Here is a 115,343-nt window from a genome sequence, read left to right as displayed (position 1 = left end):
TTCCCTGACGGAACAGCTGGCAAAGCAGATGACGGTAGACCTGCGGGTGCGTGTTCTGGTCAGCCTGGGCGTCGTATTGATTCTGAATCTGATTTTCCTGATGGGACGACATGCGACTATCCGCGTGATGGGCTTTTTAGTGTTTCCGCTTATCGCCTATTTCTTATTTCTGTCGCTTTATTTGACCGGAAGCTGGCAGCCCGCGTTATTGACCAGCCAGATGTCTTTCGATCGGCACACACTTCATCAGGTATGGATATCCATTCCGGTGATGGTTTTCGCTTTTAGCCATACGCCCATTATCTCCACGTTTGCTACCGACAGACGTGAAAGATACGGCGAGCAGGCCATGGGTAAATGCAAAAAAATCATGAAGGTGGCTTATCTGATCATTTGCCTGAGCGTGCTGTTTTTCGTTTTCAGCTGCCTGCTCTCCATTCCGCCATCCTATATTGAAGCCGCGAAACATGAAGGCGTGACCATCCTGTCAGCGCTGTCTATGATGCCAGCCGCACCGGCATGGCTCTCCATTTCAGGGATTATTGTCGCCGTTGTCGCGATGTCAAAATCGTTTCTGGGCACCTATTTTGGGGTGATTGAAGGGGCGACAGAGATAGTACGAACGGCGTTACTTCAGACTGGCGTGAAGAAAAGCCGGGCATTTAATCGCGCCCTGTCTATCATGCTGGTCTCGCTGATTACCTTCGTCGTTTGCTGCATTAATCCCAACGCCATTTCGATGATTTATGCGATCAGCGGCCCGCTTATTGCCATGATTTTGTTTATCATGCCGACGCTGTCGACCTATCTGATCCCCGCGCTCAAACCATACCGCTCTCTGGGAAATCTGCTTACCCTGATTGTGGGTCTGCTTTGCGTGTCCGTGATGTTTTTTGGCTAATCTCAATACAAAACGGCTCATCCACCTGAAGAGGGGCGAGCCGTTTTACTCAGTCTTTAATCTATCGGCATAATAGTGAGGGCGACCCGACTGTCGTAAACGTCCAGCCTTCCCGCCAGGGTTGTATCAAAAACGAGAACGTCGCGTCCTTTGATAAATAAATAAGCGGCATGGCCTTGCGTTCATGGCTGCCCTGTAATTCGTCAGACGGATATCGGACCAGATTATGCGTCGTAATAATATAGTTTTGCTGCAACTTCTGGTACGTAAAATAAATAATCCGGCTAATTTTATAAGAACGAGCGTCGGGCGTATTCAACACGCCGGTTAATGTCACGATCCCCTGATGATTATGCATCTGGTAGGTAATATCACCGGCAAAAAGTTCATGGTCAATATCCCAGACGGCATAACCACTGCAATCAATTTTCGGGTTAATGCTGTGTGCATACCAGAATCCTCCGCCGCCCACAATGAAGAACGTGATAATAATAGCCGCTGCCAGTATTTTAATTTTCATCATTTATCGAATAGTAGGTTATACACTTTACGGACGGATTTTCTCTGGCATCCTCCGGGCATATAATCGCCGTGATATTTTTTGCGCTGCTCATTCCAGAGAGAAACACATAGTTATTGTTATCGCAAATCTCGCGATGTTTGTGCATAAAGCGAATATAATTTAGCTCCAGCACATCATTCCCTTTTTGCAGGACGGTACAGGATGAAAAAGTCTCGGAGTCCAGAACCTCATAAGACGACAGCAGCGACTCTGGAGACATATAAAACAGGCTGGCGGCAATGCTTATCACCACCACCAGAAGCGCCAGTCCGCAAAGCGCCGCAGGCAACGAGAGATGGCGCTTTTTTATTGGCGTGTCTACCTTCGGCTCCATTTGGGGTGCAACAATCTGCGCCGGCGCTTCGATCGCTGATGCTTTTGCGGTTATCTCATCCGTCTGAATATTCGCTGAAATCATCATACCGCGACGGGCAATGGTTTTTATAAGATCGCGCGGTAACCCAATATCACTTAACGCATTTCTTAGAATGAGAATCGTCTGATAAAAAGTATTCGCCGAGGTAACATGATTCTTCTCTCCCCAACCCGCTGTAATCAGCTGGTTTTGAGAAACCACCGTGTTGTTATGCTGAATAAGATATAAAAGGATAAGGCTTGCAGGACTTTGTAACGTTACGGTCTTCTGCATTGCGCTATTCGATAACGCCCGATTTCCAGGGTGAAAGTCAACCAGGTTATTAATTGTGTAACATCTGGCGTGTTTTAACAAATCCGACACAGTATTCCTTCTGGCATTCACATGATGAATGCCATGCTACAAAATTCTTATATCGAGATCACTATAAATATTTGATTATGCGATTACTGTCAAACGCCAGCGGTAAAATTACTTATAAATCAAAAACCTTAAGTCAAAAAAGATCATTTGTTCTTAATTAAGACTATTTTTAAAGCATTTTCATGCTCTCCTGATATTATTACGATAAGCTTAAAAAGCACACAAATACATAATTTATTAATTATGAAAAACAATAGCGATTTTACAATTAAGATACAGCAATTAACATTGATGCAACTTTTGTCCATAAATGCCATTTAACAAAATATCTTAAACATTTTTGCAATATAACTATTCCTGGATTTTGCTATAAAAGTCCTGGATGCTAAATTGTTTCTGTCTCTGACGAGACACTGCCCCAGGAAAATAAGTAGCATGTAAATAGCCACTATTATAAATGCATCGCAAGGCTTTAAGAAAAATAGCAATAAGTGATATGCATCGATTTTTTACGCACGCTAATTGCCGTCTGGCAAAGTATTGACATATTTAAAAACGGATGAAATTATGAAATTATCTACGGATAGGGAGGTTCCTGTATGGAGCTGGATGTTAAATTAAAAAACCTTACGTGCAGTAGTTGTTCTTTACATTGTAAAATAATGCCAGAAAAATCACCTCGTTTACAATATTGTGCTAACGCATGTTTTTGTATGTGGCCGGAAGAAAGTATCTACTTTAACAGAGGTGTTATTGAGGGCATTTTAAATAATAATCATAATGCCCGATTAAATGGTTATATTTTTGTCGATTTCTCTATCAGCTTTTTGCGGCTGTTTCTCGACAAACAGTGGATTGATTATCTCGCCAGCACACGTATGGGTATTGTACTGGTGAGCGATCGGAACATGCAGTCGTTAGCCAACTACTGGCGTAAACATCATCCGGCGGTTTCTGTCGTCATTTATCACGATGATGGACTGGCGGTTGCCAATGAAAAAATCAGACAAGTATTTATTGGGCGACATCTGTCTTTTACAAAAGGAAATACCCTGACCCAGACGGAGTTCATCATTATGGGTAACATGGTTGCAGGGAAAAATCCGCATCAAATCGCCGAGTTGCTGAGTATGGATATCCGCAGCGTCTATGCTTATAAACAGAGGATCGAGAAAAGAATGGGCGGGAAGATAAACACGCTGTTTATTCATTCGCATCCACTCTCCAATGAAAAAGCCGCATTCCCAATGATCACAAAGGAATGCAAAGGCTCGCTTATTCATCTGCAAAGACGGCGTTAACATTGAAGACAACAGTCGGGCACCGGTCCCGGCTATTTTATATAGGAATCCAGCACCTTCAGGATCACTTCCAGATCGTCTTCGCGCTTCACTTCATCGCTCTGGTGAACAATGTGTTCGGTCAGATGCCCTTTGATCACCTCACGCATTAATCCGTTCACCGCGCCGCGTATCGCCGCGATTTGCTGCAATACCGCGGCACATTCGTGAGGTTCATCCAGCATTTTTTTCAGTGCGACAACCTGCCCCTGGATTTTACTGGCGCGAGCTTTAAGTTTTTGTTTATCCCGGATCGTATGTGACATAACAACGCCTTATTAACATAAATCATTATGGATTATAGCATTGTGACGCTACTGGGGGGTAGTATTTGGTACTGGGGGGGAGTAGAATGCGGGGAAATAAGACAACTAAGAATCATTCTCATGGGCGAATTTTCAACATTACTTCAGCAAGGAAACGCCTGGTTCTTCATTCCCAGCGCCATTCTGTTGGGCGTATTACATGGGCTGGAACCCGGGCACTCCAAAACGATGATGGCGGCGTTTATCATCGCCATCAAAGGGACGATTAAGCAGGCTGTGATGCTGGGGCTGGCAGCCACGCTTTCACATACCGCCGTTGTGTGGCTTATCGCCCTGGGCGGCATGTACATCAGCAGAGCGTTTACCGCAGAATCCGTGGAACCCTGGCTACAGCTGGTCTCCGCCATCATTATTCTGAGCACGGCGTTCTGGATGTTCTGGCGTACCTGGAAAGGGGAGCGGGACGGATTGGCTAACAGGCTTCCTGCCCACACTCACCACCATCACAACCATGAGCACCACCATCACGACCACGACCATCACCACGACCACCAGCATGTTCATATTTCCCTGAAGGGGCTAACGGACGGATCGCACGCCTGGCAGGATGCCCATGAACGGGCACATGCGACCGATATTCAGCGCCGCTTTCACGACCGGGAAGTGACAAACGGACAGATTTTACTGTTTGGCCTGACGGGCGGCCTGATCCCTTGCCCGGCAGCCATCACCGTATTGCTGATCTGCATCCAGCTTAAAGCCTTCACGCTGGGAGCCACGATGGTACTGTGCTTCAGCATTGGTCTGGCGTTAACGCTGGTAGCCGTTGGCGTAGGCGCAGCCATCAGCGTGCAACAGGCCGCAAAACGCTGGAGCGGATTTAATACCCTGGCGAGAAAAGCCCCCTATTTCTCCAGCATACTGATCGGTCTGGTGGGGCTTTATATGGGAATGCATGGTTATCTGGGCATTATCCACTAATTGTTCCCCGCCTTTTTCCACAAACGTGCAGCGACCCAAGTGCTGCACGTCCGTTCATATCAATTTTTCGCAAGCCATGAGCAGACCGTAGACGGGCGGTAAGCCGCTCTGATGAGTGAAGCGCATTAACGAATCTTTCCAGAAAGTCGCCTGGCCGTATAATTCGATGCTATTACCCAACGCGTATTGCAGTTCCGCGCTTTTGCGACAAGCGCGCAGGCATTGCGGATTTATTGCGGAAAAATTGTTCTCTCCCACGCTCCACATCAGCATAACTCCGCGCAGAAAACACGCTTCATGCGAACAAAACGCACTATATCAACTGGCAACTTAAATACGATTGCATCAATTGTTGATCTTAATCAAATGGGGTTTATTGGAAACTAAGCCTTTTAAGCTCCAAAAGATCCAACAAAATAAAATAAAATTCCTAAAGCAAAGAGTACGCACCTAATAGTCAGCAACAGAAACAGTATAGTGATGCTGATGATTATTATAAAACCGGTATCTATTTACATCACACATTCAATTAATTAACACACAGATATGGAACGACTTTACGGCTAAATCATTAATACCAATAAAGCGAATATCTAATTATCTTAATATCGACACAACCGATCTATTTCCAGTTTTTAATAGCTATCACCTATTACAAAAGATTTATTCGGATGTTTTAAACGATTTTCATATTTAAGATTACTGTCGTTAAAATTCCGGCATAAGAAAAAAGATATATTTTCAGAAGGGCTATTTGTCGCCTGGGACGCATTGTTGAATAAAAACGGAGAAGGCGTGTGCAGCAGCACATTTTTCTATTTCAACGCCTCAATACCAGGATTAATACCAATATTTTCGCCAACACTGACTTAATACAGCAACATTCCAGCACAGTGCCATTTTTATGAATGTCCCTGAGCATTGGGAACACCCTGAATTCTCAGGGTAAATCAACACGACTGAATGAAAATGGAGTTTAGTTATGAAACTGAATCGTGCCCTAATTCCGGCGCTGGTGATCTCCGCGATCTATTCTGCGGGCGCGCTGGCTTCTGATAATACCATTACATTTATGGGAGAAGTTTCTGATGAAACCTGTTCCGTATCGGTAAATGGTTCTGAGGCCTCACCTGTCGTCTTACTGCCTACCGTCACGGTAAACACCTTGAACACCAATCAGGTTGCAGGACAAACGACCTTCGACATCGGCGTCAGCGGATGCACCGGCTCAGCCTCCGGGATCAATATTTCAACCGTCTTCGTCGGAAATAACATCAGCGCCACGACCGGAAACCTGGCCAGCAATGGCTCGGCGAGCGATGTTGAAATTCAGATCCTCGACACCAGTGATACAGAGATCGATTTTCGCAACGCGTTTAATGGCGGCGGAGATTTAGCGCTGGCGGCAAATGAGACATCAGCCACGGCAACCTACAAGGCCCAATATTACTCAGGGGGCGCAGCAACCACCGGTACGGTGCAGGCCTCCATGCAATACGCGGTTTCTTACCAGTAATTTAACCCAGGCGGGAATTTCGTCCCGCCCTCTTTCGACCAGGGAGTAATAAATGAATCCCATTCGCGGCGCCCTGTATTCTCTCGCGGGGTTTCTGTTTATCTTTTTTACACTCTGGAGTGAACACGTCGCCGCCAGTATTACCATGACCGGGACGCGAATTATTTATAATGGTTCAGCCAACTCTGTCGATGTTCATTTAAAGAATAAAGATTCCTTCCCTTACGTGGTCTCAACCTGGTTCGATAATGGCAATATGGCAGACGGGCCGGAGAAATCAGCTCAACTTCCCTTTATCGCCACGCCGCCGGTATTTCGTATTCAACCCGGCGAAGGGCAAATTATTCGGATTGTTTTTACGGCGGCCCAGTCCCTGCCACAAGACAGGGAATCTCTGTTCTATTTTAATTTTATGCAGGTTCCGCCCGCGAATGTGGGCCAACGTAGCCCGGATCAGGGCAATCAAAACAGCCTGCTGATCATGCTACGCAACCGGGTGAAGTTATTTTATCGTCCGGCTGAATTAAACGGTAATCCACAAAAAATGCTGGCGAACCTTCAGGTCACGCGAACGGGTCAAACCGGCATCACCATTAAAAATAATCAGCCTTATTACATCACCATTGCCGGGCTACAGTTGATCAATGCCTCAGAAACCCGCACCCAAAAAGCAGGCATGATTGCCCCTTTCAGCAGTGAGCGTTATGTCTTTACCGACGCCCGATCGGCTGCAAATCAGCGTGTTCGCATCACGTTGATTAACGATCAGGGAGCCAGAATCAGTGAAGATTTTCCTCTTTGATCGCCCGGCGGGTTTCGGCCTGATGGTATGCGTTACGGCATTTTCCGCTGCGACCAGGGCTGATTACTATTTTGATCCCGCGCTGCTCCAGGGGTCCGCATACGGTCATGGTCTGGATCTCCAGCGCTTTAATCATACCCAAGACAGCGTGCCTGCGGGTGAATACGTGCTGGATATTTATCTTAATAACCAGTTGATTCGCCAGCAGGAAAAGATCGAACTTATCGCATCCGCCACGCCGGATAAGGCCGTCGAACCCTGTCTGCCGTTTGAGGTGGTTCGCGCCAGCGCGATTCGCACGCGCTCCTCTGCGGCGTCTTCAACGCCGCACTGTCTGCGCATCAGCGAGACCGGGCAAAAAATCAGTTGGCAAGTGGATATGGCGAAGCTGCGCCTGAATATGACGATTCCTCAGGCCGGGCTTTACCACGCTCCCCGGGGGTATATTCCCGTTTCCGAATGGGACGCCGGAGAAACCGCGCTGTTTTTGCGCCACAATACCAATTTTTATCATACGGAAAATACAGACTCACACCTGCGCTACGACTACCTGTGGAGCAATATCAATGGCGGTTTCAACATCGGGCTGTGGCAATTTCGCCATCAGGGGAACCTCCGCTATGCCGATGACAACCAGACGGGTAGCCACTACAAATACAATGCGGTAGCGACCGCGCTTCAGCGCCCTCTTCCTCAGTTTGAGAGCGTGATAGCGTTTGGGGACAATTACACCAACAGCAGCCTGTTCGGCAGCCTCTCATTCAACGGCATAAAACTGAACACCGATCAACGGATGTGGCCGCAGGGCAAACGCGGTTATGCGCCGGAAGTGCGCGGCGTGGCGACCACAACCGCCCGCGTGGTGGTACGCCAGCAGGGTAAAGTGATTTACGAAACCACCGTCGCGCCCGGCGCTTTTGTTATTAACGATCTCTACAATACCCGTGGCCAGGGCGATCTGGCCGTCGATGTCATCGAAGCGAACGGGCAAATCTCAAGTTTTACCGTTCCCTACTCGGCGGTTCCTGATTCCGTTCGACCGGGAAACTGGAACTATGAGCTGGCAATGGGCTACGTTCGCCACTACTACAGCGTGGAGAATAAATTTGTCGAAGGCGTTTTGCAACGCGGGATGAGCAACACGCTAACCGCCAATTTGGGTTCACGGCTGGCCGATGATTATCAGGCGTTTCTGCTGGGCGGGGTGATGGCAACATCCGTCGGGGCATTCGGCCTCAATACCGTTTACTCAAACGCCAGAGTCGAAAACGACGATAACGAGCAGGGCTGGCGCATTGAGGCCAGCTACAGCAAAACGTTTACCACCGGCACAAATCTGGTGCTGGCGGCCTACCGTTACTCCACCAGCGGTTATCGTGATTTGCAGGATGTGCTGGGCGTGCGCCGTCAGCAGAAAAACAGCGTGGCGTATTATTCGGATACGCTGCACCAGCGTAATAACTTTTCCGCCACGCTCAGCCAGCCGATGGGCGACTGGGGCATGGTTAGCTTCACCGGCAGTACGTCAGATTACTACAGCGACGCGTCGCGCATCACCCAACTCCAGTTTGGCTACAGCAACAGCTGGCGCAACATCACCTTTAATCTTAGCGCCGCCAGACAGCGCAGCAGTTATGCCAGCCGCTACGGCACCAGTGTAAACGACCGGGATTTTGACCGCGAAAACCAGCGTAAATACACCGAAAACACGCTTTCACTGGGGATCTCCATCCCCTTCGATGTTGGCGCCAGCCGCACGCAGCTAAATCTGGATATGAATCGCAGCCGCGACGTTCGCACCGCCACGGTGGGGATAAGCGGCGCCACAGGCGAGAACAGCGCCACATCCTGGGCCGTTTATAGCGGCCTGGAGCGAGATAAGCACGACGGCAGCAGCGCAACCTGGGGCGGCAACGTGGAGCAACGAACCGCCGTCGGCGCGTTTCGCGGCTTTGCCTCCCGCGGCAGCGATTACCAGCAATATGGTCTGGGGATGTCCGGCACGCTGGTTGCGCACCGCGGCGGGATCACCGCTGGCCCCTACACCAGCGATACATTTGCGCTTATCGAAGCGCCAGGCGCACGCGGCGCGGCGGTACGTAACGGGCAAGGCGCAACGGTCGATTATTTCGGCTATGCCCTGCTCCCTTCCATGACCCCCTATCGCTATAACACCGTAAGCCTGGACAGCGGAAACATGAATGCCGAAGTAGAGCTACAGAGCGGCAGCAAGCGCATCGTGCCCTACGCCGGCGCGATTTCCCGCGTGAAATTCATGACCACCAGCGGTAAAGCGGCACTCATCAACACAACGCTTCCCGATGGCGACCAGCCGCCGATGGGCGCTGACGTGACGGACGGCCACGGCGAATCCGTGGGAATGGTCGGCCAGGGCGGGCAAATTTACGCCCGACTGGCGGAACAATCCGGCGTGCTGTTCGTACAGTGGGGGCAAAAATCCACGCAGCGATGCCAGGTCTGGTATCAACTACCGGCTAAAACGCATACGCCGCTGTACCAGCTCACACTACCTTGTCGTCAGGAATAACGTATGAAAATCAGACAGCTCTTTTACGGCCTGTTATTCAGCGGCATGGTTGCGCATCCCGCCTTGTCCGCCTGCATCAAGGTCACGTCAGCCAGCCCCCTTTCTCAGGCGGCGAAAGACGCAGGCTATGTGGGCGCCAGTTGGGGCGGCGTGGGGGATGGCGATGTAAAAGGGAAACTGGGCTTGCCCGGCGTCATTACCTTAAGCAACGGGACGGGATTTCAGAGCGAAGGCACGTTGCTGGGCAGCGCCGCTGCCAGTTTCGTCCCCAATGGACGAACGCAGGGCGTCACGGCCAATCAGATTATGTTTCGCTGTACCGTTTCCGAAATCGGCCAGGTATATGAATACTACGCCACCAACGGCGACGATTACTGGGGAGGCATGGTCGACGTACCGGGAATCGACGGCGCTTACTACACCTACGTTAAAAACGTGGCGGTCAGGCTGACCAATCTAAAAACCGGAGAATATTACTCCCGTTACTGGAAAGCGCGCGCAATCCCGGAAAGTGAAATGTTCAATGACGGCACCTATATCTACATCCCAGCCAGCGCCTTTAGCGACGTATTTGTTGAACTGTTTCGGGTTGATGACAGCGCCAGAGGCGTTGATGGTTCCAACCGTTATACCTATCCCTACGCGGGACCGGCAGGCTATATTGCTTTCCACGGTGGCGGCATGAGTTCAGGGCTTTTCGAGGGCGCTGACAGCCGAACCAACTATAGCGGCTGGGGCGCAGCGCAGTGGCCCGGCGGCTGGACGTTAACCAGCCAGACCGTGTTCGTGCGCGGCGCCGCCTGCCGGGTCAACGACTATCCTGCCATTGTCAGGTTACCGCCTACCAGCGTTGGCGAACTCATCAGCGGCGGCAGCAGTCAGGCTCCTTTTAGCATTAGCGTCGAATGCGAAACCGGGGCGTTGTCCGGCACGACGGCGTCCACCAGCTTAAGAGCATATGTAGCGATGGGATTCCTGGTCAGCAATCCCACCGCAGCCAATGCGGCCTCTCAGTTGGGCCTCAAGACCGGTTCCGGCGCCTATACATGGCTACTCGACAATCATTATGGCGTAAACGGCGTTGCATCAGGCGTCGGCATTCGCCTCTACAGCGACAAGCAAAATGGCAATGCGCTGAATCTTCTGCCCAACCAAATAGCCACAGCCACGGGCAACGCGGGCGGCTGGTACGGCTATCAGGATCTGACCACGCAAACCGCCAGCGGCTCAACCAGCCTCTACAGCGGCGACTTTACCGCCTCTCTGGAAGCGATTCCGGGGGAAAACGTAACAGCAGGAACGGTCTATGCACAGCTCCAGGTGGTGGTCAGTTTTCAGTAACTGGCCCACATACACGCTTCTTATCGTCTGGACAGGATGGACGGCGCCCCCCGCACGGGCCGTGGTCAATACGGAAGTGACTCGCGTTATTTTTAACGCCGGAGAGAGCCATTATTCGCTGGCGCTGGCAAATTCAGCGCAGCACCCTGCCCTGGTTCAAATCTGGACGGATGAAGGCGATCCGCTGAGTCAGCCTGCTGAGACCATCACGCCCATCGTCGCGATACCGCCCGTATTCAAAATGCAGCCGACGGAAATTCGGACGGTAAAGTTACAGCTCGCAGAGAAGCCTGAGTTAGCGCGCGAGCGGGAGTCGCTTTACTGGCTGAATATCTACCAGATCCCGCCGATGACCGATCAGGATGCGAAAACGCGGCAAAAACTCGTGCTGCCGCTGCGCATCCGCATGAAAGTGTTTATTCGTCCACAGGGCGTTGGGCCATTGAGAGAACAGGATGGCGAACGGCTGACCTTCACATTCCAGCCGCAGGAGGCGCAGCTTTATGTTAATAACCCGACGCCGTGGTACATCACGCTGGCAGCGCTGGCGTGCGACAACACCAGCGCAACGCCGCTGATGATCGCTCCGCTGTCTTCACAACCGCTAGCGTTATCCGGGAAAGTGGGACATTGTCGTACCGTCAGGTACGAGCTTATCAACGACCACGGTAATCGCTGGGTTTATGAGAAACCGATAATAAACAGCGGGGCGCCGGAAAATACCGTGGGCAGAAACCCACGGCGATGACCGGTAAAACGCATCAGGCGCGGATATCGTCATACTCGCGCGTTTTATCAAACTCATGTTTGGCGAAAGGACAAAGCGGAATAACCTTGCGGTTCTCCTCGCGCATCTTTTCAACCACCTTCGCGACAAGCTGTTTACCGACGCCCTGCCCCTTCAGGCTGGGATCGACATCCGTATGCTCAATAATGCTCAGATGCTCGCCCGTCGGTACAAATACGATTTCGGCGACCTGATTACCCGCAGCATCATTCACATAAAATTTGTTGTGGCCTTCGAGTATCTCCATCATTTCCTCACTTATTTCTGGCGGTATTTCAGCGCGCCGCTCGGACAGGTATCAATAACATGCACAACCGTTGCCACATCCACTTCATCCGGGATGATCCACGGCTTACGTTTCAGATTAAAGAGCTTCGCACTACCGCGCACGCAATTACCCGAGTGCTGACAAATGGCCGTATTGAAATAGACATCGATTTTCTCGCCGGTATAGGCCCGGTAACCCGCATCCAGTAGTTCCTGATCCATGACATTGCCTCTGTAATTGTTATGTTTTCGCTAGTAAGCATAGCCCCGTCAAAGTGGCGTGGCTACAGGAAAACAGAGGCATTTGCCAGTTGATGAGCAGTCGTCGTTGCGCAAAATAACGTTAAGTCATAAACCAGTAATAAAAGAGACCAACTTTTAATCCAAGGATTACAATATAGGCACAGCAGTACTTCATAGTGCCGGACATTATCTGATTCGCCTGTCCTTCCATTTTGGTTGCCGAAACCGCAATGGCGATACTTTGCGGTGAAATCATTTTCCCGCCTGTTGCGCCGGAGGTATTTGCCGCAGCCAGCCAGTTTGGATCAATATTTAATTTACTGGCGGCAATGGTTTGTAGTTTGCCAAACAGAATATTCGAGTTGGTGTCGCTGCCGGTAACAAACGTTCCCAGCGCGCCAATCACCGGAGCGAGAAAAACGTACGAGCTTCCGGTCAGATCGACAATCGACTGGGCCAGCGTGGAGATAATACCACTAAGATCCATTACCGTTGCCAGGGCGACGATCGCCATAATCGCGACAATGGAATTTTTAAGCTGGAACACGGTTTTGATAAACACTTCCAGCATACCGCGTGCTGATGCCCCCTGAATAAAACCGCCAATAATGGTCGCAAAGATAATCAACATTCCGGGCGTGGTGACCCATTCAACTTTCAGCGCCAGCGTTTTGCCATCGGCCAGCGTAAAATGCAGCACCGAAGCCAACTGAGAAGCCGCCGCTTTTATCGTTGGAAATAACGGCGAGCACAGCAGAATAAAGACAAAAATAAACAGATAGATAGAACCGACCCGGAACAGCACTTTCGCCGAGCGCGGCGTCGTTTCACGGGTGTGGCTGACTTCAATGCGCCACTCGGGATCTGTTTTCCCTTTACGCAGGCGGCTGGCAATTGCGACGGCAAAAAGACTGACCAGGCTGCCGGCAAAAGCGGGTAATTCTGCCCCGAGATGTATGGCGACAAAATACTGCGGAACAAGCGTTGTGATACCGCAAAGCAGCGTAATAAGGAACACGCCGCGAATGGCTTTCAGGCCACCGCCAATAATGCAAATTATGACAAACGGCAGCAGGATATTAAAAAGGGCTAATTGCAGAATAATCGTTCCGCCTAAGGTGTAAACCGGCAGATTAACCTGTTCAGCCAGGATAGAGACCGGAATACCAACCGCCCCGAACGCCGTGGGTACGGTGTTGGCCACAAGTGAAGCAATTGCTGCCTTCAGTGGGTTGAATCCCAGCGCGATGAGAATACCGATAGGTATCGCGACCGCCGTACCGTACCCGGCAGCCGCTTCAAGGAATCCACCGAAACACCACGAAATCAGCAGTACCTGAATACGCTTATCTTCGCTAATACTGGCGAGAATATCGCGGAGAATATCCAGCGCTTTGGTCGCCTGCATGACGTTATAACTGAATATAGCGCCGAGGATCACAATCACGATCGGCCATAATCCTTTCAGTGCGCCATAACCCATCGAGGCTTTAAGATTTTGTACTGGCATGTCCCAGAATATTGCAGACAGCGCGGCAGTGAATGCCAGCGAAATCAAAACTGAATAATGGATGGGCATTTTCAATTTCAGAATTAAAAATACCATAAGCAGCAAAGGAGAGAGTGCCAGGGCAAACATAAAATATTCGTTCATTACTATTCCTGATTGGTTCATTAAACCTGATTTATATTTATGGTGGGGAGGCTACATTGCTGGTCAAATGAAATATGTAAACTGAATCGCTTCAGTGAATAAAGTAATTATGATTTGTAGTTTTGTAACTATTGTAATCTTTTAATTAAAATTCAATGCCAGGCAAATATACTTAAGAGCAAGACAGATACCTATAAATAGTTATTTAACAACCTGTTTAATAATGATACTGACGAAATTAGTAATCACTTGAAACTATTTTTCGGACGTTCACATCGCTGTGGTTTTCATTATAAAAATGTGAGCGATGCCGAAATAAATAAACCCGGGTATTGCATATGGGTATTGATTGGTGGATTATTCTATTTTGTCATACAAATGAACGTAGAGTAGGATAAACCGAAAAACAATGGTCGTTTTTATTATTGATTTATGACCCGGTGGCCGGTTGCCATCGGGGCTAAATAGAAGTGAAGCAATGGAGCATTGATTGTGAATGTAAATTTCTTTGTTACCTGTATTGGTGACGCGCTGAAATCACGGATGGCCCGAGACTCCGTATTGCTGCTGGAAAAACTGGGCTGCCGCGTTAATTTCCCTGAGAAGCAAGGGTGTTGCGGCCAGCCAGCCATCAACAGCGGCTACATCAAAGAAGCGATCCCTGGGATGAAAAACCTGATCGCAGCGCTGGAAGACAACGACGACCCGATTATCTCTCCTGCTGGCTCCTGTACCTACGCGGTAAAAAGCTACCCGACATATCTGGTCGATGAACCTGAATGGGCGTTACGTGCGGAAAAGGTCGCCGCGCGCATGCAGGATCTCACCTCCTTTATCGTTAATAAACTGGGTGTGGTGGATGTGGGAGCCAGCCTTCAGGGCAGAGCCGTCTATCACCCATCCTGTAGCCTGACCCGCAAGCTGGGAGTGAAGGAAGAGCCGCTCACGCTACTGAAAAATGTGCGCGGGCTGGAGCTGTTGACGTTTGCCGATCAGGATACCTGCTGCGGATTTGGCGGGACGTTCTCGGTCAAAATGGCCGAAATATCCGGCGAGATGGTGAAAGAGAAAGTCTTACACCTGATGGATGCCCGGCCTGAATATTTGATTGGCGCAGACGTCAGCTGCCTGCTGAACATTGGCGGTCGACTGCAACGGGAAGGCCAGCCGGTCAAAGTGATGCATATTGCTGAAGTGCTGATGAGCCGCTGAGGGGAAAGAGATGTCGATAAAAACCAGCGATGTAGAATTTAAACTGCGCATTCGTCAGCAAATTGAAGATCCGATCATGCGCAAAGCCGTGGCCAATGCGCAGGAGCGAATCGGCGCGAATCGGCAAAAAATGGTCGATGAGTTAGGGCACTGGGACGAATGGCGTGACCGTGCCAGCCAGATCCGCGATCACGTTCTGAGTAATCTCGACGCTTACCTGTATCAACTCACCGAGAAAGTGACAGAAAACGGCGGACACGTCTATTTCGCCAAAACCAAAGAAGAAGCCACCCGCTACATTTTACAGGTCGCACAAAGTAAAAACGCGCGCAAGGTAGTGAAGTCCAAGTCGATGGTGACCGAAGAGATTGGCGTCAATCATGTATTGCAGGATGCCGGAATTCAGGTGATCGAAACCGATCTGGGCGAGTATATTCTCCAGTTGGATCAAGACCCACCTTCACACGTTGTGGTTCCGGCAATCCATAAGGATCGCTATCAGATCCGCCGCGTGCTGCATGAACGTCTGGGCTATAACGGCCCGGAAACGCCAGAAGCGATGACCTTATTCATCCGCCAGAAGATCCGCGAGGATTTCCTCAGCGCTGAAATCGGTATTACCGGCTGTAATTTCGCCGTGGCGGAAACCGGATCGGTGTGCCTGGTGACCAACGAAGGCAATGCGCGGATGTGTACCACGCTGCCGAAAACGCACATTGCGGTGATGGGGATGGAGCGTATCGCCCCCACCTTTGCCGAGGTGGACGTACTGATCACCATGCTGGCGCGCAGCGCCGTTGGCGCACGTTTGACGGGTTACAACACCTGGCTGACCGGCCCACGCGAGGCAGGCCACGTTGACGGGCCGGAAGAGTTCCACCTGGTTATCGTGGATAACGGGCGTTCCCAGGTACTCGGTTCTGAATTTCGCGACGTGCTGCGCTGCATTCGCTGCGGAGCCTGTATGAACACCTGCCCGGCATACCGCCACATTGGTGGACACGGCTATGGCTCAATCTATCCCGGCCCTATCGGCGCGGTGATTTCCCCGCTGCTCGGCGGTTATAAGGATTTTAAAGATCTGCCGTATGCCTGTTCATTATGCACGGCCTGCGACAGCGTCTGCCCGGTGCGCATTCCGCTGTCAAAACTGATCCTGCGCCATCGCCGAGTGATGGCCGAAGAGGGCATTACCCCGAAAGCCGAGCGACGGGCGATCAAAATGTTCGCTTATGCCAATAGCCATCCTGGGCTGTGGAAAGTCGGGATGATGGCGGGCGCCCATGCGGCAAGCTGGTTTATTAATGGCGGTAAAACGCCGCTTAAAGTTGGCGCCATTGGTGACTGGATGGAGGCGCGAGATCTCCCTGATGCTGACGGAGAGAGTTTCCGTAGCTGGTTTAAGAAACATCAGGCAGAGGAGAAAAAGAATGGATAACCGTAGCGCGTTTTTAAACACCATCGCCCAGGCGCTGGGCCGCCCGCTGCGATTCGAACCGCAGGCAGATACGCTGCCGGTTAACAACTATGCGAACGAGCGACTGACCGAACTTAGCCAGCAGCAGCGCTGCGACGCGTTTATCCAGTTTGCGAGCGATGTCATGCTGGTACGCTGCGAACTGACCAGCGAAGCGCAGGCGCCGGAAGCGGCGTTACGCCTGTGTGAAGAACTGGGACATAAATCGGTGGTGCTCAGCGGCGACAGTCGGCTGGTTGAACTGGGCATCACCGAACGCTTGCAGCAGGAATGCAACGCCGTGGTCTGGGACCCGACCCGGGGAGCAGAGAATGTTACCCAGGCCGAGCAAGCGAAAGTCGGCGTAGTGTATGCCGAATATGGCTTAACGGAATCGGGCGGTGTGGTGCTGTTTTCCGCGCCGGAGCGCGGGCGTTCATTAAGCCTGCTGCCGGAATCCTCGATTTTCGTGCTGCGCAAGAGCACTATCCTGCCACGCGTGGCGCAACTGGCGGAAAAACTGCATCAGAAAGCGCAGGCCGGTGAACGCATGCCATCGTGTATTAACATCATCAGTGGCCCCAGCTCAACGGCGGATATCGAACTGATCAAGGTGGTCGGCGTGCATGGCCCGGTTAAGGCGGTATATCTGATTATTGAAGATTGTTGACACGGTTGTTAATGACCGCACTACTGGCATGGACGCCATAATAGCGGGCAGTTAATCCTGTTGGGCGTTGAATGCGGAGTTCAGGAAACTTGAAGCTGGAGCGGGCGAAGGGAATCGAACCCTCGTATAGAGCTTGGGAAGCTCTCGTTCTACCATTGAACTACGCCCGCTTCGAGATGCGTAAGGCATTATAAACCTTACGCTCTTATTGACAAGGTACTTGCTCACTGACTGGCGATTAATTCACCGTCAGCATTTTGGTTTGCTCCCCTGCGGCGGTAAATAACGCAGCGGATCAATCGCTGTTGCGCGGTAGCGAATCTGGAAGTGCAAGCGAACGGAATCCGCATCAGTGCTCCCCATTGTGGCAATTTTCTGCCCGGCTTTCACGCTCTGCCCGTTGTTAACTAACAGCGTGTCGTTGTGAGCATAAGCGGTGATGTAATCCTCATTATGTTTAATCATGATGAGGTTCCCGTAACCGCGTAACTGGTTGCCGACATAGACCACCTTCCCTGCCCCTGCCGCATAAATCGGCGTGCCGCGCGCGGCGGAAATATCAATGCCTTTGTTGCCGCCTTCCGCCGTTGAATAAGGCAAAATGACTTTGCCGCTGGCAGGCCAGCGCCAGCAACGTTGCCCTACCGGAGGCCAGGAAGATTGCGGCACAGAAGAGGACGGTCTGACTGCCGCCGTTTTCGTAGAGGATTTCGCCGTGGTCGCACGCGATGAACCGGAACGCTTCGCCCCTCCGCCCAGTTTCAGTTTTTGCCCGACCTCAATGGTGTAAGGCGGGGAAATACCGTTCAGGCGGGCCAGTTCTTTCACGCTGGTTCCCGTCGTACGCGAAATGCGGTAGAGCGTATCTCCCCGCTTAACGGTATAGACGGAACCCGAATCAGAAGATTGATTGCTGGAGCAGCCCGCTAAAAGCAAGCCTGCACAAAGCAGCATCACAATACTCAGGCTCTTGTTGTTCAGGCGTCCTGCACTCAAAACTATTCCTCGCAACATTTCAAACGCCTTATCATAGCAGCCAAAAGCCAGATGCCCAATGTATTGCCATCGGTGTCACGATATCTCCTTCTTGCCGCCGCTACTTTTGGTAATGCCTTTCCACCCTATATAGACTACGCTAGTTGCCAGAGTATATGGCTTGCAGCAGTATGCGGCTATTTTCATATTCAGGAGTTTTTATGACCGGGGAACATGTCATATTGCTGGATGAGCAGGGTAATCCTGACGGCATACTGGAGAAATATGCGGCTCATACCTCTGATACCCTTTTACATCTCGCCTTCTCATGCTGGTTGTTTAACGCGCAGGGGCAATTGCTGGTCACTCGCCGCTCGCTCAGTAAAAAAGCGTGGCCGGGAGTCTGGACCAACTCAGTATGCGGGCACCCGCAGCAGGGAGAAAGCACTGAAGCGGCAATTATCCGACGCAGCCGTTTTGAGCTTGGCGTCGAAATTACCAACCTGACGCCCGTCTATCCAGATTTTCGCTATCGGGCAACTGACCCGAATGGCATCGTGGAAAATGAGGTCTGTCCGGTATACGCCGCGCAGGTGACCAGTGCGCTACAGGTAAACCCGGATGAAGTGATGGACTACCAGTGGAGCGGCCTGGAAACCGTACTGCAAGCATTGAGCGCGGCGCCGTGGGCGTTCAGTCCGTGGATGGTGTTGCAGGCGTCTGACGACAAGGCGCGTGAGTTGTTGCGGGAGTATAACCAGGGGTAATTTACTGGCTTTGTGCCCGGTGGCGCTGTGCTTACCGGGCCTACAGAGGAGCAAAACGTAGGCCGGATAAGGCAAAGCCGCCATCCGGCTTTGTGCCCGGTGGCGCTACGCTTACCGGGCCTACAGAGATGCAAAACGTAGGCCGGATAAGGCAAAGCCGCCATCCGGCATCTCACGTCTTATTTTACCGGACGCATCGCCGGGAACAGAATCACGTCGCGGATGGTGTGGCTGTTGGTGAACAGCATTACCATGCGGTCGATACCAATTCCCAGACCCGCTGTCGGCGGCAGGCCGTGCTCCAGAGCGGTAACGTAGTCTTCGTCGTAGAACATCGCTTCGTCGTCACCGGCTTCTTTCGCGTTAACCTGATCCTGGAAACGCTGCGCCTGATCTTCTGCATCGTTCAGCTCGCTAAAGCCGTTACCGATTTCACGGCCGCCGATGAAGAATTCAAAGCGGTCGGTGATTTCCGGGTTCACGTCGTTACGGCGCGCCAGCGGAGAAACCTCTGCCGGATATTCGGTGATGAAGGTCGGCTGAATCAGGTGCGCTTCCGCCACTTCTTCGAAGATCTCAGTTACGATGCGGCCCAGGCCCCAGCTTTTCTCAACCTTGATGCCGATAGATTCAGCGATCGCTTTGGCGGAGTCGAAGTTATCCAGATCGGCCATATCCGTTTCAGGACGGTATTTCTTGATAGCCTCGCGCATGGTCAGTTTTTCGAACGGCTTGCCGAAGTCGAACACTTCATCGCCGTAAGGCACTTCAGTTTTGCCCAGGATATCCTGCGCCAGCGTACGGAACAGCGATTCGGTCAGTTCGATCAGGTCTTTATAGTCCGCATACGCCATATAGAGTTCCATCATGGTGAACTCTGGGTTATGACGAACGGAGATCCCTTCGTTACGGAAGTTGCGGTTGATTTCGAACACACGCTCGAAGCCGCCAACCACCAGACGCTTCAGGTACAGTTCCGGCGCGATACGCAGGTACATGTCCAGATCCAGCGCGTTGTGATGGGTGATAAACGGACGTGCTGCCGCACCGCCAGGAATCACCTGCATCATCGGGGTTTCCACTTCCATAAAGCCGCGGCCCACCATGAACTGACGAATACCCGCCATAATCTGTGAACGGACTTTAAAGGTGTTACGGGATTCATCGTTAGAGATGAGATCCAAGTAACGCTGGCGATAGCGCGCTTCCTGATCCTGCAAGCCGTGGAATTTATCCGGCAGCGGACGCAGCGCTTTGGTCAGCAGACGCAGTTCGGTGCAGTGGATGGACAGCTCACCGGTTTTGGTCTTGAACAGCTTCCCTTTCGCGCCGAGGATATCGCCCAGATCCCATTTTTTGAACTGCTCGTTGTAAACGCCTTCCGGCAGATCGTCACGGGCAACGTACAGCTGAATACGGCCGCCGACATCCTGCAACGTAACGAAAGACGCTTTACCCATAATACGACGGGTCATCATACGGCCCGCAACGGACACTTCGATGTTCAGCGCTTCCAGTTCTTCGTTCTCTTTCGCGTCGAAGTCAGCGTGCAGTTGGTCTGAGGTGTGATCGCGACGGAAATCATTCGGGAACGGAATACCCTGCTCGCGCAGGCTAGCCAGCTTCTCGCGGCGCGTTTTCAGTTCATTGTTAAGATCGGTTACCGCGTCAGCGCCCTGTGCGTGTTGTTCAGACATGTTGGTTCCTCATAACCCTGCTTTCAAACTTGCTTCGATAAATTGATCCAGGCTGCCATCCAGCACCGCCTGCGTGTTACGGGTCTCAACCCCGGTACGCAAGTCTTTAATGCGGGAGTCATCAAGGACATAAGAACGAATCTGGCTGCCCCAGCCGATGTCGGATTTGTTATCTTCCATCGCCTGTTTCTCGGCATTTTTCTTCTGCATCTCCAGTTCATAAAGCTTCGCTTTCATCTGCTTCATGGCCTGGTCTTTGTTTTTGTGCTGGGAACGGTCGTTCTGGCACTGCGTCACAATCCCGGTCGGGATGTGCGTAATACGTACCGCAGATTCTGTACGGTTAACGTGCTGACCGCCCGCACCGGATGCGCGATAAACGTCGATACGCAGGTCTGCCGGGTTGATCTCGATATCAATATCATCGTCAACTTCCGGGTAGACGAACGCGGAGCTGAACGAGGTATGACGACGGCCGCCGGAATCGAACGGGCTCTTACGCACCAGGCGATGAACGCCGGTTTCGGTACGCAGCCAGCCATAGGCGTATTCGCCGGAAATCTTGATGGTGACGGATTTGATCCCCGCGACTTCACCTTCAGACTCTTCAATAATTTCGGTTTTAAAGCCGCGCGCTTCTGCCCAGCGCAGATACATACGCTCCAGCATGCTTGCCCAGTCCTGCGCTTCAGTACCGCCGGAACCTGCCTGAATATCGAGGTAGCAATCCGCGCTGTCATACTCACCGGAGAACATACGACGGAATTCCAGCTGCGCCAGCTTTTCTTCCAGCGTATCGAGTTCAGCTACGGCTTCGTTAAAGGTTTCTTCGTCGTCGGCTTCTACAGCCAGCTCCAGCAGCCCGGAAACATCTTCCAGACCCTGAGTCATTTGGTCGAGGGTGTCGACAATCGCTTCAAGGGAGGAACGCTCTTTGCCCAGCGCCTGCGCGCGTTCGGGTTCGTTCCAGACATCCGGCTGTTCCAGCTCGGCGTTTACTTCTTCCAGACGCTCTTTCTTGGCATCGTAGTCAAAGATACCCCCTAAGAACGTCAGAGCGTTCCGTGAGGTCCTGAATGCGGTTATTTACCGGGTTAATTTCAAACATGGTCTGATTTCTTTTATTGGACTAGTCAAAATGCAGTGATAAGAGCGGAATTCTACCGGATTCGCGCTCTCATTAATATACTGTTGTCAATTTGGCCAGAGGTGATCAATGATCAGCTGTAGGCTACGGTTGCCGCGAAACTCGTTGATATCCAGCTTATAGGCAAGCTGAACTTCGCGTACGCCGTTATCCGGCCAGCAGGCGGTATCAACGTTAAACGCAATGCCGTCCAGCAGCGGGCCGCCGCCAACCGGTTCGACCATCACTTTCAGGTGGCGTTCGCCGACCAGCCGCTGCTGCAACAGGCGAAAACGTCCGTCAAACAGCGGTTCCGGGAACATCTGCCCCCACGGCCCTGCGTCACGCAGCAGTTGCGCCACTTCCATCGTCATCTCAGCCACGCTCAGCGGGCCGTCAGAAACCACTTCGCCCTGTAGCAACGATGGGTCGAGCCACTCGGTCACCAGCTCGCCAAAACGCTGCTGGAAATGTTCAAACTGCGCCTCTTCCAGCGACAATCCTGCCGCCATCGCATGGCCGCCGAATTTGAGCATCATCCCCGGATACAGCGTATCCAGACGCTCCAGCGCATCGCGCATATGCAGCCCCTGAATGGAACGACCGGAACCTTTCAGCGTACCGTCACCGGCGGGCGCAAAGGCAATCACCGGGCGATGGAAGCGCTCTTTAATGCGCGAAGCCAGAATGCCGACCACGCCCTGATGCCATTCTGGATGATACATCGCCAGGCCGCCAGGCAGCGTTTCACGGCTGCGTTCCAGTTTCTCGCACAGGGTCAGCGCTTCCGCCTGCATCCCCTGTTCGATCTCTTTACGCGTCTGGTTCAGCGCATCCAGTTCATTCGCCAGCACCCGCGCTTCGCCGATGTTATCGCACAGCAGCAACGCCACGCCGACGGACATATCATCCAGCCGCCCTGCGGCATTCAGACGCGGCCCCAGCGCAAAGCCTAAATCGCTGGCCGCCAGCTTCTGCGGATCGCGGTTCGACACCTCAAGCAGCGCCTTAATGCCTGGACGACATTTCCCGGCGCGGATACGGCTCAGCCCCTGCCACGTCAGGATGCGGTTATTGGCGTCCAGCGGCACCACGTCCGCCACCGTGCCTAACGCGACCAGGTCGAGCAGTTCCGCCAGATTCGGCGGCGTAATGCCACGCTCATCAAACCAGCCTTTATCACGCAGGAAAGTGCGCAGCGCCAGCATCAGATAGAACGCCACGCCAACGCCTGCCAGCGACTTCGACGGGAAATCGCAATCTCGCAAATTCGGGTTAATGATGGCTTCTGCGTCAGGTAGCGTATCGCCCGGCAGGTGGTGATCGGTCACCACCACCGGAATCCCCAACGCTCTGGCATGTTCCACACCGGTATGAGAAGAGATACCGTTATCCACCGTCACAATCAGCTGCGCGCCGCGAGCATGCGCCTGATCGACCACTTCCGGGCTTAATCCGTAGCCGTCTTCAAAACGGTTTGGCACCAGGTAGCTGATATTGTTACAGCCCAGCGAACGCATACCGAGGACGCTAAGCGCCGTACTGGTGGCGCCATCTGCGTCAAAATCGCCCACGACGACGATGCGAGTCCCCTCGCGAAACGCGTTATAGAGGATCTCAACCGCCTTTTCGACGCCGCTAAGCTGCTGCCACGGCAGCATCCCTTTTACGCTGCGCTCCAGCTCCTGCGCGCTGCGTACGCCCCGGCTGGCGTATAAACGGCGCAGCAGCGGCGGCAGGTCGGCTGGCAGCTCAGCTGTCTCGTCGGCCTCACGCCGACGAAGTTGTATCTGTTGTTTCACGCGAATTATTTACCGCTGGTCTGTTTCTGGTGCGCGTCAAGGAACGCCTTCATCTCTTTCGGCCCCTGATAGCCAGGCACCACATAGCCGTTGCTCAGCACAATCGCTGGCGTGCCGCTCACGCCGAACTGCACGCCCAGCGCATAATGATTGGCGATATCGATATCGCAGGTGGCGGCTTTCACGCCTTTGCCCGCCATCGCCTCATCAAAGGCTTTGTTTCGGTCTTTCGCGCACCAGATGGACTTCATATCCTGCTCGGCCTGGCTTTCCAGCCCCTGGCGCGGGAAGGCCAGATAACGCACGGTAATCCCCAGCGCGTTATAGTCTTTCATCTCTTCATGCAGCTTGTGACAGTAGCCGCAGGTGATATCGGTAAAGATGGTGATGACATGTTTTTCCTGCGGCGCTTTGTAAACAATCATCTCTTTTTCCAGCGCATTCAGGTGTTTCATCAGCAACTGATTGGTGACATTTACCGGCGACGCGCCGCTGACGTCATACATCGGCCCCTGAATAATATGCTTACCATCGTCGGTGACGTACAGCACGCCGCTGTTGGTCAGCACGGTTTTCATGCCTGCAACCGGCGCGGGCTGAATTTCCGTGCTCTGCACGCCCAGCTTAGTCAGCGACTGGCGAATGGCTGCATCGTCCGCATGAACCATTCCCGAAAATGCCGCCAGCAGGGTGAACATCATAAAACGTTTTTTCATAACCTATCCTTTCCTGTCAGCACTCACGCTCGCGGGTGATGCTGTTGATGAAGTTGACGCAAGCGCTCCGTTGCGACATGAGTATAAATTTGTGTGGTCGAGAGATCGCTATGCCCAAGCAGCATCTGTACAACGCGTAAGTCAGCGCCATGATTCAGCAAATGGGTGGCGAAAGCGTGACGCAAAACGTGCGGCGACAGCTTTTCGCTGTCGATTCCCGCCAGCACGGCATAGTGTTTAATGCGGTGCCAGAAGGTCTGACGCGTCATTTGTTGCGCCCGCTGGCTGGGAAATAAAACGTCAATCGACACGCCGTTCAACAGCCACGGGCGCCCGTGCTCCAGATACGTCTCCAGCCAGTACACCGCCTCTTCGCCCAACGGCACCAGACGTTCTTTATTGCCTTTACCGATAACCCGCACGACGCCCTGGCGCAGGCTGATATCGCTCATGGTCAGCCCGACCAGCTCAGAAACGCGCAGGCCCGTCGCATACAGCACTTCCAGCATTGCTTTGTCGCGTAATTCCAGCGGTTGGTCAACAACTGGCGACTGTAATAATCTCTCAACTTGTGCTTCGCTGAGATCTTTTGGCAAACGCTGCGGAAGTTTGGGCGACGCGAGCTGCGCGCTCGGATCGTCCTCACGAAATTTTTCACGGTACAGATGCTGAAAGAAGCGCCGCGTAGCGCTCAACAACCGTGCGGAACTGGTGGCTTTATACCCGCCATCCATACGTTCCGCCAGCAGCGTTTGTAAATCATCGCTCTGCACCGTCGCCAGCGTTTTTCCACGATGATGCAACCATTCGACCACCATCGACAAGTCGCGCCGATACGCGCTCAGCGTATTTTCCGCCAGATTACGCTCCAGCCACAGGGCATCGAGAAACTGCTCGATACGCGCCAGATCCTTATCCATCTCGGGCCCCTCTGCGTGTTAAATCAACGCCATTATGCCTGAAGCCGACGCCTTTCTGGTACACTAGCCGCATCGTCATCGCAAGAATCGAGAGCAGTACGTCATGAATATCGGCCTTTTTTATGGTTCCAGCACCTGCTATACCGAAATGGCAGCGGAAAAAATTCGCGACATTATTGGCCCGGAACTGGTCACATTACACAACCTCAAGGATGACTCTCCGACCTTAATGGAGCAGTACGATGTGCTCATTTTAGGCATTCCGACCTGGGATTTTGGTGAAATACAGGAAGACTGGGAAGCCGTCTGGAATCAACTGGACGATCTCAAGCTGGAAGGCAAAATTGTCGCGCTCTACGGCATGGGCGACCAGTTGGGCTACGGCGAGTGGTTCCTGGATGCGCTGGGTATGCTGCATGACAAACTTGTCACCAAAGGCGTTAAATTTGTCGGCTACTGGCCTACCGAAGGCTATGAGTTCACCAGCCCGAAACCGGTCATTGCCGATGGGCAACTTTTTGTCGGCCTGGCGCTGGATGAAACCAACCAGTACGATCTCAGCGATGAGCGCATCCAGGCCTGGTGCGAGCAAATTCTCGGTGAGATGGCAGAGCACTATTCCTGCTGACCGTTTTGCCGGATGGCGGCGTGAACGCCCTGTCCGGCCTGCATGGCGCACCGAACCGTAGGCCTTAAAGCTGCGCGCCATCAGGCCTTCGTTGGCGTTACCCCTGCGTCGCCTGTTGCAACATTAACCGCCGTAAATCCCGCCACTCGGCGTCATCCATGCTGTCCGCCGCCAGCCACAAGTGCTGACGCTTCCCGCTGTCGGCGCGCAAACGCAGCATCATGCCGGTTTTAAGCATCCAGGGCGGGCCCTGAATCGTCCAGTCTTGCCCTTGCCAACGTAAACGCCCATCCATCAGCAGTTTAATTTCGCCCTGCCGGGTATTAATCCGCCGCTGACTGCGCACACAGTCGAACACCACCAGCGAAAGCAATATCAGCCAGAGCGGCGTGTAGCTCAATGGCCAGGGCATCAATAAAACCAATGCGGCGACAAGCCCATGAATGAGCAAAGAGAGCCATTGTGCGCGCCAGGAGACGCGTAAATCAGATTGCCACAGGACCACGTTCCCGATTCCGTGTCTGGATGAGTTTCACCATTTGTTCCAGTTCTGCATCCCCCGGTTTACCGTGGTTCATCAACCAGTTAAATAAATCAGGATCGTCGCATTCCAGCAAACGAACAAAGATGCATTTTTCTTCATCGCTTAAGTTATCGTACTCATGTTCGAAAAACGGCATGATAGAAATGTCGAGCTCACGCATACCGCGACGGCATGCCCAATGAATACGTGCTTTGTTATTAATATCCATGTTCTTCTTCCTGTCTCGCGAAAATGAAGTACCCGGCTATTGTAACGTGTTTTTCATGTTCTTTTACGGGAATCTCCATAAACGGAAGCATGATCGGCAAATAAAACCACATTAAGTCAAAGGGTTCATCGATTTTGCATCGCGCCTCGCAAAGCGGGCGATAAGGCACAAATGGGATGTTTAAACCGCTTGCAATGGGCTATAGCTCTTTTACCATTAGTCACTATTACTGCGTTAAGCAAATCAGGACATTATTATGGCTTTTACACCTTTTCCTCCTCGTCAACCGTCCGCGTCAGCCCGTTTGCCTCTGACGCTGATCACTCTCGATGACTGGGCGCTGGCCTCGATCACCGGCGCCGACAGCGAGAAGTATATGCAAGGTCAGGTCACCGCGGACGTCAACCAGCTTACCGAACAGCAACACTTACTGGTCGCCCATTGCGATGCAAAAGGGAAGATGTGGAGCAACCTGCGTCTGTTCCGCGACGGCGACGGTTTTGCCTGGATTGAACGCCGCAGTCTGCGCGAGGCCCAACTGACCGAGCTGAAAAAATACGCCGTGTTCTCTAAAGTCGCGATCGCGCCTGACGATGAGCGTGTTCTGCTCGGTATCGCTGGTTTTCAGGCTCGCGCAGCGCTGGCGAATATCTTTAGCGAGTTACCGAACAGCGAAAAACAGGTCGTGAGCGAAGGAGCGTCCACCCTGCTTTGGTTTGAACATCCGGCGGAACGTTTTCTGCTGATTACGGATGTTGCCACGGCTGAATCCCTGACTGAAAAACTGCGTGGCGAAGCGGCGCTGAACAACAGCCAGCAGTGGCTGGCGCTGGATATTGAAGCGGGCATTCCGGTCATTGACTCCGCGAACAGCGGGCAATTTATACCGCAGGCAACCAACCTACAGGCGCTGGGCGGCATCAGCTTTAAGAAAGGCTGCTACAGCGGGCAGGAGATGGTCGCCCGGGCAAAATTCCGCGGTGCGAACAAACGCGCGCTCTGGTCTCTGGCGGGTAAAGCCAGCCGCGTACCGGAAACCGGAGAAGATCTGGAGTTGCAGATGGGTGAGAACTGGCGTCGTACCGGCACCGTTCTTGCGGCAGTGCAACTGGATGACGGCCAGATTCTGGTGCAGGTGGTCATGAACAACGATATGGAAGCTGACAGCGTATTTCGCGTACGCGATGATGCGAATACTCTGCACATCGTACCGCTGCCCTATTCGCTGGAAGAGTGAAAAGAATAACGCCTGATGGCGCTGCGCTTATCAGGCCTACGGTTCAGTGCGCCATGCAGGCCGGATAAGGTATTAGCCGCCATCCGGCAGTTGGGTTTCAGGCCCCATCCCTCGTAGGCCGGATAAGGCGTAGCCGCCATCCGGCAACAGTGTGTCAGACCTGCCCTACATACAGATAGATCGCCAGAAAGTGGCACACGCTGCCGCCCAGCACAAACCCGTGCCAGATTGCATGGTTATAGGGAATGCGTTTGCAGACGTAGAAAATCACGCCTAGCGAATAGACCACGCCGCCGACCGCCAGCAGCGTCACGCCTCCCGCCGCCAGTTTGATCGCCAGTTGATAAACCACAATCAGCGACAGCCACCCCATCGTTAAATACGTTACCAGCGAGAGAACCTTAAACCGGTGGGCAATAGTCAGCTTGAATAAAATACCGAGCAGCGCCAGGCTCCAGATGACAATCATCAGCCCACGCGCCAGCGGCGAATCCAGCCCCACCAGCAAAAACGGCGTATAGGTTCCGGCAATCAGCAGATAGATAGCGCAGTGGTCGAATTTTTTCAGCCAGATCTTCGCCCGCTGATGCGGAATCGCGTGGTAGAGGGTTGAAGCAAGAAACAGCAGGATCATGCTGCCGCCGTACAGGCTGTAGCTGGTAATGGCCGTTGCACTGGCATTCGCGTCTACCGCCTGAACCAGTAACAGCACCAGACCGACAATACCAAACACCAACCCAATACCGTGGCTGATGCTATTGGCAATTTCCTCTGCCAGCGAATATCCCTGTGCGATTAATGGTTTCTGCACCATAGCTTACTCCAAAGAACGTTCACAATCGTGATAGCGTTTCTAGCGTAACTGAGAATGGTTCCAGTGAACACATGTTAGCTAAAATAAATATCAACTTAAGATTAATCTTTTTAAATCATGATGTTGAAACTTATTTTTCAACTAACAGTTGTTCATTAAAATCAAAGGCATTTAAAATCAATCACATAAAATTGCGTCTGATCCGGGTAAATCCCGGCAATCACATGTTTAAGCTCTTCAAGCGTCATGTTTTCCTGCCGGGCATGTTTTTCCGTTAGCGTGTCCAGCGTGACGGTTGAGGTGCCAACAACCTCAATTGTGCAGAAGTAACCCTCATCTTCGAAGCGTCCAACCCGTAGAATATCCCCGGCTTTGAAGTGTGATTCGGACTCGTCACGAATGGTGATAGTTTTGCGTCCGGCCAGAATGTCATCCTGGAAACGCTGAAAAAAAGTGATGTCATTTGGCTGCATGTTATTATTCCCTATAGATGAAGTCTGATGAGTGAGTTTTGCCATTGTGAGTATGTTCTCCCACGCTGCCATCGCCAGTCTCAACAATCTTGAGATGCTGGTCTACAACTATGTCATCAAAAACCGTGACAAAGTCATGTACATGACCATTCGCGAACTGGCTGATGCCGTGGGCGTTTCCACCACCACCGTGCTGCGCTTTTGTCGCAAACTTCACTGTGACGGCTACTCTGAATTCCGCGTGCGCTTTAAATTATATTTAGAGCAGGATGAGCCGCAACAGGCTAATTTTGGCGCCAGCGAAATTATCAGTTTCTTTAAAAGCGTCAATAACGATGAGTTTGATAAATTACTCGATCAGGCTGTCGATATCATTTTATCTTCCGAACGTATTATATTTGTCGGCGCAGGAACTTCCGGCGCGCTGGCAAAATATGGCGCACGTTTTTTCTCTAACGTCGGGAAATTCAGTAATCATATTGACGATCCTTATTTTCCGGTCACCAACGACATGGCAAAAAACGCGCTGGCGATTGTGCTTTCAGTATCGGGAGAGACTGCGGAGATCCTGCGCTTTGCCAGCCAGTTCAGCCTGCACAACTGCAAAGTGCTGTCGATTACCAGCCATGAACACTCGGCGCTGGCAAAGCTGGCTGATTTTAATCTCTCCTGGCATGTACCACAAACCCGTATTGCCGGCGTTTATGATATTACAACGCAGATCCCCGTTATCTATATTCTTGAATCATTAGGCCGTAAGCTGGCGAAAAAATTAGCGTAAAAAAACAATTTGTTTTTTGGGCGTAACAAATTACACCAACGCTATTTTGTTATATCGTGACTTTTTGCCTTCCTTTGTTAGACTCAAAATCAGATTGTATTAATTTGAGATTGAGCAACAATGAAAAAACTCACCTTACCAAAAGATTTCTTATGGGGCGGCGCAGTTGCCGCTCATCAGGTTGAAGGCGGCTGGAACAAAGGCGGCAAAGGGCCGAGCATCTGTGATGTGCTGACCGGCGGAGCGCATGGCGTACCGCGTGAAATCACCCGACAAGTCGTAGCGGGTAAATATTATCCGAACCATGAAGCGGTCGATTTTTATGGTCACTATAAAGAAGACATTAAGCTGTTCGCCGAGATGGGGTTTAAATGCTTTCGCACCTCTATCGCCTGGACCCGCATTTTCCCGCAGGGTGACGAGACGCAACCGAACGAAGAAGGGCTGAAATTCTACGATGATATGTTCGATGAGTTGCTCAGATACAACATCGAACCGGTCATCACCCTCTCCCACTTTGAAATGCCGCTGCATCTGGTACAGCAATACGGCGGCTGGACCAACCGTAAAGTGGTGGATTTCTTCGTCCGCTTCGCGGAGGTGGTATTTGAGCGCTACAAGCACAAAGTCAAATACTGGATGACCTTCAACGAGATCAACAACCAGCGCAACTGGCGCGCGCCGCTGTTTGGCTACTGTTGTTCCGGCGTGGTGTATACCGAGCATGAAAACCCGGAAGAAACCATGTATCAGGTGCTGCATCACCAGTTCGTCGCCAGCGCGCTGGCGGTGAAGGCGGCACGCCGCATCAACCCGGAGATGAAGGTCGGCTGTATGCTGGCGATGGTCGCGCTCTATCCGTTTTCCTGTAAGCCGGAAGATGTCATGTTCGCGCAGGAATCCATGCGTGAGCGCTATGTGTTTACCGACGTTCAGCTACGCGGCTACTACCCGTCTTATGTACTGAACGAATGGGAACGTCGCGGCTTTAACATCAACATGGACGCTGGCGACGCGGAGATTCTGCGCGAAGGCACCTGCGATTACCTTGGCTTCAGCTATTACATGACTAACGCAGTAAAAGCGGAAGGCGGTAGCGGCGATGCCATTTCCGGCTTCGAGGGCAGCGTGCCGAATCCGCACGTCAAAGCCTCCGACTGGGGCTGGCAGATTGACCCGGTCGGCCTGCGTTATTCCCTGTGCGAGCTGTATGAACGCTATCAGAAGCCGCTGTTTATTGTGGAAAATGGGTTTGGCGCCTACGACAAAGTGGAAGAAGACGGTAGCATCAACGACGATTACCGCATCGACTATCTGCGTGCTCACGTAGAAGAGATGATGAAAGCGGTGACGTATGATGGCGTGGATCTGATGGGCTATACGCCGTGGGGCTGCATCGACTGCGTGTCATTCACGACCGGACAATACAGCAAGCGTTACGGTTTTATTTACGTGAATAAGCATGACGACGGCAGCGGCGATATGTCGCGCTCGCGGAAGAAAAGTTTTACCTGGTATAAAGAGGTTATCGCCAGCAACGGCGAGAAGCTGTAATTTTTTGCCGGATGGCGGCTAATACCTTATCCGGCCGACAAGTTCTGTCTCCGAATAAAAAAAGCCGGGTAGCGCTTGCGCTTACCCGGCCTACAACATGGCAGAGAGATTACTGATATTCGCTCATCGGTACGCAGGAGCAGAACAGGTTACGGTCGCCGTAAACGTCATCAAGGCGTTTCACGGTCGGCCAGTACTTGTTCGCTACCCCCGCCGGGAACACCGCGACTTCACGGCTGTATCCGTGGTTCCACTCCGCGACCAGCTCATTCTGCGTGTGCGGCGCGTTAACCAGCGGGTTATCCTCCAGCGGCCACTCACCAGCTTTCACGCGATCGATTTCCGCGCGAATCGCCAGCATCGCATTGATAAAGCGATCCAGCTCCATCTTGCTTTCAGATTCCGTCGGTTCAACCATCAACGTTCCCGCCACCGGGAACGACATGGTCGGCGCGTGGAAGCCGTAGTCGATCAAACGCTTGGCAATATCCAGCTCGCTGATGCCGGTTTCTTCTTTCAGCGGGCGGATGTCGAGAATACACTCGTGCGCCACGCGGCCATCGCGACCGGTATACAGCACCGGATACGCGTCTTTCAGGCGGCTGGCGATATAGTTGGCGTTCAGAATCGCCACCTGGCTCGCCTGCTTCAGCCCTTCCGCGCCCATCATGCGGATGTACATCCAGCTGATCGGCAGAATGGATGCGCTGCCGAACGGTGCGGCGGACACCGCGCCCTGACGGGTCAGCATCCCTTCGATCTGCACCACGCTGTGACCCGGAACAAACGGCGCCAGATGTGATTTCACGCCGATCGGCCCCATACCCGGGCCGCCGCCGCCGTGCGGAATGCAGAAGGTTTTATGCAGGTTGAGGTGTGAAACATCCGCGCCGATGAAGCCCGGAGAGGTAATGCCAACCTGCGCGTTCATGTTTGCGCCATCGAGGTATACCTGGCCGCCGAACTGATGCACGATCTCGCACACCTCACGAATGGTTTCTTCGTACACGCCGTGGGTGGATGGGTAAGTCACCATGATGCAAGAGAGATTGTCACCCGCCTGCTCGGCTTTAGCGCGCAGATCCGCCAGATCGATGTTGCCGTTCTTATCGCATGCGACCACCACCACCTGCATACCCGCCATCTGTGCGGAAGCCGGGTTGGTGCCGTGAGCGGAGGCCGGGATCAGACAGATATCGCGATGACCGTCGTTGCGGCTTTCGTGATAATGACGAATCGCCAGCAGGCCCGCGTATTCGCCCTGCGCGCCGGAGTTCGGCTGCATACACACGGCATCATAGCCCGTCAGTTTCACCAGCCAGTCAGAAAGCTGGTTGATCATCTGATGATACCCTTCCGCCTGATCTGCCGGGCAGAACGGATGCAGTTCCGCAAATTCCGGCCAGGTGATGGGGATCATCTCCGCCGCCGCGTTCAGCTTCATGGTACAGGAACCCAGCGGGATCATTGCCTGGTTCAGCGCCAGATCTTTACGCTCCAGCGAGTGCATGTAGCGCATCATCTCCGTTTCGCTGTGGTAACGGTTGAACACCGGATGCGTCAGGATCGCGTCATCACGCAGCATACTCTCCTGGATAGAGCGGCTATCGTGCGCCACGTCTTTATCCAGCGTATCAATGTTCAGACCGTGGTCGTCGCCCAGCAGTACAGAGAACAGTTGCAGCACGTTTTCGCGGGTTGTCGTTTCATCCAGCGTGATGCCGACAGCGTTGTGGATGTCGCTGCGCAGGTTGATCTCTGCGGCTTCCGCGCGCGCCAGGACGGCGGCTTTATCGGCCACCTCTACGCACAGGGTGTCGAAGTAATGCGCATGGCGCAGTTTCAGCCCTTTTTGTTGCAGGCCCGCCGCCAGAATGTCGGTCAGGCGGTGAATGCGATTAGCAATGCGCTTCAGCCCAACCGGACCGTGATAAACGGCATACAGGCTGGCGATGTTGGCCAGCAGCACCTGCGAAGTACAAATATTGGAGTTCGCTTTCTCGCGACGGATATGCTGTTCGCGAGTCTGCATAGCCATGCGCAGTGCGGTATTGCCCGCCGCATCTTTCGATACGCCGATAATACGGCCCGGCATGGAACGTTTGAATTCATCTTTGGCGGCAAAGAACGCCGCGTGTGGGCCGCCGTAGCCCATCGGTACACCGAAGCGTTGCGCAGAGCCGAACACAATGTCCGCGCCCTGTTTACCCGGCGCCGTCAGCAGCACCAGCGCCATAAAATCGGCGGCTACGCTGACGACAACTTTACGTGACTTCAGTTCGCTAATCAGCGCGCTGTAGTCGTGGACTTCACCGGTGGTGCCAACCTGCTGCAACAGCACGCCGAACACATCCTGGTGATCCAGCACTTTTTCCGCGTCATCGACGATCACATCAAAACCGAAGGTCTCCGCGCGGGTGCGCACGACGTCCAGCGTTTGCGGGTGAACGTCAGAGGCGACAAAGAAACGGTTGGCGTTTTTCAGTTTGCTGATGCGTTTTGCCATCGCCATCGCTTCTGCGGCAGCGGTTGCTTCATCCAGCAACGAAGCGGAGGCCATATCCAGCCCGGTCAGATCCAGCGTCACCTGCTGGAAATTCAGCAGCGCTTCCAGACGCCCCTGCGAAACTTCCGGCTGATAAGGCGTATACGCAGTGTACCAGCCCGGATTTTCCAGCATATTGCGCAGGATAACCGGCGGCAGCTGCACCGCGGTATAACCCATGCCAATGTAAGACGTGAAGCGCTTGTTGCGACCGGCAATCGCTTTTAATTCGGCCAGCGCGGCGTATTCCGTCGCCGCTTCACCTACCTGCGGCGGCATGGCAAGCTGAATGTCTTTCGGCACAATCTGGCCGATCAGCGCGTTTAACGACTCGGCGCCAACGGTATTCAGCATCTCTTGCTGCTGTGCGGCGTCCGGTCCAATGTGGCGTTCAATGAAAGCGCCGCTGTTTTCAAGCTGGCTTAGCGTCTGTGTCATGGGCGATGGTTCCTGAAACGTGCAGTGAATCGTGATTGTCTCTGGCTCAATTGCCCGGTGGCGCTAACGCTTACCGGGCCTACGCGTGCGAAAACGAATACGCAAAATCATTCACGTTGCAGGACGGCGGCGACGCAGAGAACCCCCAGGAGCTTACATAAGTAAGTGACTGGAGTGAGCGAGGAAGCCAACACACCTGCTGCGTGAAGGATGAAGCGTATTTATTCGTCTTCTAACAATGCTTCGTATGCGGTTGCATCCAGTAGCGAGTCGATTTCGCTTTCGTCGCTGGCTTTGATTTTGAAGATCCAGCCACCCGCATACGGCTCGCTGTTGACCAGTTCAGGGGAGTCGCTGAGCGCGTCGTTTACCGCCACAATCTCACCGCTCACCGGCGCATAAATGTCAGAAGCGGCTTTTACCGATTCTGCTACCGCGCAGTCATCGCCCACCGCAACGGTGGCGCCGACGTCTGGCAGATCGACAAAAACCATATCGCCCAGCAATTCCTGAGCGTGTTCCGTGATGCCAACCGTGTAAGTACCGTCTGCTTCTTTGCGCAGCCATTCGTGTTCTTTGCTGTATTTCAGTTCTACAGGTACGTTGCTCATCAATAAATCTCCAAAAAAGGATGAATCACGCGACGGCTTTGCCGTTACGCACAAAAACAGGTTTAGTGACTTTTACTGGCATTTCGCGGTTGCGGATCTGCACGATCGCCGTCTCGCCAATACCCGCCGGAACGCGCGCCAGCGCAATGCTGTAGCCCAGCGTCGGAGAGAAAGTGCCGCTGGTGATAACGCCTTCCAGCTGATTCCCCTGGGCATCGGTAAAGCGTACCGGCAGTTCATTACGCAGTACGCCTTTCTCGGTCATAACCAGACCCACCAGTTGTTCGGTACCTTTTTCACGCTGGACTTCCAGCGCCTCGCGACCAATAAAATCGCGATCGGCCGGTTCCCAGGCGATGGTCCAGCCCATGTTCGCCGCCAGCGGAGAGACGCCTTCATCCATCTCCTGACCATACAGGTTCATACCCGCTTCCAGACGCAGCGTATCACGCGCGCCCAAGCCACACGGCTTCACGCCGGATTCCACCAGCGCACGCCAGAAATCCGCCGCCTTTTCGTTTGGCATCGCAATTTCATAGCCTGCTTCGCCGGTATAACCGGTTGTTGCAATAAACAGATCGCCCGCCTGCACGCCAAAGAACGGTTTCATGCCTTCCACCGCCTTGCGCTGTTCTTCAGTAAACAGCGTGGCCGCTTTCGCCTGCGCATTCGGCCCCTGTACCGCAATCAGCGACAGGTCGTCACGAACGGTGATGTCGATGGCGTAAGGTTCGGCGTGTTGGGTAATCCAGGAGAGGTCTTTTTCGCGGGTGGCGGAGTTTACAACGAGGCGGAAGAAATCTTCAGTGAAGTAATAGACAATCAGGTCATCTATCACGCCGCCCGAGGCATTGAGCATACCAGAGTAGAGGGCTTTACCGGTCTTTGTGAGTTTCGCCACGTCATTCGCCAGCAGATAACGCAAAAACTCCCGGGTGCGGCTGCCGCGTAGATCGACGATGGTCATATGCGACACATCAAACATACCGGCATCAGTGCGAACTGCATGGTGCTCATCAAGTTGAGAACCATAGTGCAGCGGCATCATCCAGCCATGGAAATCCACCATGCGCGCGCCACAAAGCGTGTGTTGTTCGTATAAAGGAGTCTGTTGAGCCATCTTGTCCTCATTGAATAAGCGGGGCTTACAACCATTTCATGGTGAAATCTTCGCCACGAAACCCGGCGTCGCAGCCACTCCAGGGCTTCGACGCAAACGTTCTCTTTTACCTGAACTTACCACCGAAGCAGACGCTAAACCATAAGGCAAAATTAACCATCACATTAGCTTATGACCAAAAAACGCCAAACCCGTCTCAGCATAAAAAACCACAAAATAAACAAACCACCTCCATAAACGATAATAAAATACGCAACCACCCCGCACGCATCAATATTAAATGTGGAAAAAATGTCAAAAATGATGATAGTTGAAAATCGTAATATTAAAAAAACTAATGCGAAAAGAGAGGTGAAATTAGATTATTTCAAATGAGGAAAGCGTCCCGGCGCGAAGGCCGGGAGAGGAAAATGTGACGGGTTTCAAACTCTCAGAAGCAGGAGGGAAATGCTTAGCGGAGCCACTCAGGCAGATCGTTCAATCCCATCGCCTGACGAATCAGTTGCGGTTTTACGCCCGGGAGAGTATCGGCCAGTTTCAGACCAATATCGCGCAGCAATTTCTTCGCCGGGTTCTCTCCGGCAAACAGTTCGCGAAAACCTTGCATACCTGCCAGCATCATCGCGGCGCTGTGCTTACGGCTGCGCTCGTAACGACGCAAATAGAGGTATTGACCAATGTCTTTGCCCTGGCGTTGCAGACGTTTGAGTTCATCGATCAACTCTGCGGCGTCCATAAAGCCGAGGTTCACCCCCTGCCCCGCCAGCGGATGGATGGTATGTGCGGCGTCGCCCACCAGCGCCAGCCGGTGTGCGGCAAACTGACGCGCATAGCGTCCCGTCAGCGGGAACACCTGGCGTTCGCTCTCAACGCGGCATAAACCGAGGCGGTTATCAAACGCGACGTTCAGCGCCCGGTTGAACGCATCCTCACTCGCCTGCTGCATATGCTCAGCGTCCTGCGGAGACAGCGACCAGACAATGGAACACAGATGCGGATCGCTTAATGGCAGGAACGCCAGGATGCCTTCGCCATGAAACGCCTGACGCGCAACGGCGCCGTGCGCTTCTTCGGTGCGGATGGTCGCCACCAGCGCATGATGACGGTAATCCCAGAAGGTCAGCGGAATATCCGCTTTGTTGCGCAGCCAGGAGTTCGCGCCGTCTGCGCCAATCACCAGCCTTGCCGTCAGCATCGCGCCATCTTTCAGGGTCAGGAAGGTTTCATTTTCTCCCCAGGCGACCTGCTGCAATTCAGCCGGCGCCATCAGGGTAATATCCGCTGACTGCTGCGCCTTTTGCCATAGCGCGTAGTGGATCACCGAATTTTCAATGATGTGCCCCAGGTGGCTGTATCCCATGCTTTTGTCATCAAACTCGATGCGGCCAAAGCTGTCTTTATCCCAGACTTCCATACCGTGGTAGCAGCTTGCGCGGCGAGCAAGAATGTCTGACCAGACCCCAAGACGCGTAAGCAGTTTTTCACTGGCGGCATTGATAGCCGACACGCGTAATGCCGGGGGAGCGTCGCTCGCCAGCGGCTGTGGAACGCGCTGTTCCAGAACGGCAACGCGTAAACCGCTGCCCTGCAAACCGCAGGCGACAGCCAGGCCTACCATGCCTCCGCCAACAATGGCTACATCAACACTTTGCACTGTGTACTCCTGAAAATAGGACAATCAAAAACCGTAGGCCGGATAAGGCAAAGCCACCATCCGGCATTACATTACTTCCGCGGCATTGCCTGATGGCGCTGCGCTAATCAGGCCTACTTCTTTATTCCGACCTACCGGTGAATTATCGTGCGACCCAGCCCAACGTCCGTTTTGCCAACGTGTCGCGAAGGGGAGGCAATAACTCCATCGCCATTAAGCCGACGTTGCGCCCGGCAACCAGCGGCGCCCAGCGGTTAGCAAACAGATGCACCAGACTATCCGTTATGCCAACCGTCGCCTCTCTGTCAGCCTGACGGCGCGACTGGTACTCAGAAAGCACGCCGTACTCGCCAACGTCCGCCCCAGACTCATGCGCCTGCACCAGCGTTTCGGCAAGGCTCATCACATCGCGCAGCCCCAGGTTAAACCCTTGCCCGGCGATAGGATGCAGCGTCTGCGCCGCATTGCCGACCAGCACGGTGCGATGGGTTATCGCTTTGGCCGCCGTGGTGAGCGCTAACGGATAAGCGCTGCGCTTACCCGCATGGGTGATTCGTCCCAGCCGCCAGCCAAACGCCGACTGTAGCTCATGGCAAAAGCGTTCATCCGACCAGCGCATGATCTCATCGCGCTGTTCAAGCGGATGGCACCACACCAGCGAACAGCGACCTTCAGACATCGGCAACATCGCCAGCGGGCCGTGTTGGGTAAAGCGTTCAAACGCACGTCCGTCATGCGCGATAGCGGTCGCAACGTTGGCGATCACCGCCAGTTGTTCATAAGGCTGCTGCTGCCAGTCCACGCCGCAGGCGGTCGCCAGAGCGGAGTGCGTACCGTCGGCCGCCACCACGACATGACCAGAAATCACGTCGCCATTTTCCAGAGTGACATTCACCTTTTCTTGCGTCCGCGCCACGCTGGCAACGCGATCCGGGCAATGCAGCGTCACGCCCGGCGCTTTGCGCAACAGCGCAAACAGTCGCTGACCGACATCATGCAGCTCCACAACCTGCCCCAACGCAGCGATGCTGTAATCCTGCGCGTCCAGAGTGACAAAACCGGCATGGCCGCGATCGCTGACATGTACCGTGTTGATCGCCGTTGCGCAATCAGCAATCGCCTGCCAGACGCCAATCCGCGCCAGTTGCTGACAGGTGCCTGCCGCCAGCGCGATCGCCCGGGCGTCGAACCCGGGATGCGCGGCGGCTTCAGGCGCGCTCGCTTCAATCAGGTGCACGGCCAGTTTGCCGTGGCTAAGCTGAGAAAGGGCCAGCGCCAGCGTCGCGCCCACCATACCGCCGCCAACAATAATCACGCTCATAGCTGACGCGCCGCCGCCATTAAGGCTTCAATATCGTCCGCTTTTTTCACCACGCTGGCGGTCAGGTTTTCGTTGCCCGTTTCCGTAATGACGATGTCATCTTCAATACGGATGCCGATGCCGCGATACGCTTCCGGCACGTCGGCGTCCGGCGCGATGTACAGACCCGGCTCAACGGTGAGCACCATGCCCGGCTCCAGTACGCGGGAGCGCTCCTGCCCGTAAACGCCGACATCGTGTACGTCCAGCCCCAGCCAGTGGCTAAGACCATGCATAAAGAATGGACGATGGGCGTTTTCCGCGATCAACTGCTCCACGTCGCCCTGCAAAATGCCCAGATTCACCAGCCCCGCGATCATGATGCGCACCACTTCTCCCGTGACCTCCTGGATAGACGTTCCCGGACGAAACAGGCGTAAGCTGGTTTCCAGCGACGCCAGCACGATATCGTAGATTTCGCGCTGGGCAGGCGTAAATTTGCCGTTCACCGGGAAAGTACGCGTAATGTCGCCAGCATAACCTTTGTATTCGCATCCGGCGTCGATCAACACCAGATCGCCGTCGCGCATTTCGCTTTCATTTTCGGTGTAGTGGAGGATGCAGCCGTTCTCACCGCTGCCAACAATGGTGTTATAAGACGGATAGCGCGCGCCGTGACGGTTAAATTCGTGGTGAATTTCACCTTCCAGTTGATATTCGAACATCCCCGGACGGCATTTTTTCATTGCGCGGGTATGCGCCAGCGCGCTGATCTCGCCCGCGCGACGCATGACGGCAATCTCTTCCGGCGATTTAAACAGGCGCATCTCGTGCACCATTGGCCGCCAGTCGGTCATCGTCGCCGGTGCAGTCAGGTTCTGTCGGGAACCTTTACGCAGTTTATCCAGCGCGGCGAAAACAATCTCGTCGGCATACGCATATTCGCCCTGCGCGTGGTAAACCACGTCAAGGCCATTGAGTAACTGATAAAGCTGCTGGTTGATTTCGCTGAACGCCAGCGCGCGATCCACGCCCAGTTTTTCCGGCGCGGCGTCCTGCCCCAGGCGGCGGCCAAACCAGATCTCCGCCGTCAGATCGCGAACGCGGTTAAACAAAACGCTGTGGTTATGAGTGTCATCGCTTTTAATCAGCACCAGCACCGCTTCCGGTTCGTTAAAACCGGTGAAATACCAGAAATCACTGCTCTGGCGATACGGATATTCACTGTCCGCGCTGCGCGTGGCTTCCTGAGCTGCAAAAATCAACGCGGCGCTGCCCGGCTGCATTTGCGCCAGTAATGTCTGGCGGCGACGCTGATACTCCTGCTGAGATATATCGCTCATAACACTCTCCATTGCGTTTACGTTCTTAGTGCAGAGTCGGTTTCTGGACTTCCGGCGCCGTTGGCTGCTGACGCGTAAAGGTGTCGTGGCACAGCAGCGCCGCAACCCGCACATATTCGATGATCTCTTCGAGCGACATCTCCAGCTCTTCCTGATCTTCGTCTTCGTCATAACCGAGCTGGGCGATGTTGCGCAGATCGTCAATGGCTTCACCGGTTTCGCCGGTCACTTTATCCAGCTTAGGCTGCGTGACGCCAAGCCCCAGTAAAAAGTGGTTAACCCAGCCGGCCAGCGCATCAGCGCGATCGAATACGCTCACGTCGTCGCCTTCAGGCAGAAAAAGCTGAAAAAGGAAGCCGTCGTCTTCCAGCGCGTCGCTGGTTGCCGCGTGCATTTTACGCAGCGCCTGCGCCAGTTCGTGACCAAATGCCAGCCCCTCGTTCGTCAGGTCGTGCAACAGCGGCTGCCATGAGCTGTCGTTGTTGCCGCCGCAAATCATCCCACTGATCAAACCGTGCATTTCGGCCGGGGTTAACCCCGTCCCCTGTTGGTTCAAAAACTGGTTCATTTCGTTGTAACCAGGCATTTCGTTCTGTATAGACATAAGCATTCGTCATCAAAGGGAGGATATTCATGATATGCTACCACTTTGGACCCTGGTGAACCAGAAAAGGGCTTGTATCTTCACACCGGGGTAGCTATAGTGTCGCCCCTTCGCCGACCCAGGGTCTGGAGGCGAAGGCAGCGCAGTCAATCAGCAGGAAGGTGGCATGTCTGCACAACCCGTCGATATCCAAATTTTTGGCCGTTCACTCCGCGTGAATTGCCCGCCTGAACAAAGGGATGCGTTGAATCAGGCTGCGGACGATCTGAATCAGCGGTTGCAAGATCTAAAAGTTCGCACTAGAGTCACAAATACTGAGCAGCTGGTTTTCATTGCCGCATTGAACATCAGCTATGAATTAACTCAGGAAAAAGCGAAGACCCGCGACTACGCGGCGAGCATGGAACAACGAATTCGGATGCTTCAACAGACCATTGAACAGGCGTTGCTTGATCAGGGTCGCATAACCGAAAAAACGGGCCAAAACTTTGAATAACACTTTTCGGTTTACTATGGTAGAGTGACCGTGAAGACAAAATTTCTCTGAGATGTTTGCAAGCGGGCCAGTCCCCTGAGCCGATATTTCATACCACAAGAATGTGGCGCTCCATGGTTGGTGAGCATGCTCGGCTAGTCCGAGAAGCCTTAAAACCGTGACGACGCATTCACCTTGAACCAAGGGTTCAAGGGTTACAGCCTGCGGCGGCATCTCGGAGATTCCCCTTCTACCTGGCGACAGCCATGACGCAACTTCCTGAACTTCTTTTGTCCCGACAAGAAATCCGCCAGATGATTCGGCAACGTCGCCGTACGCTGACGTCTCAACAGCAAACTGCGTTCGGTCAACAGGCCGCCACCAGAATGCTTGCTTATCCTCCCGTGGTTCTTGCCCACACCGTCGCGGTGTTTCTTTCATTTGATGGCGAGCTGGACACGCAACCCTTGATTGAGCAGCTCTGGCGCGCGGGAAAACGCGTGTATTTACCGGTTCTCCATCCGTTCAGCCCCGGCAATTTGCTGTTTCTGCATTATCATCCGCAAAGCTCTCTGGTGATGAATCGTCTGAAAATTCAGGAACCGAAGCTGGACGTGCGCGACGTGCTGCCGCTCTCTCAGTTAGATGTGCTGGTTACACCGTTAGTCGCTTTCGACGAAGACGGCCAGCGTCTGGGAATGGGCGGCGGGTTCTACGACAGAACGTTGCAGAACTGGCGACAGCATAAGATCCAACCGGTGGGTTATGCGCACGATTGTCAGTTAGTGGAAAAGTTGCCTGTCGAAGAGTGGGATATCCCGCTGCCTGCGGTGGTGACGCCGTCAAAAGTGTGGGAGTGGCCGCAGTGAATTGCCTGATGGCGCTCGCTTACCCGGCCTACGAACCGATCTCACAGGCCGGGTGAGGCATAGCCGCCACCCGGCACAGTATACAAATTAGTACAGCAGACGAGCGCGAATCGTACCCGGTAGCGCTTTCATCGCCAGCAGGGCTTTCTCCGCCACATCTTCATCCGCTTCGATATCAATCACCACGTAACCGACCTGGGCAGACGTTTGCAGATACTGCGCGGCGATGTTAACGCCCTGCTCGGCAAAAATCTGGTTAAGCGCGGTCAGCACGCCCGGACGATTTTCATGGATATGCATCAGACGACGACCGCCGTGCAGCGGCAGGGAGACTTCCGGGAAGTTCACCGCAGACAGCGTAGAGCCGTTATCAGAATACTTCGTCAGTTTGCCCGCCACTTCAAGGCCGATGTTCTCCTGCGCTTCCTGGGTAGAACCGCCGATATGCGGCGTCAGAAGCACATTGTCGAATTCACATAGCGGAGAAGTAAACGGATCGCTGTTGGTCGCAGGTTCCGTCGGGAACACGTCGATAGCTGCGCCCGCCAGGTGTTTGCTCGCCAGCGCATCGCACAGCGCCGGGATGTCCACCACCGTACCGCGAGACGCGTTGATCAGCAGCGCGCCCGGTTTCATCAGTGCGATTTCCGTCGCGCCCATCATATTTTTGGTGGAGGCGTTTTCCGGCACATGCAGGCTCACAACGTCGCTCATGTTCAGCAGATCGGAAAGATGCTGTACCTGGGTCGCGTTGCCCAGCGGCAGTTTGTTTTCAATATCGTAGAAGAAGACGTGCATGCCCAGCGATTCCGCCAGAATGCCCAACTGTGTGCCAATGTGGCCGTAACCAATGATCCCCAGCTTTTTGCCGCGCGCTTCAAACGAACCGGCCGCCAGTTTGTTCCACACGCCACGGTGCGCTTTCGCGTTCGCTTCCGGCACGCCGCGAAGCAGTAGCAGCAGCTCGCCAATCACCAACTCCGCAACAGAACGCGTGTTGGAGAACGGCGCGTTAAACACGGGGATTCCGCGTTTTGCCGCTGCGCTCAGATCAACCTGGTTGGTGCCGATGCAGAAACATCCAATCGCCACCAGTTTCTCTGCGGCGTCAATCACATCTTCGGTCAGATGGGTTCGGGATCGCAGGCCAATGAAATGGGCATCACGGATGGACTCTTTCAACTGCTCAGTATCCAGAGCGCCTTTGTGAAATTCGATGTTGGTATAACCTGCCGCGCGAAGGTTTTCGAGTGCCTTTTGGTGCACACCTTCAACCAGCAGAAATTTAATCTTGTCTTTCTCCAGTGATACCTTTGCCATTTCCCCGACCCTGTCTTTTTATCGAAACTGATGTGTTGTATGTGGATTTGTATCCGCCTTTCAACATATCAAAAAAAACTATTGCGGCAATATGAACGTTTGCGTCGCCACTCTGAAGAAATATCATTCAGCGTGAAATGGCAGAGGAAAATGCTGGGGATAAGATTTTCTTTGGAGAGATCGGCAGGGCAACATCAAAAACGTGATACAAGTCACCAAATTTGCCCTGCCAAATTTTTTTAACGCGGGATGAATCACCCTCGCCAGATCATTTTACGATAGTTTTTACGCCGTCTGCCGTACCAATCAGCGCCACATCCGCGCCACGATTGGCGAACAGGCCGACGGTCACGACGCCCGGAATGGCGTTAATCGCGTTTTCCATCGCGATCGGATCAAGAATTTCCATGCCGTATACGTCGAGGATCACATTGCCGTTATCAGTGACTACGCCCTGACGGTACTCAGGACGACCGCCCAGCTTCACTAACTGGCGTGCGACAGCGCTGCGCGCCATCGGGATCACTTCCACCGGCAGCGGGAATTTACCCAGAATATCGACCTCTTTGGAGGCATCCGCGATGCAGATGAATTTCTTCGCCACCGAAGCAATGATTTTCTCACGCGTCAGCGCCGCGCCGCCGCCTTTAATCATCTGCATGTGGCTGTTGATCTCATCCGCGCCATCAACATAGACGCCCAGGCTGTCCACTTCATTCAGATCGAAAACGGTAATGCCGAGGCTCTTGAGTTTTTCAGTAGATGCATCCGAGCTGGACACCGCCCCTTCAATCTGACCTTTCATTGTGCCCAGCGCATCAATAAAGTGCGCGGCTGTTGAACCGGTACCTACGCCCACAATGGTGCCGGGCTGTACATACTGAAGTGCCGCCCATCCTACTGCTTTTTTCAGTTCATCCTGCGTCATGATCGTTTCGCCTGTGGTGTGAAAATTCAGGCGCATTATAGATCATTGTGCGAAAAAATCCCTCCGACCCCGCTCGCAAGCGGCGGATTTCGTCTGTACCTGAGTGAAATTTATGTCATAGTGCGGGATAAGAAAAATTTCAGGAGTACCTCAGAGCAATGAAACGTCCAGACTACAGAACACTACAAGCGCTGGATGCGGTGATTCGTGAACGGGGATTTGAACGCGCCGCACAGAAGTTGTGCATCACACAATCCGCTGTCTCACAACGCATAAAACAGCTTGAGAATATGTTTGGGCAACCGCTGCTGGTACGTACCGTTCCGCCGCGTCCTACCGAACAAGGACAAAAATTGCTGGCGCTGCTGCGTCAGGTAGAGCTACTGGAAGATGAGTGGCTTGGCGATGAGCAAACCGGCTCCACGCCGCTGCTGCTGTCGCTGGCGGTCAACGCCGACAGTCTGGCGACCTGGCTGCTTCCGGCGCTGGCGCCGGTTCTGGCCGACTCGCCTATTCGCCTCAATTTGCAGGTGGAAGATGAAACCCGTACCCAGGAACGTCTGCGTCGCGGCGAAGTGGTTGGCGCGGTGAGTATTCAGCACCAGGCGCTGCCAAGCTGCCTGGTAGACAAACTTGGCGCGCTCGACTATCTGTTCGTGGGATCAAAACCCTTCGCCGAGCGCTACTTCCCCAACGGCGTCACCCGTTCCGCGCTACTGAAAGCGCCCGCAGTGGCGTTTGACCATCTGGATGACATGCACCAGGCCTTTTTACAGCAGAACTTCGATTTACCGCCGGGCAGCGTGCCATGCCATATCGTTAACTCTTCCGAAGCCTTCGTACAGCTCGCGCGTCAGGGCACCACCTGCTGTATGATCCCGCATTTGCAGATCGAGAAAGAGCTGGAGAGCGGTGAGCTGATCGATTTAACGCCTGGCCTGTTCCAGCGTCGGATGCTCTACTGGCACCGTTTTGCGCCGGAAAGCCGTATGATGCGCAACGTGACTGACGCGCTGCTGGAGTATGGGCATAAGGTTTTAAGACAGGATTAACGCGCCGTGCCTGATGGCGCTACGCTTATCAGGCCTACAGGTTATTTTGTAGGCCGGATAAGGCGTTTCAACAACGCTTACTGTGCTTTCGTCTCTGCTGCTGGTTCTAACTGGAACACCACATCGACCTGATCAGCAAACTGAATTGTCGGCTGCTCATAGGTTTCCTGGGCCGACACCGCAGGCGCCGCGTCCGCTTTCATCATTCGCACCACCGGGCTCGGCTGATAATTAGAAACGTGGTAACGCACGCTATAAACCGGCCCCAGCTTACTGTTAAAGCCCGCAGCCAGTTGCTCAGCCTGGTGAACCGCGTCGTCAATCGCCGCTTTACGCGCTTTATCTTTATAGGCATCCGGTTGCGCAACGCCTAATGACACCGACCGGATCTCATTCAGACCCGCTTTCAGCGCGCCATCCAGCAGAGAGTTGAGTTTGTCCAGCTGGCGCAGCGTAACTTCAACGGTTCGCACCGCGCGGTAGCCTTTCAGCACACTTTTACCATTTTGGTAGTCATAGTCCGGCTGAGTGCGCAGGTTTGCAGAGCTGATGTCTTTCTTGGCAATCTGATTTTGTTCAAGGAAAGAAAGGTATTGCGCAACACGCTCATCGGCCTGTTTCTTGGCGGAAGCGGCATCCTTTGCCGACACGTTGACTTCAATCGCCAGGGTGGCGATGTCAGGCGTCGCATCCACGCTTGCCGTCCCGGAAGTCACGATGTGCGGTCCATTCGGCAACTCATTTGCCTGTACCGGGATTGTGCTAAATCCGACTAATGCCGCAAGGGCCATCACTTTGAACTTCACTGTCGCTCCTCCATGTTACGTTAATCGCCCTGAAACTCAGGGCGCATGCAGGCAAGCTTAGCGGGTATCTGCGCGTTGTCCATCAGACAACGCTTAGTTGAACAATGCGTGAACGTGTGCAACCCCTTCTTTTGCCAGTTGAAAAGCGATAAACCACATCACCAGCCCTACCAGAGTATTGATGATACGCTGGGCTTTGGCGGTACGCAGTCGCGGCGCCAGCCAGGCGGCCAGCAGCGCCAGACCGAAGAACCACAGGAAAGAGGCGCTAACGGTTCCCAAAGCGAACCAACGCTTCGGCTCCATATCCAGTTGCCCGCCCAGGCTACCCAGTACCACGAAAGTGTCCAGATAAACGTGCGGATTCAGCCACGTCACCGCCAGCATTGTGGCGATGATTTTCCAGCGCCCCTGCTTCATCACCTCTGCGCTGGCCAGTTCCAGGTTGCTGCTCATTGCCGTTTTTAACGCGCCAAAGCCGTACCACAATAAAAACGCCACACCGCCCCAGGTCACTAACGCCATCAGCCAGGGAGACTGCATGAGCAATGCGCTGCCGCCAAAGATGCCTGCGCAGATAAGCACTAAATCGCTGATCGCGCAAAGCAGCGCAATCATGATGTGATACTGCCGACGAATCCCCTGATTCATCACAAACGCATTCTGCGGGCCGAGTGGCAGGATCATGGCTGCACCAAGCGCAAGACCTTGAAAATAATAAGATATCACGATAATTATTCCGAACTGTTTCTCTTAAGCGCAGACTATAGCGCGAGAGAATCATTAGCGGAAATTGATAATTTTAATCGCAGATTAGGGGAATTAATAAAGGGGGAAGGAAATGCCGGATGGCGGCTAACGCCTTATCCGGCCTACAAAACAACCTGTAGGCCCGGTAAGCGTAGCGCCACCGGGCGAAACGGCAAACGGCTTATTCCGCGTTCTCTTTCACTCGTTTGAAATTCACGTCCATCTGCGGATACGGGAAGCTGATGCCTGCGGCATCGAACTCCCGTTTAATGCGTTCCAGCACATCCCAGTAAACATTTTGCAGATCGCCGCTTTTACTCCATGCGCGCACCACGAAATTAATGGAGGAGGCGCCCAGCTCATTCAGGCGCACCGTCATTTCACGGTCTTTCAGAATACGCTCGTCGGACTGGATAATATCGGTCAGGATTTTTTTCACCTGGTCGATATCAGAGTCATACGCCACGCCAATGATAAATTCGTTACGACGCACCGGTTCGCGGGAAAAGTTAATGATATTTCCGGCAATAATCTTGCCATTCGGGATCACCACAATTTTGCCGTCCACGGTACGCATGGTGGTCGAAAAAATTTGTACGTTCAGTACCGTACCCGCGACGCCGCCGAGATCGACATATTCTCCCGCGCGGAAAGGACGGAACATCACCAGCAGTACGCCTGCCGCGAGGTTAGACAAAGAACCTTGTAAGGCCAGACCGACCGCTAAACCGGCGGCACCCAACACAGCGATAACGGAAGCCGTTTGTACGCCAACGCGCCCCAGAGCGGCAATCAGCGTAAAGGCAATAATGCCGTAACGCACCAGCGCAGACAGGAAGTCAGCAACGGTCGCATCAATATGGCGCGCCAGCATCAGGCGATTAACGGTATTGGAAACAATACGCGCCACGATCATCCCGATGATGATGATAGCGATAGCCGCAACGATGTTAACCGCATAACTCAGCAGCAGCTCCTGGTTGCGCACCAGCCAGGTGCCCGCACCATTTATGCTGTCGACAACATTCAAATCTTCCATTCAATATTCCTTGGTCATATCAAAAAAACGCAAATGAGATCATTCTCACGAAAACGACCTTTTAAAGGTAAACAAAAACAGTCGAATATGCCATTTTTCAACATGATCCCATCAAGGAAACGCGCAGCGTTAATACTCCGCAGGTCGATCGACCATTCTGATAAATCCGCTCACTAATGCACTTTTCTGCTTAAATACGTCGGCGATTTCACTCACCACTTTTCCGCTGCCCGCATTCTTCCAGGCGATAGAAAGCGGCGAAGGCTGGCGTGGATTGACCACTGAGCGGGCAACCAGCGCCCCGGACTCGACATACGGACGGCACAATCGCTCCGGTAAAAAACCGACGCCGAGGCCGCTTAAATGGCAGGCCAGCTTGGTGCTGAGATCTGGAACCTTGATCTCCTTTTGTCCGCTCAGCAACCAGGCAACACGGCGCGTCAGCGTTCGCGAAGTATCTTCAATATTAATGGCGGGGTAACGGCGCAGCATATCGTCAGACAATACCGGCGCAGGATGGCTCGCCAAAGGATGACTCTGCGCCACCACAAACTGCCAGCTGATATCCCCCAGCGGCAGCAGAGAGATGTTATTGGAGAGCGACTCCGAGCCCGTCACGCCAATCGCTAACTGGAAGTCGTCATACAAAAGCGAATCCCACACGCCCATGTAGACCTGACGGGAAATTTGAAAACGGGTAAACGGAAACTGTTGATGTAACCACGTCAGTAAGTCCGCCGTGGTCTGCGGCTGATATAGCAGGTTATTGATAACGATATTCACCTGCCGCTCAACGCCTGCGTTGATCTGCTGAAGCTCGTCCGGCATTGCATCCAGCCAGTTAAGCCACTGGCGGCAATGCTCAAGCAGGTGCTGCCCGGCAAGAGTCAGGCTGACCGATCGGGTTGTGCGTAAAAAGAGCTGCGTTCCCACCTGCTCCTCCAGCGTTTTTATGCGATAGCTGATCGCCGCTGGCGTTTTATGTAGCGAGCTGGCCGCGCGGGAAAAGCTCTCCGTCTCCGCAACCCGAATAAATGTGCGTATTGTTTCCTGATCGAGCATGCCTTCCCCTTGAGTCGACCATCTGTAACCACCGTTGCGCTATTGCTATCCCCAGTAATGTATCGGCGCCTGAAGTGTGTCCAACCGCGAGCAAACGCTGAATCGCGGGCTGCGGGTCGCGCCCTGACTGTAAACGGCGCATCACCTTCAGCACCGGTATTGAAAATTCCCCCATTCTGGCGCTGTTCAGATAGCTGCAACTTACCGACGTTGTAAGTTGCGCAAGCTGATCCGCCGGAGGTAAGAAATGCCCCAGCCGCGCAGAAAACCCGGCGGCATACAGCACGGCAAGCATACCCGTCAGCATATCATCGCCGCTGGGCGTCAGTCCTGGCCCGCATCCGATAAGCCAGCGCCAGTCCGGCATCATGCCATGATGCCAGTATGCAAGCTGCTTAATTATTTCAGGATAGTGCGGCATAGCCGTCAGCGGTTGATTTAACGCCCCGGAGAAGCCGCTGCGTTGCGTACAGAATGAGAGATCGACAGGAGCGACAGCAGCAGAACTCAGCAACACACGAAGTATGCGACGAGGGTCAAGCATTATGCCCTGCCCCCACAGGGTGCTCCCCTGTTTGATAAGTCGTTCAACATGGGCCACGCGGGAAAACTGCGCGGTGCTCAGTAACACGCCCGTCGGCCCCATTCCTTTCCCATAGCGAAACAGCGTCAACAGCTCGCCACCGGAATGGCAAAAGTTAATCGCCTGCGAGAAGCGGCTGTGTAACGACCACTCACCATCGGGAAGTCGATAAAGTCCGGCACAGGCCAGGGGATTGATAATGCTCATCGGTACACTCCAGTATGCCGGATGGCGGCGTAAACGCCTTTACAGCATTGCCAGACCGTAGGCCCGGTAAGCGTAGCGCCACCGGGCAAAGCGATTACGCCGTGATGTGATGCAACTCCGCCAGCGCTTCCAGCGCTTTTTCAAAGCAAAGCAGCGGAGCGCGTACGGTTCCCGCCCCCACCTGCCCAATTCCCGCTTCACGATGGGCAATACCGGTATTAATCAGCGGCGTGATCCCCGTTTCAACAACGCGGCGAATATCCAGCCCCAGGCAGGCTCCCCTGAAATCCCAGGACGGAATCTGGAACAGCGGATTGCTGGACAGATAGATTTCAGCCATCTCTTCCGACGTTTCCAGCGCCGCCCCCATACCGCCTGCGCCGACAAAACGCGTTACGCCAGGCGCGGCAATCATTGCCGCGCCGCCGATCCCCAACGTTTCCGTGATGGCGCTGTCGCCAATATCCGGGTTCGCATCGGCCTGGCTGTAACCGGTAAAAAACAGCCCCTGCGGCGTATTCACCGGCGCGGTAAACCAACGGTCGCCGGTGCCGCTTACGCGAATACCAAAGTCGCGACCGTTACGCGTCATGGCCGTAACGACCGATCCGGCTTTAATTTCCGCCGCCGCATCCATCACCGCTTTACTGTAAGCCATCGCCAGGTTGAGGAAGAACTGGTCGGTGACACTGAGGAATTGCAGCACGTCAATGATTTCAGACTTCGGACGATCCAGTCCGGCGATCACCGGCGACAACGTGCGCAGCAGCAAAGAAGAGGCGGCAATATTACGCTGGTGGAACTCATCCCCCATGGTGATCGCCTGCGCCATCAGCGCCGTCAGATCGACGCCGTTTTCCATCCGCGAGAGCGCTTCCTGCAACACCGGCGCCAGCACATCACGCATCCAGCGCAGGCGTTTCTGGACGTCATCGCCGTAAGCGCCGAAACGCATCACTTTGCCGATCCCTTCATTAAGGTTGCAGCAGGACAAGTTGCCATGCACCACGTCACGTACCACCAGCACCGGCATACTGGCGGAGGTGATACCGCCCATCGGCCCCACTGCGCCCACATGATGACAAGGCATAAACGCCACCTCACCTTGTTCCAGCATGCGTACGGCCTCTTCCTCACTGGCCGCCCAGCCTTCAAACAGCGACGCGCCGATACAGGCGCCGCGCATCGGGCCGGTCATCTCTTCCCAGGCGATCGGCGGGCCGGCGTGCAGTAATTTACGTCCAGACGCTAATTCGGCCACCGCGTCTTTCGCCGGGCGTACCGCAACCCAATGTGGGCGCGCGGCTTTGATTCGTTCAATAATGGCTTCGTTGGCCTGTGCAATAGATGAATACATATCCATACCTCTGAACTTAATGTAACTGTTTGAGTAGACTGGCGAGACGGGCGTTGCCACCGGCAACGGGCGCCCACTGATAATGCACAACCGGCGTACCGCTGCTTTGCAGATCCAGCGCGAAGCTGCGCAACCCGGCGTTGATGACCTGCACGCCATCAAGAAGCGCGCTATGTGCTTGCGGTATGCCGCGCTCCTGATGGCGTGTAAGACTGATGGCGAGCAGGACGGCTTCTTCCAGCGTTTCCACCACCGCAATCCCGGCCTCGCGAAGTTTTTCCGCCTGCCCGCTGCGCCCCTGCGGGTCGGCATCAGTACCGGTCAGGGTGGCAATCACCACCAGCGGCGCGGCGCGTTTGGCGCGCACTTGCTCTATCGTCTCGACGACCGCTCCCGCCGGGTCGGCACAGGCGCCATAGCCCAGCACCACATCCAGCAGCAGCACGCCCACCGTCGGCATTGCAGTCAGTTTTTCAATTTCAATACTGCGGGTTGTTGGATCAATCATCGGATGAGGTCTGCCCAGGGTGTAACTGTCATCACCGAGGTCGACAATGCGATGGCCGCCAGCCTCCAGCATCACGCCCTGGTCGTGGTTTTCGCTGACGGGGACGCCCAGCCCGGCGGAGAGCAGCATGGCGGCTTCGGCTGCCAGCGTGCCCCCGGCGTACAGGCCATAAATACCTTTCCCTGCCACTTCCGGCTGAATCCGTCGCTGTTGCGCCACGCGCATCAGCAGCACCGCCAGCTGGGCGGCATCTGACAAGGAGTTCGCCAGCCAGACGTTACCTTCACGGCGCTGTTCCGGTTGACGCCCGAGGAACAACGCGACCACCGGTTTCCCCACGTTTTGCATGGCCGCAATGATGCGGGTTCGCACCTGCGGCGACGGCGGTTTGGAGACAAAAGCAATCACCCGCGTGGCGTCATCCGCGGCCAGCATGTCGAGCGCGGTCAGCGCGCTGATGCCGCCCACTTCCGCGCTCAGGTCGCGCCCGCCCAGACCTATCGCATGGCTGATTCCCTGCTGATGCAGCGCAATCTGCGACGTCACTTCCTGAATCCCCGTCCCCGATGCGCCAATTACGCCAATCCCGCCTTCAGGCAGTACGTTGGCAAAAGCCAGCGGACTTCCGGCAATCATCGCCGTGCCACAGTCAGGCCCCATCACAATCAGCCCCCGCTCGCGCGCCATTGTTTTCAGCTCGACTTCCTGTTCCAGCGGCACGTTATCGGAAAACAGCATCACGTTTTTATTCGCCAGCAGCCCCTCTCTGGCAACCGATGCGGCATATTCCCCGGCAACGGAAACTAACAGCAGATTAGCCTGGGGTAATTTTTGACATGCGCTCTCCCAGCGGCGCGCTTTAATCAACTGGTGCGAGCTGCCCGAGGCATTCGTCATCGCATTCAGTTCTTTCTCCAGCTGCTCACGAATCAAATCCAGAATGCCGGGCTGTTCGCCTTCGGTTCGCACCGCCACGCAAATATCGTTTGGCGTGGCATCGGCAAAATCGTCATGCCAGAACCCGGTTGAATCCAGCATCGACTTATTCGCTGGCGTGCCCATCATCACCGAGACCTGATCAACTTCCGGGCGTTCACTGAGTTTTCGGGAAATAATCATCAGGCTGACGGAGTCCTGAAAACTTCCCTTTTTAATAAAGGCGTAAATCATTACCGCTACCTCTTTATGTGCGTTTTTCTTTTAAAAACAACATGGCGAATAAACCGACAGCCAGCAGCGCGGCTGAAACATAGAAACTGGAAGCCAGACTTCCGGTGATATCACGCGCCGCGCCTGCAATAATGGGTGCCAGAATGGATGAACTCATGCCGATAAAATTAAATAAGCCAAATGCCGTGCTGTAATTATTTTCATCGACGCTATCCGCCACCAGAGCGACCAGTACCGGGTCCAGCGCCAGTTTTCCGACAAGGCCATAAACGCACAGAGCGATAATGACGCCGGTCATATTTGGCATCCAGATAATTGACAGCATGCTGAGAATGGCAACGGGCACCAGGAACATAATTAATGGTTTACGCTTACCCAGTTTGTCAGACAGGCTGGAGAATAACAGCGCGCCAGGAATTGAAATCCACGCCACCAGCGAAGAAATAAATCCGGTTTCACTGCCCGCGATGCCACGTTCACTTTGCAGATAATAGGGAAGCCAGGTCAGAATAACGAAGAAACCAAACAGGCTACAGAACACCATAATATAGGTGATAATTAAATTACGGTTTTTCAGAAGGTCGCTGAAATTCCCTTTTTTTACCGGTTTGCCATCGGCTTCGGCCGTGCGCTTCTTCTCTTTCACAAACAACCAGATCGCAATCCCAACCAGCACGGAGGGGATCGCCATCGCGTAAAATGGCATACGCCATGAATACCCCTGGTCGTACACCAGCCAACTGGAGGTCATCAGGCCCAGCGCAATACCGAAGGCCATCCCGCTATTGATGATTGCACTGCCCAGCGAACGGTATTTTTTGGGGATCTGCTCGGAAGACAAGCCATACTGCGGGCCATAGTAAGTCCCTTCTCCCGCTCCCGTTACCACGCGGGCAAACAGCAGCGTATACCAGCTTTTCGCCCAACCGGTGACGGCGGTGAATACGCCAAAAAGAATAAACCCCGGCACCAGCACTTTCTTTTTGCCAATCTTATCGCCCAGAATTCCTGCCGGAACCTGAAGCAAAGCATAAGAAAAATAGAAAACTGAATTAAGAATACCTAATTGCGTACCACTTAAGCCAAATTCTTTTTCCAGTTCTCCCATTACCGGATTGAGTATCGTGCGGTCAGCGTACATAAAAATCCACCCTAACCAGAACAGGAAAACGGTGACCCACCAGGCCGGTATTCCTCTTTTATTCGTGACCTCAGTCACTTCATATGATCCAGACATAAGCAATCTCCCGGTAATATTTACCGCTGAACACCTCATGCTATCTGACATGATACGTGAGGTTTGATGTTTTAACTGAGGCTACCTTATCGGGGGAAAAATCCATTTCATTTGAACAAAATCACACAAAATCCATTGTTATAAATTCCTGGGAACTGACCGCTGCATTATTAAAAAAAGTCTAATAATCATTTTTAAAACAATTTAAATAAAAGAGATAAAAACGCTAAGGATTAGCGAGATATTTTTGTGGGTAAATGAGCTGTCGGTTACATCACATTATGAAAATAACAAGACGATATTTTTACCGCGAGATATTTCGCACAATGAGGTCATCATGAAAAAGAAAATCGTCATTGCCCTTGGCGGCAATGCGTTATTACAGCGCGGAGAAATTCTTAGCGCGGAAAATCAGCAGCGTAGCATTCAGGTATTCGCCAGAATGGCATCCGTACTGGCCCGGGATTATCAACTGGTGATTGTTCACGGCAACGGCCCGCAGGTGGGTCTGCTGGCGTTACAGAATGCGGCCTGTACAGACTCCCCCGCCTGGCCGCTGGATATTCTGGTCGCCGAAAGCCAGGGAATGATCGGTTTTGCTATCGCTCAGGAACTGGCGTCATACACTGGCGGCGCGCCCGTCACAACGCTGATGACCCGCGTGGCGGTCGATCCGCGGGATGACGCCTTTGCAACGCCCGGCAAGTATATCGGCCCGGTATATCAACCGGCGCAGCAGGCGGAGCTGGAAGCGCGCTACGGCTGGCAGATGAAAGCCGATGGCAACTATATTCGTCGGGTTGTTCCCTCTCCAACGCCATTAAAAATTCTCGACAGTGACGCAATACAAACGTTGATAGATGCCGGACATACGGTAATTTGCTGCGGTGGCGGCGGCATTCCGGTTATCGCACAAGACGAGGGATACCAGGGAGTCGAAGCGGTCATTGATAAAGATTTAACGGCCTCGGTGCTGGCGCAGTCTCTCCACGCCGATCATCTGTTGATCCTGACGGATGCGGACGCTGTGTATGAGAACTGGGGAACACCACAGGCGCGCGCGCTACGCCATGCAACGGTAGAAGAACTGGCGCCGTTTGCCGCCCCCGATGGTGCGATGGGCCCCAAAGCCGCAGCGGTGATGCAGTTTGTTAAGCAGACCGGGAACACTGCGTTTATCGGCGCGCTAAAAGATGCGCCACAGATTCTGGCGGGGGAAAAAGGCACCTGCGTGACGCGGTAAACCTCTTTTTGCCGGATGGCGACGCGAAAGCGTCTTATCCGGCCTACGGGAAGCACGGTTGCCAATCGTAATCGCCATCCGGCAAAAAAAATGGCTTCCCGAAGGAAGCCATTTTTACAATCAGCAGGCTGAATTACAGAACGTCAATCGCGTTCAGTTCTTTGAAAGCCTGTTCCAGACGCGCGATCATGGAAGTCTGGCCGGCACGCAGCCATACGCGCGGATCGTAGTATTTCTTGTTCGGCTGATCTTCGCCTTTCGGGTTGCCCAGCTGACCCTGAAGATACGCTTCGTTATCTTTGTAATACTTCAGAACACCTTCCCAGGTCGCCCATTGGGTATCAGTATCGATGTTCATTTTGATTACGCCGTAGCTTACGGAGTCTTTGATTTCCTGAGCGGTAGAACCGGAACCACCGTGGAATACGAAGTTCAGGCTGTTGTGCGGCAGGTTGTGTTTCTTAGAAACATATTCCTGAGAGTCGCGCAGGATGGTCGGGGTCAGAACCACGTTACCCGGTTTGTAAACACCGTGTACGTTACCGAAGGAAGCCGCGATGGTGAAACGCGGGCTGATTTTGCTCAGCTCAGTGTATGCGTAATCAACGTCTTCCGGCTGGGTGTACAGTGCAGAAGCGTCCATGTGGCTGTTGTCCACGCCGTCTTCTTCACCACCGGTGCAACCCAGTTCGATTTCCAGAGTCATGCCCATTTTGGCCATGCGCGCCAGGTATTTGGAGCAGATTTCGATGTTCTCTTCCAGAGACTCTTCAGACAGGTCGATCATGTGAGAAGAGAACAGCGGCTTACCGGTCGCAGCGAAATGTTTTTCACCCGCATCCAGCAGACCGTCGATCCACGGCAGCAGTTTCTTCGCGCAGTGGTCGGTGTGCAGAATTACCGGAACACCGTAGTGTTCAGCCATCTGGTGAACGTGATGCGCGCCAGAGATAGCGCCCAGGATTGCCGAGCCCTGAGGAACGTCGGTTTTCACGCCTTTACCCGCGATAAAGGAAGCGCCACCGTTGGAGAACTGGACGATGACCGGCGCTTTAACTTTCGCAGCGGTTTCCAGAACGGCGTTGATGGAATCGGTGCCCACGCAGTTAACTGCTGGCAGAGCAAAGTTGTTTTCTTTTGCTACCTGGAACACTTTCTGTACGTCATCACCAGTAATTACGCCTGGTTTTACGAAATCAAAAATTTTAGACATGTTTCGTTGTCCTGTATCGTCGGGCCTTAGAAAAAACACGGGCCGCCCTGAATGTCAGCACGGCAATAAATCAACGGGCAGGAATCCCTGCCCGTAACGATTACTTCTTAGCGCGCTCTTCGAGCATTGCTACTGCTGGCAGCACTTTGCCTTCCACGAATTCGAGGAATGCGCCGCCGCCAGTGGAGATGTAGGAGATTTTGTCAGCAATGCCGAACAGGTCGATTGCCGCCAGAGTGTCGCCGCCGCCTGCGATGGAGAACGCTTCGCTGTCTGCAATCGCGTTGGCAACAATTTCGGTGCCTTTACGGAAGTTCGGGAATTCGAACACGCCAACCGGGCCGTTCCACAGAATGGTTTTCGCATTCTTCAGGATGTCAGCCAGTTTCTCAGCGGAAGTATCGCCCAGGTCCAGAATCTGCTCGTCGTCTTTGATGTCGTTAACAGATTTCAGGGTCGCGGTAGCGGTTTCGGAGAACTCGGTTGCTACGCGTACGTCAGTTGGAACCGGGATATCACAGGTGGTCAGCAGGCGTTTCGCTTCGTCAACCAGGTCAGCTTCGTACAGGGATTTGCCCACATTGTGGCCCTGAGCGGCAACGAAGGTGTTTGCGATGCCGCCGCCAACGATCAGCTGGTCAGCGATTTTGGACAGGGAGTCCAGAACGGTCAGTTTGGTAGACACTTTAGAACCGCCAACGATAGCCACCATCGGGCGAGCCGGTTCTTTCAGCGCTTTACCCAGCGCATCCAGTTCAGCCGCCAGCAGCGGACCTGCGCAAGCGACGTCGGCGAATTTACCGATACCGTGGGTAGAAGCCTGAGCGCGGTGCGCAGTACCGAAAGCGTCCATCACGAATACGTCGCACAGCGCAGCGTATTTCTTAGACAGGGCTTCGTCGTCTTTCTTCTCGCCTTTGTTAAAGCGAACGTTTTCCAGAACCACCAGTTCACCAGCAGCCACTTCAACGCCGTCCAGGTAATCTTTTACCAGGCGAACCGGATTGGACAGTTTGTCTTTCAGGTAGTTAACAACCGGCAGCAGAGAGAATTCTTCGTTGTACTCGCCTTCGGTAGGACGACCCAGGTGGGAAGTAACCATCACTTTCGCACCCTGTTTCAGGGCCAGTTCGATGGTCGGCAGGGAAGCGCGAATACGCGCGTCGCTGGTTACTTTCCCTTCTTTAACTGGAACGTTCAGATCCGCACGGATAAAAACACGTTTACCAGCAAGATCCAGATCGGTCATCTTAATTACAGACATGGTGAATCCTCTCATTGATTCATAAAGTTTTGCAGACGTCATGCGCTTCATCCTTTTGAAGGATTTTGCGCATGGAATGTCCTACTTGAAACCAACTGCGGCCATCGCTAACGTCGTGTCGAGCATTCGGTTAGCAAAGCCCCATTCATTATCGCACCAGACCAATGTCTTGATCAGGTGGGCGCCACTGACCCGTGTCTGGGTGCCATCAACGATGGCGCTATGCGGGTCGTGGTTGAAATCTATCGAGACCAACGGCAATTCCGTATAGTCAACTATACCATGAAATGCCCCATGTGCTGCTTTTTGCAGCAACTGGTTGACTTCATTGGCTTTTACCGGCTTTTTCACCGTCACGCTTAAGTCGATCGCCGTCACATTTATGGTCGGTACGCGTACCGCAATCGCCTCAAAACGGTCGTTGAACTGCGGGAAAATTCGCGTAATGCCCGCCGCCAGTTTGGTATCAACCGGAATAATCGACTGGCTGGCGGCGCGGGTGCGTCGCAGATCGGAATGGTACGCGTCGATCACCTGCTGATCGTGCATGGCGGAGTGGATCGTCGTGACGGTTCCCGACTCAATGCCGTAGGCATCATCTAACAATTTAATGACGGGGATGATGCAATTCGTGGTACAGGACGCATTCGATACGATGCGGTGTTCCGCACGCAATTGATCCTGGTTCACGCCAAACACGACGGTGGCGTCAAGATCGTGGCTGCCGGGATGTGAAAAGAGCACTTTTTTCGCGCCAGCGGCAAGATGCGCCTCGCCGTGTTCACGATTACCGTACACGCCCGTGCAATCCAGCACGACATCAATACTCAGTTCGCGCCAGGGGAGCGCATCCAGCGTTCGCTCGTGCAAAATGCGAATCGTGTCGTCGTCGACGATGAGCTGCTCGCGCTCCTGGCGAACATCCCATGCAAAACGTCCATGGCTGGTGTCATATTTCAACAAATGCGCCATGCCCGCAGCATCCGCAAGTTCGTTGATTGCCACCACGCTGATTTCCGCCCGGCGTCCTGATTCATACAAAGCACGAACCACGTTACGCCCGATGCGACCAAAGCCATTAATCGCTACGCGTACGGTCATAGGTCTCCTGCAAGGCTATCCCGATTCAGATGAGGCTGACAGAGTAATCCAGCAAATCGTCGAGGAAAACCTTACCTGTCGCAAACTGCGACTGATTGATTATTTGTCGAACATTTAATCGACTGAAACGCTTCAGCTAGAATAAGCGAAACGAGGAATAAAAGGAATGATTGTCCAGTCAAAGAAGCCAGTTATCTGACCTGCATCACACTTTCGTCCCCTTCAGCGCCCAATTTATTCCATATTCCAGAATGGCGAATAAGCGTAGCAATATCTTTTCGTTGCCGCGTCACAAATCCTGATTTATATCAGGAAGTACGTGAGCCAGCGTCTATATTATCAGCGCTACGTCCGAGTCTCGGAGTCCCCAAACCATGACAATGCCGCCAGTTCCCTCATCTGCCGCACGCTTTTATGCGCTGCGCCTGCTTCCCGGCCAGGAAGTTTTTTCACAACTACACGCGTTCGTCCAACAGCACCAACTGCGCGCCGCGTGGATAGCCGGGTGTACCGGCAGCCTGACTGACGTCGCGCTGCGATTCGCCGGGCAAGAGGAAACCACCCTGCTCACCGGAACGTATGAGGTCATCTCCCTGAACGGCACGCTGGAACTCACTGGCGAACACCTTCATCTCTCTGTTTCCGACCCAAAAGGCGCAATGCTGGGCGGCCATATGATGGCAGGCTGTACCGTTCGCACCACGCTTGAACTGGTCATCGGAGAGCTTAACGCGCTGGCGTTTAGCCGCCAGCCCTGCGCTGTTTCCGGTTATGAAGAACTGGTTATCTCACCCCGTTAACGTTTCACTCAGTAAGAGGTTTTCTATGGCGCGTCGCCAGTTTTCCAGCCAGTCCCTGGCTTTGATCGTGATTGCTATCGCCATCAATATGATCGGCGGACAGCTCATCAGCATGTTGAAGTTACCGGTTTTCCTCGACTCCATCGGGACGTTGATCAGCGCCGTCCTGCTCGGCCCGATAGTCGGCATGTTAACCGGGTTGCTCACCAATGTACTCTGGGGATTATTAACCGATCCCATCGCCGCCGCCTTTGCGCCGGTCGCGATGGTGATTGGCCTGGTCGCCGGTTGGCTGGCGCGTGCCGGATGGTTTCGCACCCTGCCAAAAGTGGTGGCCAGCGGCGTGGTGATTACGCTGGCGGTCACAGTTGTCGCCGTGCCGCTGCGAACTACGCTGTTTGGCGGTGTGACCGGAAGCGGCGCCGACCTGTTTGTCGCCTGGATGCACTCTGTCGGTCAGAACCTGGTGGAGTCCGTTGCGATTACCGTCCTGGGGGCGAATCTGGTCGATAAAATCCTGACCGCGATTATCGTCTGGGTGCTGTTGCGCCAGTTGCCATTACGCACCACGCGCCATTTCCCAACGATGTCGCCCGTGCGCTAATGCACCCTTTTACCTCGTTAACGCTCTGGGCGCTGGCCGCCTGCACCACGCTGCTGCTTCCTGCCGGCATGGCGCTCACGCTGTACAGCGCGGCGACGTTTCTCTGTTTACTGGGGATAAGCGCCACGCGCCCGCGGGCGAAATATGTCGCGTGGCTGATGTTTTCTCTGGGATTCGGCCTATGGCTGGTACACGGAGGCTGGCTGACCGAGTGGATCAGCGGCCAGCCGCGCGATCCGCAACGCTGGCAACACGCCGTCACGCTCTGGCTACGGATTCTGGCGATAGTCTCCACCTCACAGTTGTGGATGCAGTACGTGCCGGTTCGCCAGTTTATTCGCGCCCTGTTCGCCTCACGCCTGCCGCCGGGTATCGCCTACCTGTTTGCCGGCCCGCTGCTGGTTGTCGAACAGCTAAAACGCCAGCTGTCGATCATTCATGAAGCCCAGCGCGCCCGCGGCGTGCCGCTGGACGAACGTTGGTATCAGCGACTTCGCGCCATGCCTGCGCTTATCGTTCCGTTAACGCACAATGCGCTCAACGATCTGGCGGTTCGCGGTGCGGCATTGGATATGCGGGCGTTTCGTTTACATCGCCGTCGCACCACATTGTGGGCGCCGGAGGACAGCGCCCGGCAACGGGTCGCACGCTACAGCATGATACTGGCGATGCTGGTCGAAACCGGAGTGTGGATATGGTTACGCTAGAGCAGTTCCGTTATCACCCGACACATGCGACGCGCGCCCCGCTGTGCTTCGATTTTCATTACGACACGCCCGGTATCGTGGCGATTTTTGGCAATAACGGCAGCGGAAAAAGTACGCTGGCGCAGTTAATGGCGGGCTGGTTTCCCGATTTTCTTCCCGGCACGATCGACGGCAAAGGCGAACTGTTATGCACGCCCATAGGGCAGCGCTCCCTGGCGGAACACGCGCAAACCATCCAGCTTGTCCAGCAGTCGCCCTGGCTGCAACTTTCCGGCTGTACCTTCAGCGTGGAGGAAGAGATCGCGTTCGGCCCGGAAAACCTTGCGCTCAGCGAGGCGGAGATCCTGCGCCGCGTTGATGCCGCGCTCTCGCTGACGGAATGCCAGCCATTGCGCCATCGCCACCCGGGTACGCTCTCCGGCGGGGAAACACAGCGCGTGGTGATTGCCAGCGCACTCGCTATGCAGCCGAAACTGTTGATTCTTGATGAAGCGTTCAGCCGTTTAACGGCTCAGGCCACGGCGCTGCTGCTGACGCGTTTACAGGACTGGGCGCATACGCAACAGGCGTTAATCATTCTTTTTGAGCGTGACCCCGCCCCCTTTCTCGCCTATTGCGATCGCACATGGCAGTTGCACAACGAAGGATTATCTTTACGATGCTGACGCTAGAACAGGTGACTTTTCGCTGGCCGGGCGCCGCTACTCCCTGCCTTCACGATATCTCACTGACGCTGAACGCAGGGGAATGGCTGGCGCTGACCGGTGATAACGGCGCGGGGAAATCGACGCTTCTGCGCATCATGGCTGGCTTACTCACTCCGTCATCCGGCGACGTGCTGCTTCAGGGAACGCCGATTGCGCAACGCAAAAACCGCGAACGCGCGCAGGTTCTCGGCGTGCTGTTTCAGGAAGCGGAAAACCAGCTTTTTCACAGTAATGTCGCCGAAGAGGTCGCTTTTGGCTTGCGGCTACAAAAGTTGCCGCCGACCGAAATTGCGCAACGCACCGCTACGGCGCTGAAATTATGCGCTCTGGAAGAGGTCGCGGATATGCATCCGTTAGATCTTCATACGGCGCAACGCCGTATGGTCGCCGTTGCCAGTCTTGACGTCATGAGACCAGCAATTCTGATGCTTGATGAACCCAGCCGGGATTTTGACGCCCACTGGCTGGCAATCTTTGAAAACTGGCTCGCGGTTTGCCGACAACGGGGAACCAGCGTGGTGGCGATCAGTCATGACGCCGCTTTTACGCAGCGCCATTTTTCCAGGGTGGTTCGTCTGCATAACGGAGCCATTACTGAGGCTCGTCAGGCAACGCCTGTGCAAGACGATACTCACCCTTTGCCGTCATCTCTAACGTAAGACTCGCAGGTAAGCTGTTTTCCAGCACCCGACAAACGTTAGGCCCGTCGGTACGGTCAAAAAATATCTGCGCCTGCTCTTCGCTCAGTCCTCCTGCCTGTTTACGTGCGATTAAACGGCCGCGCAGCACATCGGCAGGCGCGCGGATAAACAGTGAATAATCGCAATACTGCCGTAGCTCGCGCCAGGACGGCGCGTTATACAACAGCCAGTTTCCTTCAATAATAACGACAGGCGCCGTCACCTGAATGGCATTTTCGACAGGGTCATGCAGCTGGCGATCATATTGAGGCCAGGTTGCATTCTGCTCATGGAGTTGACGTAAATTACTCGCCAGTTTTTCAACGTTAAAGGTTTCAGGCGCACCTTTAGCGGCGCGCAGTTCATGCTCATCCAGCCAGCGATTATAATGATGGAAGCCATCCATCGGCAGCGTCTGGATCGTCGGTAATTCTGGATCGTTACGCGACAGATATTCCCAGAAGGTGGTGAGCGTTGACTTTCCTGTTCCTGGCGGGGCGCTCAGAAAAATAACGGTGCGGCGCTCAGGTGTTTTCGCGTTTAATGTTGCCAGATGCCGTAACAGCGGTTTATGGACATTTTCTACTTCATCGTCATCATACCAGGCGTCGGTCATCAGCCCATTAATCTGGAGCGATATTTTCACGGTGTTAATTCCCTTAATATCGTCGTTACCGCTAAAGCCAGCCCGGTTTTGATCATGGTGACAAAACGTATTTCTGAATAGATGGCGAAATCTGCAAACTTCATTGATTTCAACGAATTGTAGAGTGTAGCATTCGTCGTTATGCTATTGACGTTACTCATAAAATCCCAGGTGATATCATCAGAAAAACGGGGGATTTCACGCTGTTCACGTAAATACTGATAAAACTGAGAAAAGTGAATCACATCGGCATACAGCCATTTATCCATTTTTCCCAACGCATAAATCAAACGTATTGCCACATCAATGTCATCAAGCGGGCCGCTTTGAGCCAGTAACGGCTTCACTGCATATTCGACGATTTCTTCATCGTTATTGACGAATAATGACGGCAGAAAATTTTTGATGGCCTGCAACAGGATGTCATTTGCGGTTGCCATAAACGAAAGTAAATTATCCTGAGCGTCCAGTTGCTCAAGTACATCATCTTCTGTCAACGTCGTCATGCGTTTCTCGATAAATCACCAGCAATGCAGAGAGTCTATTATATTACACGTTCGATCGATGCCGCCGATCAGTAATGTTTGCGTACTGACGCCATTTTCCGTTTTCTGCACGCCATGTAACAGATCGCCTCCCGTTACGCCCGTTGCTGAAAACAGAATATCCTGGCTTCCCACGAGTTCATCCAGCGTATAAACCCGGTTCACCGCGACACCCATTTGCTTACAGCGACGTAACTCATCGTTCGCGATCAATCGGTGTTTCGCCGTTTCACCTTTCGCCTGACAAAAGTCAATCAACTCAGCCTGCATATCACCATCAAGCGCCTTCACGGCGCAGGCTGATATCACCCCTTCCGGCGCGCCGCCAATAGCGTACATCACATCGAACGGATGATGTTGCTGGCAGGTTAATACGCTGGCGGCGACATCGCCATCCGGCAAGGCAAACACCTTGACGCCAAGCTGCGCGGCCTGCTGAATAACCGCCTGATGGCGCGGTTTATCCAGCGTCGCCATACGCAACGACGTGAGCGGCTTATTCAGCGCAGCGGCAATATTACGCAGGTTCTCTTCCAGTGATAACGCGAGGTTAATCGCCCCTTTCGCCTGACGGTTAACCACCAGTTTGCGCATATACATGTCAGGCGCATGCAGCAGGCTCCCCTGCGGCGCCAGCGCCATCACGGACAACGCATTATTCTGCCCCATCGCCACCATGCGCGTTCCCTCAATCGGGTCGACGGCGATGTCCACGCTCGGCCCTGTCCCGGTTCCGACCTCTTCACCGATATACAACATCGGCGCATGGTCGATTTCGCCTTCGCCGATAACAATTTTGCCCCGCATGGCGACTTCATTTAATGACTGACGCATGGCTGTCACCGCCAGTCCATCGATTTTGTTTTTATCGCCGCATCCGGTTTGCGGCCAGGCAGCAAGCGCTGCCTGTTCCGTAATCCGAAAAAGCGGCCACGCCAGAGACATCATGCCGCCGCCTCCCCAATATCTACGCCAAACTGCGCCAGCAAATATCTCTCCGCGTTTTCATTCCAGATGCCGTGCGTCTCTTCAACCAGACGCGCCAGCGCTTTGAATAACGGGTCGGTTTTTCCTTTTTCGGCAAAATCGGCGATAGCGGTCAGCGGCATGGTCACGCCGTTATAAATGAGTTTTTTCCCTCCCGGAATATTGGGCAGGTTAAGCACCGTTTCCGGGACGGCATCCAGCCCGCCAATGTGCGTTACCATAAATGAAGGCTGTAGTTGCCCTGTGGCGCTCAACGCAATGGCCTCTTTCATGTCATCGGTCGAACCGCCGGACGTTCCCACAACATGGGTACTGTTGTAATGCACGTTGTAGAAGTTAAACGGAACCTTAAAATCTTTATCCGTTGGGCCCGCGAAAAAGTTCAGACAACCGTCTTCAGCCAGCAGTGTATCGGCCATTTCCACCACCGCCGGGACGGCGGCGTAAACGAAAACGTCATCGAAACCCGCATCTTCCGTTAGCGCACGCAGTTTTGCCGTCGGGTTTTCCATGCCGCAGGTATTCACATAAACAAGCTCAATCCCCTTCGCCGCCGCCAGCTCGACCGGCAGCAGTTTTTTCGCTTGTGACAGACGGGCTTCATCAATATCGACCACCACCACTCGCGAAGGCTGGATACCACCGTTGATGGCATAATCAATGGCGCCGATCCCCATCGGCCCGGCACACGCCAGAAGCGCAATATTACCGCCGGGTTTCACCCCCATGCGGTGCTCATAAACATAAGGCGTCGTGTGGTAGTTCGCATTGTATGCGCCGATAATACAGCACATGGGTTCTGCCAGTGACGCCGCCGCGAAATAGGAGCCGTGATACGGTAAAACACAGCCGAGGTTAATCGCCAGCTCAGGAATAATCATATACGTCGCATTGCCGCCAAAATATTCATAGCTATATCCCGCTGAATATCCGCTGGGCAACCCCATCGCCGGTTGCAACACAAAGCGTTGTCCCTTTTTATATTTATCGGTCAGGTTTTTCCCCACTTCAACAATAATACCTGCACACTCATGACCAGTAATAACCGGGTGATTCTCTAAATAATCAGGCACACGTTTATGCTCGCTACCTAACGTGGCGGCTTTCCATGTCGATAAACACACGCTGTCTGATATTACACTCACTAACAGTTCATTATCTGTAATTTCAGGCAATTCAAACTCGCGGATGCGAACATCCTGCTTACCATAAATAGCAGCTACTTTGGTCTTCATAGTTACTCCGAAAAATTGATGATGCTAATCCGCGATGAGTTTTTTAAATAATTCATCCAGCAGTGGGTCACCGATGTAATTTTTAATTAACACCGTGGGCTTATTACTCACACGCTTAACGCGGCCCTCAAGGCTGGCATGCGTCACGATAATATCGGCGTCATCAGGAACATTTTCGATAGCATGATGAGCCACCGCAATCACCAGACCGGCTTTCTCCAGACGCTTACGGAATGTCGTTGCCCCCATCGCGCTGGAACCCATTCCGGCATCGCAGACAAAAGCGATACGTTTAATATTCTTATAAGAAAATGCGCCTTCCTGTTTCATTGCTTTCACGGCTTTCGCAGACTCTGCGAAATGGTCTTCTTCATTCTCCGTTTCAACGCTCTTTTCCATTTTCAGGATGATCGAAGTCACGATGAAGGTCACCAGCGTTCCCGCCGTTACACCCGCGATCGTAGCCAGGAAAGATCCTTTCGGCGTCAGCGCAAGGTACGCGAAAATCGAACCCGGACTTGGGCCTGCAACCAGTCCACCGCCTAACAGATTAAACACCCAGGTTCCCGTCATCCCGCCAGCGATCATCGCAATCAGCGTTAACGGTTTCATCAGTACATACGGGAAGTACAGCTCGTGAATCCCCCCCAGGAAGTGGATGATCATCGCTCCCGGCGCGGATTTTTTGCTCATACCACGGCCAAAGAAGGTAAAGCCCAGCAGCAGCCCTAATCCCGGGCCAGGGTTAGAGGCCACCATGAAGAAAATCGATTTCCCCGTTTCCGACGCCTGTTGCATCCCTAACGGGTAATAGACGCCCTGATCAATCGCGTTATTCAGAAAGAGAATTTTCGCGGGTTCGTTAATAAGCGACAGCAGCGGCAAATAACCGGCATGCACCAGCGATTCAATACACTCTTTCACAAAATTATTCGCGATGAGCACTGCCGGGCCAATCACCTCAAACCCCAGCAGGCACAGGAGCATCCCGGCAATACCCAGAGAGAAGTTATTAATCACCATCTCAAAGCCAGCGGGAATACGCTTGTCCAGCAGTCGGTCGATATGTTTAATCACCAGCCCACCAAGTGGCCCCATGATCATTGAGCCGAGGAACATAGGAATATCCGCGCCGATAATGACGCCAATCGTACCAATTCCCCCCATCACCGCGCCTCGTTTCCCGCCCACCAGATGGCCGCCAGTAGAACCGATCATTACTGGCAGCAAATAGGTGATCATAGGGCCAACTATTTTGGCGAAATGTTCATTCGGTAGCCAACCTGTTGGAATAAATAAGGCAGTAATAAACCCCCAGGCAATAAATGCGCCGATATTGGGAATGACCATTGCAGTCAAAAAGCCCCCAAAAGCCTGGACCTTTGCACGAGCAGACTTGTGTTCCATAATAATATCCTGTAGAGGAGAAATTAATTATGCGCGAGCAATAATATCCGCTAGCTGTTTTTCAGATGTCGCTGTTAACAACTCAGTAAGAATTTCATCTTCACATAATAATTCACTTAACGCCTGAATAGCGCCAATGTGAGAGTCCGCATCTGCGGCGGATAAACCGATTAATAATTTGATCGGATCATCTTCTGTAAACTTCACTTCTTGCCGGAGGAGTGTTAACGACATCCCCGTTTTTAAAGCACCACATTCAGGGCGCGCATGCGGCATTGCGACGCCTGGCGCCAGAATATAATAAGGTCCATTGGTTAATGTGGACTCTTTAATGGCCTGAATATACCGTGAGTTAACATAATCATGAGAAAGCAGAGAGGACATGGAAAAATCAATTGCTTCGCGCCAGTCAGTCGCTGCATTTTTTATTGCTATTGACGATTCAGGGAAATAATCAATCAGCCGCATAAATTATCCTTATTTATATAGGGTACTGCTTATCGTTAAAAACAAAATACTCGCGCGGCAAAGCGAAATCAATCGAAGGGAAAAATGCGAAGAAGGAGAAAGTGTTTTTTTAGAACTCAATAAAAACAGACAGTTAAAAACATAAAAATAAAAGGCAACCGTATTTATGTGCTATTTATCACAATTACACAAAATCACTAAATATCAAATATGTGAATTAGATCATATATAGCCACTTGTCTGAACGAAATTATTTATAATCCCTTTATAAAAAACGGGCCGCCTGAGCGACCCGTTCGGTGTTGTATCGTGATTACAGCAGTTCTTTTGCTTTCGCGACAACGTTATCAACGGTAAAGCCGAACTCTTCGAACAGCAGCTCAGCAGGCGCAGACTCACCGAAGGTGGTCATGCCGACGATAGCGCCATTCAGGCCCACGTATTTGAACCAGTAGTCAGCGATACCCGCTTCCACTGCCACGCGAGCGGAAACCGCTTTCGGCAGTACGGCTTCACGGTAAGCGGCATCCTGCTTGTCGAACGCGTCGGTAGATGGCATGGAGACCACGCGCGCTTTCACGCCTTCGGCAGACAGTTTGTCCCATGCGGCAACGGCCAGCTCAACTTCAGAACCAGTTGCGATGAAGATCAGTTCCGGCTGACCGGCGCAATCTTTCAGCACATAACCACCGCGCGCAATGTTCGCCAACTGCTCTTCGGTGCGTTCCTGCTGCGCCAGATTCTGACGGGAGAGGATCAGCGCAGTCGGGCCGTCCTGACGCTCAACGCCGTATTTCCACGCCACTGCGGATTCAACCTGGTCACACGGACGCCAGGTGCTCATGTTCGGCGTTACACGCAGAGAAGCCACCTGCTCTACCGGCTGGTGAGTCGGGCCATCTTCGCCCAGACCGATGGAGTCGTGGGTATAGACCATCACCTGACGCTGTTTCATCAGCGCAGCCATACGCACCGCGTTACGGGCATATTCCACGAACATCAGGAAGGTAGAGGTGTACGGCAGGAAACCACCGTGCAGGGAGATGCCGTTAGCGATGGCGGTCATACCGAACTCGCGCACGCCGTAATGGATGTAGTTACCCGCAGCATCTTCGTTAATGGCTTTAGAACCCGACCACAGGGTCAGGTTGCTTGGCGCCAGGTCAGCGGAACCGCCGAGGAATTCAGGCAGCAGCGGCCCGAACGCTTCAATCGCATTCTGAGACGCTTTACGGCTGGCAATTTTCGCCGGGTTAGCCTGCAACTTAGCGATAAATTCATTCGCTTTCGCGTCGAAGTCAGACGGCATTTCGCCTTTCATACGACGGGTAAATTCAGCGGCTTCCTGCGGGAAGGCTTTTGCATAGGCGGCGAATTTCTCATTCCAGACCGCTTCTTTTGCCTGACCGGCTTCTTTCGCATCCCACTGCGCATAGATTTCAGACGGGATTTCGAACGGCGCGTATTTCCAGCCCAGCTGTTCGCGGGTCAGTGCGATTTCAGCATCGCCCAGCGGCGCGCCGTGAGAGTCGTGCGTACCCGCTTTGTTCGGGGAACCGAAACCGATGATGGTTTTGCACATCAGCAGAGACGGTTTGTCAGTAACGGCGCGCGCTTCTTCAACCGCGCGTTTAATCGCTTCAGCATCGTGACCGTCGATACCGCGCACAACGTGCCAGCCGTAGGCTTCGAAACGTTTAGCGGTGTCATCAGTGAACCAGCCTTCAACGTGACCATCGATAGAGATACCGTTGTCATCGTAGAACGCGATCAGTTTGCCCAGCTTCAGCGTTCCTGCCAGAGAGCAGACTTCATGGGAGATACCTTCCATCATGCAGCCATCGCCCATGAAGGCATAGGTGAAGTGATCCACGATATCGTGGCCTGGACGGTTGAACTGCGCCGCCAGTGTTTTTTCCGCAATCGCCATACCGACCGCGTTCGCAATCCCCTGACCCAGCGGGCCGGTGGTGGTTTCAACACCTGCGGTGTAACCCACTTCCGGGTGGCCCGGCGTTTTGGAGTGCAGCTGACGGAAGTTTTGCAGCTCAGACATCGGCAGGTCATAGCCGGTGAGGTGCAGCAGGCTGTAGATCAGCATGGAGCCGTGGCCGTTAGACAGCACGAAGCGGTCACGGTCAGCCCAGGAAGGGTTCTGCGGGTTGTGGTTCAGGAAATCACGCCACAGGACTTCGGCAATGTCAGCCATACCCATAGGGGCACCCGGGTGACCGGATTTGGCTTTCTGTACTGCGTCCATGCTCAGCGCACGAATAGCATTGGCAAGCTCTTTACGTGAGGACATTTTGACTCCAGATCGGATGATGAAGGCCATGCCCTTAACGACTTGACGACAGCGCGTTTTGGGCTACGCCGGAAAAAAGTGCCAACAATGTAACCCAAGCCGCGAGCCATGTACATGGAGCATCCTTTCGCCGCTTCAGAAATCTCCGGATCGTGTTCGCATGTTGCGCAATCTGCTCACCCCCTTGTCGTTCTTTTCTTTATACTTAGCGTGGCGCTGGTTCATCGACACAAGGCGCACTTTTAGAACAATCCTGATTTCGTGCGGAAGAGAAAACATGAAAATTCGCGCTTTACTGCTTGCTATGAGCATGGCGACGGTTCTGACCGGTTGCCAGAATATGGACTCCAATGGACTGCTCGCTTCAGGTGCAGGCGCTTTTCAGGCTTACAGCCTCAGTGATGAGCAAGTAAAAGCGCTCAGCGACCAGGCATGTACGGAAATGGACAGCAAGGCGACAATCGCCCCGGTCAGCAGCGAATACGCGAAGCGACTGAGCAAAATCGCCTCTGCGCTCGGCGACAATATCAACGGCCAGTCGGTGAATTACAAAGTCTATGTGGCGAAAGACGTTAACGCGTTTGCAATGGCGAACGGCTGTATCCGCGTCTATAGCGGCCTGATGGACATCATGACCGATAACGAAGTGGAGGCGGTCATCGGCCACGAAATGGGACACGTTGCGCTCGGCCATGTGAAGAAAGGGATGCAGGTTGCGCTGGGGACTAACGCGGTTCGCGCCGCAGCCGCTTCCGCTGGCGGTATTGTCGGTAGTCTGTCGCAGTCACAGTTGGGCGATCTTGGCGAGAAACTGGTGAACTCACAGTTCTCCCAGCGCCAGGAGTCCGAAGCGGATGATTACTCCTATGAGTTGTTGCGCAAACGCGGCATCAGTCCGGCTGGTCTGGCAACCAGTTTTGAGAAACTGGCGAAGCTGGAAGCGGGACGTCAAAGCTCCATGTTTGACGATCACCCGGCCTCCGCCGAACGCGCCCAGCATATTCGCGACCGAATGGCGGCAGACGGTATTAAATAAAAACGAGAGCAACATGTAGCTCTTGTTAGCTGTTCCGTTCGCCTTATGTTCGTTACCTGTCTGAAACCATAGCATTTGCGAACGTGTTAAGGAGGCTCGTCGCCGCCTCCTTAACAATCCTGGCTCCCGGCGGGAAAATTGTTGCTTCGCAATACCCTCCGCTTATTCCTCCTGGCTACCGGGGCGGGCGCGAGGTAGCGTCCCTGCAAAACGCGCCCTGAACCCGCATCCATGCGGGTTCCTCCGGCCTTACGGAAACACGTCGGCAATTTTCAGCCGGACCCGCCCACACCTGACCATTTCCACGGTTTGTTTTTTTAACAGCAAAACCGGTGCAACTGAAAATCAGGGCATTACAGCAATGCCCCTGTTCCGGCTGAAAATCGATGAGACGTTGACGGCTGACCGGGTCCGCCCGCAGGGACGCGGGCGGAGGGGACGGCCTGCCGGGACGCAGGCTCGGCCCCGACCCGAAAGGCAGACGGAATAAGGCGAATGAACCGCGCAGCGGCGATTTTCCTTGCCGGAGAGCCTGGGTTGCAAGGGAGGCGGCGGCGAGCCTCCCTTGCACGTTCACGAGTACTGAGTTTTCAGAGTAATGTTGAACATCAGGTGAACGGAAACAATCTTCCTGGCTAAATATTCTCCCGGCAGACAGAATAGCGTTCAAATGGTAATTCCCCCCATTCTTATAACGCATAAATTGATAACTTAAGCGCACAGAACGTTAAATATCAGAATATAAACAGTAGCGATATATTCGACGTTTTATTCTCTGATAGAGGATTATTTTAGTATTTATATTCCCCGGCATGTTTTATCACTTCTTTTAACGCCACAGACAAAATATAAAATAGTCCAGCCCCGATATGGCCGGCACGCCAACGGCTGTAAGCCTTTGTCACAAAATGTTTGCAATCAATAATTATTCAGGTAACTATCCGTAACGCAGCAATTCAATTTGATATTATCCATAAAGAGAAGTTCCCTCAGTGAAAAAAGAAATATCGCTAATCGCATTAAGTTTATTCGCCGCATTGCCTGCCATTGCCAGCCAACAATCCGACAGCCAGGGTTTTGTTAATGACAGCCATTTAAATCTCTTTTTACGTAACGCCTGGATTAACCGCGACTATCAGGGCGGCGTACAGGACAAAGCCGAATGGGGCCAGGGCATTGTCGCCACCTTTGAATCCGGCTATACCGAAGGTCTGATCGGCTTTGGCGTTGACGGTATTGCGCAATATGGCGTGCGTCTGGACGGCGGCCGTGGCCGCAGTGGCGCAGGCGGTATCGACTTCTTCAAACAAGACAGCGACGGCCGCGCGAAATCCGATCTGGCAAAATTTGGCGCAACCGCCAAAATGCGCATCTCCAACACCGTCCTGAGCTACGGCAACCAGCGTCCGCAGCTCCCGATCGTCTACGCCGACGATTCCCGTCTGCTGTTTGAAAGCTTCACCGGCACCATGTTGACCTCCAGAGAGATCGACGGTCTGGAGATTAATGCCGGTTATTTCACCGACGAGCAGCGCAAAAGCGACGACCGCCACAACAGCGGCCTGAAAAGCCTCTCTTTCGGCGGCGCGAGCTACCAGTTTAACGATCAGTTCAGCGGCGCCCTGTATGCCTCGCACGTCGAAGATGTGCTGAACAAACAGTATCTGGGGCTGAACTTCAAACAGCCTTTCAGCACCGGACAGCAGCTGGTGCTGGACTTCAACGGCTACAACTCACGTCTGGATTCCGGTTACGCCGATAGCCTGAATACTGGCCGCAGCAACAGCATCTGGAGCCTGGCGGCAAGTTATATCTGGGATATTCATACCTTTAAAGTGGCGTATCAGCAAAGCAGCGGCAGCACCGGTTATCACTACGGCAGCTATCGCGATCAGGGCGGCGTCGGCGATGGCGGCAACACCATCTGGCTGGCGAACTCTTACTGGTCTGATTTTAACGGTGAAGACGAACGTTCCTGGCAGGCGTCATATGGACTGGATTTTGCCGGTCTCGGTTTACCGGGGCTGAGCTGGACAACCGCTTATGTTCGCGGCGATAACATCAAAACATCGGCAACCAGCAACGGCAAAGAGCACGAGTGGTTCAACCAGGTGCAATACCAGGTTCAGGACGGCATGGCGAAAGACCTGAAACTGAAGCTGCGCTATTCCGTATTACGCGTGTCCAGCAACGCCAGCGACTATAACGTCAGCGGCAACGAGATTCGCGCTTACGTGGAATATCCGTTTAACATCTTTTAAGTTAAAACCCCTCTCCTGATGACGGAGAGGGGGAAGCACTTATTCGCCTTTTTTCGCCGCCTGAATGTAGAGCATTTCCAGCGCCAGGGTCGCCGCAGCCAGCGCGGTGATTTCGGACTGGTCATAAGCCGGAGCCACTTCCACCACGTCCATCCCGACGATGTTCAGATCTTTCAGACCGCGCACCAGTTTAATGGCGCGATCGGAAGTCAGGCCGCCGATCACCGGTGTCCCTGTGCCCGGTGCGAACGCCGGGTCCAGACAGTCGATATCAAAGGTCAGGTAGACCGGCATATCGCCAACGATCTGATTAACCTGCGCGATGATGTCATCCACGCCGCGATCGTTCACCTGGCAGGCATCCAGCACGGTGAAACCGTTGTCTTTATCAAATTCAGTACGAATACCAATCTGCACGGAGTGGTTCGGGTCAATCAACCCCTCTTTCGGCGCAGTGTAGAACATGGTGCCGTGGTCAAACTCGCAGCCGTTCGCGTAGGTGTCGGTATGCGCGTCAAAATGCACCAGCGCCATTTTGCCAAAGTGCTTTGCATGAGCGCGCAGCAGCGGCAGGGTCACGAAGTGGTCGCCGCCGAAGGAGAGCATACGTTTACCGGCTGACAGCAGTTTCTCCGCATGCGCCTGCAATTTTTCACTCATCTCGCGCGCGTCGCCAAACGCATAGACCAGGTCACCGCAGTCCACAACGTTCAGGCGCTCGCGCATGTCGAAGTTCCACGGGAAGCGGTTGTGCTCCCAGGCCAGGTTAGTGGAAACCTGACGGATTGCCGCCGGGCCGTGGCGGCCGCCCGCACGACCGGAAGTCGCCATATCAAACGGTACGCCGGTGATAACCCAGTCGGCGTCGCTGTCATAAGGCTGGAAATTCAGCGGCAGACGCAGAAAGCCGAAGGCGTTGGAAACCAGGGAGTTATCGTACTGATGACCTAAAGTGCTCATGTCCTGACCTCTTTTAAAGTCGATACATTAAAAACAGATGAAAAAAAATCCCCTCCGCGTCGTTAAACCCGACGAGGAAGGGATTGATTCGTAAATCGCTTATTGGGGCGAATTATCGCCGTTAATTCATACGGGTTCAAGTGAGTATAGCATTCTGCCGGATGGCGGCTTCGCCGTATCCGGCCTATATTCGTAGGCCCGGTAAGCGCAGCGCCACCGGGCATCAGCGGCTACTCGTCTTCCAGGTAAGTGTACCCGTACAGCCCCGTCTCAAACTCTTCGAGGAACTGCTGTTGCAGCGCATCGTCCAGACCGGTCTGTTTCACCTGATCGCGGAAGTGGGTCAGCAGCGTGTTCGGATCGAGCTGTACGTATTGCAGCATATCCGCCACGGTGTCCCCTTCGTCAGACAGCTCAACTTCCACGCTGCCATCCGGGAAGACAAACACGTCAACCGCTTCGGTGTCGCCGAACAGGTTGTGCATGTTGCCAAGGATCTCCTGATAGGCGCCGACCATAAAGAAACCGAGCATCGGCGGGTTCTCTGGATCGTACTCCGGCATCGGCATAGTGGTGGCGATGCCGTCACCGTCGATGTAGTGATCGATCGCGCCATCGGAATCACAGGTGATATCCAGCAGCACCGCGCGGCGCTCAGGCACCTGATCCAGCCCTTCCAGCGGCAGCACCGGGAACAGTTGATCGATACCCCACGCATCCGGCATTGACTGGAACAGCGAGAAGTTGACGTACATTTTGTCCGCCATACGCTCCTGCAACTCATCGATGATCGGACGATGCGCACGGTTCTGCGGGTCCAGCTGTTTCTGTACTTCGTGGCACATGCTCAGGTAGAGCTGTTCCGCCCAGGCGCGTTCCTGCAAGCTGAACGTCCCGGAAGAGTAGCCAATGTGAATGTCGTGCAGGTCCATCTGGCTGTCGTGCAGCCATTCACGCAGCGAGCGACGGGTGCCCGGTTCGTGCATCTCCTGCCAGGTTTCCCACATGCTCTGCAACGCGCGCGGCGCGTCGTCGGCAGGCGCGGTGGGCACCGTATATTCGTTACGCTCCACGCCGATGATGTTCGATACCAGCACGGTATGGTGCGCAGTTACCGCACGGCCAGACTCGGTGATCACCGTTGGGTGCGGCAGACCGTGTTCTTCACACGCATCGCCAATCGCCCAGATGATGTTGTTGGCGTATTCGTTCAGGCCGTAGTTAACGGAGCAATCAGACTGCGAGCGGGTTCCTTCGTAATCCACGCCCAGACCGCCGCCGACGTCGAAACACTGAATGTTGACGCCCAGTTTATGCAATTCAACGTAGAAACGGGCGGATTCGCGCACGCCGGTGGCAATGTCGCGGATATTCGCCATCTGCGAGCCGAGGTGGAAATGCAGCAGTTGCAGGCTGTCCAGTCGCCCGGCTTCACGCAGGGTTTCAACCAGTTGCAGCACCTGCGTCGCCGCCAGGCCGAATTTGGATTTTTCGCCGCCGGAAGACTGCCATTTACCGGAACCCTGCGAGGCCAGACGCGCACGCACGCCCAGGCGCGGGATCACGTTCAGACGCTCGGCTTCATCCAGCACGATCGCGATTTCCGACATCTTCTCGATGACCAGGTAGACCTTGTGGCCCATCTTTTCGCCAATCAGCGCCAGACGGATGTATTCACGGTCTTTGTAGCCGTTACAGACGATCACGCTGCGGGTCATTCCGGCGTGCGCCAGAACCGCCATCAGCTCCGCCTTCGAACCGGCTTCCAGCCCCAGCGGTTCGCCGGAGTGAATCAGCGATTCAATCACCCGACGGTGCTGGTTGACCTTGATCGGATAAACGAGGAAGTAGTCGCCGTTATAACCGTAGGATTCACGCGCGCGTTTAAACGCCGCGTTAATGGAGCGCAGACGGTGTTGCAGGATCTGCGGGAAGCAGAACAACGCAGGCAGACGCTGGCCTTGCGCTTCGCGAGCTTTCACCAGTTTGGCGAGATCGACGCGCGCCTGAGGTACGTCAGGGTCCGGGCACACGCTGATGTGTCCCAGTTCGTTGACGTCGTAGTAGTTATTGCCCCACCAGGCAATATTGTAAGTACGCAGCATCTTGCTGGCTTCCTGGGAGCTCATTGCAACCTCCTGCATGGAGCGTAGTACACCCTGTTCGCCTGCTGACGAAGGCGAACCCATAGACATGTCGTCAGACATAGCGAACCTCAAATTTTATTAACAAGTGTAAAACAGTTGACTACTATCGCAATCCGTAGACGCGATAACAACCCATAAACAGACGTATTTTCCAGCAGATAGTGCTGACGCTCCGCCTGCGCGACCGGTTTCTTTTTCATATCATTGTAAAACACGTAACCGAACTTAAGTATGACGGTTCGGCGAAACCACGAGAAAACTCTTGTTTCAACAAGAGCGCCCTTGTTCAGTCTTCCGTTACCGACCGGCTCTGGAATCCTGAGAAGCGCCGAGATGGGTATAACATCGGCAGGTATGCAAAGCAGAGATGCAGATTGCGGGGGACATGCGCACACCAGAACGGTGCGACAGATTCAGCAGAATACAACGGTTCATTATCTCGTATCACCTCCACGGCCGCCCCGTAAGACAAGCCTTTAAGCCAAAGCAACGTTTTAGCCCGGCTGGAAGTGGCGACACGAGGAATCCGTCGTGTGCTTTTTAGTATGAGCCGCGCGCCGCGTTTTATACCGACAAGAGGGGAAAAATGCAAAGCATAAATGCGCACATTGCCAGCAGTGTCCTGAAAAATTTCCAGTCGTGTTTTCAACGCAACGAGAGTTGATTCAAAAAAAACTGGAAATCGGGTGAAGAAGTGACCTAAAATAGCCATCCAGATGTTAATCCATCCATACTGATTAACACTCAGACTGCCAGTGTCATCAACCTGCAAGCCTTGGTAGAATCCTCTGCTTTGGCTATTCCACACAACAGTTTGAGCTAACCAAATTCTCCTTAGGTGAAATAAAACATGGCAAAACACCTTTTTACGTCCGAGTCCGTATCAGAAGGGCATCCTGACAAAATTGCTGACCAAATCTCTGATGCCGTGCTGGATGCGATCCTGGAACAGGATCCGAAAGCGCGCGTCGCATGCGAAACCTACGTTAAAACCGGTATGGTTTTAGTTGGCGGTGAGATCACGACCAGCGCATGGGTTGATATCGAAGAGATCACCCGTAACACGGTCCGTGAGATTGGCTATGTGCATTCCGACATGGGCTTTGACGCCAACTCTTGCGCCGTGCTGAGCGCTATCGGCAAACAGTCCCCGGATATCAACCAGGGCGTTGACCGTGCCGATCCGCTGGAACAGGGCGCGGGCGACCAGGGCCTGATGTTCGGTTACGCGACCAATGAAACTGACGTGCTGATGCCAGCGCCGATCACCTACGCGCACCGTCTGGTACAGCGTCAGGCTGAAGTGCGTAAAAACGGCACGCTGCCGTGGCTGCGCCCGGATGCGAAAAGCCAGGTCACTTTCCAGTATGACGACGGCAAAATTGTCGGCATCGACGCGGTAGTGCTGTCTACTCAGCACGCTGAAGAAATTGACCAGAAATCGCTTCAGGAAGCGGTGATGGAAGAGATCATCAAGCCGATCCTGCCGTCAGAATGGCTGAACGCGTCGACGAAATTCTTCATCAACCCAACCGGTCGTTTTGTTATCGGCGGCCCGATGGGCGACTGCGGTCTGACCGGTCGTAAGATTATCGTGGATACCTACGGCGGTATGGCACGTCACGGCGGCGGCGCATTCTCCGGTAAGGACCCGTCTAAGGTTGACCGTTCCGCAGCCTACGCCGCGCGTTATGTTGCGAAAAACATCGTTGCCGCAGGTCTGGCTGACCGTTGTGAAATTCAGGTTTCTTACGCTATCGGCGTGGCTGAACCAACCTCTATCATGGTTGAAACCTTCGGTACTGAAAAAGTGCCTTCTGAACAGTTGACCCTGCTGGTACGCGAGTTCTTCGACCTGCGTCCGTACGGCCTGATTCAGATGCTGGATCTGCTGCACCCGATCTACAAAGAAACCGCTGCATACGGTCACTTTGGCCGCGAACATTTCCCGTGGGAAAAAACCGACAAGGCGCAGCTGCTGCGTGATGCCGCAGGTCTGAAGTAATTTACTGACGTTGCTTTTTTTAAGGCCAGCCTCGTGCTGGCCTTTTGTATTTGTGCGCGCATCTTTTGCCCGGAGTCGCTTCGCTTGCACGGGCCTACAGGTTCTGTCGTTTTGGCGTAGCCGTCACCCGGCGATTAATGAAACCGTTTACCCTCCATTCTATAAGCCACGATTTGAAAATAATCCTTTTGCATGATCGTTTTTCTTCTGACGTTACATTTTTTTCAGTTAAGTCTTAAATGTGCGTATTCGCGATACAAACCGCCTCACTTACCTCTATGTTTTCAAAGTATTAATTACTTTCACCATCAAATGCTAGTGTAAACGATTACACTAACGTGATTCTAATCACATATTTTTGCGGGCCACTCACCTACCCTTAGCATCAACAAAACTGGCAACCCAACCGGAGGCATCATGCCTGACAATAAAAAACAGGGGCGTTCAAACAAGGCCATGACATTTTTTGTCTGCTTTCTTGCAGCCCTGGCAGGATTACTTTTTGGCCTGGATATCGGCGTTATCGCCGGTGCTTTACCCTTCATCACTGACGAATTCCAGATTACCGCGCACACTCAGGAGTGGGTGGTCAGTTCGATGATGTGCGGCGCCGCCGTCGGTGCCGTCGGCAGCGGCTGGCTCTCCTTCAAATTAGGTCGTAAGAAAAGCCTGATGATCGGCGCGATCCTGTTTGTGGCCGGTTCTCTGTTTTCCGCCGCCGCGCCTAACGTTGAGGTGCTGATCGTTTCCCGCGTTCTGTTAGGCCTGGCCGTTGGCGTCGCGTCCTACACCGCCCCGTTGTACCTGTCTGAGATCGCGCCGGAGAAAATTCGCGGCAGTATGATCTCCATGTACCAGTTGATGATCACCATCGGTATTCTTGGCGCCTATCTGTCTGACACCGCGTTCAGCTACAGCGGCGCATGGCGCTGGATGCTGGGCGTGATCATCATTCCGGCCATTCTGCTGCTGATCGGCGTGTTCTTCCTGCCGGACAGCCCGCGCTGGTTCGCAGCGAAACGTCGCTTTATTGATGCCGAACGCGTACTGCTGCGTCTGCGTGATACCAGCGCAGAAGCCAAACGCGAGCTGGATGAGATCCGTGAAAGTCTGCAAGTAAAACAGAGCGGCTGGGCGCTGTTTAAAGAGAACAGCAACTTCCGTCGCGCGGTGTTCCTCGGGGTGCTTTTGCAGGTGATGCAACAGTTCACCGGGATGAACGTCATCATGTACTACGCGCCGAAAATCTTTGAACTGGCAGGTTATACCAATACCACCGAGCAGATGTGGGGCACCGTTATCGTTGGCCTGACGAACGTGCTGGCCACCTTTATCGCTATCGGCCTGGTAGACCGCTGGGGGCGTAAACCAACGCTGACGCTGGGCTTCCTGGTCATGGCTATCGGCATGGGCACTCTCGGCACCATGATGCATATCGGCATTCACTCGCCGTCAGCGCAATACTTCGCCATCGCCATGCTGCTGATGTTTATCATCGGGTTCGCGATGAGCGCCGGCCCGCTGATTTGGGTACTGTGCTCTGAAATTCAGCCGCTGAAAGGCCGCGATTTCGGTATCACCTGCTCTACCGCCACCAACTGGATCGCCAATATGATCGTCGGCGCAACGTTCCTGACCATGCTCAACACGCTGGGCAACGCAAACACCTTCTGGGTCTATGCCGGTCTGAACCTGTTCTTCATCATCCTGACCATCTGGCTGGTTCCTGAAACCAAACACGTCTCTCTGGAACACATTGAACGTAACCTGATGAAAGGCCGTAAGCTGCGCGAAATCGGCGCTCACGACTAACGCTGATAATTAGCGGTAAGTGCCCGATGGCGCAAGCTTATCGGGCCTACTGCCCCCAGTTGAACGCAGCGCGGTTTGTCGGCCGCCATCCGGCAAAACTTAGCGGGGTGAAGCGTCCCTCTTGCAGTCTCCATCACCTCCCATTATCCTCTGTCGTTATGAAAACCTCCCGTCTCCCTATCGCTGTCCAGCAAGCCGTCATGCGCAGCCTGCGGGAAAAACTCGCCCAGGCCAATCTCAAACTGGAACGTCATTACCCGGAACCCAGGCTGGTTTATCAACAACGTGGAACTGCCGCGGGAACAGCATGGCTACAAACCTACGAAATCCGTCTCAATCCTGTGCTATTGATGGAAAACGTCGACGCGTTCGTTAATGAAGTGGTGCCCCATGAACTGGCGCATTTGCTGGTCTGGAAGCATTTTGGCCGGGTTGCGCCGCACGGCAAAGAGTGGAAATGGATGATGGAAAGCGTACTGGGCGTCCCTGCCAGACGCACGCATCAGTTTGAACTGCAATCCGTTCGCCGCAATACCTTTACCTACCGCTGTAAATGCCAGCAGCATCAGCTCACCGTGCGCCGCCATAATCGCATCGTGCGCGGTGAAGCCACCTACCGCTGCGTTCACTGCGGCGAACCGCTTATTGCTGAATAATCGCCAGAATAATCAGGAACTTTTCTGATCTGCCTGATTGCATACAAGAACAACTTTCGCTACGTTGCGGGCTCGTTTTGACACGGAGTTCGTGATGTACCGTAATTTCTCTTTTGCCGCAGCGTTGTTGGCGATGATGCTCTCAGGGCAGGTGCTGGCTACAGGCATCAACAGTTTTTCTCAGGCCAAAACCGCCGGGGTCAAAGTCAACGCCGATGTTCCCGGTGATTTCTACTGCGGGTGTAAAATTAACTGGCAGGGTAAAAAAGGCGTCGTGGATCTCGCCTCCTGCGGCTATAAAGTCCGAAAAAATGAAAACCGCGCCAGCCGCATTGAATGGGAACACGTCGTGCCCGCCTGGCAGTTCGGCCACCAGCGTCAGTGCTGGCAGGACGGCGGGCGAAAAAACTGTGCGAAAGATCCTGTCTACCGCAAGATGGAGAGCGACATGCACAATCTGCAACCCGCCGTCGGCGAGGTGAATGGCGATCGCGGCAACTTCATGTACAGCCAGTGGAATGGCGGCGAAGGTCAGTACGGCCAGTGCGCCATGAAGGTCAATTTCAAGGAAAAAATCGCCGAACCGCCTGCTCGCGCCCGTGGTGCGATCGCCCGTACCTACTTTTATATGCGCGACCAGTACAATCTGACGCTCTCCCGTCAGCAAACGCAGCTTTTCAACGCCTGGAACAAGCTGTATCCGGTCACGGACTGGGAGTGCGAGCGCGACGAACGCATCGCCAGGGTACAAGGGAACCACAATCCATACGTGCAACGCGCTTGCCAGGCGCAAAAGAGCTAACCTACACTAGCGGGAATATTTTTAACCCAGCCCCACGCGATCAGATGGCGTGGGGAGATGACGCGGATTTTTCTATTATGCGCATTCCCCGCATTTATCACCCTGAACCCATCACATCCGGCAGCCAGTTCTCCCTGTGTGAAGACGCCGCCAACCATATCGGACGCGTGCTGCGTATGGGGCCAGGCCAGGCGCTCCAGCTGTTTGACGGCAGCAATCAGGTGTTTGACGCCGAGATAACCAACGCCAGCAAAAAAAGCGTCGATGTAAAAGTGCTCAGCGCCACCCTCGACGATCGTGAATCCCCGCTGCATATTCACCTCGGCCAGGTGATGTCGCGCGGCGAAAAAATGGAATTCACTATCCAGAAATCGATCGAACTGGGGGTAAGCCTCATTACGCCACTTTTTTCTGAGCGCTGCGGCGTTAAACTGGACAGCGAACGTCTGAACAAGAAGCGCCAGCAGTGGCAAAAAATCGCTATTGCCGCCTGTGAACAGTGCGGTCGTAACCGGGTGCCGGAAATTCGCCCGGCAATGGATCTGGAAGCCTGGTGCGCCGAACAGGACGAGGGGCTGAAACTGAACCTTCACCCGCGCGCCAGCGCCAGTATCAACACCCTGCCGCTCCCCGTGGAGCGCGTGCGCCTGTTGATTGGCCCGGAAGGCGGTTTGTCGGCAGATGAAATCGCCATGACCGCCCGCTACCAGTTTACTGATATCCTGTTAGGACCTCGCGTTCTGCGTACTGAGACAACTGCGCTCACCGCCATTACCGCGCTACAGGTGCGTTTTGGCGATCTGGGCTAACGGAGAAGAACAATGATCAAGCTCGGCATCGTGATGGACCCCATCGCAAGCATCAACATCAAGAAAGATTCCAGCTTCGCTATGCTGCTGGAAGCACAACGTCGTGGCTACGAACTTCATTACATGGAGATGGCCGATCTGTATTTGATCAACGGTGAGGCTCGCGCCCGCACGCGTACCCTGAGCGTAGAGCAGAACTATGACAACTGGTATACGTTCAACGACGAGCAGGATCTGCCGCTGGCCGATCTGGACGTCATCCTGATGCGTAAAGATCCGCCGTTCGATACCGAATTTATCTACGCCACTTATATTCTGGAGCGCGCGGAAGAGAAAGGCACGCTGATCGTCAATAAGCCCCAGAGCCTGCGCGACTGCAACGAAAAACTGTTCACCGCCTGGTTCTCCGACCTGACGCCGGAAACGCTGGTCACGCGCAACAAAGCGCAGCTGAAAGCCTTCTGGCAGAAGCACAGCGACATCATTCTCAAGCCGCTGGACGGCATGGGCGGCGCGTCTATCTTCCGCGTGAAGGAAGGCGACCCCAACCTCGGCGTGATCGCCGAAACGCTGACCGAGCATGGCACCCGCTATTGCATGGCGCAGAACTACCTGCCAGCCATTAAAGACGGCGACAAACGCGTGCTGGTTGTTGACGGCGAACCCGTTCCGTACTGCCTGGCGCGGATTCCGCAGGGCGGCGAGACCCGTGGCAACCTGGCGGCCGGTGGTCGCGGCGAACCGCGCCCGCTTACCGACAGCGACTGGGAAATCGCCCGCCGCATTGGCCCAACCCTGAAAGCGAAAGGGCTGATTTTTGTGGGTCTGGATATCATCGGCGATCGTCTGACGGAAATTAACGTCACCAGCCCAACCTGTATTCGTGAAATTGAAGCGGAGTTCCCGGTTTCGATTACCGGAATGCTGATGGATGCCATTGAGGCGCGTTTGCAGAAGTAAATTAGTTGCCGGATGACGACGCCTTCGCGTCTTATCCGGCCTGGAATTTCACCCCACAGGCCGGATAAGACGAAACTGCCATCCGGCAAAGCTATTTTCAGAGGGTGACATCTTCGCGCTTTCCCCACATACTGGACGCTGTTGCTTTTTTGAACCCGGATACAGAACCTCTGACAATGAATTTACAGCATCACTTTCTTATTGCCATGCCTGCTCTCCAGGACCCAATTTTCCGCCGCTCCGTGGTGTACATTTGCGAACACAATGAAGATGGCGCAATGGGGATTATCATTAATAAGCCTCTGGAAAATCTACAGATTGAAGGGATTCTGGAAAAACTGAAGATTACGCCCGAACCGCGCGATCCGGCGATTCGTCTGGATAAAGCCGTAATGCTCGGCGGACCGCTGGCGGAAGATCGGGGATTTATTTTACATACCCCGCCCTCCCGCTTTTCGTCCAGTATTCGTATTTCTGACAATACGGTGATCACCACGTCCCGCGACGTGCTGGAGACGTTAGGCACACCGGAGCAACCCTCTGAGGTGCTGGTGGCGCTGGGTTATTCATCATGGGATAAAGGTCAACTGGAGCAAGAGCTGATGGATAATGCCTGGCTCACGGCCCCTGCCGATCTCAATATTCTGTTCAAAACGCCGATTGCCGACCGCTGGCGCGACGCGGCCAAATTAATCGGAATTGATATTCTGACCATGCCTGGCGTGGCGGGGCATGCCTGATGAGCGGAACCTTACTCGCATTTGATTTCGGCACCAAAAGTATCGGCGTAGCGATAGGACAGCGCATCACCGGCACCGCCCGCGCGCTGCCAGCGATAAAAGCGCAGGACGGAACGCCAGACTGGAACATTATCGAGCGTTTGCTGAAAGAGTGGCAGCCGGATGAAATTATTGTCGGGCTACCGCTCAATATGGATGGCACAGAGCAGCCCCTCACCGCTCGCGCCCGCAAGTTCGCCAACCGCATTCATGGCCGTTTTGGCGTACCGGTTACGCTGCATGACGAACGCCTCAGCACCGTAGAAGCGCGCTCTGGCCTGTTTGAACAGGGCGGTTATCGCGCACTCAACAAAGGCAAAGTGGATTCCGCCTCGGCCGTCATCATCCTCGAAAGCTATTTCGAGCAGGGTTACTGATACGAATTGCCTGATGGCGAGCAGCGTTAAGACCGACAAATTAGCTTCCATATCAACGCCTGATGGCGCTTCGCTTATCAGGCCTACAAACTACGGGCACGCTTGTAGGCCGGATAAGGCCATCGGCCGCCATCCGGCACAACCGTTCGCTAAAGCCTGCCCTGCGCCTGCCGCTGTTGCAGACTCTGGGCAAACGTCTGCATCCCCGCCTGTTGGCTGGTCTGAATAACGCCGGGCAACTGGTGAATCTTCCCCTCCCGAATAAGATTGCCAACCGCTGGCGTGTTGATGAGCAGTTCAAATAACGCCACGCGTCCGTCCTGCCTGTCGGTTTCCAGCTTCTGCGACAACACGGCGCGCAGGCTGCCCGCAAGTTGACTGCGTACCGGATCTTTCTCCTGCGCCGGAAAGGAGTCAACCAGCCGCTCTACCGCCTGTGCCGCGCCGCGCGTATGTAGCGTCGCCAGAACCAGATGCCCCGTTTCCGCCGCCGTCAGCGCCAGGCGAATGGTCTCACTGTCGCGCAGTTCGCCTAATAAAATCACATCCGGGTCTTCACGCAGCGCAGCGCGTAACCCGGCGGCAAAGGAGCGGCAGTGTACGCCAACCTCCCTCTGCTGAATCAGGCAGCGCTGGCTGGTATGGCGGTACTCAATAGGATCTTCCAGCGTCAGAATATGACCATCGAGATGCTGGTTGAGGTATTCCACCATTGCCGCCAGCGTGGTGGATTTCCCGCTTCCCGTCGCCCCGGTCACCAGAATCAGTCCGTTCTCGCCGCCAAGGAACGCGGGTAGCGCGGCAGGCGTCTGGAGCGCGTCCAGTTGCGGGCACGTAGTGGGCAGCAACCGCAGCGCCAACGATGCGCCCTGCTCGTGATGAAAAGCGCTGGCGCGTAACCGCAATTCGCCCGGCAGCGACACCGCAAAGTCGAGCTGACCATCCGCCTGCCACGCCCGGCGCTGCGCGTCGTTAAGCCATTGTGACAGCAAAACCTCGACATTCGGGCTGCTAAACGGGGCTATTTCCACTTTTCCCCGTTTACGCCAGCGTGCAGGCCATGCGTTGCACAGGTGTAGATCCGAGACGTTATGCTTTACACTAAGGGCCACTATTTCTTCCATATCCATACGAACATCCTCGGAAAATGAACGATATCGCGCATAACCTGGCACATGTCCGGGACAAAATCTCAGCCGCCGCGACGCGTTGCGGGCGGTCTTCAGAAGAAGTTACGCTGCTTGCAGTGAGTAAAACCAAGCCTGCGAGCGCCATCGCAGAAGCCATCGCGGTCGGGCAGCGGGCGTTTGGCGAAAACTATGTTCAGGAAGGGGTAGAGAAAATTCGCCACTTCAAAGAAAGCGGCGTCGAAGGGCTGCAATGGCACTTTATTGGCCCCTTGCAGTCCAACAAAAGTCGTCTGGTGGCAGAGCATTTTGACTGGTGCCATACGATCGATCGTCTGCGTATCGCCGCCCGTCTGAGCGAACAGCGCCCGGCAGGTCTGCCGCCGCTGAACGTGCTGATTCAAATTAATATCAGCGATGAGAACAGCAAGTCCGGGATTCCGCTTACGGAACTGGACGCTCTGGCGGCAAGCGTTGTTGAGCTTCCCGGTATCAGGCTGCGCGGACTGATGGCGATCCCCGCCCCTGAGTCAGATTATGTAAGGCAGTTTGAAGTTGCACGCCAAATGGCTGTAGCATTTGCCGGGCTGAAAACGCGCTATCCTGGCGTTGATACCCTTTCTCTGGGTATGTCGGATGATATGGACGCCGCAATTGCGGCAGGTAGCACGATGGTGCGCATCGGCACCGCTATTTTTGGTGCGCGTGATTACACAAAAAATTAAGGAAAACTGAGGAACGCCATGAAGACGTTGACCTTCCTGCTCTCAACGGTAATTGAACTGTATACCATGGTGCTATTGTTGCGCGTATGGATGCAGTGGGCTCGCTGTGATTTTTACAACCCTTTCTCACAGTTTGTGGTGAAAGCGACTCAACCCATTATCGGGCCGCTGCGTCGTATTATTCCGCCAATGGGGCCGATTGATAGCGCCTCCATGCTGCTGGCATTTATTCTGAGCTTTATCAAAGCGATAGTGCTTTTCATGGTCGTGACGTTCCAGCCGATTATCTGGATCGCCGCCATACTTATCGTCCTGAAAACCATCGGCCTGCTGATTTTCTGGGTACTGCTGGTGATGGCGATCATGAGCTGGGTGAGCCAGGGCCGAAGCCCGATTGAATACGTTCTGCTTCAACTGGCGGACCCTTTGCTGCGCCCGATTCGCCGTCTGCTCCCTTCGATGGGCGGCATCGACTTCTCGCCGATGATCCTGGTTCTGCTGCTGTATGTTATCAACATGGGCATCGCTGAAGTCTTACAGGCGACAGGCAATATGCTGCTGCCGGGGCTGTGGATGGCGCTATGAGTGCCGTTACACCCTGCGCTGACGGTCTGATTTTACGGCTCTATATTCAGCCGAAAGCCAGCCGTGACAGTATTGTGGGTTTACATGGCGACGAAGTGAAAGTCGCCATTACCGCCCCGCCGGTTGATGGCCAGGCCAACAGCCATCTGGTGAAGTTTCTTGGCAAACAATTCCGAGTGGCGAAAAGCCAGGTCGTCATTGAAAAGGGCGAACTGGGCCGCCACAAACAGGTTAAAATCATTCATCCGCAACAGATCCCGCCAGAAATCGCGGCGTTAACTGATTAGGTATCCTATGCAAAAAGTTGTCCTCGCTACCGGCAATGCCGGTAAAGTGCGTGAGCTCGCCTCACTGTTGAGCGATTTTGGGCTTGATGTCATCGCGCAAACCGAACTGGGCGTTGATTCAGCCGAAGAGACCGGTCTGACGTTCATCGAAAATGCGATCCTGAAAGCGCGTCATGCCGCAAAAGCTACCGGTCTGCCCGCCATTGCCGACGACTCCGGCCTGGCCGTTGATGCGCTGGGCGGCGCGCCGGGTATTTACTCCGCCCGTTATTCCGGCGAAGACGCCACCGATCAGCGTAACCTGGAAAAACTGCTGCATACCCTGCGGGAGGTGCCGGATGAGAAGCGCCAGGCGCGCTTCCACTGCGTGCTGGTCTACATGCGCCATGCAGAAGACCCGACGCCGCTGGTGTGCCACGGAAGCTGGCCAGGAATGATTACCCGCGAAGCGGCGGGCAATGGCGGTTTCGGCTATGACCCTATTTTCTTTGTTCCGTCGGAAGGTAAAACGGCAGCCGAGTTAACCCGTGAAGAAAAAAGCGCGATCTCCCACCGTGGGCAGGCGCTGAAGCTGCTGCTGGACGCCTTACGCAATGGTTAAGCTGCCGCCGCTGAGTCTTTATATTCACATCCCGTGGTGCGTGCAGAAATGCCCGTACTGCGATTTCAACTCGCATGCGCTGAAAGGCGAAGTGCCGCACGATGATTATGTTCAGCACCTGCTGAGCGATCTCGATACCAACGTGGCATATGCGCAGGGACGCGAAGTAAAGACCATTTTTATTGGCGGCGGTACGCCGAGCCTGCTCTCAGGCCCGGCAATGCAAACGCTGCTGGACGGCGTGCGGGCGCGCCTGCCGCTGGCGGCGGATGCAGAAATCACGATGGAGGCGAATCCGGGGACGGTAGAGGCCGACCGTTTCGTTGATTACCAACGCGCCGGGGTAAACCGTATCTCCATCGGCGTGCAGAGTTTTAGTGAACCGAAGCTAAAACGCCTCGGGCGCATTCACGGCCCGGAAGAGGCGAAGCGGGCAGCGAATCTGGCGAGCAGTCTGGGGCTGCGCAGCTTCAACCTGGACCTGATGCACGGCCTGCCGGATCAAACGCTGGAAGAGGCGCTGGGCGACCTGCGCCAGGCCATCGCGCTCAATCCGCCGCATCTGTCGTGGTATCAGTTGACTATCGAACCTAACACGCTGTTCGGCTCACGCCCGCCGGTATTGCCAGACGATGACGCGCTGTGGGATATCTTCGAGCAAGGCCACCAGTTGCTGACGGCGGCAGGTTATCAGCAGTACGAAACCTCCGCGTATGCCAGGCCGGGTTATCAGTGTCAGCACAACCTGAACTACTGGCGCTTTGGCGATTATCTCGGAATTGGCTGCGGCGCGCACGGTAAAGTGACCTTCCCGGACGGGCGCATCCTGCGCACCACCAAAACGCGTCACCCGCGCGGTTATATGCAGGGGCGCTATCTGGAAAGCCAGCGTGATGTCGAACAGGCCGACAAGCCGTTTGAGTTCTTTATGAACCGTTTTCGGTTACTGGAAGCGGCTCCCCGGGCAGAGTTTACGCAGTATACCGGGCTTGCCGAAGCGGTAATTCGTAAGCAGCTCGACGAGGCCATCGCCCAGGGGTATCTCACCGAATGCGAGCAGCACTGGCAGATTACCCAACACGGCAAGCTGTTTTTAAACTCCCTGCTGGAGCTGTTTCTGGCGGAGTGATGGCGGGTGAAGATGTAGGCCGGATAAGGCCTTGAGCCGCCATCCGGCAAATTGCCTGATGGCGCTGCGCTTATCAGGCCTACAGGGTTAGGGCGATAAGCGCAGCCACCTTCACCGATTAATACTGATTAAACATCGTCTGGATCTGTTGCGGATCTTTGGTTTGCGTCAGCGCCAGTTGCAACAGCACGCGCGCTTTTTGCGGGTTCAACGAACCGGAAGCGACAAACCCGTATTTCGCGTCATCGACTTCAGCATCCTGCGTGGTGGCGCCAGTCGGTACACGAGAAGAACGCACGACAACCGTGCCTTTATGCGCAGCAGTCGCCAGCGTATCGAAAACCGTTTTGTACAGGTTGCCGTTACCCACGCCCGCGCTCACAATCCCTTCGTAACCCGCATCCACCAGCGCTTTCGCCGGCAGATCGGACGCATTCGCGTAGTTATAAATAATCCCGACTTTCGGCAGTTCAGTCAGCTTAGAAACGTCAAACGGCGTGGAAGTGGTGTGCTTGCGCGCTGGCGTACGCTGATAATCAATTTTACCGTTGTGAATGTAGCCCAGCGGCCCGTAATTCACAGACTTGAAGGTGGCGACATCGGTAGTATTGGTCTTGGTGACGTCACGTCCGTCCAGCACAGTGTCGTTCATCACCACCAGTACGCCGCGATTCGCGGACGCTTTATCCGCCGCAGTGACCACAGCGTTATAGAGGTTGAACGGGCCGTCGGCGCTCATTGACGTCGACGGACGCATCGCCCCGACCAGCACTACCGGTTTATTACACTTGACGGTCAGGTCGAGGAAATAAGCCGTCTCTTCCATCGTATCGGTACCGTGGGTGATCACGAAGCCGTCGGTGTTATCGCAGTCGGTATTGATTTTCTTCGCCAGCGTTAACCAGACTTCATCGTTCATATCCTGCGAACCGATATTGACGACCTGCTCACCTTTTACAACTGCGATATCCTTTAACTGAGGCACCGCGTCCACCAGGCTTTCGACGCCAACTTTACCCGCCGTATAATTTGATTTTGTCGCGGAGTCACCGCCACCGGCAATGGTTCCCCCGGTCGCCAGAATAGTGACATTCGGCAAAGCCAGCGCCGCGCCGCTGCAACCCATTACCAGAGCGGCGAGTACCATTTTCCTGAAAAACTCCATGTTATTTCTCCAGTTACGTGAATTTGACGCATTATCCCAATGTCGAAGATGAATAATGTGACGTCTTCCAATTAACCAGATAAATATCTTTTTACGTTTGTGGTTTTTAGAGATGGATATCAAAACGGCGGGGTATGACAACATAAAACGGCACAGCAGATGCTGTGCCATAGACAAGAGTTTTATTTCAGGCTGCTCACCAGCGCTTTGCGGCTGTCTTCCAGCGTCACAACGCGACTGCACACATCTTTGCCGAACTGCTGGAAGTCTTTTTCCTGATTCTTCCATTCGTTCTGAATCGACGTTTGCAGACCGCCGAGGCTACCCAGCACACCCTGCAACGGATTACCGCCGCCTTTGAGCACCGCTTTCGCACCCATTTCGTTAATGCTGTCCTGCAAAATGCCGCCCATCGCCTGATTCACCAGTTGCTGGCCGTCGGCGCGCACCTGATCAATCGCCTTGTAGTGGAAGGTCAGGCCGTCAGTACGATGCTCAATGATGCGGTTCATCTGCTCTTTCAGTTGCGCATCAAGTTTGGTCAATCGACCACGCATATTGCTGCTTTCGCCCACTTCCTGCGCGATGATTTTATCCAGCGCCACGCGGCCTTTCTCGACGCGGCTTCTGGCGCCCTCATCGATCCACGGCAGCGCGCTGCGCAATTCCGCCTGGTAATCTTTCGCCTGTTCGCGCTGCGCGGCGCTAAGGGTGTACTGTTTGCCGTTAAACATCGCATTGCCGTCCGGCGCGATCACCAGGTTGCCGTTTTCGCCTTTTACCTGAACCGTTTGCGGGCTGAGAATCACATCGTCACGCGGAGTGACGCTGCATTGATAATCTGCGTGTGCGGCCATCGCCGTCAACGAAAGAACTGCCGCCAGCAGCGTTTTGCGCATCATAACTTTCCCTCAAGACAAATCGGGCCAGCAAATGCTGGCCCCGTATGCTTTATTAGTCCCACCAAACGTCGAAAAGTTCGCTGGTGCGCACGTCTTCAAGTTTGTGTTCTTCCAGCCACTTACGCACAATCGCCTGATGTTCTTCGGTGCATTTGCCGATTTCCTGCATGCAGATCAGCCCTTCCCAGGACAGATAACCGCTGCCGTCAAACGCCAGTTTATTTGGCTCAATAACGTCATTGATAAAGTCATCGACAATTTTATCAACCTGCTCTTCAGAAGTGCCTTCCGGGAAACGCCATGCAACCGAAAACCCTAATTCCTGGAATTCGTCGATATGCATTTTTTTACGCAGACGACGACTACGGTTCTTTGCCATTATTTCACCCTCTCGAACATTAAGTCCCATACGCCGTGGCCAAGACGATGACCACGTTGTTCAAATTTGGTTACCGGGCGCGATTCCGGGCGCGGTACATAATCGTTACTCTCTGACAGGTTTTTGTACCCGTCGATGGAGGACATCACTTCCAGCATATGCTCCGCATAGGCTTCCCAGTCGGTCGCCATATGGAACACACCGCCCAGCTTCAGTTTGCTTTTCACCAGTTCGGCAAACGGAACCTGAACGATACGGCGTTTATTATGACGCGCTTTATGCCACGGGTCAGGGAAAAAGAGCTGAACCATCGATAAAGAATTGTCAGGAATCATTTTATGCAGCACTTCAACCGCGTCATGACACATCACACGCAGGTTCCCCACGCCTTCTTCGTGCGCAGACGCCAGACATGCGCCAACGCCAGGCGAATGCACTTCAATACCGAGGAAATTTTGTTCCGGGCGGGCTTTCGCCATCGCCACCAGCGAGGCGCCCATACCAAAACCAATCTCAAGCGTAACCGGCGCGTTGCGGCCAAACAGCGTGGCGAAATCCACCGATTCTTCGCTGAATTCAACGCCCATCACCGGCCAGTAGTTTTCCAGCGCGTGTTCCTGCCCTTTCGTCAGTCGCCCCTGGCGACGAACAAAGCTACGAATTCGGCGCAACGGGCGGCCGTTTTCATCAAATTCCGGTGAAATGACGTCGTTCTTCATAAAAGTTAAGTCTGCTTGTGATTGAGTTCCGAAAACGGGCATTATCCAAAGTTAGTTGCCGGATGCAAGTAAAGGAAGAGAGTGATCACAGGAAAGTTCCGGTTTACACCTCGTTGCCTCTGTGCTGCAATCTTGCCCCCAGCAATTTTAAAGCGGTGACCATGCAAGCGTCTCAATTTTCGGCTCAGGTTTTGGGCTGGTACGATAAATACGGGCGGAAAACCCTGCCCTGGCAAATTGACAAGACGCCCTACAAAGTATGGCTCTCGGAAGTGATGTTGCAACAGACGCAGGTTGCGACAGTTATCCCCTATTTCGAACGTTTTATGTCGCACTTTCCAACGGTGACGGATTTAGCCAACGCGCCGCTGGATGAGGTTCTGCATTTGTGGACGGGCCTCGGCTACTACGCCCGCGCGCGCAATCTGCATAAGGCGGCGCAACAGGTGGCGACGCTGCACGGCGGCCGGTTCCCGGAAACGTTCGACGAGGTCGCCGCCCTGCCCGGCGTAGGCCGCTCCACCGCCGGCGCGGTTCTCTCGCTCTCTTTGGATAAACATTTTCCGATTCTCGACGGCAACGTTAAACGCGTGCTGGCACGCTGCTATGCTGTCAGCGGCTGGCCGGGGAAAAAAGAGGTTGAGAAACGGCTGTGGGATCTGAGCGAACAGGTTACACCTGCCAACGGCGTGGCGCGTTTTAACCAGGCGATGATGGATTTAGGCGCTATGGTGTGTACGCGCTCCAGGCCGAAATGTTCGCTGTGCCCGCTCCAGAATGGCTGCGTTGCCGCCGCGAACGAGAGCTGGTCGCTGTACCCCGGTAAGAAGCCAAAACAGACGCTGCCGGAGCGTACAGGCTATTTTTTGCTGTTGCAGCATAATGACGACGTGTTTCTGGCGCAGCGTCCGCCGAGCGGCTTATGGGGCGGATTATACTGTTTTCCTCAGTTTGAGGATGAAGATGACTTGCGTCAGTGGCTGGCGCAACGGCATATTCAGGCCGATAATCTCTGTCAACTTAATGCTTTTCGCCACACGTTTAGCCATTTCCACTTAGATATTGTGCCTATGTGGCTTCCCGTGTCTTCATTCACCGAGTGCATGGATGAAGGCAACGCGCTCTGGTATAACTTAGCGCAACCGCCGTCGGTCGGACTGGCGGCCCCCGTGGAGCGTTTGTTACAGCAGTTACGTACTGGCGCGCCGGTTTGAGCACCCCGGTCGATAAAGAGGATTTTTTATGAGCAGAACCATTTTTTGTACTTTCCTGCAACGTGAAGCGGAAGGCCAGGATTTTCAGCTGTACCCGGGCGAACTGGGGAAACGCATCTACAACGAGATCTCTAAAGAAGCGTGGGCGCAGTGGCAGCATAAGCAAACCATGCTGATCAACGAAAAGAAACTCAACATGATGAACGTCGAGCACCGCAAACTGCTGGAGCAGGAGATGATCAACTTCCTGTTTGAAGGGAAAGACGTGCATATTGAAGGCTATACGCCGGAAGAGAAAAAATAAGCATCTCTTGCTGGCAATCTCGTAGGCCGGATAAGGTGCTTGCACCGCCATCCGGCAAAACGATACAACAACAAACACAACACGCACTCCCGGAATGATGAAAAAATTTTTCGCGCTTGCTCTTGTTGCGCCGTTGCTCATCTCCTGTTCCAGTTCGACCAAAAAAGGCGATACCTATAATGAAGCCTGGGTCAAGGATACCAACGGTTTTGATATTCTGATGGGGCAGTTTGCCCATAACATTGAGAATCTGTGGGGGTTCAAGGAAGTGTTGATCGCGGGTCCGAAGGACTACGTGAAGTACACTGACCAGTATCAGACCCGCAGCCACATCAACTTTGACGACGGTACCATCACCGTCGAAACCATTGCCGGAACAGAGCCCGCCGCGCACCTGCGTCGCGCGATCATCAAGACGCTGTTAATGGGCGACGATCCCGGTTCGGTCGACCTCTACTCGGACGTCGATGATATTCAGATCTCCAGAGAGCCGTTCCTGTATGGTCAGGTGGTCGATAATACCGGGCAACCCATTCGCTGGGAGGGACGCGCAACCAACTTCGCTGACTATCTGCTGAAAACGCGTCTTAAGAGTCGCAGTAACGGTCTGCGCATCATCTACAGCGTGACGATCAATCTGGTGCCGAACCACCTGGATAAACGTGCGCATAAATATGTTGGCATGGTTCGCCAGGCCGCCCGCAAATACGGTGTCGATGAGTCGCTGATTCTGGCGATTATGCAAACCGAGTCCTCTTTCAACCCGTATGCGGTCAGCCGTTCCGACGCGCTGGGGCTGATGCAGGTAGTACAGCACACCGCCGGGAAGGACGTATTCCGTTCACAGGGGAAATCGGGCACGCCAGGCCGCAGTTTCCTGTTCGATCCTGCCAGCAACATTGATACCGGCACCGCTTATCTGGCGATGCTCAACAATGTCTATTTAGGCGGCATTGATAATCCAACATCGCGTCGTTACGCGGTGATCACCGCCTATAACGGCGGTGCAGGCAGCGTGCTGCGCGTTTTCTCTAACGATAAGGTTCAGGCGGCAAACATCATCAACAGTATGTCCCCGGGCGATGTGTACCAGACATTAACCACGAGGCATCCTTCTGCGGAATCGCGTCGCTATCTGTATAAGGTCAATGCCACCCAGAAATCCTACCGTCGGAAGTAATCTCGCCGTTCCCGCCCCCGATCGCACTGGGGCGGGAAGGCCGAAAAGTGTTAACTCCATCACTCTTTTGCTTTGCAATTAGAAATTGTTTGCAAATATTTGTCACAGGTAACAAAAAATACCCTTTCCTCATTGATAGAATCACATCATATTGCAACGGCAAATGTGCCTTTTAAAACATCCATCCGCTATATGGTGTGAGGAAATTAACATGAATCTTAAGCTGCAGCTGAAAGTCCTCTCCTTTCTGCAGTTCTGCCTGTGGGGAAGCTGGCTTACCACCCTCGGCTCATATATGTTTGTCACCCTTAAATTCGACGGTGCATCCATCGGTGCTGTGTATAGCTCGCTGGGGATTGCCGCCGTCTTTATGCCCACGCTGTTAGGGATTGTGGCCGACAAATGGTTGAGTGCGAAATGGGTATACGCCATTTGCCACGTCGTTGGCGCTGCAACATTGTTCATGGCTGCCGAAGTGACCACGCCAGGCGCCATGTTCTTTGTGATCTTGCTTAACTCGCTGGCCTATATGCCAACGTTAGGGTTGATCAACACCATCTCCTACTACCGCCTGCAATCCGCAGGGCTGGACATCGTCACCGACTTCCCGCCTATTCGTATCTGGGGCACCATCGGCTTTATTATGGCGATGTGGGGCGTAAGCTTCTCTGGCTTTGAACTGAGCCATATGCAGCTGTACATCGGCGCGGCGCTTTCCGTCATTCTGGTACTGTTTACGCTTACGCTGCCGCACATTCCGGTTGCCAGACAGCAGAAGAACCAGAGCTGGACTTCAATGCTGGGGCTGGATGCTTTCGCGCTGTTCAAAAACAAACGCATGGCGATTTTCTTTATCTTCTCCATGATGCTGGGCGCCGAGCTGCAAATTACCAATATGTTCGGTAACACCTTCCTGCACAGTTTTGATAAAGATCCGCTGTTCGCCAGCAGCTTTATCGTGCAGCATGCCTCGGTCATGATGTCGATTTCGCAAATTTCCGAGACGCTGTTCATCCTGACCATTCCGTTCTTCTTAAGCCGTTACGGTATTAAGAACGTCATGCTGATCAGTATCGTGGCCTGGATGCTGCGCTTTGGCCTGTTCGCTTATGGCGACCCAACGCCGTTCGGTACCGTGCTGCTGGTTCTGTCGATGATTGTTTACGGCTGCGCCTTCGACTTCTTCAACATCTCCGGTTCGGTGTTTGTGGAAAAAGAGGTACGCCCTGAAATCCGCGCCAGTGCGCAGGGCATGTTCCTGATGATGACTAACGGCTTCGGTTGTATCCTTGGCGGCGTCGTGAGCGGTAAAGTGGTTGAGCATTACACCCTGAACGGCATTACCGACTGGCAGACCGTGTGGCTGATTTTCGCAGGCTACTCTCTGGTTCTGGCCTTTGCGTTCGTGGCGCTGTTTAAATACAAACACGTTCGCGTTCCGGCAGGCGCGCAGACTATCGCGCATTAATCTTTACGCCGGATGGCGCTAATGCTTATCCGGCCTACAAGGGAGTCGCCCCGTAGGCCGGATAACGCGAACTTATTTCAGCACATAGCCATACAGACGTTTAATCCCATCGGCATCAGTCTCGCTGTAAACCCCTTGCAGTTCCGGTGAGAAGCCGGGTAGCAAATTGACGCCCTCTTCCAGCGCCAGGAAGTAGCGCTGCACCGCCCCACCCCACACTTCGCCCGGCACGACGCACAGCACACCCGGTGGATATGGCAGCGCGCCTTCTGCCGCGATACGCCCTTCAGCGTCACGAATACGCACTAACTCAACATCGCCGCGAATAAAAGCGCTATTGGCATCCTGCGGATTCATCGCCACCGCAGGCAGGCTCTCTTTGCGGAACATCGCTTTTTGCAGATCTTTCACGTCAAAACTGACGTACAGATCGTGCATCTCCTGGCATAACTGGCGCAGGGTGTAGTCGCGGTAACGTACCGGATATTTGTTAAAGATGGTCGGCAGCACATCCGCCAGCGGCGTGTCGTCTTCGATATGTTGTTCGAACTGGGCCAGCATCGCCACCAGTTGCGCCATTTTGGCTTCGCTTTCGGCAGGCGTCAGCAGGAACAAAATCGAGTTGAGATCGCATTTTTCCGGTACGATGCCGTTCTCACGCAGATAGTGCGCCAGAATAGTGGCCGGGATACCAAAGTCGGTATAGCGCCCGGTTTCAGCATCAATGCCCGGCGTGGTCAGCAGCAGTTTGCACGGATCGACAAAATACTGATCCTCCGCATAGCCTGCAAAGCCATGCCATTTCGCCCCGGGTTCAAAGCTGAAGAAGCGTCGATCGCTGGCAATCAGTGCCGTTGGATGATCCTGCCACGGTTTACCGTCCACAAGCGGCGGAATGAATGGCTGAAGCAGTTTGCAGCGGGCGAGTATCGCCTTGCGCGCCTCAATGCCCAGCGCCACGCACTCTGCCCACAGGCGGCGACCGCTCTCCCCTTCATGGATTTTGGCATTGACATCCAGCGCGGCAAACAGCGGGTAGAACGGACTGGTGGAAGCATGCAGCATAAAGGCGTTATTCAGGCGCTTGTGCGGGCAAAAACGCGCCTGACCGCGAATGTGATTGTCCTTTTTGTGAATCTGCGAGGTTTGCGAGAAACCAGCCTGCTGCTTGTGTACCGACTGCGTAACAAAAATCCCCGGATCGTTTTCGTTCAGCGCCAGCAGCAGCGGCGAACCGTCCGCCATCATCGGAATAAATTGCTCATACCCGACCCAGGCGGAGTCAAACAGGATGTAATCACACAGACTGCCGATTTTGTCGATGACCTGACGGGCGTTGTAGATCGTGCCGTCATACGTCCCCAGTTGAATGACGGCCAGACGAAACGGGCGCGGCCGATCGGCTTTCTGCGGGGCGACCTCACGGATCTGCTCACGCAGGTATGCCTCGTCAAAACAGTGCTCATCAATGCCGCCGATAAAACCAAACGGGTTGCGCGCGGCTTCGAGATAGACCGGCGTGGCGCCCGCCTGAATCAACGCCCCGTGGTGGTTTGATTTATGGTTGTTACGATCGAACAGCACCAGATCACCGCGCGTCAGCAGCGCGTTGGTCACAACCTTATTCGCCGCCGAGGTGCCATTCAGCACGAAATACGTTTTATCCGCATGAAAGACTTTCGCCGCAAACTTCTGCGCATGCTTGGCCGATCCCTCATGAATGAGCAGATCCCCCAGCTTTACGTCGGCGTTGCACATATCCGCCCGAAAGAGGTTTTCGCCGAAGAAGTCATAAAAATGCCGACCGGCCGGGTGTTTTCTGAAAAATTCACCGTGCTGATGGCCCGGGCAGGCAAAGGTGCTATTACCCATATCGACATACTGGGTCAGCGTGTCATAAAACGGCGGCAGCAGATTCTCTTCATAACGACAGGCGGCCGACTCCAGTTCCAGCCAGTCCTGCGCGTTGCCGCTTATCACCGCCTCAACACCGGCAGGCGCATCAACATGATCGTCAGAGAGAATAAACACCGGCAACTGAAAACCGGTGCGTTTAAGCAATGCCAGGATGCCGCTGCGACTGTCCGCAACGGTAATGACGACTGCCGCAACATCAGTAAAGTCAGTGCCGTCCAGCGCCACCACATGGCGGTGAGTAGACAAGCGAGAGACCAGTTCACCACTGGCGGCAATATTCATTGATTTCATAAGCGCAAAAGCCCGTTTCGGGAGAATAGAAGTCCCAGGCAAGGTAACATTACCCTGCCCCACGAAATGTTGGGTCAAACTGGTCACCAGCTCCGACCGCCAGACATCAGTAAAAGCAGACAGCCTCTGATCTTACTGTTGTCCCGCAGTGAGCGTGCGCTGCCCTCACCGCATGGTGAGAGAATGAAGGGAGATCAAAGAAAGGGGCAATCGTCGCGCAGAAAGGCGAAGTTGAAGGCGATGTAAGGGTAATATGGTCATCCCAGGCTGCCCCGTACAAACAGGAGAAAATTCGCGCAATCATGGCACCTTTCCCCTGGGGGCGCAAGATCAAATCCCGGACATACGCGCCATCGACAAACGCGCATAATGCGTGATATTCGGGGCATAATAATGCAATCAGATAAAACAAATAACAGGAGCGACTGTGGTAATCGGGCCTTTTATTAACGCCAGCGCCGTTTTAGCTGGAGGCGTGCTTGGCGCGCTTCTCAGCCAGCGTTTACCGGAACGGATTCGTGTCTCAATGACCTCTATTTTCGGGCTGGCATCGCTGGGGATCGGTATTTTACTGGTCATAAAATGCGCTAATCTTCCGGTAATGGTTCTGGCGACAATCATCGGCGCGCTTATCGGCGAGTTTTGTTACCTGGAAAAAGGCATCAACACGGCGGTGACGAAAGCGCAGCAACTGATTAAGAAACCGGGGAAGAAAGCCGTCCACGACACCTTTATTCAGAACTATGTCGCCATTATTGTTCTTTTTTGCGCCAGCGGAACCGGCATTTTCGGCGCGATGCATGAAGGCATGACCGGCGACCCGAGCATTCTCATCGCAAAATCGTTTCTCGATTTCTTCACGGCCATGATCTTCGCCTGCTCGCTGGGAGCCGCCGTCGCCGTTATTTCCGCCCCTATGTTGGTTATCCAGCTATTACTCGCCACCTGCGCGGCCTTAATTTTACCGCTCACCACCCCGGCGATGATGGCAGATTTCAGTGCCGTAGGCGGGTTACTGCTGCTGGCGACCGGTCTACGTATTTGCGGAATCAAGATGTTTGCGGTGGTCAATATGCTCCCCGCCCTGCTCCTGGCGATGCCGCTTTCCGCCGCGTGGACCGCGTTTTTTGCCTGAAAATGCGTGCAATACCAACAATCTGGTGATAGATTGTGCAGTCTGCATGGATTTGAAGAAATTTCGTTGACGAAACGAAGCGAATCGGTTTTAATGCGCCCCGTTGCCCGGATAGCTCAGTCGGTAGAGCAGGGGATTGAAAATCCCCGTGTCCTTGGTTCGATTCCGAGTCCGGGCACCAAATTCATATCAACGGACCTCCACGGAGGTCCGTTTTTGCTATTCCTCTTCCTTTGGCTCATAACTGTCTTCCCCATGTTCACATGAACACCGCAGTTGCCTCTGACAGCGACAACAGCGTTTGCATTGGTCGATTCAAATTGTTAGCGACCCGGAGACAGCTTTGCACCATGCCAGAAACTGGCTCCTTGTTCTGAAACCTGTCTTTTTTCTAATATTCGATTGATGGGTATATACCGTTTTTCTGCTTATTCTTGTCATTAAGCGAACTCCTGACATGCTGTCAGAATATTTCATCAACCGAATGATACCGAGTTCCCTTAATGTTAATTCACTGATGAGCTGGCAGTATCGACATGTTTCATCAGATTTTCTTTGTAGCGTACGTTTTAACGCCTCACGAATATCTGAAGTATTATCCTGCAACGATATAATTCCGCAGGAAGATGTTCCCCACGAACTAAGTGGTATAATCACAACATCATCAGATAACTGTCGGCAGTAACATGCAGTGATCAAATCAATATCTTGCACAAATAACACTCTTCTTTGTTCTGTTGCAGGAATAATGGATTTAACCAGTTCATTTAAGCCTGACAGCGCGAATTGATCTAATGGCGTTGTTATCATATTGAAAAAACCTATAGACTGAAGGCCCCTTATGGGGCCTTTACTGATACGGCACACGAAAGTTAAAACTCATAGCGCACGCTAATACCGCCCCCCGTGTCACGGTAATTATCGCTGCCGAAGCGAGAACTCACGCCAACCTGTACACTCAGCTTCTCTATCAGGCTGGCTTCAACACCCAGCTTAGCTTCTCCAATGTCCTTACGGCCCTCGTCGTACAGCGTCACGTCATCCATTCTGACCCCGCTTTTCTCACTGTTATGCAGCCAGTTCGCTGCCAGGTAAGGTTTCCAGACGCTCTCCTTACCGGAGCGATGTTCCATAAAGGCCTTCACGCCCAACCGGGACTGCGTATTATTTTCACCCTTACCAGCTACTCGAGTTCCGTTAGTTTCACGGTGCTCATCCATCGTCACCCCGCTCCACACCACCTGTGCCTGTGGCTGGATGAAGACATCATTATGTTTATCTCCCCACAGATGGAATGTATATCCGCCCTCAACTGAGGCCAGCAGGCCATCCGAGTCATACTTCTCTTTCGCAAGTCCTTTTCCCTGCACTTCGTTGTCATACCACGCATATTGCAGCCATGTGTCGATATACGCGCCAGTACGCTGATCCGCATTCCTGAACCAGGTTCCGTATAGCCCAACGCTGTAGCCGCTGACGTTTCCTTCTGAGCGATAACCCGTCAGGGAGGAGTCCGTGGTACTGTGGCTGCTGCCGTAGCCGGCCATCAAACCAGTCCGCCAGATGTCCGTGCCGGTGTAGGTGCCGCTGGCAATATCACCGCCCATCTGGATGACATAGCGATTCTCGTCCGTATTGAGTTGACCGCTGCTGTCCCGGCTGTCAAGGTGTCGCCCTTCCGTACGTATCCACATACTGGTCAGCTTCTTTTCACCAGTGAACGGATCGGTGTACATGCGGTCACCGCCACGGTCCTCAAGCCTGGTCATGAACATCTCATTTGCCGCTGCGAGGTTGGTCATGTAACTACCGGCCTCCGGGCGGGAGATGCTGGTATTCGGGAATACAGGTGGTGACGGTGGTTCTGTCGGATCAACCGGCCCTATTGGGTCCACAGGTTCTGTCGGATCAACCGGCTCTGTTGGGTCTACGGGTTCTGTCGGGTCAACCGGCTCTGTTGGGTCCACAGGTTCTGTGCTGCTGGTCAGGTACCAGTTATTACTGTTACCTCCATTGCCGCCCTGCACAAGGTTATAATCATAAGCGCCGGCAACAATACGACCGCGCTGGATAAATTGACCATCTGAATTACCATCAACGCGAATAATCTCAATGCCTTCGACAGTTTGAGCGCCTTGCCCACCCAGATTATTTACTGTTACGTAGCTGCTACCGTCTGTATCACCTGTGATATGCATACTATCTGTAATAGAAGCATCGCCTGCCAGCTGAGAATTAAAGACCAGAGTTCCTCCCTGACCATGATAATCACCATCGACAGTCAACGTAGTGCCAGCAGATGAAGCGGCTTCATTCATGTAAATGGTACCATCGTGATAGACAGTACCCACCGTTTGAGCATAACCATTTAGATCGAGAACACCATCTTTACCGATGTTAAAATCAGAACCAGCACTAAATGCGTTATCGCTACCAGCGCGTAAATACCCACCATGAAGATTAGTGTTTCCTGTGTAGTCATTACCACCCTGTAAAGTCGTCGAACCACTCCAGATATTTACCGTCCCGTCACCTGTAATTTGGGAAAGAAATTTATAATCATCGCTGGTATGTGAGAAATTGATCATACCAGCTCCATTGCCAAACTTAATAACTCTGGAGTTAACGTAACCTGGGGCGCTGTTGTTACCTATATTCAACACACCGTTACTGCCTTGCTGATCCGCAATCAAAAACTCACTGGTAGTATTTATCTCACCACCATCTGAAACAGTCATTATTGCCGATCCAGATTGAGCAAGAGTCAGAGAGTTAGTACTCAGGGAAGAGTTTTGACCAGAAACATTTATTTCACCATGCCCCCCTAAGACGCCTGACAAAAGACGAAAAGATGTAACAATACCACCATTAGTAATATTAAGTACCCCATCACCTCCTGCCCGCTCACCGACTATCGCTATTGTCCCCGGCCCAAAAATATTGACTCTCGAGTTGTCAACATTAACAATCCCTTGCCCCATCGTGTAACCAATATATAAATAAGTGGTACTGACCTCAGAATTGCGGATATCCAGCTGCCCGGTCCCCCGATTAGTACCCACAAGGATCGCCTCAGTCGACAGACTGGACTCACTAAGAGTCCCATGGCCGTTACCATACAGATAACCAATTAACAGATTTTTTGTATTAATTTCTGAAGATACTGCGTTAAGAAATCCAGTATATTCCGTACTCCCGCCGCCAACTGTAATTTCAGAGGCATCGACTGTTGCATTTAAAAGGGAGAGTCTTCCTGTCAAGCTCTCCCCTCCAGGGTCCGGTTCGGCAATGCCTACGCGAAGCGTGTTGGCGACGACGAGCTTCGCATCATTAACGGCAAGGTGATAGTTATTATCAATACTACTGACTGAGATATCATCAGTAATTATTGGAAAGTGTCCATTAGGACCATCTATATATACCTCATCATTTTCGCCAGGCAATATTCCGATATCCCAGTTTTGGCTATCTGACCAGTCACTGGTATTTCCTGTCCAATAGACAGGAGCAGCTTCTGCTCCTACAGACAACACAAAAGAGACAGCACAACTCAGATACTTCTTTTTCACAATTACTCTCACTCCAGACAAAAGAGACGACTATTGCTTGATAGTCATCAATCCGAAAAAAAATTACAGATAATTACTGCAACGACAGCTAAATCATAAATGAAAACATGTCTCATATAATCTGTAGCAATAATATTATAATCTCACACAATTGTTGGATTTAATTGCAGCAACATTTGACATTTTCACTTCTTAGTTATTAAGAACAGTTATAACTCCATTAGCTAACATGCTGTTTATTAAAACAGTAAAGCCCTTGATATCTCTGGGTCGCAACAAAGATTGCGGAGATGCTGGACATGACTGTTAAATTTCCGTCCTATTACTCCTGTGATATTTCGTAAAGTAGTCTATTTATGTGTAAAGCTGGCATGAACCAGATACAAAGCACTGTGGTAAAGTATCAAGCCAGTTTATTAATATCAGGATACAGGAATAATATAGCGATATTCAGTAAATCTGTTATGAGTTAAAAAACATTCCAAATCCCAATTACAGTTCCATCCGGTGAATAATTCCGACATACTTTTCATGTTAGCTGACAACGCTATATAGAAAGGGTTAACAAACATTCCCTCTGCATAAAAACAGGCTATTTTATTTGAGTGTAAGCAAAATTCAGCATTCTCCAGTCCAGCAATACCATCAGGTTGTTCTGCTAATCCAACAAAATATTTTATATCTACTTCTCTCTCGCTTCGCCATGAAGGTGAATATTGGGAAGTGGCATAATAATGCTCGGGTGTATATCCCAGATGTTGAAAGAATTTTTTCCTAAAACGCTTCCGCTGATTGAAGTGCGGTTTATCAAAATCAATAGCATCTACACTATAGTTAAAATATTGACCGTATAATCTGATACTGGCATTATCAATCATACTGATAGTTTTAATTTCACATGGAATCTTAAACACTTCGGCCTTTGCAATCGTGTTACTGACATTTAAAACTCCTTTTCTCCTGAAATCTTGGGGAGAAACCCCAAAAGTATTTTTAAAAGAACGTGAAAAGGCACTTATTGAATTAAACCTTAAAACCTCAGAAATATATCCAACACTGGCTCTGGTAAAACACAGAAATACGCCAGCCTTAAACATTCGTCGACCACGAACATATTTTGATAATGAATCACCGGTAGTATCTTTAAATATTTTTTGTAAGTAACTACTGCTATACCCGGATTTTTGACTAAGCAGTTCTATCGTTAACTCTTCGGAAAGGTGATCTTCGATCCACTGCAACAATGCATGCACATGTATTAAATAATTTACATTCATAATACCTCCCATCAGGCAATGAGGTGGCGTAATTATTAGTATAGCTCACTAATCCCCATTTTGATTTTCATTATATTGGTTCCCGATAACAGAGTTCATTAGCCCAGAAACAGATCTCTCAAGTTAGAAAACAAGGATGACAATGCAACCAAACATAGTAATTACATCCGGTTGCGTTCGCTGATTAATATTAATGATCAAGATAAATATAATGCATCCAGCTTGTCATACGCAAAAGCACCTTACGCAATACGGAAACATGCGAGAAATGTTCCGAATATGCAGCTACCTGCGCAGAAACACCGTCGGGTAACACATCAATATATTCATTATGTTCAAGTTCAATAGTTACCATCACCCCATCCATTGCCGGTGTAACGGTTAGTGCCTGTAGTGTGCCCTCGGCCTGGTAAGCCCCTCCCGGCACAACAGGAAGAATACTCATTAATTTCCCTTCAAACACTTTTCCTGGCAGGGCGTTAAACACGACTTCAGCTTCGTCACCAGGTTTTAGACGCAACAATGAGTTCTGACGAAACTGCGCTACAACCTGTCGTTTCTGTTCCGGGATGAAGACCATCACGGGACGAAGCGGTAATGAAGACGCATATGTGCCGGGCTGAATCAACAACTGAGTGACGTATCCATTTCCAGGGGCCCGGACGATTGTTTGTGCAAGACTATATTTCGCTTCAGCAAGTTGCGCTCTCAGACTAACAATCTGGGACTGTTCGCCATTTACCTTACTGTCCAGTTGACTCTGAATCTGAGCCTGTTCGGCAACAGAAGCTTTTACTACTGCATCCTGAGACAGATAACTTTGTCGGGCATTGTCTATATCTCTTTCAGAAAAGGGATTTACCTTAGCCTGGCTCCCCTTCACATAGCGTTGATAATCTTTATAAAGACGGTCGCGTTCAACTGAGACTCGTATGGTATTTTCCTGAGCTTCAGACAACTGGGCCTTTAGTACCTCAACATTATGGATGGCCGTGACTAAATCTGCCTGTAAACGCTCGACGCGAGACTGATATTTATCAGGCTCAATTTTAAAAAGTACTTCTCCTTTTTTAATTAGTTGATTTGGTTTGTCAATGACTTCAATTACCCTTCCCGTAACCTGAGGGATCACAGGAACAGAAATCACTGCTTTTTGGGCGGTAAATGTATAGGGATGGTTATAGTTCATTAATAAAATAAGCCCACTAACCAGCCCTATACCGCCAAGAGCAGCTGACGAAAGTGTCCACTGATTTACTGGTATCCTGAATAATTTAAAAACTGTCCATGCCAGTGCAATATAGGTCAGTATAATAAGCAAATCCACAATTAAATCTCCGGTGATTCTTTATCTATTTTGTTATGTGTTTTATTTACCAATGTCTCCAGATCTGCAATACGTTTTGTTAATGCGTCTATATCAGGATTTCTCTCAGACTGAGCGGCATTCGCCTGCATGCCCCACCCACGTTCTGGTTGATAGAGCGTGGCCCAGATCCACAAAAAAGGCCAGATGATATGCAGTGTAAACAAGCTAACCCAGCCAGCTGTATGGATCGCGTCAGCATGTGGATGATTACGTTTTTTTGCAATAATATAAGGAATATCATGAATCATGATGACCCCATAAAAAATTATCAGGAATACAAAAAACAGCATTCCTAAAGAGAAATAGTTCAGGAACATACACCCTCACTGAATTATATTTTAAAAATGTAATTAACTACATTATTTCAAATAAATGGATTCTCAGTTTATAGCTAAGGTACTTATGATGGCGCTACAATGAAATAAAATATCCAGGGCCGTAGCCCTGTTCTTATCTACAATAGAACCCAAAATTACAGGTTGAAAACAGCTGCATCGGAAGCCATTTTATCAATCACCGCTTTCAAATCATCAACTGTAAGTAACTGGTTACTGTTCGGAAGATCTTTACCCTGCCCCTTTCTCAGCACTTTAGCTACGGCATTTCCACTTTGTGAATCAATCAATTCACCTTCAAAGTAGAGTCTGGTTTCCTGAGTCCTGTATCCGCTAATTACCTGTGTTCCTGCCAGCACCATCGCTATCGGGATTACCTCATAAAACTGTAATCCCATATTACTGGTATCAACAGCAGTAATTGCCCCTCTGAAGATCAAGGTGCCAGGGCCTGGTTTATCAACCAGCATAAAGCGCTTTGCGGCGGCTGTTTTCATACTCTGATTAGTGTAATCCAGAATCCCCTGTAGAACAGCTTCACCTACCTGAGTTGATGAGCGAGGCTCAGGATAATAGACAACAGGTTCATAAATAATTTTGGAATAATTTTCCAGATGAGCATTAGAATCGATCCAGCGCATAACTGGCACACCGGTAGTAGAAACGGCTGGTTTCAAGGATGAATAATCCTTCAGGAACCCTGAATATTGCTCTGGTTTTACTCTGTCATTTGCACAACCAGTTAGTAATGATGTTACCACTATGATGGTAGCAACATATTTCATACTCATTATAACCTCCATGAAAATAATCCTGTGTTGTGTGCTTCCCGGTTCAGACTGATTGAACAAATAAAAGAAGAATAGAAAACAGGAATAAATAATAATATATAAAGTTACATAACATAATTACTCTTTTGGGATACAGACACACAGCCCCGAGCCTTTAAAATAACGTATCATATTGATTTAAATGAAATAAATTCATATATACAGATGTTTTCATACCACAAATTCCCATACAAAAAAGTTGAAAATGTAAAATCGAACTCTTCAACGCCAGGGAATATCTGATAGCTGGAGAATAATAACTCCCGATATCTCCTGGTAGCCATATCCCGGCTTAATGCCGGATAAATCAAATTCATCTACTCATCTTTTGACAGCGCATCCATTGCAGATGTGGCTGCACCAACGCCCGGCAGAGCCCCAGATCCGCTACCGATCAGTCGATTACGGCAGTATGTCTGGTAGCCAATGACCACCTGAGTCATCACGATATAAATCCATCTCCCGTCTCGTTTAGGCTATTATCGTTAGTATATATTGTATTCAGAATGACAACTTTCAGGATGAATATGAGTAAGTTACGCACTGCAATTATCGTGGATGATCATCCCCTCGCGCGTCTGGCTATCCGTGGAGTGCTGGAGAAACAGCGCATTACTGTAATTAACGAATATGAAGACGGGGCGACTGCGCTGGAAGCGTTAACAAAAACGGCTGCGGATATTGTTGTCGTGGATGTCGAGATCCCCGGAGTGAATGGCGTCGAACTGGTAGAAAAGCTCAGAGCACGGCAGTTCACCGGCGTGCTGATTGTCGTGTCCGCGAAAAACGATCGTTACTACAGCAAACGTTGCGCTCAGGTGGGCGCTAACGCTTTCATCAGTAAAAAACAGGATATGGAAAACATTCTGGCCGCCATTAATGCAGCGCAAAATGGTTATAGTTATTTTCCTTTTTTCCTTGAAGCCCCCTCAGTTGCGTTAACCGATGCACAACGCCTGGAATCCCTCTCGGCACAGGAGATGAAGGTGATGGGCTATATGCTTAATGGTCTTGATAATTCACAAATTGGCGATGCAATGCATATCAGCAGCAAAACGGTCAGCACCTATAAAACACGGTTAATGGAAAAGTTAGGCTGCAAATCATTAATTGAACTGCTCTCATTTGCCCACCAAAATAAGCTGACCTGATGATGAATAAATGGCTCATATTCGTGCTCATTGTTTTATCGATTACCGGGCGTGGCGTTCATGCCCAGGATGAGCTACCCGTTGAGCTGGAGTTGTCGGGCTACAATTACATTACGCCGGTTCCTGTTTATCTGAGTGAGGATGACAAGCGCTGGCTGAAGCAGAAAAAAACACTTAAGGTTGCGGTTTATCAACCAGAGCAATCGCCCCTCGTGCAGACCACGCTCACAGGACGTTACCGTGGGATGAATGCCGATTATCTTGCGCTGATTCAGCATTCGCTCAACACCCACATCAGCGTGACGGCCTGGAAAAATCAGGAATCGGCAATTCATGCGCTGAAAGCGGGCGAAGTCGATATGGTATTGACCGGTCTGGAGAGTCGCCCTTTCACCGAAGAAGGCATTCTGTCCTCGCAGCCGCTGGTACATTCCTGGCCAAATTTAGTGACGTCGTTAGCCAATGTCATGGTTCCCTTGCAGAGTGCGCAAAGCACCCGGGTCGCTACTGTGAATCACTATCCTGATGAGGGGTTTATTCAGCAGTCATTTCCTAACGCAGAGATCATTAATTACCCCACCTATCAGGAAGCACTCAGCTCCGTCGCGCATGGGCAAAACGCCTGGTTTGTTGGCGACTCACTGACAACCAGCACCTGGCTATCGCAGGAATTTAGCCTCGCGTTGACGACGGTGAAATACTGGCCTGAACCACAGAAAAAAAGCGCCTTTTTATTTTTGCCAACGCAGGAACGTCTGCTGACAATTGTGAATAACACGCTCAGCGCCATCGATGAAAACGTGCATGGGCAAATAGCCCAGTCAATGATCGATAAAGGCAATCTGTCCTTTCTGTTAGAGCCGCTTAACCTGACCAACCGAGAGAAACAGTGGCTAAAAAGTCATAACACACTGCGTGTCATCATTAACCCGTGGTTTGCGCCTTACACTATGGTCGACAGTAACCAGGAAACGCGGGGCGTGGTGGGGGATATCCTGAATCTGATCGGTCTGCAAACCGGTATGCAGTTTGAAACCATTGTCGTCAAATCGAACGAAGAAATGGTTTCTGAAATGAAGAAAAACAACTGGCATATTGTGCAGGCCGCAACCTACGATTTAAGCCGTGAAAACGCGATCTCCTTTACCCATCCCTTTATTACCACCCAATTCGTCACCGTTGTCAGAAAAGAGAATACGCAGGAGACCACGCTACGGGCGGGGATGAGTGTGGCGATCGGCGCCGACCACGCGTTACTGGCAAAGCTTAAAGCCCAACACCCCGGCATCCAATGGAAAGAGGTGGAAAACTCCAGCGTAGCCTTGAATCTCGTGGCGACGGGAAAGGTGGACGCGGCCATTTCAAATCAGCTGACGGCCCGCTATATGAGCGAGCATTATTATCCCGATCAGCTCGCCTGGCTCCCGATTCCCGGTGAAGCGCCGGCGGCAATCAGTTTTGCCGTTCCCCGTTCCGAACCGGAACTTCGGCAGATCCTGGACAAAGCCCTGGATGATATCCCGCAAAAAGAGATTTTCCAGATCGTCAGTAAATGGATACGCCTGCCGGACGTCAAAATTGATACCTGGGAGTTGTATAACAGACCGTTCTATCTGGTGGCGATACTGGCGACGTTGCTGGTGGTGAGCAGCTTGCTGTGGGCCGTTTACCTGTCGCGGAAAGTCCGCCAAAGGAAACGTTCTCAACGCTTACTGGAGGCGGAACGAAACAAGGCACAGCAAGCCAATGAAGAGAAGCGGGAATTTCTTTCCCATATGAGCCACGAGATCCGAACGCCGGTCAGTGCAATTATGGGATTTCTGGAACTCTTGCAGCTCTCCCCCGCTCGCTTCAGCCCTGAGGATAAAGCATCGGTGGATCAGGCTGCCCAGGCCTCGCGATCATTGTTAAAACTGATTGGCGAGATCCTCGATCTGGAAAAAATTGAATCAGGACTCTTAGACACCGTTCCGCAGTGGGTAAATGTTGATGCTCTGATAAAAGAAAAAATGACTCTGTTTAGCGCACTGGCGGCCCAAAAAGGGATCGACCTGCGTTATGACTCGCGGCTGGACCCGCAAGAGGCGATGCATCTGGACCCCCAGTTGCTGGGGCAGGTACTCACCAACCTCATTGGCAACGCGGTTAAATTTACGCAGCAAGGGTATGTCAGGATTTCGGCGACAAAGTCCAACGCGATGCTGGCGCTCTCGGTAAGTGACTCCGGTCCGGGTATTAGCACTGAAGAACAGAACCGTTTATTCACCGCCTTTAGTCAGGGGAAAGCGGGTAAGCATCATCGCGGTTCGGGCCTGGGATTAGCGATCAGCCGGGCATTGATGACGCAAATGGGGGGAACCATCGCGCTGCAAAGCGAAATAAACCGTGGAACCACCCTGACGCTGAACCTGCCCGTGCAAACCTCGCGTGATATCACGCCGGTATCTATTGACGCGCCCCCGCCCCCTCCCGTTATTCAGGGGACGCTGCGGGTATTAATCGTTGACGATCATCCCTCCAGTCGACTGCTCCTGAAACGCCAGCTTGCAACGTCAGGTATTGTTGCGGATGAAGCCGAAAACGGCGAAGAGGCCTTACGACACCTTCAGCAACAGCATTATGATTTGCTTATTACCGACCTCAATATGCCCGCAATGGACGGCATTGAACTTACCCGTCAGGTACGGAAATTTAATCGCGACCTCACCATCTGGGGGTTGACCGCCTCAGCGCAAGAACATGAACGCGAACGCTGTCTTGCGGCAGGCATGAATGCCTGTATTTTCAAGCCGATTACGTTATCGCAAATCTCGCACTTCCTTTCAGGAATGTGTGAGACAGCCAATACGATGTTTGATATCGAAATGCTGGGTATGCTGGCGCAAGGCAACCGGGCGCTCATGCTTACAGCGTTAAAAGATGCACAGCAGGAGAACCGCCGTGATTTAGTCTCCGCCCGACAAGCGGCGCATACTGAAGATTATCTGACCGTGAAGCGCCATATTCATCGCATTAACGGGACTGCCCAACTGCTGGGCGTTAAGGCATTGATGAAGGTAGCGCAGTCGCTGGAAGATAAACTACCTGACGCCATTTCCGCCGCAGACCTTGCCACAGACCTTGATCGCATCGACGCCTTACTTGATGAATTAGATCAGGCTATCGCAACATTCATTCCATAACCTTCCTACACGCGTAGGCGGCACCTGACAGAAAAATAAGGTGCCGCTGATGTTGTCCCGTTGTTAACCAGGTAAAATTAGCCTTGTTCTGACGGAATATATTTCGTTAATTAAACCTGGGATATTTCCTAAGAAAAATCCATTTTTACCGTCATTTCAAGTTTCAACTATCAAATGACATCAAACCATTAAACTACACCTATCAATAGTGATAGTGTTAAATTTCATTTTTATGGCACATAAATAGTTTTTTATTTCAATAAAGACGGCAATCACTGGATCGTTGTTCTTTTGAAAGGGAACAAATAGAAGAAACGATCGTTTTTATGATTATATTCGAAATCCATTATTTTTGTGGTGTCATCTGATTTTATTTTCTGTAAATTTCACAAAGAAACATGAGGTGAATTTCTGGCGTTAAATAACCAAAGAGGGCATGCCAAAAAGGGAAGTTTTATGGATTTGTCAAACTCCGTTTTTTCTGATGATTATTTTTTTATCGTCGGTATCAGTACGCTGTTAACATCGGAGTTGATTGATGAAAATTACTACATAGTAGATGTTGAGACAACAAACCTCCTGCAGGTTAAAGAGCATTTTTTTGCAGACAGGAAGATTATTGCGTTTATAAGCAATGATCTTGACTACTATGCATTAAAACATCTACGGAGTATTACGTTTGTTGATAAGCGAAGCCGACTTAATGAAATTCTGTCCTGCCTGTTTGTCAATGATTCCCGATATATTTATCGGGTGAAGTACACGCTTTCAATGCGAGAAAGCGAAGTGCTCTCATGTATGCAAAAAGGGCTTGATGCGAATGAGATTGGTAAACAATTAGGTATGACGGTTAAGACATTTTATGCCCACCGGCGCAGTTTGGTTTTTAAACTTCAGGTCGGCAATCGTATATCTTTGTACCGAACTATCGCACGAGTAGAAAGTTATAAGCAGGACACCTGCGAACACAGTATTTCGTTAATCAGACAATGTCATTCGTCAGATAAGTATTTCACTGGAGGGAATTAGCACATTATTAATTAACATTTAAAGTATCAGTATATTATTTCTTAAATATTAACTTAACTAACTGGATCTTATATGAAAAAGATTGCACTGATTTCCGCGATTTTATCGCTCTCTGTATTTCAGGCGGCAAATGCTGCTGACGGCGTAATTAGTTTTACTGGCAGCATCACCGGTACGGCCTGTGTGGTGGATACCTCTGCGATTGCGCAGCCTGTCAACCTGGGGACTGTCGCGACAACCGCATTCTCAGGCGGTAGCGGAGCAACGGCGGCAGCGAAGCGTTTTAATATTGTGCTGAAATCCTGCCCGGCCAGCATTTCCAACGCCAGTATTCGTTTTGATGGCATCACCGACACGATTAACCCTTCTATTTTAGCGCTGAGCAATGGGCAGACAGCGTCGAATGTTGGTGTCGCGATTTATGAGCAGGACAACTCAACGCTGATCCCCGTGGGTTCCGCATCCTCCAGCGTAGCGCTGGAAGAAGATGTTGATAACACACTGACTTACTTTGCCAAATATATGGCAACCGGCGCTGTTGGCGCGGGTACGGCAAACTCTTCAACCGCGTTTACCGTTATTTACCAGTAAAAGCAGGGCCCTTCGCGGCCCTGAGTAATTCACTCAGGATCTCTTCATGTTTCAGAAAATCTATAAAAAGATTGCCGTTGGTCTTTTGTTTATCTCCGCAACGGCAATAAGCGGTGTGGAAATAGGCGGCACCCGGCTTATTTATAACGGCAGTGGCAATCAGGCGGCAATCAGCGTTAACAATCCAGATAACAAGCCGTATTTAATTCAGTCATGGGTGAGCAAAAGTGAAAATGGCGACGACAGTGACAATGCATTCATCACCACGCCGCCTTTATTCAAATTAAATTCGCAGGCGCAGAATTCAGTACGCGTTATGTTATCAGGCGACATGCTCCCTACGGACAGAGAAAGTGTTTACTGGTTGAATATTAAAGCAATCCCTTCGTCATCACCGGATGCTAAAAATGAATTATTGATTGCGGTCAAAAGTAAAATGAAGCTGTTTTATCGTCCGGCAGGATTAAAAGGCGACCCTTCGCTTGCGTATCAGCAGCTAACGTTTTCAAGCGTGGGTGGAAAGTTAAGTGTGCATAACCCCTCGTCGTATAGCGTGTCGCTATACGACATCAAGGTGAATGGGAAACAACTAGCAAAACCTCCAATGGTTTTACCATTTCAAACGGTATCGCTACCTCAGTCGGCGGTAACGGGTGGTGAAGTATCGTGGCGTGCGATTAATGACTTCGGAGGCATTACGACTGAACATAAATTTAAAATGTAGGTTACAAAGCCATGTTTCATGTCAATGCAGTTTCGGGTTTTGCTAAATTAACTCGGTTATCCACACTTATTTATCTGTGTACGCATACTCCTGCTGTACTGGCTAGCGATTATTTCTCTCCAGATTTTATTGAAACCCGTGGAAATATCCCGCGTGATATTGATATTTCTCGTTTTAATGAAGCTGACGGGCAGGTGCCTGGCGTCTATCACGTTGATGTCTATGTAAATGGAAATTATCTGGCATCACAGGATATTTCATTTATTGACAGTAAGAGTGGGTTAATACCGGTGTTGACTCGTGCAGATCTGGTGCAATGGGGCGTTAAGCGCAATGCACAACCTGAATGGATGCACATGGCAGATACCGCGAACGTTGAACACCTCAGCAAACTGCTTCCCGGCAGCCAGCTTATTTTCCAGTTTGACGGGATGCGCCTGGATCTCTCCGTACCGCAGGAGTATCTACAGCGCGATCCCCGGGGGTCGGTATCGCCTGAGCGGTGGGATGACGGACTGAATATGCTGTTCCTGAACTACAACTTCTCAGGCGCTAACACGCATGGCAGCGACAAGTCGAGTAACGACAGCTATTTGAACCTGCGTAGCGGTATTAACGTTGGGCCCTGGCGATTGCGTCATTACGCCACTTATAACAACAACGATGGCGCTGGTCACTGGAACACCCTTGGCACATCGCTGGAGCGTGACATTAAGGCTCTGAAAAGTCAGTTCAGCATAGGCGATGGTTATACGCAGGCCGGTGTGTTCGACAGCGTGAATTTTCGCGGCGCGCAGCTTTATTCAGATGACAGCATGATGCCGGAAAGCGTCCGTGGTTTTGCTCCCGTGGTACGCGGTATTGCACAGACCAACGCGCAGGTCACCATTCGTCAGGGTGGCAACGTTATCTGGCAATCTTATGTGCCGCCAGGCCCGTTCGCGATTGACGATCTGTACCCGACCACCGCCAGCGGCGATCTGGAAGTGGCGGTACGTGAGGCGGATGGATCGGTGCATCAGTTTATTCAGCCATTTTCCGCGGTGCCGGTGATGCAACGCGAAGGTCAGTTCAAATATGCGCTGGCAGCAGGGAAATATCGCGCGGCAAACAGCAAAGATAAAGAGCCGGAATTTC

110 protein-coding genes, 2 tRNA genes and 1 other RNA gene (2 of these 113 only partly in view) are annotated in these 115,343 nt (G+C 52.8%); 53 read left to right on the top strand and 60 right to left on the bottom strand.

What is annotated here, in order from left to right; translation table 11 throughout:
* Positions 1-901, top strand: partial view of an amino acid permease gene (locus OGX81_RS08600; RefSeq protein ID WP_104868230.1) — the 3' portion only. Its footprint begins 329 nt before the window's first position; only the last 901 of its 1,230 coding nucleotides appear in the window; its start codon lies off the left edge, out of view; the stop codon is at positions 899-901.
* A gap of 61 nt (positions 902-962) precedes the next feature.
* Here OGX81_RS08600 and OGX81_RS08595 read toward each other — a convergent pair whose 3' ends face one another.
* Positions 963-1,424 carry a YqeJ family protein gene (locus OGX81_RS08595; protein ID WP_104868229.1) on the bottom strand — a complete coding sequence of 154 codons (462 nt, stop codon included), beginning with the start codon at positions 1,422-1,424 and terminating at the stop codon, positions 963-965.
* The gene (locus OGX81_RS08590; protein WP_104868228.1) at positions 1,411-2,112 is read right to left on the bottom strand and encodes a winged helix-turn-helix domain-containing protein; all 702 of its coding nucleotides are present in this window, start codon (positions 2,110-2,112) and stop codon (positions 1,411-1,413) included. The genes OGX81_RS08595 and OGX81_RS08590 overlap by 14 nt, the downstream gene beginning before the upstream one ends.
* 689 nt (positions 2,113-2,801) lie before the next feature.
* Between OGX81_RS08590 and OGX81_RS08585 the strand changes: the two genes are divergently transcribed.
* Positions 2,802-3,503 carry a helix-turn-helix transcriptional regulator gene (locus OGX81_RS08585; protein ID WP_024130913.1) on the top strand — a complete coding sequence of 234 codons (702 nt, stop codon included), beginning with the start codon at positions 2,802-2,804 and terminating at the stop codon, positions 3,501-3,503.
* Between the two features lie 32 nt (positions 3,504-3,535).
* Here OGX81_RS08585 and rcnR read toward each other — a convergent pair whose 3' ends face one another.
* On the bottom strand, positions 3,536-3,808 hold the full coding sequence (gene rcnR, locus OGX81_RS08580; protein ID WP_012134972.1) for a Ni(II)/Co(II)-binding transcriptional repressor RcnR: 273 nt from the start codon (positions 3,806-3,808) through the stop codon (positions 3,536-3,538).
* A 120-nt stretch (positions 3,809-3,928) separates the two neighbouring features.
* On the opposite strand from rcnR, the gene OGX81_RS08575 reads away from it, so the two are divergent.
* The 6 genes from OGX81_RS08575 (at position 3,929) to OGX81_RS08550 (ending at position 11,744) form a co-directional block, all read left to right on the top strand.
* The gene (locus tag OGX81_RS08575; RefSeq protein WP_104868227.1) at positions 3,929-4,789 is read left to right on the top strand and encodes a nickel/cobalt efflux protein RcnA; all 861 of its coding nucleotides are present in this window, start codon (positions 3,929-3,931) and stop codon (positions 4,787-4,789) included.
* Positions 4,790-5,771: 982 nt separating this feature from the next.
* Positions 5,772-6,305, top strand: coding sequence for a fimbrial protein (locus OGX81_RS08570; RefSeq protein WP_012134978.1), 534 nt, complete (start codon positions 5,772-5,774; stop codon positions 6,303-6,305).
* A gap of 52 nt (positions 6,306-6,357) precedes the next feature.
* Entirely contained in the window at positions 6,358-7,107 is a 750-nt protein-coding gene (locus OGX81_RS08565) for a fimbria/pilus periplasmic chaperone (protein ID WP_104868225.1), read from the top strand.
* The gene (locus tag OGX81_RS08560; RefSeq protein ID WP_104868224.1) at positions 7,088-9,655 is read left to right on the top strand and encodes a fimbrial outer membrane usher protein; all 2,568 of its coding nucleotides are present in this window, start codon (positions 7,088-7,090) and stop codon (positions 9,653-9,655) included. The genes OGX81_RS08565 and OGX81_RS08560 overlap by 20 nt, the downstream gene beginning before the upstream one ends.
* A gap of 3 nt (positions 9,656-9,658) precedes the next feature.
* The gene (gene stbD, locus OGX81_RS08555; RefSeq protein ID WP_104868223.1) at positions 9,659-10,996 is read left to right on the top strand and encodes a fimbrial usher protein StbD; all 1,338 of its coding nucleotides are present in this window, start codon (positions 9,659-9,661) and stop codon (positions 10,994-10,996) included.
* The gene (locus OGX81_RS08550; protein WP_024130916.1) at positions 10,962-11,744 is read left to right on the top strand and encodes a fimbria/pilus periplasmic chaperone; all 783 of its coding nucleotides are present in this window, start codon (positions 10,962-10,964) and stop codon (positions 11,742-11,744) included. Before stbD ends, OGX81_RS08550 begins: the two co-directional genes overlap by 35 nt.
* 13 nt (positions 11,745-11,757) lie before the next feature.
* On the opposite strand, the gene OGX81_RS08545 is transcribed toward OGX81_RS08550, so the two are convergent.
* From OGX81_RS08545 to OGX81_RS08535, 3 genes are all read right to left on the bottom strand, one after another.
* Positions 11,758-12,030, bottom strand: a complete 273-nt coding sequence (locus OGX81_RS08545; protein WP_058669118.1) for a GNAT family N-acetyltransferase — start codon at positions 12,028-12,030, stop codon at positions 11,758-11,760.
* Positions 12,031-12,041: 11 nt separating this feature from the next.
* Positions 12,042-12,272 carry a 4Fe-4S mono-cluster protein YjdI gene (gene yjdI, locus OGX81_RS08540; protein WP_071257888.1) on the bottom strand — a complete coding sequence of 77 codons (231 nt, stop codon included), beginning with the start codon at positions 12,270-12,272 and terminating at the stop codon, positions 12,042-12,044.
* Between the two features lie 121 nt (positions 12,273-12,393).
* Positions 12,394-13,947: an L-lactate permease gene (locus OGX81_RS08535; RefSeq protein WP_024130918.1), complete on the bottom strand. Its 1,554-nt coding sequence runs from the start codon at positions 13,945-13,947 to the stop codon at positions 12,394-12,396.
* A 492-nt stretch (positions 13,948-14,439) separates the two neighbouring features.
* Here OGX81_RS08535 and OGX81_RS08530 point away from each other — a divergent pair, with 492 nt between their 5' ends.
* Genes OGX81_RS08530 through OGX81_RS08520 form a run of 3 tightly spaced genes read left to right on the top strand, consistent with a single transcriptional unit; the run spans position 14,440 to position 17,285 of the window.
* On the top strand, positions 14,440-15,159 hold the full coding sequence (locus tag OGX81_RS08530) for a (Fe-S)-binding protein (RefSeq protein WP_024130919.1): 720 nt from the start codon (positions 14,440-14,442) through the stop codon (positions 15,157-15,159).
* Positions 15,160-15,169: 10 nt separating this feature from the next.
* A complete protein-coding gene (locus OGX81_RS08525; RefSeq protein WP_101744090.1) occupies positions 15,170-16,597 on the top strand; it encodes a LutB/LldF family L-lactate oxidation iron-sulfur protein in 1,428 nt (475 codons plus the stop codon).
* On the top strand, positions 16,590-17,285 hold the full coding sequence (locus OGX81_RS08520; RefSeq protein WP_049011223.1) for a LutC/YkgG family protein: 696 nt from the start codon (positions 16,590-16,592) through the stop codon (positions 17,283-17,285). The genes OGX81_RS08525 and OGX81_RS08520 overlap by 8 nt, the downstream gene beginning before the upstream one ends.
* A gap of 96 nt (positions 17,286-17,381) precedes the next feature.
* Here the strand turns inward: OGX81_RS08520 and OGX81_RS08515 are convergent.
* Positions 17,382-17,455 (bottom strand) — tRNA-Gly (locus tag OGX81_RS08515).
* 79 nt (positions 17,456-17,534) lie between these two features.
* On the bottom strand, positions 17,535-18,281 hold the full coding sequence (actS, locus tag OGX81_RS08510; protein ID WP_058668057.1) for an amidase activator ActS: 747 nt from the start codon (positions 18,279-18,281) through the stop codon (positions 17,535-17,537).
* Between the two features lie 200 nt (positions 18,282-18,481).
* Between actS and idi the strand changes: the two genes are divergently transcribed.
* A complete protein-coding gene (gene idi, locus OGX81_RS08505; protein ID WP_012134992.1) occupies positions 18,482-19,027 on the top strand; it encodes an isopentenyl-diphosphate Delta-isomerase in 546 nt (181 codons plus the stop codon).
* A 179-nt stretch (positions 19,028-19,206) separates the two neighbouring features.
* Here the strand turns inward: idi and lysS are convergent, their stop codons facing one another.
* The 5 genes from lysS to xerD form a co-directional block, all read right to left on the bottom strand.
* The gene (gene lysS / locus OGX81_RS08500; RefSeq protein WP_012134993.1) at positions 19,207-20,724 is read right to left on the bottom strand and encodes a lysine--tRNA ligase; all 1,518 of its coding nucleotides are present in this window, start codon (positions 20,722-20,724) and stop codon (positions 19,207-19,209) included.
* 9 nt (positions 20,725-20,733) lie between these two features.
* A protein-coding gene (gene prfB / locus OGX81_RS08495) for a peptide chain release factor 2 (protein WP_096753903.1) occupies positions 20,734-21,832 on the bottom strand; the annotation gives its coding sequence in 2 pieces (ribosomal slippage) (positions 20,734-21,756 and positions 21,758-21,832; 1,098 coding nt in all).
* 86 nt (positions 21,833-21,918) lie between these two features.
* A complete protein-coding gene (recJ, locus tag OGX81_RS08490) occupies positions 21,919-23,652 on the bottom strand; it encodes a single-stranded-DNA-specific exonuclease RecJ (protein WP_049008966.1) in 1,734 nt (577 codons plus the stop codon).
* A 5-nt stretch (positions 23,653-23,657) separates the two neighbouring features.
* Positions 23,658-24,368 carry a bifunctional protein-disulfide isomerase/oxidoreductase DsbC gene (gene dsbC / locus OGX81_RS08485; protein ID WP_104868222.1) on the bottom strand — a complete coding sequence of 237 codons (711 nt, stop codon included), beginning with the start codon at positions 24,366-24,368 and terminating at the stop codon, positions 23,658-23,660.
* A 23-nt stretch (positions 24,369-24,391) separates the two neighbouring features.
* Entirely contained in the window at positions 24,392-25,288 is an 897-nt protein-coding gene (gene xerD / locus OGX81_RS08480) for a site-specific tyrosine recombinase XerD (RefSeq protein WP_012134998.1), read from the bottom strand.
* Between the two features lie 103 nt (positions 25,289-25,391).
* Here xerD and fldB point away from each other — a divergent pair, with 103 nt between their 5' ends.
* Positions 25,392-25,916, top strand: a complete 525-nt coding sequence (gene fldB / locus OGX81_RS08475; protein ID WP_012134999.1) for a flavodoxin FldB — start codon at positions 25,392-25,394, stop codon at positions 25,914-25,916.
* Between the two features lie 97 nt (positions 25,917-26,013).
* On the opposite strand, the gene OGX81_RS08470 is transcribed toward fldB, so the two are convergent.
* Positions 26,014-26,421 carry a protein YgfX gene (locus OGX81_RS08470; protein WP_024130921.1) on the bottom strand — a complete coding sequence of 136 codons (408 nt, stop codon included), beginning with the start codon at positions 26,419-26,421 and terminating at the stop codon, positions 26,014-26,016.
* On the bottom strand, positions 26,402-26,668 hold the full coding sequence (gene sdhE / locus OGX81_RS08465) for an FAD assembly factor SdhE (protein ID WP_024130922.1): 267 nt from the start codon (positions 26,666-26,668) through the stop codon (positions 26,402-26,404). The genes OGX81_RS08470 and sdhE overlap by 20 nt, the downstream gene beginning before the upstream one ends.
* A 256-nt stretch (positions 26,669-26,924) precedes the next feature.
* Between sdhE and ygfZ the strand changes: the two genes are divergently transcribed.
* Positions 26,925-27,905, top strand: a complete 981-nt coding sequence (ygfZ, locus tag OGX81_RS08460; RefSeq protein WP_104868221.1) for a tRNA-modifying protein YgfZ — start codon at positions 26,925-26,927, stop codon at positions 27,903-27,905.
* A gap of 154 nt (positions 27,906-28,059) precedes the next feature.
* Here ygfZ and trhA read toward each other — a convergent pair whose 3' ends face one another.
* Both trhA and yqfB read right to left on the bottom strand, forming a co-directional pair.
* The gene (gene trhA / locus OGX81_RS08455; protein WP_012135004.1) at positions 28,060-28,719 is read right to left on the bottom strand and encodes a PAQR family membrane homeostasis protein TrhA; all 660 of its coding nucleotides are present in this window, start codon (positions 28,717-28,719) and stop codon (positions 28,060-28,062) included.
* A 161-nt stretch (positions 28,720-28,880) separates the two neighbouring features.
* Positions 28,881-29,192: a N(4)-acetylcytidine aminohydrolase gene (yqfB, locus tag OGX81_RS08450; RefSeq protein ID WP_047461422.1), complete on the bottom strand. Its 312-nt coding sequence runs from the start codon at positions 29,190-29,192 to the stop codon at positions 28,881-28,883.
* Between the two features lie 52 nt (positions 29,193-29,244).
* Between yqfB and OGX81_RS08445 the strand changes: the two genes are divergently transcribed.
* Together OGX81_RS08445 and bglA are read left to right on the top strand one after the other, a co-directional pair.
* A complete protein-coding gene (locus tag OGX81_RS08445) occupies positions 29,245-29,973 on the top strand; it encodes a MurR/RpiR family transcriptional regulator (protein ID WP_012135006.1) in 729 nt (242 codons plus the stop codon).
* A 120-nt stretch (positions 29,974-30,093) separates the two neighbouring features.
* Positions 30,094-31,527 carry a 6-phospho-beta-glucosidase BglA gene (gene bglA, locus OGX81_RS08440; RefSeq protein ID WP_012135007.1) on the top strand — a complete coding sequence of 478 codons (1,434 nt, stop codon included), beginning with the start codon at positions 30,094-30,096 and terminating at the stop codon, positions 31,525-31,527.
* A 109-nt stretch (positions 31,528-31,636) separates the two neighbouring features.
* On the opposite strand, the gene gcvP is transcribed toward bglA, so the two are convergent.
* From gcvP to ygfB, 7 genes are all read right to left on the bottom strand, one after another.
* A complete protein-coding gene (gcvP, locus tag OGX81_RS08435) occupies positions 31,637-34,510 on the bottom strand; it encodes an aminomethyl-transferring glycine dehydrogenase (protein WP_104868220.1) in 2,874 nt (957 codons plus the stop codon).
* Positions 34,511-34,731: 221 nt separating this feature from the next.
* Entirely contained in the window at positions 34,732-35,121 is a 390-nt protein-coding gene (gene gcvH / locus OGX81_RS08430; protein WP_104868219.1) for a glycine cleavage system protein GcvH, read from the bottom strand.
* A gap of 25 nt (positions 35,122-35,146) precedes the next feature.
* Complete coding sequence (gcvT, locus tag OGX81_RS08425; protein WP_012135011.1) at positions 35,147-36,241, bottom strand: glycine cleavage system aminomethyltransferase GcvT; 1,095 nt, start codon at positions 36,239-36,241, stop codon at positions 35,147-35,149.
* 451 nt (positions 36,242-36,692) lie between these two features.
* Positions 36,693-37,895 (bottom strand): FAD-dependent 2-octaprenylphenol hydroxylase, encoded by a 1,203-nt coding sequence (ubiI, locus tag OGX81_RS08420; protein WP_047461414.1) that lies wholly within the window; start codon positions 37,893-37,895, stop codon positions 36,693-36,695.
* A gap of 142 nt (positions 37,896-38,037) precedes the next feature.
* Complete coding sequence (ubiH, locus tag OGX81_RS08415) at positions 38,038-39,216, bottom strand: 2-octaprenyl-6-methoxyphenyl hydroxylase (protein WP_049008276.1); 1,179 nt, start codon at positions 39,214-39,216, stop codon at positions 38,038-38,040.
* The gene (pepP, locus tag OGX81_RS08410) at positions 39,213-40,538 is read right to left on the bottom strand and encodes a Xaa-Pro aminopeptidase (protein ID WP_104868217.1); all 1,326 of its coding nucleotides are present in this window, start codon (positions 40,536-40,538) and stop codon (positions 39,213-39,215) included. Before pepP ends, ubiH begins: the two co-directional genes overlap by 4 nt.
* A gap of 25 nt (positions 40,539-40,563) precedes the next feature.
* Positions 40,564-41,142, bottom strand: coding sequence for a UPF0149 family protein YgfB (gene ygfB, locus OGX81_RS08405; RefSeq protein ID WP_123907426.1), 579 nt, complete (start codon positions 41,140-41,142; stop codon positions 40,564-40,566).
* 166 nt (positions 41,143-41,308) lie between these two features.
* Here ygfB and zapA point away from each other — a divergent pair, with 166 nt between their 5' ends.
* The 3 genes from zapA to OGX81_RS08390 all read left to right on the top strand — a co-directional run bounded on the left by zapA (position 41,309) and on the right by OGX81_RS08390 (position 42,486).
* A complete protein-coding gene (gene zapA / locus OGX81_RS08400; protein WP_006686880.1) occupies positions 41,309-41,638 on the top strand; it encodes a cell division protein ZapA in 330 nt (109 codons plus the stop codon).
* A gap of 41 nt (positions 41,639-41,679) precedes the next feature.
* Positions 41,680-41,863, top strand: a non-coding RNA gene (gene ssrS, locus OGX81_RS08395) — 6S RNA.
* A 20-nt stretch (positions 41,864-41,883) separates the two neighbouring features.
* Complete coding sequence (locus OGX81_RS08390) at positions 41,884-42,486, top strand: 5-formyltetrahydrofolate cyclo-ligase (RefSeq protein ID WP_047461402.1); 603 nt, start codon at positions 41,884-41,886, stop codon at positions 42,484-42,486.
* 87 nt (positions 42,487-42,573) lie between these two features.
* Here OGX81_RS08390 and serA read toward each other — a convergent pair whose 3' ends face one another.
* Positions 42,574-43,806, bottom strand: a complete 1,233-nt coding sequence (serA, locus tag OGX81_RS08385; protein ID WP_047461397.1) for a phosphoglycerate dehydrogenase — start codon at positions 43,804-43,806, stop codon at positions 42,574-42,576.
* A 268-nt stretch (positions 43,807-44,074) separates the two neighbouring features.
* On the bottom strand, positions 44,075-44,734 hold the full coding sequence (gene rpiA / locus OGX81_RS08380) for a ribose-5-phosphate isomerase RpiA (protein WP_104869107.1): 660 nt from the start codon (positions 44,732-44,734) through the stop codon (positions 44,075-44,077).
* A 158-nt stretch (positions 44,735-44,892) separates the two neighbouring features.
* On the opposite strand from rpiA, the gene argP reads away from it, so the two are divergent.
* Complete coding sequence (gene argP / locus OGX81_RS08375; protein ID WP_012135021.1) at positions 44,893-45,786, top strand: DNA-binding transcriptional regulator ArgP; 894 nt, start codon at positions 44,893-44,895, stop codon at positions 45,784-45,786.
* Positions 45,787-45,863: 77 nt separating this feature from the next.
* Here the strand turns inward: argP and OGX81_RS08370 are convergent, their stop codons facing one another.
* The 8 genes from OGX81_RS08370 to OGX81_RS08335 all read right to left on the bottom strand — a co-directional run bounded on the left by OGX81_RS08370 (position 45,864) and on the right by OGX81_RS08335 (position 54,505).
* Positions 45,864-46,592 (bottom strand): oxidative stress defense protein, encoded by a 729-nt coding sequence (locus OGX81_RS08370; protein WP_286487539.1) that lies wholly within the window; start codon positions 46,590-46,592, stop codon positions 45,864-45,866.
* A 93-nt stretch (positions 46,593-46,685) separates the two neighbouring features.
* On the bottom strand, positions 46,686-47,321 hold the full coding sequence (gene argO, locus OGX81_RS08365; protein WP_058668062.1) for an arginine exporter ArgO: 636 nt from the start codon (positions 47,319-47,321) through the stop codon (positions 46,686-46,688).
* Between the two features lie 202 nt (positions 47,322-47,523).
* Entirely contained in the window at positions 47,524-48,381 is an 858-nt protein-coding gene (locus OGX81_RS08360) for a small-conductance mechanosensitive channel MscS (RefSeq protein WP_012135025.1), read from the bottom strand.
* Positions 48,382-48,510: 129 nt separating this feature from the next.
* On the bottom strand, positions 48,511-49,443 hold the full coding sequence (gene allS, locus OGX81_RS08355) for an HTH-type transcriptional activator AllS (RefSeq protein ID WP_047461391.1): 933 nt from the start codon (positions 49,441-49,443) through the stop codon (positions 48,511-48,513).
* Positions 49,361-50,233, bottom strand: a complete 873-nt coding sequence (locus tag OGX81_RS08350) for an oxamate carbamoyltransferase subunit AllH family protein (protein ID WP_104868214.1) — start codon at positions 50,231-50,233, stop codon at positions 49,361-49,363. Before OGX81_RS08350 ends, allS begins: the two co-directional genes overlap by 83 nt.
* Positions 50,234-50,327: 94 nt before the next feature.
* Positions 50,328-51,590, bottom strand: a complete 1,263-nt coding sequence (locus OGX81_RS08345) for a YlbE family protein (RefSeq protein WP_104868213.1) — start codon at positions 51,588-51,590, stop codon at positions 50,328-50,330.
* A gap of 16 nt (positions 51,591-51,606) precedes the next feature.
* On the bottom strand, positions 51,607-53,268 hold the full coding sequence (locus tag OGX81_RS08340) for an acyl-CoA synthetase FdrA (RefSeq protein ID WP_104868212.1): 1,662 nt from the start codon (positions 53,266-53,268) through the stop codon (positions 51,607-51,609).
* Between the two features lie 13 nt (positions 53,269-53,281).
* A complete protein-coding gene (locus OGX81_RS08335) occupies positions 53,282-54,505 on the bottom strand; it encodes an MFS transporter (protein WP_012135031.1) in 1,224 nt (407 codons plus the stop codon).
* Positions 54,506-54,842: 337 nt separating this feature from the next.
* Between OGX81_RS08335 and OGX81_RS08330 the strand changes: the two genes are divergently transcribed.
* A complete protein-coding gene (locus tag OGX81_RS08330; RefSeq protein WP_104868211.1) occupies positions 54,843-55,748 on the top strand; it encodes a carbamate kinase in 906 nt (301 codons plus the stop codon).
* A 133-nt stretch (positions 55,749-55,881) separates the two neighbouring features.
* Here the strand turns inward: OGX81_RS08330 and fbaA are convergent, their stop codons facing one another.
* The 3 genes from fbaA to epd form a co-directional block, all read right to left on the bottom strand.
* The gene (gene fbaA / locus OGX81_RS08325) at positions 55,882-56,961 is read right to left on the bottom strand and encodes a class II fructose-bisphosphate aldolase (RefSeq protein WP_012135034.1); all 1,080 of its coding nucleotides are present in this window, start codon (positions 56,959-56,961) and stop codon (positions 55,882-55,884) included.
* 100 nt (positions 56,962-57,061) lie between these two features.
* Positions 57,062-58,225 (bottom strand): phosphoglycerate kinase, encoded by a 1,164-nt coding sequence (pgk, locus tag OGX81_RS08320; RefSeq protein ID WP_024130932.1) that lies wholly within the window; start codon positions 58,223-58,225, stop codon positions 57,062-57,064.
* Positions 58,226-58,306: 81 nt separating this feature from the next.
* The gene (epd, locus tag OGX81_RS08315) at positions 58,307-59,326 is read right to left on the bottom strand and encodes an erythrose-4-phosphate dehydrogenase (RefSeq protein WP_104868210.1); all 1,020 of its coding nucleotides are present in this window, start codon (positions 59,324-59,326) and stop codon (positions 58,307-58,309) included.
* 374 nt (positions 59,327-59,700) lie between these two features.
* Between epd and OGX81_RS08310 the strand changes: the two genes are divergently transcribed.
* The 5 genes from OGX81_RS08310 to OGX81_RS08290 are packed head-to-tail and all read left to right on the top strand — an operon-like array spanning position 59,701 to position 62,803.
* On the top strand, positions 59,701-60,126 hold the full coding sequence (locus OGX81_RS08310) for a PPC domain-containing DNA-binding protein (protein WP_012135038.1): 426 nt from the start codon (positions 59,701-59,703) through the stop codon (positions 60,124-60,126).
* Between the two features lie 25 nt (positions 60,127-60,151).
* Complete coding sequence (locus tag OGX81_RS08305) at positions 60,152-60,730, top strand: ECF transporter S component (protein ID WP_012135039.1); 579 nt, start codon at positions 60,152-60,154, stop codon at positions 60,728-60,730.
* A complete protein-coding gene (locus OGX81_RS08300) occupies positions 60,730-61,437 on the top strand; it encodes an energy-coupling factor transporter transmembrane component T (protein ID WP_012135040.1) in 708 nt (235 codons plus the stop codon). The genes OGX81_RS08305 and OGX81_RS08300 overlap by 1 nt, the downstream gene beginning before the upstream one ends.
* Positions 61,425-62,102, top strand: coding sequence for an energy-coupling factor ABC transporter ATP-binding protein (locus tag OGX81_RS08295; protein ID WP_058668070.1), 678 nt, complete (start codon positions 61,425-61,427; stop codon positions 62,100-62,102). Before OGX81_RS08300 ends, OGX81_RS08295 begins: the two co-directional genes overlap by 13 nt.
* Positions 62,096-62,803, top strand: coding sequence for an energy-coupling factor ABC transporter ATP-binding protein (locus OGX81_RS08290; RefSeq protein WP_110123757.1), 708 nt, complete (start codon positions 62,096-62,098; stop codon positions 62,801-62,803). Before OGX81_RS08295 ends, OGX81_RS08290 begins: the two co-directional genes overlap by 7 nt.
* Here OGX81_RS08290 and OGX81_RS08285 read toward each other — a convergent pair.
* From OGX81_RS08285 to tkt, 7 genes are all read right to left on the bottom strand, one after another.
* The gene (locus tag OGX81_RS08285; RefSeq protein WP_047461376.1) at positions 62,736-63,470 is read right to left on the bottom strand and encodes a nucleoside/nucleotide kinase family protein; all 735 of its coding nucleotides are present in this window, start codon (positions 63,468-63,470) and stop codon (positions 62,736-62,738) included. The two genes, OGX81_RS08290 and OGX81_RS08285, sit on opposite strands and share 68 nt — an antisense overlap.
* A complete protein-coding gene (locus OGX81_RS08280; RefSeq protein ID WP_047461374.1) occupies positions 63,467-63,976 on the bottom strand; it encodes an MltR family transcriptional regulator in 510 nt (169 codons plus the stop codon). Before OGX81_RS08280 ends, OGX81_RS08285 begins: the two co-directional genes overlap by 4 nt.
* A 15-nt stretch (positions 63,977-63,991) precedes the next feature.
* Positions 63,992-64,963: a class II fructose-bisphosphatase gene (glpX, locus tag OGX81_RS08275; RefSeq protein WP_104868208.1), complete on the bottom strand. Its 972-nt coding sequence runs from the start codon at positions 64,961-64,963 to the stop codon at positions 63,992-63,994.
* A complete protein-coding gene (locus OGX81_RS08270; protein WP_104868207.1) occupies positions 64,960-66,237 on the bottom strand; it encodes a zinc-binding dehydrogenase in 1,278 nt (425 codons plus the stop codon). Before OGX81_RS08270 ends, glpX begins: the two co-directional genes overlap by 4 nt.
* A gap of 24 nt (positions 66,238-66,261) precedes the next feature.
* The gene (locus OGX81_RS08265) at positions 66,262-67,644 is read right to left on the bottom strand and encodes a PTS mannitol transporter subunit IIBC (protein WP_012135047.1); all 1,383 of its coding nucleotides are present in this window, start codon (positions 67,642-67,644) and stop codon (positions 66,262-66,264) included.
* A gap of 27 nt (positions 67,645-67,671) precedes the next feature.
* A complete protein-coding gene (cmtB, locus tag OGX81_RS08260) occupies positions 67,672-68,112 on the bottom strand; it encodes a PTS mannitol transporter subunit IIA (RefSeq protein ID WP_104868206.1) in 441 nt (146 codons plus the stop codon).
* Positions 68,113-68,425: 313 nt separating this feature from the next.
* Complete coding sequence (gene tkt / locus OGX81_RS08255; RefSeq protein ID WP_049010273.1) at positions 68,426-70,417, bottom strand: transketolase; 1,992 nt, start codon at positions 70,415-70,417, stop codon at positions 68,426-68,428.
* 277 nt (positions 70,418-70,694) lie between these two features.
* Here tkt and loiP point away from each other — a divergent pair, with 277 nt between their 5' ends.
* Positions 70,695-71,453, top strand: coding sequence for a metalloprotease LoiP (gene loiP, locus OGX81_RS08250; RefSeq protein ID WP_286487538.1), 759 nt, complete (start codon positions 70,695-70,697; stop codon positions 71,451-71,453).
* A gap of 992 nt (positions 71,454-72,445) precedes the next feature.
* Positions 72,446-73,714, top strand: a complete 1,269-nt coding sequence (locus OGX81_RS08245; protein WP_012135053.1) for an OprD family outer membrane porin — start codon at positions 72,446-72,448, stop codon at positions 73,712-73,714.
* A gap of 39 nt (positions 73,715-73,753) precedes the next feature.
* Here the strand turns inward: OGX81_RS08245 and speB are convergent, their stop codons facing one another.
* The 4 genes from speB to yqgG all read right to left on the bottom strand — a co-directional run bounded on the left by speB (position 73,754) and on the right by yqgG (position 77,256).
* The gene (gene speB, locus OGX81_RS08240) at positions 73,754-74,674 is read right to left on the bottom strand and encodes an agmatinase (RefSeq protein ID WP_012135054.1); all 921 of its coding nucleotides are present in this window, start codon (positions 74,672-74,674) and stop codon (positions 73,754-73,756) included.
* Between the two features lie 230 nt (positions 74,675-74,904).
* On the bottom strand, positions 74,905-76,881 hold the full coding sequence (gene speA / locus OGX81_RS08235; RefSeq protein WP_024130934.1) for a biosynthetic arginine decarboxylase: 1,977 nt from the start codon (positions 76,879-76,881) through the stop codon (positions 74,905-74,907).
* An 8-nt stretch (positions 76,882-76,889) separates the two neighbouring features.
* A complete protein-coding gene (gene yqgB / locus OGX81_RS08230) occupies positions 76,890-77,021 on the bottom strand; it encodes an acid stress response protein YqgB (RefSeq protein WP_047463939.1) in 132 nt (43 codons plus the stop codon).
* 97 nt (positions 77,022-77,118) lie between these two features.
* Positions 77,119-77,256, bottom strand: a complete 138-nt coding sequence (yqgG, locus tag OGX81_RS08225) for a small protein YqgG (protein WP_269475138.1) — start codon at positions 77,254-77,256, stop codon at positions 77,119-77,121.
* 415 nt (positions 77,257-77,671) lie between these two features.
* On the opposite strand from yqgG, the gene metK reads away from it, so the two are divergent.
* The 8 genes from metK (at position 77,672) to ruvX (ending at position 85,021) form a co-directional block, all read left to right on the top strand.
* Positions 77,672-78,826: a methionine adenosyltransferase gene (metK, locus tag OGX81_RS08220; protein ID WP_012135057.1), complete on the top strand. Its 1,155-nt coding sequence runs from the start codon at positions 77,672-77,674 to the stop codon at positions 78,824-78,826.
* A 417-nt stretch (positions 78,827-79,243) separates the two neighbouring features.
* Entirely contained in the window at positions 79,244-80,638 is a 1,395-nt protein-coding gene (gene galP / locus OGX81_RS08215; RefSeq protein WP_286487537.1) for a galactose/proton symporter, read from the top strand.
* 158 nt (positions 80,639-80,796) lie between these two features.
* A complete protein-coding gene (locus OGX81_RS08210) occupies positions 80,797-81,294 on the top strand; it encodes a SprT family zinc-dependent metalloprotease (RefSeq protein ID WP_024130936.1) in 498 nt (165 codons plus the stop codon).
* 94 nt (positions 81,295-81,388) lie between these two features.
* The gene (endA, locus tag OGX81_RS08205; protein WP_012135060.1) at positions 81,389-82,096 is read left to right on the top strand and encodes a deoxyribonuclease I; all 708 of its coding nucleotides are present in this window, start codon (positions 81,389-81,391) and stop codon (positions 82,094-82,096) included.
* 77 nt (positions 82,097-82,173) lie between these two features.
* Complete coding sequence (gene rsmE, locus OGX81_RS08200) at positions 82,174-82,905, top strand: 16S rRNA (uracil(1498)-N(3))-methyltransferase (protein ID WP_047463935.1); 732 nt, start codon at positions 82,174-82,176, stop codon at positions 82,903-82,905.
* Between the two features lie 12 nt (positions 82,906-82,917).
* The gene (gshB, locus tag OGX81_RS08195) at positions 82,918-83,865 is read left to right on the top strand and encodes a glutathione synthase (RefSeq protein ID WP_047461353.1); all 948 of its coding nucleotides are present in this window, start codon (positions 82,918-82,920) and stop codon (positions 83,863-83,865) included.
* A 176-nt stretch (positions 83,866-84,041) separates the two neighbouring features.
* A complete protein-coding gene (locus OGX81_RS08190) occupies positions 84,042-84,605 on the top strand; it encodes a YqgE/AlgH family protein (protein WP_012135063.1) in 564 nt (187 codons plus the stop codon).
* Complete coding sequence (ruvX, locus tag OGX81_RS08185) at positions 84,605-85,021, top strand: Holliday junction resolvase RuvX (RefSeq protein WP_071257864.1); 417 nt, start codon at positions 84,605-84,607, stop codon at positions 85,019-85,021. The genes OGX81_RS08190 and ruvX overlap by 1 nt, the downstream gene beginning before the upstream one ends.
* 149 nt (positions 85,022-85,170) lie before the next feature.
* Here the strand turns inward: ruvX and OGX81_RS08180 are convergent, their stop codons facing one another.
* Positions 85,171-86,151, bottom strand: a complete 981-nt coding sequence (locus tag OGX81_RS08180) for a type IV pilus twitching motility protein PilT (protein ID WP_104868203.1) — start codon at positions 86,149-86,151, stop codon at positions 85,171-85,173.
* 17 nt (positions 86,152-86,168) lie between these two features.
* Between OGX81_RS08180 and OGX81_RS08175 the strand changes: the two genes are divergently transcribed.
* Genes OGX81_RS08175 through hemW form a run of 5 tightly spaced genes read left to right on the top strand, consistent with a single transcriptional unit; the run spans position 86,169 to position 89,475 of the window.
* Positions 86,169-86,873 (top strand): YggS family pyridoxal phosphate-dependent enzyme, encoded by a 705-nt coding sequence (locus tag OGX81_RS08175; protein ID WP_049010785.1) that lies wholly within the window; start codon positions 86,169-86,171, stop codon positions 86,871-86,873.
* A gap of 18 nt (positions 86,874-86,891) precedes the next feature.
* The gene (locus tag OGX81_RS08170; RefSeq protein WP_012135068.1) at positions 86,892-87,458 is read left to right on the top strand and encodes a YggT family protein; all 567 of its coding nucleotides are present in this window, start codon (positions 86,892-86,894) and stop codon (positions 87,456-87,458) included.
* Entirely contained in the window at positions 87,455-87,745 is a 291-nt protein-coding gene (gene yggU, locus OGX81_RS08165) for a DUF167 family protein YggU (protein ID WP_012135069.1), read from the top strand. The genes OGX81_RS08170 and yggU overlap by 4 nt, the downstream gene beginning before the upstream one ends.
* 7 nt (positions 87,746-87,752) lie before the next feature.
* Positions 87,753-88,346 (top strand): XTP/dITP diphosphatase, encoded by a 594-nt coding sequence (locus OGX81_RS08160; protein ID WP_012135070.1) that lies wholly within the window; start codon positions 87,753-87,755, stop codon positions 88,344-88,346.
* Entirely contained in the window at positions 88,339-89,475 is a 1,137-nt protein-coding gene (gene hemW, locus OGX81_RS08155) for a radical SAM family heme chaperone HemW (protein WP_104868201.1), read from the top strand. Before OGX81_RS08160 ends, hemW begins: the two co-directional genes overlap by 8 nt.
* Positions 89,476-89,593: 118 nt before the next feature.
* Here the strand turns inward: hemW and ansB are convergent, their stop codons facing one another.
* From ansB to trmB, 4 genes are all read right to left on the bottom strand, one after another.
* The gene (gene ansB, locus OGX81_RS08150; protein WP_104868200.1) at positions 89,594-90,640 is read right to left on the bottom strand and encodes an L-asparaginase 2; all 1,047 of its coding nucleotides are present in this window, start codon (positions 90,638-90,640) and stop codon (positions 89,594-89,596) included.
* 182 nt (positions 90,641-90,822) lie between these two features.
* On the bottom strand, positions 90,823-91,542 hold the full coding sequence (locus OGX81_RS08145) for a YggN family protein (protein WP_286487536.1): 720 nt from the start codon (positions 91,540-91,542) through the stop codon (positions 90,823-90,825).
* 52 nt (positions 91,543-91,594) lie between these two features.
* Positions 91,595-91,921, bottom strand: coding sequence for a YggL family protein (locus OGX81_RS08140; RefSeq protein WP_012135074.1), 327 nt, complete (start codon positions 91,919-91,921; stop codon positions 91,595-91,597).
* Positions 91,921-92,640, bottom strand: a complete 720-nt coding sequence (gene trmB, locus OGX81_RS08135) for a tRNA (guanosine(46)-N7)-methyltransferase TrmB (RefSeq protein ID WP_104868199.1) — start codon at positions 92,638-92,640, stop codon at positions 91,921-91,923. The genes OGX81_RS08140 and trmB overlap by 1 nt, the downstream gene beginning before the upstream one ends.
* Positions 92,641-92,801: 161 nt before the next feature.
* On the opposite strand from trmB, the gene mutY reads away from it, so the two are divergent.
* The 4 genes from mutY (at position 92,802) to OGX81_RS08115 (ending at position 96,806) form a co-directional block, all read left to right on the top strand.
* Positions 92,802-93,854 (top strand): A/G-specific adenine glycosylase, encoded by a 1,053-nt coding sequence (gene mutY, locus OGX81_RS08130; RefSeq protein ID WP_104869106.1) that lies wholly within the window; start codon positions 92,802-92,804, stop codon positions 93,852-93,854.
* Between the two features lie 28 nt (positions 93,855-93,882).
* The gene (locus OGX81_RS08125; RefSeq protein WP_012135077.1) at positions 93,883-94,158 is read left to right on the top strand and encodes an oxidative damage protection protein; all 276 of its coding nucleotides are present in this window, start codon (positions 93,883-93,885) and stop codon (positions 94,156-94,158) included.
* Positions 94,159-94,255: 97 nt separating this feature from the next.
* Positions 94,256-95,338: a membrane-bound lytic murein transglycosylase MltC gene (gene mltC, locus OGX81_RS08120; protein ID WP_024130939.1), complete on the top strand. Its 1,083-nt coding sequence runs from the start codon at positions 94,256-94,258 to the stop codon at positions 95,336-95,338.
* 211 nt (positions 95,339-95,549) lie between these two features.
* A complete protein-coding gene (locus OGX81_RS08115) occupies positions 95,550-96,806 on the top strand; it encodes a nucleoside permease (protein WP_012135079.1) in 1,257 nt (418 codons plus the stop codon).
* A 72-nt stretch (positions 96,807-96,878) separates the two neighbouring features.
* Here the strand turns inward: OGX81_RS08115 and OGX81_RS08110 are convergent, their stop codons facing one another.
* Entirely contained in the window at positions 96,879-99,014 is a 2,136-nt protein-coding gene (locus OGX81_RS08110) for an ornithine decarboxylase (RefSeq protein WP_104868198.1), read from the bottom strand.
* A gap of 427 nt (positions 99,015-99,441) precedes the next feature.
* On the opposite strand from OGX81_RS08110, the gene OGX81_RS08105 reads away from it, so the two are divergent.
* Together OGX81_RS08105 and OGX81_RS08100 are read left to right on the top strand one after the other, a co-directional pair.
* Positions 99,442-100,149 (top strand): DUF554 domain-containing protein, encoded by a 708-nt coding sequence (locus OGX81_RS08105; protein ID WP_104868197.1) that lies wholly within the window; start codon positions 99,442-99,444, stop codon positions 100,147-100,149.
* Positions 100,150-100,254: 105 nt separating this feature from the next.
* A tRNA-Phe gene (locus tag OGX81_RS08100) sits at positions 100,255-100,330 on the top strand.
* Between the two features lie 134 nt (positions 100,331-100,464).
* Here OGX81_RS08100 and OGX81_RS08095 read toward each other — a convergent pair.
* The 6 genes from OGX81_RS08095 to OGX81_RS08070 form a co-directional block, all read right to left on the bottom strand.
* Entirely contained in the window at positions 100,465-100,959 is a 495-nt protein-coding gene (locus OGX81_RS08095; protein ID WP_146209169.1) for a helix-turn-helix transcriptional regulator, read from the bottom strand.
* A gap of 62 nt (positions 100,960-101,021) precedes the next feature.
* Positions 101,022-103,718, bottom strand: a complete 2,697-nt coding sequence (locus tag OGX81_RS08090) for an autotransporter outer membrane beta-barrel domain-containing protein (RefSeq protein ID WP_104868196.1) — start codon at positions 103,716-103,718, stop codon at positions 101,022-101,024.
* Between the two features lie 422 nt (positions 103,719-104,140).
* Entirely contained in the window at positions 104,141-104,995 is an 855-nt protein-coding gene (locus OGX81_RS08085; RefSeq protein ID WP_158661212.1) for a helix-turn-helix domain-containing protein, read from the bottom strand.
* Between the two features lie 190 nt (positions 104,996-105,185).
* Positions 105,186-106,322 carry an HlyD family secretion protein gene (locus tag OGX81_RS08080; RefSeq protein WP_071257858.1) on the bottom strand — a complete coding sequence of 379 codons (1,137 nt, stop codon included), beginning with the start codon at positions 106,320-106,322 and terminating at the stop codon, positions 105,186-105,188.
* Between the two features lie 2 nt (positions 106,323-106,324).
* Complete coding sequence (locus OGX81_RS08075; protein WP_071257857.1) at positions 106,325-106,681, bottom strand: DUF3302 domain-containing protein; 357 nt, start codon at positions 106,679-106,681, stop codon at positions 106,325-106,327.
* A gap of 155 nt (positions 106,682-106,836) precedes the next feature.
* Entirely contained in the window at positions 106,837-107,490 is a 654-nt protein-coding gene (locus OGX81_RS08070) for a DUF3313 domain-containing protein (RefSeq protein WP_104869105.1), read from the bottom strand.
* A gap of 566 nt (positions 107,491-108,056) precedes the next feature.
* Here OGX81_RS08070 and evgA point away from each other — a divergent pair.
* From evgA to OGX81_RS08040, 6 genes are all read left to right on the top strand, one after another.
* The gene (gene evgA, locus OGX81_RS08065; protein ID WP_371320451.1) at positions 108,057-108,680 is read left to right on the top strand and encodes an acid-sensing system DNA-binding response regulator EvgA; all 624 of its coding nucleotides are present in this window, start codon (positions 108,057-108,059) and stop codon (positions 108,678-108,680) included.
* Positions 108,680-111,862 (top strand): response regulator, encoded by a 3,183-nt coding sequence (locus OGX81_RS08060; protein WP_104868194.1) that lies wholly within the window; start codon positions 108,680-108,682, stop codon positions 111,860-111,862. The genes evgA and OGX81_RS08060 overlap by 1 nt, the downstream gene beginning before the upstream one ends.
* Before the next feature lie 456 nt (positions 111,863-112,318).
* On the top strand, positions 112,319-112,891 hold the full coding sequence (locus OGX81_RS08055; protein ID WP_012135108.1) for a helix-turn-helix transcriptional regulator: 573 nt from the start codon (positions 112,319-112,321) through the stop codon (positions 112,889-112,891).
* Positions 112,892-112,963: 72 nt separating this feature from the next.
* Complete coding sequence (locus OGX81_RS08050; RefSeq protein ID WP_012135109.1) at positions 112,964-113,482, top strand: fimbrial protein; 519 nt, start codon at positions 112,964-112,966, stop codon at positions 113,480-113,482.
* Between the two features lie 46 nt (positions 113,483-113,528).
* On the top strand, positions 113,529-114,206 hold the full coding sequence (locus OGX81_RS08045) for a fimbrial biogenesis chaperone (RefSeq protein ID WP_104868193.1): 678 nt from the start codon (positions 113,529-113,531) through the stop codon (positions 114,204-114,206).
* An 11-nt stretch (positions 114,207-114,217) separates the two neighbouring features.
* On the top strand, positions 114,218-115,343 hold the 5' portion of the coding sequence (locus tag OGX81_RS08040; RefSeq protein WP_104868192.1) for a fimbria/pilus outer membrane usher protein. Its footprint extends 1,376 nt past the window's final position; the window shows 1,126 of its 2,502 coding nt (coding positions 1-1,126); the start codon lies at positions 114,218-114,220; its stop codon lies off the right edge, out of view.

The sequence above is a fragment of the Citrobacter sp. CK206 genome, assembly GCF_030333125.1.
Lineage (GTDB): Bacteria > Pseudomonadota > Gammaproteobacteria > Enterobacterales > Enterobacteriaceae > Citrobacter_B > Citrobacter_B koseri.
The sequence above is the reverse complement of the archived record's forward strand: the minus strand, read 5'-3'. Positions and strand labels throughout refer to the sequence as shown.

What these genes read in the sequence shown, in the direction of transcription:
- OGX81_RS08595 (WP_104868229.1), bottom strand. Translation starts at nt 1,424, where the DNA reads ATGATGAAAATTAAAATACTGGCAGCGGCTATTATTATCACGTTCTTC.
- OGX81_RS08590 (WP_104868228.1), bottom strand. Translation starts at nt 2,112, where the DNA reads ATGCAGAAGACCGTAACGTTACAAAGTCCTGCAAGCCTTATCCTTTTA.
- OGX81_RS08585 (WP_024130913.1), top strand. Translation starts at nt 2,802, where the DNA reads ATGGAGCTGGATGTTAAATTAAAAAACCTTACGTGCAGTAGTTGTTCT.
- rcnR (WP_012134972.1), bottom strand. Translation starts at nt 3,808, where the DNA reads ATGTCACATACGATCCGGGATAAACAAAAACTTAAAGCTCGCGCCAGT.
- OGX81_RS08575 (WP_104868227.1), top strand. Translation starts at nt 3,929, where the DNA reads ATGGGCGAATTTTCAACATTACTTCAGCAAGGAAACGCCTGGTTCTTC.
- OGX81_RS08570 (WP_012134978.1), top strand. Translation starts at nt 5,772, where the DNA reads ATGAAACTGAATCGTGCCCTAATTCCGGCGCTGGTGATCTCCGCGATC.
- OGX81_RS08565 (WP_104868225.1), top strand. Translation starts at nt 6,358, where the DNA reads ATGAATCCCATTCGCGGCGCCCTGTATTCTCTCGCGGGGTTTCTGTTT.
- stbD (WP_104868223.1), top strand. Translation starts at nt 9,659, where the DNA reads ATGAAAATCAGACAGCTCTTTTACGGCCTGTTATTCAGCGGCATGGTT.
- OGX81_RS08550 (WP_024130916.1), top strand. Translation starts at nt 10,962, where the DNA reads ATGCACAGCTCCAGGTGGTGGTCAGTTTTCAGTAACTGGCCCACATAC.
- OGX81_RS08545 (WP_058669118.1), bottom strand. Translation starts at nt 12,030, where the DNA reads ATGGAGATACTCGAAGGCCACAACAAATTTTATGTGAATGATGCTGCG.
- yjdI (WP_071257888.1), bottom strand. Translation starts at nt 12,272, where the DNA reads ATGGATCAGGAACTACTGGATGCGGGTTACCGGGCCTATACCGGCGAG.
- OGX81_RS08535 (WP_024130918.1), bottom strand. Translation starts at nt 13,947, where the DNA reads ATGAACGAATATTTTATGTTTGCCCTGGCACTCTCTCCTTTGCTGCTT.
- OGX81_RS08525 (WP_101744090.1), top strand. Translation starts at nt 15,170, where the DNA reads ATGTCGATAAAAACCAGCGATGTAGAATTTAAACTGCGCATTCGTCAG.
- OGX81_RS08520 (WP_049011223.1), top strand. Translation starts at nt 16,590, where the DNA reads ATGGATAACCGTAGCGCGTTTTTAAACACCATCGCCCAGGCGCTGGGC.
- idi (WP_012134992.1), top strand. Translation starts at nt 18,482, where the DNA reads ATGACCGGGGAACATGTCATATTGCTGGATGAGCAGGGTAATCCTGAC.
- lysS (WP_012134993.1), bottom strand. Translation starts at nt 20,724, where the DNA reads ATGTCTGAACAACACGCACAGGGCGCTGACGCGGTAACCGATCTTAAC.
- dsbC (WP_104868222.1), bottom strand. Translation starts at nt 24,368, where the DNA reads ATGAAAAAACGTTTTATGATGTTCACCCTGCTGGCGGCATTTTCGGGA.
- xerD (WP_012134998.1), bottom strand. Translation starts at nt 25,288, where the DNA reads ATGGATAAGGATCTGGCGCGTATCGAGCAGTTTCTCGATGCCCTGTGG.
- fldB (WP_012134999.1), top strand. Translation starts at nt 25,392, where the DNA reads ATGAATATCGGCCTTTTTTATGGTTCCAGCACCTGCTATACCGAAATG.
- sdhE (WP_024130922.1), bottom strand. Translation starts at nt 26,668, where the DNA reads ATGGATATTAATAACAAAGCACGTATTCATTGGGCATGCCGTCGCGGT.
- ygfZ (WP_104868221.1), top strand. Translation starts at nt 26,925, where the DNA reads ATGGCTTTTACACCTTTTCCTCCTCGTCAACCGTCCGCGTCAGCCCGT.
- trhA (WP_012135004.1), bottom strand. Translation starts at nt 28,719, where the DNA reads ATGGTGCAGAAACCATTAATCGCACAGGGATATTCGCTGGCAGAGGAA.
- yqfB (WP_047461422.1), bottom strand. Translation starts at nt 29,192, where the DNA reads ATGCAGCCAAATGACATCACTTTTTTTCAGCGTTTCCAGGATGACATT.
- OGX81_RS08445 (WP_012135006.1), top strand. Translation starts at nt 29,245, where the DNA reads ATGTTCTCCCACGCTGCCATCGCCAGTCTCAACAATCTTGAGATGCTG.
- bglA (WP_012135007.1), top strand. Translation starts at nt 30,094, where the DNA reads ATGAAAAAACTCACCTTACCAAAAGATTTCTTATGGGGCGGCGCAGTT.
- gcvP (WP_104868220.1), bottom strand. Translation starts at nt 34,510, where the DNA reads ATGACACAGACGCTAAGCCAGCTTGAAAACAGCGGCGCTTTCATTGAA.
- gcvH (WP_104868219.1), bottom strand. Translation starts at nt 35,121, where the DNA reads ATGAGCAACGTACCTGTAGAACTGAAATACAGCAAAGAACACGAATGG.
- gcvT (WP_012135011.1), bottom strand. Translation starts at nt 36,241, where the DNA reads ATGGCTCAACAGACTCCTTTATACGAACAACACACGCTTTGTGGCGCG.
- ubiH (WP_049008276.1), bottom strand. Translation starts at nt 39,216, where the DNA reads ATGAGCGTGATTATTGTTGGCGGCGGTATGGTGGGCGCGACGCTGGCG.
- pepP (WP_104868217.1), bottom strand. Translation starts at nt 40,538, where the DNA reads ATGAGCGATATATCTCAGCAGGAGTATCAGCGTCGCCGCCAGACATTA.
- ygfB (WP_123907426.1), bottom strand. Translation starts at nt 41,142, where the DNA reads ATGTCTATACAGAACGAAATGCCTGGTTACAACGAAATGAACCAGTTT.
- zapA (WP_006686880.1), top strand. Translation starts at nt 41,309, where the DNA reads ATGTCTGCACAACCCGTCGATATCCAAATTTTTGGCCGTTCACTCCGC.
- OGX81_RS08390 (WP_047461402.1), top strand. Translation starts at nt 41,884, where the DNA reads ATGACGCAACTTCCTGAACTTCTTTTGTCCCGACAAGAAATCCGCCAG.
- serA (WP_047461397.1), bottom strand. Translation starts at nt 43,806, where the DNA reads ATGGCAAAGGTATCACTGGAGAAAGACAAGATTAAATTTCTGCTGGTT.
- rpiA (WP_104869107.1), bottom strand. Translation starts at nt 44,734, where the DNA reads ATGACGCAGGATGAACTGAAAAAAGCAGTAGGATGGGCGGCACTTCAG.
- argP (WP_012135021.1), top strand. Translation starts at nt 44,893, where the DNA reads ATGAAACGTCCAGACTACAGAACACTACAAGCGCTGGATGCGGTGATT.
- OGX81_RS08360 (WP_012135025.1), bottom strand. Translation starts at nt 48,381, where the DNA reads ATGGAAGATTTGAATGTTGTCGACAGCATAAATGGTGCGGGCACCTGG.
- allS (WP_047461391.1), bottom strand. Translation starts at nt 49,443, where the DNA reads ATGCTCGATCAGGAAACAATACGCACATTTATTCGGGTTGCGGAGACG.
- OGX81_RS08350 (WP_104868214.1), bottom strand. Translation starts at nt 50,233, where the DNA reads ATGAGCATTATCAATCCCCTGGCCTGTGCCGGACTTTATCGACTTCCC.
- OGX81_RS08345 (WP_104868213.1), bottom strand. Translation starts at nt 51,590, where the DNA reads ATGTATTCATCTATTGCACAGGCCAACGAAGCCATTATTGAACGAATC.
- OGX81_RS08340 (WP_104868212.1), bottom strand. Translation starts at nt 53,268, where the DNA reads ATGATTTACGCCTTTATTAAAAAGGGAAGTTTTCAGGACTCCGTCAGC.
- OGX81_RS08335 (WP_012135031.1), bottom strand. Translation starts at nt 54,505, where the DNA reads ATGTCTGGATCATATGAAGTGACTGAGGTCACGAATAAAAGAGGAATA.
- OGX81_RS08330 (WP_104868211.1), top strand. Translation starts at nt 54,843, where the DNA reads ATGAAAAAGAAAATCGTCATTGCCCTTGGCGGCAATGCGTTATTACAG.
- fbaA (WP_012135034.1), bottom strand. Translation starts at nt 56,961, where the DNA reads ATGTCTAAAATTTTTGATTTCGTAAAACCAGGCGTAATTACTGGTGAT.
- pgk (WP_024130932.1), bottom strand. Translation starts at nt 58,225, where the DNA reads ATGTCTGTAATTAAGATGACCGATCTGGATCTTGCTGGTAAACGTGTT.
- epd (WP_104868210.1), bottom strand. Translation starts at nt 59,326, where the DNA reads ATGACCGTACGCGTAGCGATTAATGGCTTTGGTCGCATCGGGCGTAAC.
- OGX81_RS08310 (WP_012135038.1), top strand. Translation starts at nt 59,701, where the DNA reads ATGACAATGCCGCCAGTTCCCTCATCTGCCGCACGCTTTTATGCGCTG.
- OGX81_RS08305 (WP_012135039.1), top strand. Translation starts at nt 60,152, where the DNA reads ATGGCGCGTCGCCAGTTTTCCAGCCAGTCCCTGGCTTTGATCGTGATT.
- OGX81_RS08300 (WP_012135040.1), top strand. Translation starts at nt 60,730, where the DNA reads ATGCACCCTTTTACCTCGTTAACGCTCTGGGCGCTGGCCGCCTGCACC.
- OGX81_RS08295 (WP_058668070.1), top strand. Translation starts at nt 61,425, where the DNA reads ATGGTTACGCTAGAGCAGTTCCGTTATCACCCGACACATGCGACGCGC.
- OGX81_RS08290 (WP_110123757.1), top strand. Translation starts at nt 62,096, where the DNA reads ATGCTGACGCTAGAACAGGTGACTTTTCGCTGGCCGGGCGCCGCTACT.
- OGX81_RS08280 (WP_047461374.1), bottom strand. Translation starts at nt 63,976, where the DNA reads ATGACGACGTTGACAGAAGATGATGTACTTGAGCAACTGGACGCTCAG.
- glpX (WP_104868208.1), bottom strand. Translation starts at nt 64,963, where the DNA reads ATGATGTCTCTGGCGTGGCCGCTTTTTCGGATTACGGAACAGGCAGCG.
- OGX81_RS08270 (WP_104868207.1), bottom strand. Translation starts at nt 66,237, where the DNA reads ATGAAGACCAAAGTAGCTGCTATTTATGGTAAGCAGGATGTTCGCATC.
- OGX81_RS08265 (WP_012135047.1), bottom strand. Translation starts at nt 67,644, where the DNA reads ATGGAACACAAGTCTGCTCGTGCAAAGGTCCAGGCTTTTGGGGGCTTT.
- cmtB (WP_104868206.1), bottom strand. Translation starts at nt 68,112, where the DNA reads ATGCGGCTGATTGATTATTTCCCTGAATCGTCAATAGCAATAAAAAAT.
- tkt (WP_049010273.1), bottom strand. Translation starts at nt 70,417, where the DNA reads ATGTCCTCACGTAAAGAGCTTGCCAATGCTATTCGTGCGCTGAGCATG.
- loiP (WP_286487538.1), top strand. Translation starts at nt 70,695, where the DNA reads ATGAAAATTCGCGCTTTACTGCTTGCTATGAGCATGGCGACGGTTCTG.
- speB (WP_012135054.1), bottom strand. Translation starts at nt 74,674, where the DNA reads ATGAGCACTTTAGGTCATCAGTACGATAACTCCCTGGTTTCCAACGCC.
- speA (WP_024130934.1), bottom strand. Translation starts at nt 76,881, where the DNA reads ATGTCTGACGACATGTCTATGGGTTCGCCTTCGTCAGCAGGCGAACAG.
- yqgB (WP_047463939.1), bottom strand. Translation starts at nt 77,021, where the DNA reads ATGAAAAAGAAACCGGTCGCGCAGGCGGAGCGTCAGCACTATCTGCTG.
- yqgG (WP_269475138.1), bottom strand. Translation starts at nt 77,256, where the DNA reads ATGAACCGTTGTATTCTGCTGAATCTGTCGCACCGTTCTGGTGTGCGC.
- metK (WP_012135057.1), top strand. Translation starts at nt 77,672, where the DNA reads ATGGCAAAACACCTTTTTACGTCCGAGTCCGTATCAGAAGGGCATCCT.
- galP (WP_286487537.1), top strand. Translation starts at nt 79,244, where the DNA reads ATGCCTGACAATAAAAAACAGGGGCGTTCAAACAAGGCCATGACATTT.
- OGX81_RS08210 (WP_024130936.1), top strand. Translation starts at nt 80,797, where the DNA reads ATGAAAACCTCCCGTCTCCCTATCGCTGTCCAGCAAGCCGTCATGCGC.
- endA (WP_012135060.1), top strand. Translation starts at nt 81,389, where the DNA reads ATGTACCGTAATTTCTCTTTTGCCGCAGCGTTGTTGGCGATGATGCTC.
- rsmE (WP_047463935.1), top strand. Translation starts at nt 82,174, where the DNA reads ATGCGCATTCCCCGCATTTATCACCCTGAACCCATCACATCCGGCAGC.
- gshB (WP_047461353.1), top strand. Translation starts at nt 82,918, where the DNA reads ATGATCAAGCTCGGCATCGTGATGGACCCCATCGCAAGCATCAACATC.
- OGX81_RS08190 (WP_012135063.1), top strand. Translation starts at nt 84,042, where the DNA reads ATGAATTTACAGCATCACTTTCTTATTGCCATGCCTGCTCTCCAGGAC.
- ruvX (WP_071257864.1), top strand. Translation starts at nt 84,605, where the DNA reads ATGAGCGGAACCTTACTCGCATTTGATTTCGGCACCAAAAGTATCGGC.
- OGX81_RS08180 (WP_104868203.1), bottom strand. Translation starts at nt 86,151, where the DNA reads ATGGATATGGAAGAAATAGTGGCCCTTAGTGTAAAGCATAACGTCTCG.
- OGX81_RS08175 (WP_049010785.1), top strand. Translation starts at nt 86,169, where the DNA reads ATGAACGATATCGCGCATAACCTGGCACATGTCCGGGACAAAATCTCA.
- OGX81_RS08170 (WP_012135068.1), top strand. Translation starts at nt 86,892, where the DNA reads ATGAAGACGTTGACCTTCCTGCTCTCAACGGTAATTGAACTGTATACC.
- yggU (WP_012135069.1), top strand. Translation starts at nt 87,455, where the DNA reads ATGAGTGCCGTTACACCCTGCGCTGACGGTCTGATTTTACGGCTCTAT.
- OGX81_RS08160 (WP_012135070.1), top strand. Translation starts at nt 87,753, where the DNA reads ATGCAAAAAGTTGTCCTCGCTACCGGCAATGCCGGTAAAGTGCGTGAG.
- hemW (WP_104868201.1), top strand. Translation starts at nt 88,339, where the DNA reads ATGGTTAAGCTGCCGCCGCTGAGTCTTTATATTCACATCCCGTGGTGC.
- ansB (WP_104868200.1), bottom strand. Translation starts at nt 90,640, where the DNA reads ATGGAGTTTTTCAGGAAAATGGTACTCGCCGCTCTGGTAATGGGTTGC.
- OGX81_RS08145 (WP_286487536.1), bottom strand. Translation starts at nt 91,542, where the DNA reads ATGATGCGCAAAACGCTGCTGGCGGCAGTTCTTTCGTTGACGGCGATG.
- OGX81_RS08140 (WP_012135074.1), bottom strand. Translation starts at nt 91,921, where the DNA reads ATGGCAAAGAACCGTAGTCGTCGTCTGCGTAAAAAAATGCATATCGAC.
- trmB (WP_104868199.1), bottom strand. Translation starts at nt 92,640, where the DNA reads ATGAAGAACGACGTCATTTCACCGGAATTTGATGAAAACGGCCGCCCG.
- mutY (WP_104869106.1), top strand. Translation starts at nt 92,802, where the DNA reads ATGCAAGCGTCTCAATTTTCGGCTCAGGTTTTGGGCTGGTACGATAAA.
- OGX81_RS08125 (WP_012135077.1), top strand. Translation starts at nt 93,883, where the DNA reads ATGAGCAGAACCATTTTTTGTACTTTCCTGCAACGTGAAGCGGAAGGC.
- mltC (WP_024130939.1), top strand. Translation starts at nt 94,256, where the DNA reads ATGAAAAAATTTTTCGCGCTTGCTCTTGTTGCGCCGTTGCTCATCTCC.
- OGX81_RS08115 (WP_012135079.1), top strand. Translation starts at nt 95,550, where the DNA reads ATGAATCTTAAGCTGCAGCTGAAAGTCCTCTCCTTTCTGCAGTTCTGC.
- OGX81_RS08110 (WP_104868198.1), bottom strand. Translation starts at nt 99,014, where the DNA reads ATGAAATCAATGAATATTGCCGCCAGTGGTGAACTGGTCTCTCGCTTG.
- OGX81_RS08095 (WP_146209169.1), bottom strand. Translation starts at nt 100,959, where the DNA reads ATGATAACAACGCCATTAGATCAATTCGCGCTGTCAGGCTTAAATGAA.
- OGX81_RS08085 (WP_158661212.1), bottom strand. Translation starts at nt 104,995, where the DNA reads ATGAATGTAAATTATTTAATACATGTGCATGCATTGTTGCAGTGGATC.
- OGX81_RS08075 (WP_071257857.1), bottom strand. Translation starts at nt 106,681, where the DNA reads ATGTTCCTGAACTATTTCTCTTTAGGAATGCTGTTTTTTGTATTCCTG.
- OGX81_RS08070 (WP_104869105.1), bottom strand. Translation starts at nt 107,490, where the DNA reads ATGAGTATGAAATATGTTGCTACCATCATAGTGGTAACATCATTACTA.
- evgA (WP_371320451.1), top strand. Translation starts at nt 108,057, where the DNA reads ATGAGTAAGTTACGCACTGCAATTATCGTGGATGATCATCCCCTCGCG.
- OGX81_RS08060 (WP_104868194.1), top strand. Translation starts at nt 108,680, where the DNA reads ATGATGAATAAATGGCTCATATTCGTGCTCATTGTTTTATCGATTACC.
- OGX81_RS08055 (WP_012135108.1), top strand. Translation starts at nt 112,319, where the DNA reads ATGGATTTGTCAAACTCCGTTTTTTCTGATGATTATTTTTTTATCGTC.
- OGX81_RS08050 (WP_012135109.1), top strand. Translation starts at nt 112,964, where the DNA reads ATGAAAAAGATTGCACTGATTTCCGCGATTTTATCGCTCTCTGTATTT.
- OGX81_RS08045 (WP_104868193.1), top strand. Translation starts at nt 113,529, where the DNA reads ATGTTTCAGAAAATCTATAAAAAGATTGCCGTTGGTCTTTTGTTTATC.